Raw genomic sequence first — 98856 nt, forward strand, 5'->3', positions numbered from 1 at the left:
GTCCTCGTCGTCAACTCGGGTTCGTCGTCGATCAAGTACCAGCTGATCGAGCTACCCGCGGGCACCCCGATCGCCAGAGGCAGCGTCGAGCGCATCGGCGAGCCCGAAGGCCGCGTCACCCACCACGGCCCGGACAGCACCGAGGACCGCGCCGAACCGGTCGCCGACCACGCCGCCGGGATGCGCGCGATGCTCGACTCCTTCGCCTCGGCCGGACCGGACCTGGCCACGGTGGAGCTGACCGCCGTCGGCCACCGCGTCGTGCACGGTGGCGAACGCTTCACCGAGCCGACCCTGATCACCGACGAGGTCTGCGCGGTCATCGCCGAGCTGAGCTCCCTCGCCCCGCTGCACAACCCGGCGAACCTGCGTGGGATCGAGGTCGCGCGGGAGGCGTTCCCCGAGGTCCCGCACGTCGCGGTCTTCGACACCGCCTTCCACGCGACCCTGCCCGAGCACGCCTACACCTACGCCGTCCCGCGCGACTGGCGCAGCGAGCACGGGGTCCGCCGCTACGGCTTCCACGGGACCTCACACGCCTACGTCTCCCGCCGCGCGGCCGAACTCCTCGACAGCGAGCCCTCGGGCGTGAACGTGATCGTCCTGCACCTCGGCAACGGCGCCAGCGTCTCGGCGGTCAAGGGCGGCGTGTGCGTCGACACCTCGATGGGCCTCACCCCGCTCGAAGGGCTCGTCATGGGCACCCGCAGCGGCGACGTCGACCCCGCCGTGGTCTTCCACATGCGGCGGGCGGCGGGCCTGAGCGTCGACGAACTCGACGACGCCCTCAACAAGGGCAGCGGCCTGCTCGGCCTCACCGGGGTCAACGACATGCGCGAGCTGCTCAAACTCGTCGACGGCGGCGACGCCGAGGCCGCGCTGGCCTTCGAGGTGTACTGCTACCGGATCCGCAAGTACGTCGGCGCCTACACCGCCGCCCTCGGCCACGTCGACGCGATCGTGTTCACCGCCGGGGTGGGTGAGCACAACCCGCTCGTGCGCGAGACCGCCCTGCGAGGTCTGGGCACGCTCGGGATCCGGCTCGACCCCGAACGCAACGACCGGAACGACGCCGTCGTCTCGGCCGCCGGTTCGCACGTGGCGGTCCTGGTCGTGCCGACGAACGAGGAACTGGAGATCGCCGGGCAGGCCCTCGCGCTCGTCGAGGGCTGAGTCCGGCTGCCCGGTCGGGCAGACCCGGCGTCGCCAACCCGACAGGCCGCTTGCCGCGGCCGTCGGCGCGTTCGACAGTCGAGTCCCCGGCACCCCCTCCTCTGCCGCCTCCCTCCCGGGCGAGGCGTCGCCCGCAGCCGCAGAGGAGCCACACGTGGATCCCACCGCCTACGCCGAGACCGGCTACACCGGCACCGCCCTCGTCCTGTCCACCGGCGTCAACAAACCGGGCCCGGTCCGGCCCCGGTCGCTGCGCGTCCCCGCGGGCTGCGAGGTCACCGTCCGCAAAGGAGACCGCCGCCGCACCTTCGTCGCCGACACCCCCGACCTCGGCGACTTCGGCGGTGAGCACACCTCCGTCGACGTGCGTTTCCTCCCGCCGCCGTCACTCGTCCCGGCACCCGGGGGATACCTCGTCGAGGACTTCATCGACGAGGAGGACCTCAAGTACCGGATCGCCTCCGACCCGACCGTGATCGCGCGCCTGGCGAGCCTCGCCGACACCCTCGGCTACGGCTGGTGCGGCGGGACCCAGTACGGCAGGGTCGGACAGGGCTTCGACGTCTCGCGCGGTGATCCGGTCGCCGTGACGCCGGGCGGTGGCACCGTGGTCGGGAAAGAGGCGCCCTTCTACGTCGCCAAGGCCCGATTCAGCCCCGACGACCTGTACGTGGAGGGCCCCAACGAGAACGACCGCCTGAAGATCACCCTGCACGACTTCCGCCTGCTGATCGACCCGAAGACCTTCGGCTACGGCGAACCGCTGATCGAAGGGATCGAGCCCGCCGCGGTCGCCTTCCACACCGCGGAGAACCTGTCGGCCGGCGAGGACTCCTCACCCGTCGAGTTCACCTACCAGCTGGCCACGACCACCACGCACACCACGACGCGGAGCTTCACCGAGGGCGTCAAGGTCGGCTTCTCCATCAAGTCCCCGGCGGGCGAGAAGCTCCTGCTCGGCTTCGAGATCTCGGCGAACCTGGAGATCTCCTTCCAGGCCGAGCAGGGCTGGAGCGACAGCGAGGCGACGACCCACACCGACTGGCTGAAGCACGGCTACACCGCCAAGATGCCCGGCCGCACGAGACGTCGGCTCACGCTCGTCGCCGCCCGCACCAGGGCGCGCGTCGACTACACCGCCGAGGCGGTCCTCTCCTTCGACGTGAGGTTCGACGGCTTCCTGCGGGGCACGGGTAACGCCCACGTCGACCACTCCGACCAGCGCCCACACTTCCAGGCGGTGTTCGGCACCACCGAGCACGACGGGCCCGAGCACATCACCGACCTCTACGACCACCGCCACATCCCCGGCTACTCCGTCTGGGACTGGGCGTGGGCGGAGGCCCACAACGCCCCGGCGCTCGCCTCGGCGATGGAATTCCTGCGGGCCGAGATCCGCGTACCCCTCAGCGGCAGGTTCACCAAGGTGTGGGGCACCTCGGTGTCGGTGGTCGCCGGTCCGGAGGAGTCCCTCGACTCGCCGCCGCGCCCCGACCCGGACGGCACCGTCCCCGGCCGGTGGGAACACGTCCCGCTCGGCACGCCCGCCGCCGACATCGCCGTCGGCGCCGACGGCACGGCCTGGGCGGTGGCGACCGACGAGTCCGTGCACCGGCGAGACCCGGCGGGCGGGCCCTGGCGGCACGTCCCCGAGGCCCGCGCGCGGCGGATCACGGTCGGCGCGGGTGGCGTCGCCTGGGTCGTGAACGCGGGAGGCGGCGTCAACCGGCTCGTGCCCGACGGCACCGGCGTCCACAACGTCATGCCGCCGGCGGACTCCGGTGCCGGGTGGCTCGACAGCGCGGCCGACATCGCCGCCGGAGGAGACGCCGTATGGATCCTCGCGGGAGCCGACACGGGAGGGAACCGGCCCCTGCTGCGCTGGAGCGGCACCACGTGGACCCCGGCGAACATCTCCGGCGCGGCCGTCGCCGCGTCCGCCGACGGGACAGCCTGGATCTCCGACGCCGCCGGTGCCCTGTCGTCGCTCAACGCGGGCGCGGTGTCGTCGAAACCGAACGGCGCCCGCGACCTGGGCGTCGCCTCAGGAACCTCGGCGACCGTGTGGGCGGTCGACCCGGCCACGGCGGGAGTCCGGCGCCTCGACGGCGGCGGATGGAAGCCCGCGCCCCCGGGCGACGCCGTACGTGTCGCCGTCGCACCCGACGGAACGCCCTGGCGCATCGACGCGAAAGGCGAGATCCACCGGCTCGTGGCCGCCTAGCCCCGGCCCCGTCCACGCTGCACACGCGCCTCGTAAAAGGCGACCGTCGCCGCGTTCGCCGCGTTCAGCGAACTCGCCGTGCCGCCCATCGGGATGCGCGCCAGCACGTCGCACGCCTCCCGCCACGCCTGGCTCAGGCCCGCCGTCTCGTTGCCGACCAGCAGCAGCGTCGGGCCGGTCAGGTCGTGGGCGGCGAGCTCGACCGAGCCCGCCTCGTCGGTCCCGACGATCGTCACGCCGGGGTGCGCGCGGATCCAGTCGAGGACCCGCGCGTGCGAGGCCACCCGGACCGTCGGCACCGCGAACAGCGAACCCGTCGAGGCCCGCACCGCCTGCGGGTCGTACACGTCGGCCGCGTGCCCGGTCACCACGACCCCGCCGACGCCGAAGGCGTCGGCCGAACGGATCAGCGCGCCGATGTTGCCGGGGTTCGTCGGCCGGTCGAAGACCGCGCCCAGGAACGCCGGGCCGACCTCGATGCGGCTCAGCTCGTCGGCCGCCATGGCCGCGACCGCGACCAGCTCCGGCGGCTCCTCGGGTCGCTCACCGAGTTCAGCGATTAGCTCGGGTGCGACGTCCACCACCGGCGCGCCGGCCTCGTCGACGATCCCGCGCGCCCAGTCCGACAGCCGCCGGCCCTCCTGGCGGAGCACCGACACCAGCGGCCAGCCCGCCCGCACCGCGAGCGTGATCGGCCGGACCCCCTGCACCAGGAACTCGCCCGCACGCTGGCGCTTCTTCCGGTTCGACAGCAGCGTCTCCCAATGCTGGAAGGTCGCGTTCCGCCGCCCGACGTACGACCGCCCGGCCACCCCTGACTCCCCTCGCCGCATGAGGCCACACGATACGGGCCGGACCCTCGCCCACCGCGCGCGCTCACCGATCTCTGCGGTTATGGTCTGGCTATGCGTGATCTTCAATTGACCGGAGACGCGCTCACGGTCGAGGACGTCGTCGATGTCGCACAACGCCGTGCGCGTGTATCACTGGGCCCCCAGCTCGCCGAGCGAATGGCACCCAGCCGAGGCGTCGTCGTCGACGCCGTCCACCGCAAGGACGTCGTCTACGGCGTCACCACCGGGTTCGGCGCGCTCGCCGACACCACCATCGGCGCCGACGACCTCGCCGCCCTCCAGTTCGCCCTCGTGCGCAGCCACGCCGCCGCCGTCGGCGCCCCGCTGCCCGACGAGGTCGTGCGCGCCCTCCTGCTCCTGCGCGCCAGGACCCTCTCGGCCGGGCACTCCGGCGTCCGCGTGGACCTGCCCGCCCTGTTCCTCGCGCTCCTCGAACGCGACCTGCTCCCGGTCATCCCCGAGAAGGGCTCCGTCGGCGCCTCCGGCGACCTGGCGCAACTGGCGCACCTCGCGCTGCCCCTCATCGGCGAAGGCCGCCTCAAGGCGCCCGGCGATCCCCGCGAAGGCCGCCCGGCCGCCGAGGTCCTCGCCGAGCACGGCCTCACGCCCCTCGCGCTGGAGCCGAAGGAGGGCCTGTCCCTCATCAACGGCACCGAGCCGATGCAGGCCGTCCTCGCCCTCGCCGTCGTCGCCGCCGAAGAACTCTGCACCCTCGCCGACATCGCCTGCGCCATGTCCGTCGAGGCCCTCTTCGGCACCGACCGCGCCTACGACGAACGCGTCCAGGTCATCCGCCCGCACCCCGGGCAGCTCGACTCCGCCGCGAACCTCCGCGCGCTCCTCGCCGACAGCCCCCTCCTGGCCAGCCACCGCTGGTCGGACCACGCCGTCCAGGACTCCTACTCGCTGCGCTGCGCGCCCCAGGTCCACGGCTCCGCCCGCGACCTGATCGCCCACTGCCGCCGCGTCCTGACCATCGAACTCGGCTCGATCGTCGACAACCCCGTCGTCGTCACCGACAACAACGGCGGCTACGAGGTGATGAGCACCGGAAACTTCCACGGCCAGCCCATCGCCTTCGCCGCCGACGCGCTCGCCATGGCCGTCGCCGAGCTCGGCAGCATCGCCGAACGCCGCGTCTACCGGATGCTCGACCCGGCGACCTCGCGGGGCCTGCCGCCCTTCCTGGCGCCCGACGCCGGCACCAACTCCGGGTTCATGCTCGCGCAGTACACCGCCGCCAGCGTGGTCAGCGAGAACAAGGTGCTGTGCCACCCGTCGAGCGTCGACTCGATCGTCACCTCCGGCAACCAGGAGGACCACGTCTCGATGGGCTGGCACGGGGTGCGCAAGGCCCACGAGGTCATCGACAACACCCGCACGGTCCTGGCCATCGAGATCCTCTGCGCGGCCCAGGCCCTCGACCTGCGCGCCGACGTGGCCGCGCCCGGACCCGCCACCGGGGCCGCGCACGGGCTCGTCCGCCGCGACGTCGAGCCGATGATGGTCGACCGGGAGATGGCTCCCCAGATCGAGGCGGTGCGCACGCTGCTGCCCGAGATCATTTCGCGTGTGTCGGGTGTGGTGGATACGCTCCGCTGATGGAACTTCGTGAGGCCACCCCCGAAGAGTTCGCGGCCTGGGAGGGCGACTGGATCGCCCGCCTGGGCGCGAACACCGGGCCGGTCGACAACCGCAAACGGGCGGCCAGGGCGCCCGTGTACACCCTGGAGGCCGTCGGCGAGGCCGTCGGCACCATGGCGCTGGCGCTCCTGCCGATCCGCGGCGGGGAGGGCCACGAGCTCATCCTGTCCGACGTCCACATCACCCCCGCGGTGCGCCGGCGTGGCCACGGCCGCGCCGCCCTCGAAGCGGCCGTGCGCTGGGGCCGCGAGAACGGCGCCCGCTCGCTGAACGTCGGCTACGCGGGCGGCGACGAGGCCACCGAGGCACTGTTCGGCGGTATGAAACTCATCGCGCAGCACATGGACATCGACCTCGGCGAGCGGCGGGAACTGCCCGCCGAGATCACCGTGGAGCCCCTGCGCGGGGAGGCCTACGACGTCTGGCACGTGCACAGCGTCACCGAGTACGCCAGGATCACCGCCGAGGCGGGGTTCGGGACCTACGAGGAGGCGTACCGGAGCTCGGTCGAGCAGTTCGCGGAGCTGCTGCCGCAGGGCACCGACACCCCCGGGCACTCACTGGAACAGTTGATCGTCGACGGCGAGCAGGTCAGCTCGATCTGGGTGCGGCACGGCTACGAGCCGGGCACGTCCTTCGTCTTCGACGTGGAGTCCTCGGAGAAGCACCGGGGCAAGGGCTACGGCCGGGCCGCGATGTGGCACGGGGAGAACATCTCCAAGGCCGCCGGTGACGGGCGCCTCATGCTCAACGTGCACGGGCACAACACGGTCGCGATCAACCTGTACGTGAAACTCGGCTACCGGGTCGTCCGCAGGTACCGCGGGATCGATCTCACCGCCTGAGCCTCGGGCGGGGCATGGGCGCTCGGGCGCCCGTGTCCCGTCCTCTACCGTTCGCGTTCGGCGAGCAGTCGTGTGAGCGCGGCGTCGACGTCGAGATGCTCCGACTCGCGCCCGCGCGGGACCACGCCGTAGGTCCGGCGCAGGAACCTCGTCAGGACGTTGCGGGGCACCTCGAACAGGGCGTTGCCGTCGGGGGAGGACAGCGCCAGCGCGATCGCCTCCCCGCGTGGCGTGCTCCACGGCCAGACGCGCACGTCGCCGATGCCCGAGGGCTCGGTCAGGCCGGTGGCCAGCAGCTCCCTGGAGAAGGACCAGCTGATGGACTCCCCGCCCTCGCCGTCGGGGTGGAAGACCACGTGCACGGCGTACGGGTCGCGCTGGTCGTAGCGCAGGCTCGCGCGGACGGCGAGTGTGGCGAAATCGGGCGCGACCAGGCGCATCGACGTGTCCACCTCGATGGTGACCGGTTGTGTCGTAGCCATGTCTGCCCCCCGGCACTTGGGTGAGCCCTTCCCCGAGCCCACCATCTGTTCACTTGTGGTCTTACCACCCGCGACGGGCCCGCGCCCGCTGATCGCGTTGACTTGAAAAAACACGTCCGGGTGAAGTACCCACGGACTATCTCAAACCGGACTGTCGGGTTCTTGTCCCCGAGAAAAACGGTACCGTCAAAAAGATCCGCGGGAGGGGTGATCAATGAGAGACGCCAGGTCGGGCGACGCGCCCGAAGCCGTGTCCACCGAGGTGCGGGAGCCTGCCGCCACCGAGCCCAGGACGGGCCTGCACGGCCGGCTGGACCGGGTGCGACGGACCCGTTCGGGCCGCCTGACCCTGAAGATCGTCATCGGCATCGCCGGTTTCGCGGTGATGGCGCTCGGCATCGTGCTGATCCCCTTCCCCGGGCCGGGATGGGCGATCGTGCTGGCCGGCCTGGCGATCCTGGCCCTGGAGTTCGCCTGGGCGCACCAGCTGTTCACGTTCACCAAGCGGCAGCTGACCCGCTGGCTCCACTGGGTCGGCCGGCAGCACTGGTCGGTCAAGTTCCTCATCGGGCTCGCCGGGCTGGTCTTCGTCGCCTGCGTCGTGTGGGCCTCGGTGTGGCTGAGCTTCGACGTGAACCTCTACACCGAGATCACCGGCTGGATCGGCGACCGCTGAGTCAGAGCAGGCGTGTCTCGCAGCCGAGCCGCCCGCCCAGTTCGCTCAGCATGGCGCCGAAGCCGGCGCGGGTCCGGTCGTCGAAGCCCCGGAAGAACCGGTTCGCCAGCGGCACCGCCCAGCGGCTGCCGGGCCCGGCCACGTTGTAGACCCGCAGGGTCAGGATCGTGCCGTCGTCCTCGGCGGGGGAGACGGTGTACTCGCCGCGGTACCACCAGCCGCCCTGGGCGGCGACCGTGCGGCGTTCCAGGTCGACCTCGACGGTCAGCCTCCCGCCGGGGTAGGTCAGCACGAAGCGCCCCGGCCCGCCGCTGAGCGGCCCGCCGCCGGCGAGGTCCTGGAAGAGGACGAGGTTGTCGCCCTCGGCCGGTCCGGCGAACACCTTGAGCACGAGCCCGGCGACGGCGTCGGGCGGGGCGGTGAGGTGCCCGGCGACCGTGGCCATCGGTTCGCGGCCGTTCGCGGTCATGGTCGCCTCCCGGTGCTGGTCGTCGATCGGGCGGGCGTCAGGTTACTCCTCCGGCGTCTTCCGCGCGGCCCTCGCCGTCGCCCTTGAAGTCCAGGGTGGACAGCCACTGCGAGTTGGCCTCGGCGGCGTCGCCGAGGTGGGCGGCCATCGCCGTCATCCGGACCAGGCGCGCGCGGATGATCTCCTGGAGCTCGTCGGCGACGTTGTCGCGGATCCGCCTGTACTCGGCGCCGGCCGTGGCCACGTCGGCGACGGCGGTCTCCAGCAGGTCCGGATCGCCGTGGTCGCGCGCCTGGGCCAGCGAGCGTCTCGCCTCGGTGAGGCGTTCCATCGCCTCCCGGCGCTCGGCGAGGAGACGGTCGCGGTGCAGGGCGGCGACATGGCTCTCCGCCTCGTTGACGATCACGTCGCCCCAGAAGCGCGCCTGCGCGGCCGCCGCCGCGTCCTTGTTCGACTCGGGTTCGTGGTCGGATGTCATCGGACGTCCTCGAAGTACTCGGACCGGCTGGTGTACCGGGCATCGCACGCACGCGTTGTCACCGCTCCGCGACGCTCCACTGTGGACCGTACTCGAAAAGCGGTCCGCGCGACACCTTCACCGGACCCGTCGCGGCTGCGCTTTCCTTTGCTGCCCAGGCGATCCGGCGCGGCTTGGGATGATGCGCCCGACAGCGGCGGTATGCGCTTCATGTGCGCACACGTCCCTCTCGTGCCCATAGAGTTCGCGCCGACGCTGTTGATCGACAACGTCCCCCGAGTTCGAACGGAGCACGCACATGCGTCGTATCGGAACCCTCGCCGACCGCCTCCTCGCCCGCCTCGTCCCCGCCGCCGGCGCCGCGGCGGGCACGTGCGGCAACGTCTCCTGCGCCGGTGGCGGATTCAAGTGGTGCTGCACCACGACCACCGGCACCACGTGCACCGAGTGCGGCTGACCTGACGGTGGGGCCGCCCGGCGGCCGCGGGCGGCCTCACTTCGCGTCGGCGTAACTCGACACCGTCGTCGTCTGCATCGGGATCCGCACCGGCGTGCCGGGGAACAGCAGCACGGTCGCCTCCAGGGCGGCCTCGTCGATCACGTCGTGCACGCGCGCGGCGTGCCGCTCGGGGCAGTGCACGATCACCTCGTCGTGCTGGAAGAACACCAGCTCGCCCAGATCCTCCTCGTGCAGGCGCCGGCGCAGGAACGCCAGCAGCGCCAATGCCCACTCGGCGGCCGTCCCCTGGACCACGAAGTTGCGGGTGAAGCGGCCCCGGTCCCGCACGGCCCGTGCCGCCTCCGGGCCCGCGCCCATGCTCTTGAAGCTCGACGACGCCGGCGGGCAGGTCCGGCCGAGCCAGGAGCGCACGAGTTTGCCCTGCTCACCGGCCTGCGCGGCCGACTCGACGTAGGCGTAGGCGACCGGGAAGCGTTGCCGCATCACCGCCAGCAGGGACAGCGCGTCGGTGCTGCCGCCGCCGTACATCGCCGACAGGAGCGCGATCTTGGCGCCGTCGCGTTTGCCGCCGAAGGCGTCCGAGAGGGCCGCGTAGAGGTCGATCTCCCCGGCCGCTCGGGCCATGCCCGCGTCACCCGACATCGCCGCCAGGACACGCGGCTCCAGCTGGGCGGCGTCGGCGACGACGAGCCGCCAGCCGTCGTCGGCGGTCACGGCCCGGCGCACGGCCTTGGGGATCTGGAGCGCGGCGCCGCCGTTGGTGGCCCAGCGGCCCGAGACGACCCCGCCGACCACGTACTCCGGCCGCAGGCGCTGCCCGGCGGGCGTCGGCCCGGCGCCGACCCACTGCTCGGCCCAGGTCCAGCCGTGCGCGACCCAGATCCGCGCCAGCTCCTTGTACTGCAGGAGCGGCTCGACCGCCGGATGGTCGACCTGCTTGAGGACGTAGGAGCGGGTCGACTCCACCGGCTTCCCGGCCGCCTTGAAGGCGGCCACGATCTGCTGCGGGGAGTCGGGGTTGACGACCTTCCCGAAGGCCGCCGAGATCCGGTCGGCGAGCTCCTGGAGCAGCCGGGGCCGCATGCCCTTGAACGGCTTGGGGCCGAGCAGCCCGGTGAGCAGTTCGTCGTGCACGGTACGGCGGAAAGGGAGCCCCTGGGCGGTCATCTCGGCGGCGACGAGGCCGCCGGCGGACTCCGCCGCGACGAGCGTGGCCAGGCCGGGCACGCCCGCGGCGGCGCGGCGGACCTGGTCGGCGTAGACGGAGGTGAGCCGCTCGGTCTCCTCGCGGCCGGAGGGGCGCGGCTTCTCGTCGGTGAAGAGGGTCTCCTGGCGCAGGACCCGCTCGGGCTCCTCGACGGGGACGGGCAGGCCGTGGCCGCGCGCGTAGGCGGCGGCGACCGAGGTGGTCTCGCCGTAGCGGCCCTCGAAGCCGAGGAGCACGCCTTCGGCGAGGACGAGGTCGTGGCAGCGGCCGAGGCGGGCGCCGGCGGCGTAGAGCGGCGGGTAGGTGTGGGCGATGTCGGCGAGGATCCAGCGCGGGGACTCGGCGGCCTCACGGCGGCGGAGCTCGGCGGCGAGGTCGGGCACCTCGGTCGCGGGCGCGAGGGGGCGGCCGTCGTCGCCGACGGCGCGCAGCCAACCTGACCCGGCCGCGTTCCCGGCCCCGGGCACCACCAACATCCGCACGTGCCGATCATCCCAGCGGAGTGTGACAGTTCCGGTCAGGTTCATCGGGCTCCCGTGTCGGTACCCGCTGTTACGTTGACCTCGTGAGAAGTGAAGCCGAGGACGTCGAGGAGTACATCGCCGCGCTGCCGGAGGGCCGGCGCGAGGCGATCACCGCCGTACGGGAGCTGATCCTGGCGAACCTGCCGGAGGGCTACCGCGAGGAGATGGCCTTCGGGATGATCGGCTACGTCGTCCCGCTGGAGCGTTATCCGGTGACCTACAACAAGCAGCCGCTGAGCTTCGCGGCCCTCGCCTCCCAGAAGAACCACATGTCCCTGTACCTGATGACGGTGTACGGCGAGGCCGGTGACGCCTTCCGTGAGCGCTGGGCGGCGACGGGCAAGAAGCTGGACATGGGCAAGAGCTGCGTCCGCTTCCGCTCGGTCGACGACCTCGCGTTCGACGTGATCGCCGCCGAGATCGCGGCCAACCCCGTCGACCTGCACATCGAGCACTACGAGGCGAGCCGCCGGGGCTGATCACCCGCCCGGCGGAGTCAATCATCCAGTTGGATGATAAGTTCGGTGAATGCCTCGCCGTGCCCCCGAACCCGACGCCCGCCGACGCGACGCCGAACGCACCCGGCGCCGTCTGCTCGACGCGGCCTTCGACGCCTTCGCCGAGCACGGCTACGCCGGGGCCCGGGTCCAGGACATCGCCGACCGCGCGGGCGTGAACAAGCAGCTCATCACCTACTACTTCGGCGGCAAGGCCGGCCTTTACCAGGCCCTGCAGGAGCAGTGGCTGCGGCGCGAGGAGGCCTTGACGCCCGACGGGGACACCCTCGCCGACCTCGTCGCGACCTACGTCCGGCACGCCGCCGCCGACCCGCGCGGCATCCGCCTGATGCTGTGGCGCGGCCTCACCGACGCCTTCCCCGAGGACTTCGACGCCGACCCCATGATCGACGCCGACCTCGCCGACACACGCGCCCGTCAGGAGACGGGCGAGCTGCCCGCCGACGTCGACGCGCGCGCCCTGCGGCTGGTGCTCTACGGCATGGTCGTCGCGCCCGTCGCGATGCCCGAGCTCGTCCGCCGCAGTTACGGTGTCGCCCCGGACTCGCCGGGGTTCGTCGCCGAGTACACCGAACAGGTCCGCCGCCTCATCCGCCACTTGGGCGCGCGCGGCGAGACCGACACCCCTGAGGAGACCCCTTGACCATTCTTGTCACCGGTGCCCGCGGCAGCGTCGCGCGTGCCGTCGTCGACCGGTTCGTCGCCGCGGGCGAAGACGTCCGCGCCGCCGGTAGCGACCCGTCCAAGACCCCGCCCATCGAGGGCGTGCCGATCGCCGGGTTCGACCTCGCCGACCGGGCCAACCTGAAGGCCGTCCTCGACGGCGTGGACCGCGTCTTCATGTACGCCGTGCACAGCGGCATCGAGAACTTCCTGGACGCCGCGCGCGACGCCGGTGTCCGGCACATCGTGCTGCTGTCGTCGATCGCCGCCGCGTTCCCGGGCAACCCGATCGGGGACATGCACCTGGCCGTGGAGAACCCGCTGCGCGAGTCGGGGATCGCGTACACGATCCTGCGGCCGGGGATGTTCGCCACCAACGCCCTGTGGTGGGCCGACGCGGTCCGCTCCGGGGTCGTCGCACTGCCGTATCCCGAGGCGCACGTGACGCCGATCCACGAGGGCGACATGGCCGACGTGGCCTTCGCGGCGCTCACCGGCTCCGGCCACGAGGGTGCGATCCACCCCCTGGACGGACCGGAGTCGCTGACGGTGCGGCGGCAGGTCGAGCTGATCGGCGAGGCGATCGGCCGCGACCTGCGCATCGAGGTCCTGCCGCACGAGAAGGCGGCGGCGTCCATGCCCGCGCCGGTCCTGGAGATGCTGGCCGGAGCGGTCGGCAAGCCCCAGACGCCCGGCCCGAACTCCTGGGCCGTCACGGGCATCCCGTCGCGAGGGTTCGCGCAATGGGCCGCCGACCACGCCGACGACTTCCGTTAGTGGATCGGGGGCTCAGGGCTCGACGACGGTCTTGAGCCCCCGGCGCGCCGTGGCGCTCGTGAACGCCTCGGCCACCTCGTCGAGCGGGAACCGGTCGCTGACCAGTGGGGAGATGTCGATGAGGCCCTTCTCGACCAGCCCGATGGCGCGCGGGTAGACCTCCTTCATCCGCCGCACCAGCGCGATCGTGAGGCCCTTGCGCCGCGCGGGTGAGGCGGGAAAGGCGATCTCGTCGGGGTCGGGGATGCCGGCCAGCACGATCCGCCCGCCCGGACGGGCCGCGAGCATCGAGTCCGCGACGGCCTCGTTGGCGCCCGCCACCTCGAACACGACGTCGGCGCCGATTCCCAGCGCCGCGGCGAAGAAATCACCGGAGCCCGCACCGGACGACGGATCGAGGACGGCGTCGGCGCCGTACCGGGTCGCCGCCCCCCGGCGCTGTGCCAGGGGATCGGACGCCACGACCGTCGCCGCGCCGGCCAGCCGCGCGAGCCGGACCAGCATCAGCCCGATCGGGCCGCAGCCGACGACCGCGACCTTGTCGCCGAGACGCACGTGGCCCAGGTCGAGGGTGTGCACGGCGACGCCGAGGGGTTCGAGGAGGGCGCCGTCGGCGTCGGAGAGCGCGTCGGGCAGGGGATGCAGTCGCGCGGTCGGCCACGCGAGCAGCTCGCGCAGGCCGCCGTCGGTGGCACCGTGCCCGGCGAAGGCGATGTTCAGGCACAGGTTCGGGTGGCCCTCGACACACAGTTCGCAGTGGTGGCAGGGGATCGCGGGATCCACGGCGACCCGGCGGCCTTTCAGGGGACCGCTCTCGACGACGCCGGCGAACTCGTGGCCGACGACCAGCGGCTCCTTGAGCTGCGCGTCGCCGATCCCGCCCTCGCCGTACCAGTGCAGGTCCGAGCCGCACAGCCCGACGGCGGTGACCCGCACGAGCGACTCACCCGGACCGGGCCGGGGATCGGGCTCCTCGGCGACCCGGACGTCGCCTATGCCGTGCAGTCTGGCGACCTTCATACGACCGACTCCTCAGTGTCGACTAGCGCGCCTCGAAGGCGAATGACTGGCCGGGCCCGCCGCAGCGGGCCTGGACGAACGCGACCCCCGCGGTCAGCTCCCCGCCGAGCGGGGCCATGCAGTGCCCGCTGGCGACGTTCTGGAGACGGTAACCGCCGTCGGCGGCTTCGAGCCGGAAACGTTGCTGCTCCATGGCACCGGTCGTGTCGCATCGCTGCCCGATGTAGAGCTGCTCGACGTCGGGGCCGTCGGGGGTGACGCAGCCGATGCCGAACTCGGGGTTGTCGAGCTGGAGCTGGTAGACACCCGGTTCGAGTGCGAGCAGGAGCATCGGCGGCCCGGCGGAGGCGCAGTCGGACTGCACGAGCACGATCTTGACCGTGTTGCCGCGTTCGGGACCTTCGCCGACGCAGAGGCCGGAGGCGGTGTAGGTGATCTCGTACGTGCCCGAGCCGAGGGTCGCGGCGGTCGCCTGGCTCGACGTGCCGTCCGATGTGGACGGTGTCGCGCCCTCGCCGGAGGGTTCGTCCCGGAGGGCGATCGCGCCCCACACGATCCCGACGGCGAGCAGCAGGGCCGCGGGGATCGGGGCGTAGCGCCACAGGCCACGGCCGCCGCGTTTCCTCACGGGCGGAGGAGGAGGCGCGGGCGGGGGCACCGGCACGGGCACCGGCATCGGCTGGAACCGCGCCGGGGCGGGGGAGACCTGTGGGGCGTAGTGGTCGGGGTAGGCCTGGGGGGAGAGGGGGGCGAGGTAGGGGTCCCGCTGCGTGACGGGTTCCTCGACGGCAGGGGCCGGTGGGGGCGGCGGTGAGACCGGAACCGGTGGGGCCTGCACGTACGGGTCGGGCTGCGTGGGCGGCGGTACGTAGGGCGGGGGTGGCGAGACCGGCTGGAGATAGGGATCCGGCTGTGGCGGCCCGTACAGGTCGGGCTGCGCCACCGGGATGCCCGGCCCGGGTTGGGGAAGCGGAACGGCCTGTGGTGGCACGTAGGGCTGGGGGAGCGCGACCGGCACGGTCGGGGGCTCCGGGGGGCCCTCCGGAGCCGCTGGGGAGGCCTGGTTCCACGGCGCCGTCGACACCGGAGGCGCGACCTCCACGTACGGGTCGGGCCGTTCCGGCGCTGCGGGCGGCCATGCCATGGGCACGGCCGGGGGCTCGCCCTCCGGCTCCGGGCGGGGCTCGGGTGCGGGGGCTCCCCGCCGTGACCGCCGCTTCGAATCCGCCAGGGACGGGAACGGCCGCACGGCGTCGTCGGGTCGTCCTCGTTCGCCGGGTTCGGAGGCGGCGTCCACTATGTGCTCCCTCGCAAATGGTTCCCGTGGGCCAGGTTTCCTCAATGCTATGGGACCCGGCCGGTTTCGCGCTCCCCGCCACCGAAAAAGCAGAACACTCCTTCGCGAAGAGTTCTTCGCAAAGCTACACTGCCGACATGACCGACCGCGTCACACTCGACTCCGCCGCCCTCCGCGTCCTGGCCCACCCGACCCGCCTCGCCCTGCTCGGCCACCTGCGCCGCCACGGCCCGGCCACCGCCCGCCGCCTCGCCGAGCTCTTCGGCATCGACTCCGGCGCGGCCAGCTACCACCTGCGCAGGCTCGCCTCGGGCGGCCTCATCGAGGAGGACACCGAGCGGGGGAACAAGCGCGACCGCTGGTGGCGCGCGAAGCACGCCCAGTCCCTGCACGACCCCGCGACCTTCCCCGGCGAGCGCGCCGACAGTCGCGCTTACGCCCAGGCGCTCGCGCTGGCCGCGGCCGACGAGCTGCGCAGGGTCGCCGGGGCGGTGCCGGTCCTGCCCGACGCGTGGTTCGACGCCTCGGTGTTCAGCGACCACACGCTGCGGCTGACCCCGGACGGACTGGAGGCACTGAAACGGGAACTCCACGCGGTGATCGAGCGGCACGCGGAGAACCCGGAGCCCGACGACGTCACGCCGGTGTCGGTGCGGCTCCAGGCCTACCCGCTGCCGGAGGAGTGATGCTGCTCCAGACCACCCCCGCGAAGCCCGCCCATCGCGACGGCAACGTCCTGCGGTGGCTCGGCGCGTACACGGCCTCGGTGACCGGCGACGTCGTCTACTTCCTCGTCCTCTCGTGGGCCGTGGCGCGGATCGCGGGACCCGCCGAAGTCGGCCTCGTCCTGGCGGCGGGCGCCGTCCCGCGTGCCGTGCTGATGCTCGCCGGCGGTGTCGTCGCCGACCGCCTCGGGCCGCGCCGGGTGGTGATCCTCAGCGACCTCGTGCGCTGCCTGACGATCTTCGCGGCCGCCGGGATCTCCCTCGGCGGCGGCGGACCGTGGCCGCTCGTCGCGGTCGCGGTGATCTTCGGTGCCGTCGACGCGCTGTTCATGCCCGCCGTCGGCGCGCTGCCACCCCTGCTGACCGGCACCGGGCAGCTCACCCGCGTGCAGGCCCTGCGCTCACTGTCGATCCGGTTCGGCAACGCCGCCGGGCCGCTGCTCGCCGCGCTCGTGCTGACGGCGGCGGGCGCCCCGGCCGGTTTCGTCCTGTCCGGCGTGCTGTTCGCGTTGTCGCTGGTCCTGCTGTGGAGCATGTCCGTCCTGCGGCGGCCGGAACCTCCGCGAGAGAGCGCCACGACCGATCCCCGGGGGAGCGCCTGGCGCGACCTGCGCGACGGACTGCGCCACCTCCGCCGCGAACGCGGCCTGCTCCCACTCGTCGTCGTCATCGGTCTCGGCGAGATGTGCTTCAGCGGGCCCGTCGGCGCCGGGTTCGTCCTCCTCGCCGACGAACGCGGCTGGACGGCCGGTGTCCTCGGCGCGACCCTGAGCGCCTTCAGCGTCGGCGGAGCCGTGTCCGGGCTGGCGCTGGTCACCGTGAACCGCGTCCACCGGCCGGCGCTCGTCATGGCCCTGTCGCTGTCGGCGGCCGGGATCCTCGTCGCCGCGACCGGTCTGGCCTCCTCCGCGGGCCTCGCGATCGGTTTCTCCGGGGCGCTCGGCCTGGTCAGCGGCGTGGCGATGGTCGTCGGCGCCGGGGAACTCCAGACCCGCACCGACCCGCGCTACCTCGGCCGCGTCACCGCCGTGACGACCCTGTGCACGCTCGGCCTGAGCCCGGTCCTGCTCCCGGTCGCCGGACTCGTCTCGGCTCGCTTCGGCACCGGCGTGTTCTTCCTCGGCTGCGCTGTGATCTGCCTGCTCGCCGCCGGGATCGCCGTCGCGACGCGCGAACGCGGCTAGCGGCTCAGCGGAATCTCGGGCAGCGCGCTCAGGAACGGCCCGTCCGCGCTCTGCTCGGCGCGCTCGATGAACATCGTCGACTCCCGCCCCCGGATCCGCAGGGAGGCCACCGCGTTGCCGAAGTACGGGCCCGCGATCTTGTCCCAGGAGACCGGCAGCGGCCGCACCTCGCCCGAACGCAGCATCCACCGCCGCAGCAGCCCCGCCGGCGTCCGCCACCACGCGATCCGGAACAGCGGCCGCATCCAGCGCGGGACCCGGTTGTGCAACGGCGAGCAGGTCAGCTGGTACACCCTCGCCTCCACCGGCCGGTCGAAGGTCGCCTCGGCCGCGTACACGTGGTGAACGTCGCCCGACAGCACGCAGACCGTCGCCGCCGTGCCCTCGGCGATCCGCCGGATCATGCGCGTGAGCCGATCCGACGACTCCCGGAACGAGGGCCAGTGCTCCAGATCGGCGGCCTGGCGGATCCACTCCGCACGCCGGCCCCGCCGCCCCGGACGACGGCACGCGACCTCGTTGATCGACTGGATGTGGCTGATCCCGTGCGGCATCAGCCACGGCAGCGACGAACCGATCAGCAGATGCTCGTAGTCACCGCCCGCGTTCGCCTCGATCCACTCGAACTCGCCGTCGCCGACCATCGAACGCCGTCCGTCTTCGAGGATGCGCCCCGAACGGGTGTCGATCACCAGGAGCCGCACGTTGCCGAAGTCGCGCCGGTAACTCCAGCGGGTCCCCTTACGGCCGTTGACCTCCTGCGTCGCCACGTCGGCGAACTCGCCGAGGACCCCGGCGGCGTCGCCGGCGCGCCCGGCCTCGACGACCGCGCGATAGGTCTTGTCCTCCGCCAGCTCGTCGGGCGAGAGGTTCCCGATGTGCTGGTAGATCCAGTACGTGACCAGCGCCGCTCGCTCACGCTCGTCCCACCAGGCCGTCCGCTCCATCTCGTCACGCCAGGTCTGCGAGGTGTTCCAGTCGTCGCGGACGTCGTGGTCATCGAAGATCATCGACGTCGGCACCGTCGAGAACAGCCAGCGCACCAGCTCCGTCGACCACGACTCGTGGTAGAGCCGGACGTACTCGTCGAAGTTCGCCACCTCCGTGCCCGGATCGCGACGTACGTCGCGCCGCTCGCCGATCCAGGCGCCGGTGGCCTTGCTCGTCTCGTCGGCGTAGACCTGATCCCCCAGCAGCACCAGGGAGTCGGGCCACTCCCGCTCCGGCGAGGTCGCCATGCGCACGGCGTAGGCCGCCAGCGCGTCGGTGCCCCAACGGCGGTTCTCACGCGCGTCGGGACTCTCCGGAAGCCGGCAGGACCCGAAGAGGAGCAGGAAGTCGTCGTCACCGCCGACGGGCAGCGTCCGGATACGGCTCGGTGGGAGACCCGACCCGGGCAGCGGCCAGCAGCGCTCGCCGTCGAGATGGACCTCGTAGTCGACGGCCGTGCCGGGTTCGAGGCCGGTGATCACGACAAGGGCGTAATGCCGCCCGGACACCTGGAAGGTCGGCGCGGAGGCACCGGCGACGGACACCTCACAGGGACCGTCGGTCTCCACCCAGACGGTCGCCGAACTCGTGTCGACGTGGCGCAGTAATGGTCCGAGTACCAGATCCGGCATGGCACCTCCTCACTCGCGGGCCGCCACCGAACCTATCGCTTCCCGATGACGGTCTCGGTTCTGGGCGCGGGAATGTTTCCCGCGTCGCACTCCCTTCTGATGTTCCTCCCAGGAGACTCCCAACCCGAGCCGGTTCCCCGGCCGCCGCGACGGCGATAGCGTGACCTCGGCCGCCGCGTTCCGCTGGCGCCACTCTCTTCCCCCACCCGTTCAGAGAGGCGATCCATGCCGCCTTCCGAAGACCGCACCGGCCCGTCCCGCCGCACCCTGCTCGCCGCCGCGATCACCGCCGGAGCCGTGACACCCCTGCTCGGAGCCGCGCCCGCGCTCGCCGGGATCACCGACGCCGACGCCCTCTACAAGGCGGGCGACTTCGCCGCCGCCGAACACGCCTACCGCGCCGTCCTGCGCGACGACCGCCTCGACCAGCGCGCCAACGCGCGGGTAGGCCAGATCGCCCTGCTGTCCAACCGCTTCCGGGCCGCCGAAGAGCACCTCTCCCGCGCGATCACCGTCGATCCGGGCGACCAGGTCTCCCGGCAGCGGCTCGCCGAATGCTTCGTCCGGCAGGACCGGCACCCCCGCGCGATCCCGCTCCTCCGGGAAACGGGACGGCCCACCGACGCGGCCTTCGCCGAACAGTTCGCGCACCTGCCCGAGCGGCCCTGGCAGGTGCACGGCCGGTCGAGCACGCGGCTGCCGTTCCACGCGATGGATCCCATCCCGTCGGTGTGGGCGAGGGTGAACGGCGGTGAACCCAAGCGGTACCTGCTCGACACCTTCGCCACCATCGGGATGACCACGGAGGTCGCCGAGGAGGCGGGGATCCGGTCGCTCGCGACCACGACCGGGCGGCTGACCGACGGGACGCTGATCGTCAGGCACCTCGGCGTCCTCGAATCCTGCACACTCGGCGACATCGAGTTGCGCGGGATCCCCGTCCAGTGGAGCGACCTGCCCATGCCGCCGCTGCCCGACGGGACGCAACCCGCCGGCGCCATCGGCACCCTGGCCTTCTACCACCTGCTGGCCACCATGGACTACGCCGGAAGCGCGCTCGTGCTGCGCCGGAAGACGCCCGGCGAGTTCGCGAGGTTCAAGGCCCGGGCCGCCCGATGCGGATACGACCGCGTGCCGCTGTGGCTGTACGGCGACCATTTCCCGTGCTCTCTCGGCATGGTCCACGACCACGGTCCGGGAGTCGTCACGCTCGACACCGGCGGTATCGGCCACGGGGTGTCCATGGGGCTCGGTCTCGCCGAGCGACTGGGCATCGAGGTGGGCACGCCCGATCCCGCGCGGCCCTACTACCACCCGCTGACCGCCGACCGCGTCAGCCTCGGCAGGGCCGTCGCCCACGATGTCGCCGGCTGGGCCGGTCCGCCCGGCACCGGTCCCGGGGCCGGACTGGACTTCGACACGATCGCCAACTTCTCGCACACCTTCTACCGCGACTTCGCCATGACCTTCGACTACGCCGGGATGGGTGTGTACATGACCGGAGCGCTGTCGGCGTAACGCCGTCGCCGGGAGCCGCGACCGCGGCTCCCGGCGTTGTCGGTCAGGCGTCGCGGCGGGCGCGGGCCCTGGCCAGCCAGACGAGGGCAATGCCGGCCAGTCCCACCACCACGGCGAGGTAGCCGCCGACGATGCCGTTGCCGGTACCCGGGCCTCCGTCGGCGGTGACGATGACGAACACCCCGGCCAGCGCGCCGAGGACGGAGAGGGCCACGGCGAGGCGGCCCCCGCGTCGCCGGCCGTCGCCGGTGCCCCGGGCCGCGCGGAACAGGGCGAGTACGCCCACGACCGCGCCGGCCAGGGCGACGAGTGCGGCGGAGGTCGCGATGACCCGGTCGGCGGTCCATCCGGTGACGGTGGCCGGCTCGGTCGCCAGGTGCGCCGCCGCCGGTGCGGCGAGCCCGAAGCCTCCGGCCAGGGCGGCACCGGCCGTGGTCAGAATGATGCGGGCCGTCTTCCGGGCTCCGGTAGAGCTCATGTCGTTGCCTCTTCCTTGTATCTCGCCGGGCGAGAATCCGATGTCTCGATCGTGTCGCCGAACGGGACCCGGAACGTCATGCCCGGGGAGGTGATCGGGCCTGCTGTGCCCGCCGCACCCGCCTGCCACCGGTGCGGCAGAGACGCCGGATCTACCGCGTTCGTGGTAGCCGGAGGGCGGTCCTCGCGCAGGATTCGCGTGCGACCGCGTCCGGTTAGGGTGCGAACATGAGCGGACGACGACCGACGGTTCCGGCCGGTGTCACCGACCGGCTGATCACGGTCGGGGTGGTGGCGATGCTGCTGGTCGTCGGGTTCACCCAGGACCGGCCCGAGGGACGGCTCGACGTGCTCGGCTACGTCCTGCTCGCCGCCAGCGGCGTCGCGCTGATCGCACGCCGGAAGGCGCCGATCGTCACCCTGGTCGTCACCGGACTGTGCGCGGCGGGCTATCAGGCCGCCGGTTTCGACGTGCCCGCCGTGGCCTTCCTGTTCGCCGTGTACGCCGCCGTGCGCGCCGGGCACCGCCTCGTCACCGTCCTGGCCGCCGTCGGGATGCTGGCCGCGCTACCGCTCGCCATTCTCGCCACGGCCGACGGCGCGTCGGTGCCGGACGCCCTCGCGCGGTCCCGCGGTGCCCTGGAGATCGCGTGGCTGATCGCCGCGGGCGCGGCCGGTGAGGCCCTGCGCCAGGCCGAGCGCCGCGCCGACGAGGCCGAGCGGACCCGTGAGGAGACCGCGCGCCGCCGCGCCGACGAGGAGCGGCTGCACATCGCGCGGGAACTGCACGACTCCCTCACCCACCAGATCTCCGTCATCAAGGTGCAGGCCGAGGTCGCCGTGCACGTCGCGCGCAAGCGCGGCGAAGAGGTCACGCCGACCCTGCTGGCGATCCAGGAGGCCAGCCGCGAGGCGAACCGGGAGCTGCGGGCGACCCTGGAGGCGCTCCGCGACGACGGCGAGTCCCCGCGCCACGGCCTCGACCAGGTCGCCGAACTGGTCGCCCGCGCCCGCGTCGGCGGCCTGGACGCGACCCTCACCGTCGGCGGGGAGCCGCTGGACGTGCCGACCGCCGTCGAACGGACCGCCTACCGCATCGTCCAGGAGTCCCTCACCAACGTCGCCCGCCATGCCGCCGCCAGTGTCGCCTCCGTCCACATCGACTACCGGCCCGGTGCCCTGGCCATCCGTGTCGACGACGACGGCAAGGCCACCCCGAGCACCGTCCCGGTGCCGGGCGTCGGCCTCCTCGGCATGCGCGAGCGGGTCACCGCCCTCGGCGGCCGCCTGCGCGCCGAACCGCGCGGCGAAGGCGGCTTCACCGTGCGGGCCGAACTCCCCGTCGAGCGGGCCACGTGATCCGCGTCGTGCTGGTCGACGACCAGCCGCTCCTGCGCAGCGGGTTCCGCGCCCTCCTCGACCTCGAAGACGACATCGAGGTCGTCGGCGAGGCCGCCGACGGTGCGGCGGGCCTCGCGCTGATCAGGGAGCACCGGCCCGACATCGCGCTCATCGACGTCCAGATGCCGGTCCTCGACGGCATCGAGACGACCCGGCGCGTCGCCGCCGACCCCGCGCTCGACGACGTGCACGTCGTCATCCTCACCAACTACGGCTTCGACGAGTACGTCTACAACGCCCTGCGCGCCGGTGCCGCCGGATTCCTCGTGAAGGACATCGTGCCCGAGGACTTCCTGCACGCCGTGCGCGTCGCCGCGCGCGGCGACGCGCTGCTCGCGCCGTCGATCACCCGCAGGCTCATCGCCCGCTTCGTCGCCGAACCGCCCCACCGCGCCGTCGGCACCGGCCTGCCCGAGCTGACCAACAGGGAACGGGAGGCCGTCGCATTCGCCGCGCGGGGTCTGTCCAACGACCAGATCGCCGACCGCATGGAGATCAGTCCGGTGACCGCCAAGACCCACATCAACCGGGCCATGGCGAAGCTCCACGCCCGCGACCGCGCGCAACTCGTGGTGTACGCGTACGAGTCCGGACTGGTGGTACCGCGCGAGGGGTGAGGACGCGCTCGCCGGAACCGGACCGGCCGACTCGCGTGGGGTGGACCGCGCGAGCACGCGGCCGAGAGAACGGCGGGGACGGTTGAGCGCGCGGCCGAGGGGTACCGGTTGAGCGCGCGGCCGAGGGACCGGCGGGGACGGTTGAGCGCGCGGCCGAGGGGTACCGGTTGAGCGCGCGGCCGAGGGACCGACGGGGACGGGGGAGCGCGCGGCCGTGGGGGTGTCGCGCGGGTGCGGACCCGGCAGGGAACTAAGAGCTCGCGGCTGAGGGAGAACCGCGCGAGAGGATCGCGTTGGCGCGCGCGAGGCGGTCGGTGCGCGGCATCGGCGCGAGGTCGCAGACCCGGCGGCGGACGCGAGCACGCGGCCGAGGGAGCGCTACGCGGGCGTGCAGCCGAGCGGGTACCGCACAGCGCGTAGCCGCCGACGTTGCGTGCCCTCACGCGAGCCGGCACCCGACAAAGCCCCCCCCCCCCCGCGAGCCCGCACCCGACAAAGCCCGCGTCACCACCCACCCACGCCGATCCCGGCCACTGTCTGACCGGCCCGTTACATCCTCTTAAGCCCCGATCCAGGGGCGTTTCACGCTGAATCTTCTGTTCGTCGTCACCGTCGCAGCCGCCCGGGGGGCCGGGCTGTGGCTGAACACGAGCAAGCGGGACCAGATCTTCGGCGACCAGGAGACCGGGACGCTGACCTTCCCGTGCCGCCGCCGTGCGACGGGCAGGGTCGCCCACGGTGGGAGCCGCATGTTTCGGCGTCGATCGGGTAGTCGATCTCGACACCCCCCGAAGGAGAATCGATGCCGAAGACACCAGCGAAGAACATCTTCGTCCTGGGCATGACCGCCGTGCAGCTCGACGAACTGCGCACCGTGCGCGGCGCCGAGGACTACGAGTTCCACGACCTGGTCGGATACGACCGGCTCGTCAATACCGCCGAGGTCGACTTCACGGCGATGCTCGACACCGCCCGCGCACAGCTGTCGGACTTCGACGGCACGGTCGACGCGATCGTGACCCACTGGGACTTCCCGGCCAGCCTCATCGGGCCGATCCTCGCCCGCGAGCACGGCCTCCCGGCGCCGAGTCTGGAAAGCCTGCTCAAGTGCGAGCACAAGTACTGGAGCAGGCTCGAACAGCGCGCGTCGGTGCCCGAGTGCGTGCCGCGCTTCGTGTCCTTCGACCCCTTCGACGACGACGCCCTCGCCGCCATCGACCTCGACTTCCCCTTCTGGGTCAAGCCGGTCAAGTCGCACTCCTCCGACCTCGGTTTCGAGATCCGCGACGCCGAGGGCTTCCACGCCGCCGTCGCCGAGATCCGCGAGAACATCGGCGCCATCGGCGACGCCTTCAACGACGCCCTCGCCCTCGTCGACCTCCCGCCCGAGCTTTCCGGAGCCGACGGCAACACCTGCCTCGCCGAGCAGTTCGTCTCGGGCGTGCAGGCCGCGCCCGAGGGCACGATGTTCCACGGCCGCTTCGCCGTCCACGGCGTCCTCGACATGCACAAGGACGACGCGGGGACCAGCTTCGAGCGACTCGACTACCCGGCGGCCTCGGTGCCCGCCGCGATCCAGGACCGCATGATCGACGCCACCGAACGCCTCCTGCGGCACGTCGGCTTCGACGACGGCGCCTTCAACGCCGAGTTCATGTGGGACTCCGAGGCCGACAAGATCTGGCTCATCGAGGTCAACACCCGCATCTCCCAGTCCCACAGCGAACTGTTCACCCGCGTCGACGGCACCTCGAACCACACCGTCGCCATCGACATCGCGCTCGGCCGCGAACCCCGGATGCCGCACCGGGAAGGCGACTTCGCCGTCGCCGCGCAGTGCATGATCTTCCACGACGACGACGCCGTGGTCACCCGGATCCCCGGCCGGCGCGACAAGGAACGCGTCGCCGAACGCCACGCGGGCGCGATCGTCACACTCCAGGTGTCCGAAGGCGACCGGCTCGCCGAGCTTCCGAACCAGGACAGCTACCGCTACATCATCGGCAAGGTCTACATCGGCGCGCGCGACCGCGAGGAGCTCCAGCGACGTTACGACGCCATCGTCGCCGAGCTGCCCTTCGAGTTCGCGCCCGTCACCGGAGGAGAGGGGGAGTCGTGAGGATCGCCGCCGGCCTGCCCCACGAGACCCGCGTCATCGAGAACGTGTTCGTCCCCATGCGCGACGGCGCACGCCTCGCGGCCCGGATCTGGCTTCCGGTCGACGCCGAGAAGCGCCCGGTGCCGGCCGTGCTGGAGTACATCCCGTACCGCAAGCGCGACGGGACCCGCGTCCGCGACGCCGCCAACCATCCCTACCTCGCAGGCCACGGCTACGTCTGCGCCCGCGTCGACATGCGCGGCAGCGGCGACTCCGACGGGGTCCTCACCGACGAGTACCGGCCCCAGGAGCACGAGGACGCCGAGGACGTCATCGCCTGGCTCGCCGAGCAGGAGTGGTGCGACGGGAACGTCGGGATGATGGGCATCTCCTGGGGCGGGTTCAACAGTCTCCAGGTCGCCGCCCGGCGTCCGCCCGCCCTCAAGGCGATCGTGAGCGCGTCGGCGACCGACGACCTCTACGTCGACAACATGCACTACATGGGCGGCTGCCTCCTCGGGGACAACCTCTCCGAGGCCACGGTCATGTTCGCCGCCAACTCGCAGCCGCCCGACCCGGAGATCGTGGGGGAGGGCTGGCGCGACCTGTGGCGCGAGCGGCTCGAAGGCAGCGGACTGTGGCTGGACACCTGGCTGTCGCACCAGCGCCGCGACGACTACTGGAAACCGGCCTCGGTGTGCGAGGACTACTCCCAGGTCCAGGTGCCGGTCATGGCCGTCGGCGGGTGGGCCGACGGGTACACCAACGCCGTGTTCCGGCTCCTGGAACACCTCGACGTCCCCCGCAAGGGACTCATCGGCCCGTGGGGGCACAAGTACCCGCACTTCGGGGTGCCGGGGCCCGCGATCGGTTTCCTCCAGGAACTCGTGCGCTGGTGGGACCACTGGCTCAAGGGGATCGACTCCGGCCTGATGGACGAGCCGATGCTGCGGGCGTGGATGCAGGACAGCGTCGCGCCGAAGCCCTCCTACGCCGACCGGCCCGGCCGCTGGGTCGGTGAGGACTCCTGGCCCTCACCGGACGTCGAGCGACGCCAGTACCGGCTGCGCCGCCACGGCATCGAGCACGGCGACGTGCGCGCCGAGGCCGGGACCGACGTGACGCTCCAGTCGCCGTTGAGCGTCGGCATGTTCGCCGGGAAGTGGGCCTCCTACGCCGCCACCCCGGATCTGCCTTTCGACCAGCGGGAAGAGGACGGCGGCGCGCTGGTCTTCGAGATGGAGCCCCTCGGCGAGACCATGGAGATCTTCGGCCTGCCCGTCGCCTCCTTCGAGGTCTCGGCCGACAAGCCGGTCGCCATGCTCGCCGTGCGCCTGTCCGACGTCGCCCCCAACGGTGAGGCGACCCGCTTCACCTACGGGCTGCTCAACCTGACCCACCGCGACGGCAGCGCGAAGCCGCGCCCGCTCGAACCGGGCGAGCGGTACCGCGTCGACGTGCCGCTCAACGGCATTGCCCAGAGCATCCCGGCCGGGCACCGGCTCCGCCTGTCGGTGTCCACCTCGTACTGGCCGCTGGCGTGGCCGGCCCCGGAAGCGGCGACGGTCCGCTTCACCGCCGGATCCAGCAGTCTCACCCTGCCGGTGCGCCCGCCGCGCGCCGAGGACGAGAAGCTGCGCGAGTTCGGCGAACCCGAGATCGCCGAACCCCTCGCCGTGACCCAGCTCGAACCCGGTGAGCATCACTGGCGTGTCACCCGCGACCTCGCCACCGGCGTGTCCACGCTGGCCATCGCCGACGACCAGGGAAGCCAGCGCCTCGAAGAGACCGGGACCGTGCTGCGTCGCGGGACCTGGGAGCGTTACAGCTTCCGGTGGAACGACGTGAACTCGGTCCGCGGTGAGACCCGGACGGTCCGCCGTTTCGAACGCGGCGACTGGCGCGTCGAGGTCGTCACCCGGACCGTGCTGAGCTCGACGTCCGAGAACTTCCTCATCACGGCACAGCTGGACGCCTACGAACTCGACGCCTCGCGCGGCGACCCGCGCGTGTACTCGCAGAACTGGCGGCGTGAGATCCCGCGCGACCTGGTGTGACGAGGCCGCACCCGGCGCACCGCCGCGCGGTTCCGGCAGAACCTCCAGGCGCCGGGGCGCACCTACGGGCGGGCGATGCCGATGCGGAAGGTGCAGGGGATCGAACCCGCCCACGCAGGCGATCGCCGGGACGCCGTGTCTCCCGGCGGTCTCGTTCAGATACCCGCGAGCGCCGCCATGTGTTTCGCCTCGTCCTCCGACAGCGAGCGGATCGTCTCGCCGGTCACCACCTGCCGCTTCGACTTCCATCCCCGCAGCCACAGTCCGGCGGCCCAGCAGGTTTCCAGTTCGTCGCGCGCGAAGCGGCGTCCGGCCACGTCCTGGTAGGCCGCGAGGAACGCCGCCGACTCCTCGACGGACGGGGCGACGTAGGCCGCGGTGAAACCCACGATCACCGCCTCCGTGTCGGCGATGGCACTGTCCCAGTCGTAGGCGATGTACAGCTCGTCGCCGCGCCAGCGGAAGTTCTCGCGGAACCAGTCGCCGTGGCCGATCACCGTCGGGGCCCGCCAGGCGGCGATGCGGTCGCGCGCGTCCCGGCCGCCGCGTTCGAGCCAGTCCGGGCCGGCGACCGAACCGAAGGGGCGGTCGAGGTCCTCGGCGGTCGCCCACACGCCGGGTTCGCCGTGTGCCCAGCGGTTCCAGGACGGTTTCGGGTCGAGGTCGACGGTGGCGGCCAGCGGAGCGGCGATGCGCACGAGCGCTTCGAGCGCCGTCGCGAACGGCCGGGGCTCCCGTCCCGTGGCGGGAAGCTCATCGCCGCCTTCGACCAGCGCCTCGACGGTGGCCGTCCACCTGCCGAGCGGTGTCGGCGCGAGGATCGGCTCGGGCGCGGGGAAACCGGCCCGGTGGAGGTGCTCGTGGACGGCGAAGCAGCCCGCGACGCGGGCCGCCGGTTCGCGCACCTTGACGACGACCTCCCGGCCATCGGCGAGTTCGGCTCCGATCACCGCCGAGAGGCGGCCGCTCCGGAAACGTTCGGCCGCGATGCCCGAGGCGAGGTGTTCGGCGCACCAGCGGTCCAGCGTCGCGGCGTCGACATGAGGGAGGTCCACCCGTCGATCCTAGGGACCCGCTCCGGCACACATATCGTCCGGCGTCGATTGACAAAGTTTAGACTCACAACTTAATCTCGTGCTGACCCGACAACGAGCGCGTGGCCTTGAGGAGCGAGCGATGCGAGGCGTCAGACGATGGACCGCCCTGATCACCACGGCGGCCGCCACCTTGGCGGCGGGACTCTTAGTCCTGGCGCCGACGGCCGCTTTCGCGGCCGAAGGCTGCACGGTCGACTACAAGGCCCCCAGCCAGTGGCCCGGCGGTTTCACCGCCAACGTGACCGTGACCAACCTCGGCGCACCGGTCGACGGCTGGACGCTGGCGTGGACCTTCCCGTCCGGACAGCGCGTGACGCAGGCGTGGAACGCCGTTGTCACCATGTCGGGGGCCCAGGTCACCGCCAAGAACGTCGGCTACAACGGCGCGATCGCCACGAACGCGTCGGTCTCCTTCGGCTTCAACGGTTCCTGGTCGGGTACCAACACCGACCCGACCGCGTTCACCCTCAACGGCGTCCTGTGCGACGGCGGCGTCGGCGGCCCGACCACCCCGCCGACGACCACGCCGCCCCCGGGCGGCGGCCCGGACCCGATGGCGACGGTCGCCGCGATGCAGCCCGGCTGGAACCTCGGCAACTCGCTCGACTCCGTCGGCGCCGACGAGACCGCGTGGGGCAACCCGCGCGTCACCCAGGCACTGATCCAGAACGTCAAGGCGCAGGGCTACAAGAGCATCCGCGTACCCGTCACCTGGGACGGCCACCAGGGCGCGGGACCCGGCTACGCGATCGAGGCCGCGTACCTCACCCGGGTGCAGGAGGTCGTGAACTGGGCGTTGGCGGCCGACCTGTACGTCGTGCTCAACATCCACCACGACTCGTGGATCTGGATCGCCGACATGCAGGCGAACCACGCCACCGTCCTGGCCCGCTACAACGCGATCTGGACGGCGCTCGCGCAGCGCTTCCAGAACACCTCGCCGAGGCTGCTGTTCGAGAGCGTCAACGAGCCCCAGTTCAACAACGTCGACGACGCCACCGCCTACGGGCTCCTCAACGAACTCAACACCTCCTTCCACCGGATCGTGCGCGCCTCCGGCGGGGCCAACGCCACCCGGATCCTCGTCCTCCCGACCCTCCACACCAATGCCGACCAGGGACGCCTCGACGCCCTCAACGCCACCATCGGCGCGCTCGACGACCCGTACCTGGCCGCGACGGTGCACTACTACGGGTTCTGGCCGTTCAGCGTCAACGTCGCCGGGTACACCCGCTTCAACGCCGAGGTCCAGCAGGATCTCGTCGGCACCTTCGACCGGGTCCACAACGCCTTCGTCTCCCGGGGCGTGCCGGTGCTCATCGGCGAGTACGGACTGCTCGGCTTCGACGCCCACACCGGCACCATCGAGCAGGGTGAGAAGCTCAAGTTCTTCGAGTTCGCCGGGCATTACGCGCGGCAGCGGAACGTCACCCTCCAGCTGTGGGACAACGGCCAGCACTTCGGCCGGACGTCCTTCCAGTGGAGCGATCCCGAGCTGTTCGCGATGCTCAAGGCGAGCTGGACGGTCCGCTCGGGGACGGCGTCGTCCGACCAGGTCTTCGCCGAACGGGCGAGCGCGGTCACCGACAAGACGTTGACGCTCAACCTGAACGGCACCGCCTTCCGCGGTCTGCGCCAGGGCACGACTTCCCTGGTCCAGGGCACCGACTACACCGTGTCCGGCGACCAGCTGACGATCAAGGCGGCCACCTTGCGACGTCTGCTGGGCTCGAACCCGGCCTACGGGGTCCGGGCGAACCTGCACGCCGAGTTCTCGCAGGGCGCGCCGTGGCGGATCAGCGTCGTCTCCTTCGACACGCCGCTGGTGCAGAACGCCACGGGCACCACGGCTTCCTTCGCGGTGCCGACGCAGTTCCGCGGTGATCAGCTGGCCACGATGGAGGCGAAGTACGCCGACGGGAGCAACGCCGGACCGCACGACTGGACCTCGTTCAAGGAGTTCAGCCGGGCGTTCCAGCCCGACTACGCGGCAGGCGCCATCAGGCTGACGCCGGACTTCTTCGCCGCGGTCGCCGACGGCCGCGCGGTGACGCTGACCTTCCACTTCTGGAGCGGCCGGACCGTCGCCTACCACGTCACCGAGTCGGGCGGGAACGTCACCGGATCGACCACCTGACGGCGATCCCGGCCCGCCACGCCGACCCGGCGGGCCGGGGCCGACCGTCCGCACACGACCGTCGAGGAGAGAGGGACGACCTTGCGCCGTTCGCCCGTGTCCGCCGCCGAGTACCCGATCGTGCCGGGCTTCTACCCGGATCCGACCGTCTGCCGGGTGGGATCCGACTACTACCTGGCCCATTCGAGCTTCGAGTACTTCCCCGGCGCGCCGATCTTCCACAGCCGCGACCTGGTGACGTGGCGGCAGATCGGGAACATCCTGACCCGCCGGACCCAGTTCCGGCGCGGCGGCGGCGGGCCCTCGGGCGGGATCTACGGTTCGACGCTGCGGTTCCACGACGGACGGTTCTGGTTCGTGACGACCAATGTCGGCGACTTCGAGGCCGGGCAGGTCATCGTCACCGCCGAGGATCCCGCCGGGCCGTGGAGTGAGCCGGTGTTCGTCGGCGAGGCGATCGGGATCGACCCCGACCTGTGCTGGGACGACGCCGGCCGGTGTCTCCTGACCTGGAAGGCGTCGCCCGCCGAGGGACGCGGTGACGCGATCATGCAGGCGCGCCTCGATCCGGAGACCGGGAAGTTCGACGGCGAGGCGTACCCGCTGTGGCAGGGGACCGGGCTCGCCAACCCGGAGGCGCCCCACCTGTACCGCGTCGGCGGCCGCTGGTATCTGACCCTCGCCGAAGGCGGCACCGAGCGCGGGCACTGCGTTACCGTCGCGCGCGGCGACGGTCCACAAGGGCCGTTCGAGTCGTGCCCCGGCAACCCGGTCCTCACCCACCGCAGCACCACCCACCCGGTCCAGAACGCCGGGCACGCCGACCTGGTCTCGACCGCGGACGGCGGCTGGGCCGCGGTCTACCTCGCCGTACGCCCACGCGGCTTCACCCCGGCCTTCCACGTGCTCGGTCGCGAGACCTTCCTCGCCGGTGTCGACTGGGCCGACGGCTGGCCGGTCTTCGATGAGGGGCGCTTCACCGTCGAGCCCGCCGACACCGCCTTCACCGACGACTTCACCGAGCCCGGCCTCGACCCGCGCTGGGTCGTCCCCGGATCCGAACCCGAGACGATCACCGCGCGGCACCCGTCGGGCGGACTCGAACTGCGCCCGGCGCCCGACGGTTCACCGGGGCTGCTGTGCGCGCGCGTCCGCGACCTGTCCTGGCGTGCCGAGGCGACCTTCGACGGTTCCGGCCAGCTCCGGCTCCTCATCGACGACCGACACTGGTACGCGCTGACCTTCGACGGCGGGCGCGTCCAGGCGACCGTCCACATCGGAGACATCCGCCACGACCTCGACGCCGGGCCCGCCACCGGCGAGTCCGCGACCCTGCGGATCGCCGCGGTCTCGCCCACCCCGGGTGCCGCGATCCCCGGCCCCGACGAGATCGTGCTGTCCTACGGCGACGGCGAGAACTTCCGCGAGCTCGGCCGCCTCGACGGCCGCTACCTCTCCACCGAGGTCGCCGCCGGCTTCACCGGCCGGGTGCTCGCCTTCGGTTCGGCCGGGTCGCCGACGCTGCTGCGGAAGGCCGCGTACACGCCCGCCTGAAACATCGCACGACCTTCACCCGCGACGGGACGCGACCGCGTCCCGTCGCTTCTCGCGTCTCCTTGTTCACGTACCCGTCCTTGACGCGACTAGAGAAATCCTCTAGAAAAGAGTTATAGTCAGCGCGGGTACTTGTCACGCTTAAACCGCAAAAACCACCCGGGCGACCGTGGACGGGGGAGTCACATGGCCGATATCGAGAAGCCGCTCACCGCATGGCACGAGCGCCTCTTCGCCGTCCTGATGGCGCTCACCGACATCGAACTGCGCGGCACCGGCTTCATCCCCGACTACTCCCGCGACTCCCTGTCGGCGCTGGAACGCCACCTCCTCCGGCGGCTCGACGAACCCGGGCAGGCGGCACTGCCGGGCAACCGCGCCTTCGTCGAAGGCGCCGCCGCCTACCTCGGCGAAGCCCTCATGCGCGTGGCGGGCGGCGCCTGGACGTGGCCGGACGCCGACCTCGGCGGTCCCCCCGGCGGCCTCCCGGTCGCGACGGCGGACCCGGCCGTCGGCCTCGCGCCGGTGTCGCCGGTCCGCCTGCTCCAGGAAGCCGCGACCGCTCGTGACGCGGCACGTTTCACCACGGTCCACGACCTCTGGTCGCGCGCGGTCGAGGAGCACCGGCGCGCGGTCCCGTCATGGCGGCCTGTGAAGGAGCAGACCGAGGTCGACGATCCCGATCCCGGCGCGGCTCCGCTCGCGCGGTGGCTCGCCGCCCGCGCTTCCGCCGCCGACGCGTGGGCGCGCGCCTACGCCCCCGACGAGGACTGGGACTTCTCGCCGGACTCGCTGTCGCGGCTGCAAGAACTCGTCCGTCGGAAGACCCCGACGAAGGAGTCGCTGAAGGACCCGGCCAACCACGACTTCCGGGAGGGTGCGGCCTGGTACCTGGGCGAGGTCCTCCGCCGCGGAGTCGGCGGCCGGTGGAACCACAACCCCGACGGAGGCGACCACCCCTATCTCGAAGCACTCGGACCGAAGCACCACACGTCCATGCCGTTCGTGGCCCTCCGGATCGCGCTCCGGCGCGACGGCTACCTCCGGCGGCACTTCGACGACCTCGCACGCTGATCCCCTGGGGAGTGCAGACATGAACCGGTTATTCCGACGTATCTCCGCGAGCGCCACCTGCCTTCTGCTGCTGCTCGTCTCGATCGCCTACATCGCGGCACCCGTCCCGGCACGGGCCGAACCGGTGCCACCCGGCCCGTACCGCATCGGCGCGGGGTTCACGCCCCCGGTGAACCAGCCCCCCGTGGAATTCGACGTCCCCTCCGTGGGTTTCTGGAGCGACGAACTCACCTGGAACAAGGACACCGAGGAGATCAGCTGGGGCACCTTGACCTACGACTGGGAGGAGATCGAGGAGATCGCCCAGCTCGACTCGATCCAGCCGTCCGGCGACTACCTGGTCGGGTCCATCGAGCACGTGCTCAGCCGCTGGCACAAGTGGCGGGTGAAACCCAAGAACAGCGCCGACTGGGCGAAGATGTCGGCGAGCGCCAGGGCCAAGAAGTGGGGCACCTGGCTGAAGACCTACGGGACCAGCACGTCCAACGGACTCCAGGGCACCGGTTTCGAGCTCCTCGTCGGCCAGGTTCAGGGCTACACCGCGCAGGGCTTCGAGCACGACACGAAGGTCAGCGAGAACATCGACGAGCGTCCCGACTTCGGGCTGCGCACCGGCCCTGAGAGTTACTCCCATCTCGTCGAGGTGAAATCGGGCGCGTGGACCATGGAGCAGATCAGGTCCCGCTTCGAACTCGCCGTCCAGACCGGTGCGACGAAACTCGACGTGTACTTCTCCAAACGACCGGGCAAGAAGAGGATCGCCGAACTGGAGCGACTCGCCGCCGAGTACCCGGGCGTCGAGTCCCGGCTCTTCGTCTACCCCGCCAAGGCCCGAAAGATCGTCAATCCCAGCACCTACGAGAACCCGCCGGACGGAAGCGGAAGCGGTGCCGCGCCACCGAGCGGCCCCGGTCCCACCTCGCCTCCGGGTTCGCTCGTGGCGGGCGGCCAGAACGGCGCCGAAAGCCCGTCGACGGACGCCTTCTCGGGTTCTCCCGCCTCCCCCGAAGAGGCCGCGGAGACCTCGGAGATGACCGAGCAGCTCGCCCAGGACAGCGGCTACAACAGCAGCGGGGACGCCGAGATGACGTCCGACCAGCTCGGCGGCGTCGACTTCTCCACACTGGAACTGCGCTACGTCTCCGACACCTACGACGGCGGACTCGGTACGGGCGTCGACTACGCCTACTCCGTCGACGCCGCCGAGGGAGTCGACGTCTCCTACGGTGGACGCGAGAGCGCCCAGCTCGCCGCCGACGCGTTCTTCACCTGGCTGGCCCTGCCCACCGACACCTTCTGGGTGAACCTCAACCCCGATGAGCCCGACCGGATCATCGACGAGGACTTCGGGAGCACCGACGCCGGCCGGGTGCTCCTCGAAGCCGACCTGGACATGAAGAAGATCGTCGCCGACTTCATCCACCCGGACACCAAGGGCGGCGCGAAGTACTGGGAGGCGCTCCGCGGCGAGACCAAGTGCATCTCGATGCGCCAGTGGATCGTCCCGAAGCCCGCGGTCGTGAAGGACGACGGCGACTCGCTGTTCATCCTCGACGCGCCCCTCGAAGTGAAGATGGAGGGCGAGTACCTCGAATCCAAAGGCGCCGGCGGCACCGCCGGATGCTCCGGGCAGTCCGGCGGGGACACCGACCACAACGAGGGCGTCTACGCCGACCTGATCCTGCCGAAGGTCGAGGAGGCGGTCAACACCGCGCCCGAGTTCGCCGAACTGCGGCGGGTGTACGCCAGCCGGGTCGCCGCCGAGTGGTACCGGCACCGCAGCGAGACCAAGACCACCGCCTACAGCGACATCATCGACTCCGGTGATGTCAGCGCGTGGCCGGCCCGTGAGGACTGGGACCCCAAGGACGTCTTCGACGACTACGTGAAGTCCTACACCGAGGGCGAGTTCAACGTCGAACGCCGGACGCGCCAAGGCGACTACATCGTGACCACGACCTACATCTACGGCGGCGTCACGTTCTTCGACGTGCCGAGCCGCTCGGTGAGCGACGAGGAGTTCGCCGCCGAGCACCCGGCGCTCAACGCGGCCGTCGGCGAGTCGATGCTCGCGCCGACCGTCGAGGAGGGAGCCGCCGGGATCTGGCTCGGCGGACGGTCGACCGAGCGTCCCTTGTGGGACCCGCTGCCACCGCCGCCCACGCCGCTCGGGAACCCGTTCTTCTGGGTGTTGTCGACGCTGCCCGTGGCCGGGTGGCTCGCCGTCGGCGTGTTCCTCTGGCGACGGAAGACGAAGGCCACGACACCGCCGACGTTCGCCGGCACGAGCGGACCGGTGACGCGATGAGCACGCTTCACCTGCCGCAGACGGCCCCGCCGAAGCGTCCGCCCGGCGTGTTCGCCGCCTCCTACCTCCTGACCGGTTCGGCGGCGTTCTGGCTGGCGGCGGCCGTCGCGACACTGTTCGCGCTGCCCCAGTACGACCGGTACCACAGCGACCTCGCGCAGGACCCCGACGCGGGCTCAGGTGTCGTGGCGCTGCTCGTCCTGTTCGCCACCGGCGCCATCGCCGCGGCGGGCCTGGCGGTCCTCCTCGCCGTCCTCGACGCCCAAGGCCGCCGTCCGGCGCGCGTGATGACCTGGATCCTCTGCGGATCCGCCGCCTGCGCGGCGGGCCTGATGCTGCTGTCGGATCCTTTCACCGCGACCACCTGGCATCACGTCCTGATGGTCGGATCGTCGATCCTGACCCTGGTCCTGGTCACGGTCGTGATCGTCCTGCTCGCCCTGCGCTCCTCCGGGGGTTACTTCCGCGGTGTTCTCCTCGCGAGACAGGCCGCCGCGCGCCTGGCCTACATGGCCCGGTACCCACCGGCCGCCGCCTACCCGCAGGCGCCTCCGGGTTGGACCGTCTACAACCCGCCGCTTCCTCGCCCGCAACAGTTCGGCCCGCCGCCCCCGCACCGCCCGGCTCCACCGGCTCCACCGGCTCCACCGGCTCCACCGGCTCCACCGGCGGAGTCTGGGTGGGGACGGCCGGGTTAGGTCGAGACTCGCCGCCGGGCAGCCCCCGGGTTGCCCGGCGGAGTGCTTCGGGGCAAGGCCGCGACCGCCCGAACCGCACACCGGACACTCCAAGACACGAAGTCCGTCAGCAGGAGGACCGCGCCGAAGAGCCCGCACGATCGAGCCGAAGGGAGCCCGTCGAGGCCCCACGGCGACGGCGAGCGCCTCGCCGCTTCGGCCACGGCGATCCACCGTGTCGGCGAGCACCGCCCCCGGCACCGATGTTCGGCCCCTGAGTCCCACATCACTCACCCCTGCGTTCCGGCCCCGCCCTGGGTGATCATGACCGGATGGACGCCCGTTTCCTCGGCATCGCCGAACTCACCGAAGTCCCCTCCGTCGCGGTCGTCGTCGACGTCATGCGCGCCTTCACCGTCGCGGCCTGGGCCTTCGCCCGAGGGGCCGAGAGGATCGTGCTCGCCGAGTCGCTGGACGAGGCCCTGGCGCTCAAGTCGCGCCATCCCGGCTGGGTGGCGCTCAAGGACGGTCCGCCGGCACCGGGGTTCGACACGGTCAACTCGCCGGGCATGCTGCGGTCGATCGGCCTCGGTGGGCGGACCGTCGTGCAGAAGACGACGGCGGGGACGGTCGGGGCGCTCGCGGTCAAGGACGCGTCGCTGGTGCTGTGCGCTTCCTTCGTGGTCGCCGAGGCGACGGCCCGGCTCCTGCGGGAGCGCGAGCCCGACCGGGTCACCTTCGTGGTCACCGGCGAGGACGGGCGCGCTGACGAGGACCTGGCGTGCGCCCAGTACATCGCGCGGAGGACCACCGAGACGGCGACCGACGCCACCGAGTACCTCAGCCGCGCCGGCGACTCGCGGGCCGCCACCGAACTCACGGAGGGCATCCGCGAGGGAGTCCACCCCGACGACGTCGCGCTCTGCCTCGAACTCGACCGCTTCCCGTTCGCCATGGTGGCGACGGCGGAGGACGGCCTCATGGTCCTCCGCCCGCACGCCGGCTGACTCGCCCCTACGCGACGTCGGGTCGCGTCATCAGCGGCGACCGCAGATGCAGCGCCAGGTCGGGGCTCGTCAGGGGCACGACGTTCCACGTCGCGACCGCCGTCCCGGTGACCGCGTCGACCACCAAACGGACCCGGTGCGGGCTGGTGATGACGTGGAAGTCGGCGACGAAGGTGTCGTCCTGCCAGGCGCCGGTCGCGACGAGCGGCCGCCCGAGCGGCGCGCTCTCCCACCATTCGCCGTGGCCGACCTCGATCGTGAGGGACGGCCCGAGCCGGACGAGCCACCCGCGCTCGGCCGGTTCGACGACCACCGTGGACTCACCGGGCAGTGCCGAGTCCGCGACGGAGGCGTCGACGGTCGCCTTCGCGGAACGCCCGGGGGCGGCCGAACCCGGCACCGTCGGCAAGGACAGGTGCCGCAGGCGCTCGGCGAGACGTTCGTCGTCCTCGGCGCCGTCCGCCTTGTCCAGGCCGGGCAGCAGGCACTCCCAGACCGGGTCGAGCACCGTCTCGCCGCCGCCCGTTCGAGCGCCGGTCACGGCGACCACCAGGTCGTGCTCCGGGAGGACCAGGCAGTACTGGCCGAAGGAACCCTCACCGCGATAACCGTGGCGCGACATCCAGAACTGGTAGCCGTAGCCGCGAAGCGTGTCGGGGTTGACCGACCAGCCTTCGACCTGACGCGTCTCGATGTGCCGCCCGGTGGCCAGTTCGACCCATTCGCGCGGGACGAGCTGCCGGTCGCCCCAGCGGCCGCCGCGAAGCAGCAGCTCACCGAAGGCGGCGACGGCCTCGGTCGTGAGGTGCAGCCCGTGGAAGCCGAAGGAGGCGCCGCCGGCCACCCGGTCCCAGTCGGCGTGGTCGACGCCCATCGGGGTGAACAGCCGCTCGTCGAGCAGTTCCGGGAGGCCGCGGCCCGTCGCCCGCTCGACCATGCGCGCCAGGACGTAGGTGGTCGCGTTGTCGTAGGCGTGCCGGGTTCCTTCGGGCGCGGAGAACGGCACGCGCAGGAAACCCTTCACCAGGTCGTCCGGTTCCAGTTGCCAGGCCTCGGTGAGGCTGTCGGTGTCGCGCCCGACCGTCATCGACAGCAGGTGGTGGACGGTGAGGCGGCGGGCCTGCTCGGGGATGCCGTCCGGAACCCGGTCGGGAAGGACGTCCACGATGCGATCGTCCAGCGACAGTAGGCCGTCGGCGATCGCGAGCCCCACGGCCACCGCGGTGAAGGACTTGGTCAGCGAGTAGAGGAGATGCGGACGCGCGGCCGAGTATGGCGCCCACCAGCCCTCGGCGACGACGTGTCCATGACGTACGACCATGATCGAGTGGCACTCGACGGAGTCGGCCGCGAGCCGGTCCAGCAGTGCCGAGATCGCGCGGGACGAGACACCCGAGGCCGCGGGCGCCGAACGCGGCAGCAGGGCGTGTGGGGAAGGCATTCAGGCACAGTAACCAAGGCCCACGATCAAGTCACGCGCCTTAGAGGGCCTCGGCGGGGGACTCGGGTGCGAGTGAGCCGTTCGACTGCCGTCGCGGTGCTCACGAGTGAGAGCCCGACGAAAAGGATCCGCGGTCCGCCTTGCCGGCGGAGGACATTGAAGTGCTCGGCCGACTCGCGATCCCGCTGGAGCACATGATCGCGGTCCTCGCGGTCGCGCCTGTGGCGGAACCGGTGCTCATGCCCCCTGTGCGGGCGGCCGTGGGCCGGTGGGGGACCGGTCGCGTCGACGCGACCGGCGCCGCCGCCGCGGTCGCGACGGTGATCATCGTGCTGGCCGCCGTCCGCCCCATGCCGGGAGCCACGAGGGCCCCTGACCACCCTTCCGGCCACCCGAACAGAAAAACTCCAGCGGCCGCTGTAGACATCCGGCCGCAGAAGTGTTAGGTTTTCTCTCGTAGAGCAGCGAGGGTCCATAAGGGACGGCAGCGACTAGCCGTCCGTGCTGGATTGCGGACCCGCCGGTCGAGCCGCTACGCGAACGGGCTCCCGGCGAGGTTCGCGGACGGTCGCGTCATGGGCCGTTCCGAGAAGTGAAAGGCAAGGCACGACGGCAAGACGCAAGCGGAGCGCGGCTCAGGCGACCGGGACCAGGTGATCGCAAGAGGGTCCCGGGGCGGTGTGCCGCGACGAGTGGAAAGGCAATGAAAGTCAAGGACCACAGCGGTCAGGAACCAATGGGAAAGGAGTGAGTGCGCCATCGGAGATCACCCGCGCGGCCGGAAGATCCGGTCTCCCGGGTGTAGCGGTCCCATCGAAAGGAAGGTGGTCAGCGGTATCGACAACGCATTCGCGGGTCGCCGCCACCTTCGTGGTAGACACGCGGTTCGATACCGGCCATTGATGGTCGGTTGATGGTGTAAGAACACTCCGGGCTCCGGTGCATCCGCACCGGAGCCCCTGTCCGCGTTCACCGAGAGGTTGCCATTATTGGAAGCACAGGATCTGCCCACCGCGGGCACCGAGGACAAGTTCGACGATGACAACTACCCCGCGTACAGCATGGGACGGGCCGCCGAACTCCTCGGCGTGACACAGGCGTTCCTGCGTTCGCTGGACACCGCCAAGCTCATCAGCCCTCAGCGCTCCGACGGCGGCCACCGCCGTTACTCGCGCTTCCAGCTTCGCCTGGCGGGCCGGGCCCGTGAACTCGTCGACCAGGGCACGCCCCTCGAATCCGCCTGCCGCATCATCATCCTGGAAGACCTGCTCGCCGACGCCCTGCGCATCAACGCCGAACGCGATGCCCACGGCAAGACCGAGGAGGTGTCCTGACGGCCGTCCCCTCACACGAGCCGCCCACCTGAGCCCGGGCCGGTACGGAACGGGAACCGAGCGACGCTCGTCAGGCAGCCGCCGACACGGCGGGAAGACCTCGACGTCGTCTCGGCGGTACGGCGTGTCGTCGCCCTCCAGGCCCAGGACGCGGCCTCGCCGTACCCGGCACCGTGAAACCGGCTCGCCGACTTCGAGGCCGGGCCTCGCGGCCCGGGCCCTCGCGGCCTTCCCACGGGATCGCGATCCCGCGATGTACCGGCGCTACGGGCGCTGGTGGGCGGAGCTGCCGTTCGCTGAGGTGCCGGTCCCGCCGGGGGCGTCCCGGACCGGTGCCCCCTTGCTCCACGACCCACGCGCGGGACCGCTCCCGGTGCCGGTTCCCTAGACTCGGCGCGACATCCGCGTCCGTACACATCGGACATACACCCCGCGAGGTCGCGATGAGCGCAGGCAAACGGCACGGCGGCCCCTGGCCGATCGCCTTCGACACCACCGGACTGGAGCGGGAGGGCGACGCCCCGTCGTGGATCGACCCCTCCACCGGCCACGGCGTCTCCGTCAGCGTCAAGGAGGGGCCGCCCTTCAACGCCGCGTGGATGAGCGACGAGGCGAGCCTGCGGCGCGGCTTCGCGGGCATGTTCGCCCCGCTCGGCTGCCTCATCGAGGCCGAACTCGTGCCGTTCGGCGGTGCCCGCGCGGTCCGCCAGGTGATGAAGATGCCCCACCCGCGCTACGAGCACGGGACGATCTTCGCGACCGTCTTCACCCTCACCAAGGCCACCCGCTACGCCCAGATCACGGCCTTCGCGGCCGAAGGCGGCCCGAACCAGTACACCGGGATCCGCGAGACCGTCGTGGCGGCGAAGCTGGGGATCCCGGCGGACGGGCCTTCGCATCCCTACGACCCCGGCCTTTCATCGCTGCTGCCCTTCAACCGCAGCGATGACGCGGCCTTCGACGCCCAGTTCCCCGAGCACCCGCTGACGTGGGTCCGGGCGGCGGGCCGTCACATCCACGCGACGGCGGTGGTGGCACCCGAGTACGCGGGGCTGCCGGAGCTGGCGCCACCGGGCGGGACGCGATAGCGGACGGTTGATCGGCGGCCCCTCCACCGCGATGATGTCCCGATGGACCTCGTGGCGCTGCTGCCCGCCTTCGTTCTCGCCGTTCTCCTGATCTCGGCGTCTCCCGGGCCCGCGATGGCCCTGATCCTCCGGCGTGCGGCCGTGCGCGGCTTCGGCGGCGCGGTGCCGACCGTCCTCGGCCTCGAAGCCGGGCTGTACCTGTGGGCGCTCTGCGCCGCCGCGGGCCTGGCCGCCCTGGTCGCCGCGTCCACGGTCGCCCTGATCGTCATCCGCGTCGCCGGTGCCGTCTTCCTGGTCTACCTGGGCGTCAGGGCATGGCGGTCGGCGTGGCGCAGCCGTCGCGATCTCGCGGTGGCGCCCGCCGTCGAGGAACCGCCGGCGTCGGCCGGCGGGTGGTGGAAGGCCTTCGGTGAAGGCACCGCCGTCATGCTGGCCAACCCCAAGGCGGCCGCGTTCATGATCGCCTTCTATCCGCAGTTCGTTCCCGAAGGCCGCCCGCTGTTCGCCACGACCGCGCTGCTCGCCCTGCTGCAGGTCGCGCTGGAGATCGGCCTCTACCTGGGGCTGGCGGCGGTGGTCGGCCGCGCGGGCCGCTGGTTCCGCCGGTCGAGGGTCCGCCGCCGCCTCGACGCGATCAGCGGCACGGTCCTGATCGCCCTCGGCGTGCGCATGGCGGCCGAGGGCTGAAAGCCCGGCGCCCGGGCGGCACTCCTTATAGCGTTTCTGCGACACCCCCTGTCCGGCACGACGACAGACGGGACGGCCGAACCGTGGAGCGAGACGCGAACGACCCGCCGCTGAGGATCACCGTGCGCGGAGCCCGGGTGCACAACCTGCGCGACGTCGACATCACCATCCCGCTGCGACGGCTGGTCGCCGTGGCGGGGGTGTCGGGGTCCGGGAAGTCCTCGCTCGCGCTCGGTGTGCTCTACGCCGAAGGCTCGCGCCGGTACCTGGAGGCGCTGTCGACCTACACGCGCAGGCGGCTGGCGCAGGCGCCCCGCGCGGAGGTCGACGCCGTCGAGCACGTCCCGGCCGCGCTGGCGCTGCGGCAACGGCCGGGTGTCCCGTCGATCCGCTCGACCTTCGGCACCTCCACCGAGCTCCTCAGCTACCTGCGCCTGATGTACTCCCGCCTCGGCTCCCACCTGTGCCCCAACGGCCACCCACAGGAGCCGACGATCGACGTCGCGATGGGAGCGTCGCTGACCTGTCCCACCTGCGGGGTGACCTTCGATCCGCCTGGGGCGGAGTCGTTCGCGTTCAACTCCGATGGCGCCTGCCCACGCTGCGAGGGGACCGGTGTGGTGCGCGAGGTTGACGAGGACACGCTCGTGCCCGACCCGTCCAAGTCGATCGACGACGGCGCCGTCGCCCCCTGGTCGATGTTCGGGCTGACCGTGATGCCCCAGGTGGTCGCCGAGCTGGGCGTGCGCACCGACGTCCCCTACGCCGACCTGAGCGCCGGTGAACGCGAGACGGTTCTGCGCGGGCCGGAGGTCAAGCGGCACATCCGCGTCCCGTCGAAGAGCGGGAAACTCTTCGACCTCAACTTCACCTACCGCAACGCGCGCCTGGCGGTCGAGGAGGCGGTCCGCAACGCCACGAGCGAGAAGGGCCTCGGCCGCGTGGGCCGCTTCCTCTGCGTGCGGACCTGCTCCGACTGCGGCGGGACACGCCTGAGCGAACGCGCCCGCTCCACCACCGTCGACGGCGTCGGACTCGCCGAGGCGACCGCCAAGACCCTCGCCGAGCTGGCGGAGTGGGTGCCGAAGGTCGTCGCCGAACTCCCGGGCGACATGGAGCGCATGGGCCGCACCATCACCGCCCAGTTCGACGAGATCGCGCGGCGGCTCATCGGGCTGGGACTGTCCTACCTGAGCCTCGACCGGGCCGCCTCGACCCTGTCGACGGGGGAGCGCCAGCGCGTCCAGCTCACCCGCGCGGTGCGCAACGAGACCACGGGCGTCCTCTACGTCCTCGACGAGCCGTCGATCGGCCTCCATCCGTCCAACGTGGACGGACTCCTCGTCGTGATGCGCGACCTCCTCGCCGACGGCAACTCGGTGCTGATGGTCGACCACGACGTCCAGGTCCTGCGCGAGGCCGACTGGTTCATCGAGATCGGTCCCGGCGCGGGTGCCCACGGCGGCCGGATCATCGCCACCGGCGACGCCGCCGCCATCGCCGCCGACCCCGGCTCGCTCATCGGCCCCTTCCTCGACGGCCGCGAACCGGTTCGGGTCCGCCCACGCGCGTCCCGCGAGGAGCTGTTCGACCTCGGGCGGGTGCGTCTCACCACTCGCCGGCTGCACACGGTCCATCCGCTCGACCTCGACCTTCCCGCAGGACGGCTCATCGCGGTGACCGGTGTGTCGGGGTCGGGGAAGACCACGCTCGTCCTCGAAAGCCTCGTCCCAGGGCTCAAGGCGGCGATCGCGGGCAAAGCCTTGCCGCCGCAGGTCGCGGGCATCGAGCCCGGGCCGGTCACGCGCGTCAACGTCGTCGACAGCACGCCGATCGGCGCCAACGTACGGTCCACGGTGGCCACGTACAGCGGCCTCCTCGACGACCTGCGCCGTGCCTACGCCGCCACGCCCGAGGCGAAGCGGGCCGGACTGCGCGCCGGCGACTTCTCCTACAACACCGGATCGCTGCGCTGCCCGCGCTGCGAAGGCACGGGCGAGGTCTCACTCGACGTGCAGTTCCTGCCCGACGTCGACATCGTCTGCCCCGCCTGCCAGGGCTCGCGCTACGCACCCGAGGCCGCCCGCCACGAGCGCGACGGGATCTCGCTGCCCGGCCTGCTCGGTCTCACCGCGACCGAGGCGGCCGGGGTTCTCGGCGGGCTGCGCAAGGTCGGGGCGAGACTCCAGACCCTCGCCGACCTCGGTCTCGGCTACCTGACGCTCGGCGAAGCGACGCCCGCGCTCTCGGGCGGCGAGGCGCAGCGCCTCAAGCTCGCCTCCGAGCTGGGCCGGGACCAGCGCGACACGCTGTTCGTCTTCGACGAGCCGAGCGTCGGTCTGCACCCGCTCGACGTGCGCACGCTCCTCGACGTCCTCACGCGCCTGACCGGTAACGGTGCCACCGTCGTCGTGATCGAGCACGACCTCGACCTGATCGCCAACGCCGACCACGTCGTCGACATGGGACCGGGCGGTGGATCCGAAGGCGGGACCATCGTCGCGTCGGGCACGCCGGAGGAGCTGGCGGGCGACTCGCGGAGTCTCACCGGCCGCTACCTCGCCCGGCATCTGGGTGCCGGTTGAGCCGTTCGGCGAAACTAGCTCCCCGCGCGCTCCTGGTCAGCGGTCACGACAGCGCGCGCCGCCAGTGCGAGTTCCTCGTCGTGGGGCCGGCCGAGGCGGCGGGCGGCCGCGACGGTGCGGTCGAGCAGCGCGAGCGCCTCGTCGTGGTGACCGGCGACGCGGAGGGTCTCGGCGTAGCCGTGCAGGATCTCGACTTCGAGTTGGGCCTCGGCCAGTGGTGCGATCAGTTCGAGGGCGCGACGATGGTGCTCGATCGCGTCCTCGGGTGAGCCCGTTTCGCGCAGCGCGACGCCGAGGTTGTGGTGGCACCACGCGCGGTTGTGCTGGAGGCGGTTCTCCTCGGCGAGTCGCAGCGCCTGGCGCAGGGTTTCGAGGGATTCCGCCGGGTCTTCTCGGGTCAGGGCGAGTCCCAGGGCCACGAGGCCGGTGATCCGTGCGGGGCCTTCGGCCATGCCGACCGATTCCCGGGCGAGCTCGACGGCTTCGCCGCGTCCGCCGAGGCGCAGGGTCACCCAGGCGTCGAAGGCGAGGGCCTGGGAGAGGCCGCCCTTGTTCCCGACGGTGGCGAACAGCTCGCGGGCGTGCCGGAAGCTCTTCCGCGCGGCTTCGAGTTCGCCGAGGTCGCGGCGGGCGAAGCCCGTGCGCAGGGCGAGGCCCGCGGCGAGTTCGGTGTCGGCGCCGCCGGACTCCCCGGCCCGCTCGTAGGTGGTGACGGCGTCGGTGAGGCGTCCTGCGGCGGCCAGCGCGTAGCCGAGGTCGGAAAGGAGGGACGCTCGTCGCTTTTCGCGGCCGAGCCGTCCGGCGGCCTCGGCGGCGCCTTCGAGGAGGCGGAGCTGGTCGTCGGTTCCCCGGTGCCGGAAGAACCAGACGCGCATGGCCTCCGGCAGGTCGGCGGCCACCTCGTCGGCGCCGAGCCGCACCGCGGTGTCGAAGCAGGCGACGAGGTTGACGTATTCGAGGTCGAACCAGGCCATGGCCTCCGCGGGGTCGCCCGGCTCCGGTTTCGGGCGGTGCGGTGAAGGCAGTGTGCGGTCGTGGGCGGTGGCGCGCGCGAGGTAGCGGTCGAGGACTCGGCGCAGGGCCGTCTCGGCGTTGGGCTCCTCCTCGGCGGCGAGGTCGGCGGCGTAGCGGCGGATCAGGTCGTGCAGCCGGTACCGGCCGGGGGACAGTTCCTGGACGAGATGCGCGTCGGCCAGTTCTTCGAGGATCCCGCCGACCCGCCCGGGCGTCAGGTCGGCCAGGGCCCCGGCGGTCTCGGTGTCGAAGTCGGTTCCCGGCAGCACGCCGAGGAGGCGGAAGACGCGTCGCTGAGCGGTGTCGAGCTGGTGCAGCGACATGCCGAAGGCCGCGTCGAAGCGGCCGGTGTCGTCCCGCAGGCGCTCGGCCAGCACCGCGACGGTCCAGCCCGGGCGGTGGCGGAGCCTGGCGCCCGCGACCCGCAGCGCGAGCGGGAGGCCCCCGCACTGGTCCAGCACCTGGGCGACGGCCTCGTCCTCGCCGGGTGTGAGGCCCGCGGCCCTGCCGAAGAGGTGGGCGGCGTCGGTGTCGGTGAAGGGCTCCAGCGAGACCGGCGGGACGCCGTCCAGGTCGACGAGCCGTGACCTGCTGGTGATGACGACCGCCGACTTGCCCGCGCCGGGCAGGAGGGGGCGGACCTGGTCGGCGTCGACGGCGTTGTCGAGTACGACGAGTACCCGCCGCCGGGACAGTTCGGAGCGCCAGAGGGCCGCGCGTTCGTCGACGGCGGCCGGTGGTTGCGTGATGTCCAGTGCCTTGAGCAGGCGGCCGAGCGCGGCGGAGGGTTCGAGCGGTGCCTGGCCCGGCGTGAAGCCGTGCAGGTCGAGGTAGAGGCCGCCGTCCGGGTAGGCGGGCGCGAGCCGGTGCGCCGCGTGCACGGCGAGGCTCGTCTTGCCGACGCCGGCCATGCCGTCGACGGCGACGACCCCCGTGTCGCGCAGCAGTTCCTCGACCCGCGCGGCCTCGGTTTCGCGCCCGGTGAAGTCGGCCAGGTCGGCGGGCAGGTCGTTGCGGCGCGGGGGAGGCGCCGCGCCCGCCTTCATCGCTTCGATCCACAGTGGACGAAGCGGCCGGGGGTCGCGGCCGACGACCTTGCACAAGGCCGTGACGGCCTCCCAGGTCGGCACGAAACGGCCGGTCAGGTACCGCGACAGCGACGAGCTGCTCAGTCCCGATTCGCGGGCGAGGGCGCGCAGGCTGAGCCCGCTCAGCTCCTTGATCTTGGCGAGCTGGGCCACCAGCCGCTCGTTGGCGCTCGACACGTGCACGACGGTACCCGTCCCGCCCGGCCGGAACGGATCGGTGAGGTGTTCGCGCAGTTGGCGGTGCCTCCCGGTGTCCCACAACGTCCCACGGCGCGTGCGCGGAGACGTGCTCCGCTGGTGCGATGGCCTGAAGCCGGCGAACGCCGACGCGAAGGAGAAGACGATGTCGACCGTGCGCATGCCCCATCCCGCCACCCTGGTCCCCGAGGCGATGACGGCGTTGCTGGACCTCAGCGACGCGATCTCCGGGACCGGTGTGAATCGCGGCCTTCTCGCCCTGATCCACCTGCGCGCCAGCCAGATAAACGGCTGTGCCGCGTCCGTCGCCGGGGCGGCCGGCCAGGCAAGGCGCCACGGCGTCTCCGCGGACCGGCTCGACGCCCTGGCCGCCTGGCGGGAGGCGCCCTCGTTCAGCGACGCCGAACGCGCGGCCCTCGCCTTGACCGAATCGGTGACCCGCCTCGCCGACAGCCCCGACGCCGTCCCCGACCGGGTGTGGGACGTGGCCGCCACCTACTTCGACCAGAAGGAGCTGGCGGCCCTCCTGTTGAGCATCGCGGTCGCCAACGCCGTCAACCGGCTCGACGCGCCGACCCGCCAGCAGGCGGGTGATCGACGGGGGTGGTCCGGTGGGCCGTTCGCGGTCGGGTGAGCGGTGTTCCCCTGGCCCGAAGTGATTGCATTATGCCATCACTTCGGGCTAGGCTCTCGTAAAAGTGATTGCAGACCACAAGCGGAAGGGGACGTCCATGCTGACGCGGGTCGCGGAGGGCGTGTTCACGCATCACAGCCCACTTCTCCAGAACAACACCGTCGTCGTGCCGGGTCGAGCCGGTGTGCTGGTCGTCGATCCAGGGATCGACGACTCCGAAATGGCCTGTCTCGCCGGCGACCTTCGCGGACTGGGGCAGCCCGTGGTCGCCGGCTTCGCGACCCACCCGGACTGGGACCACGTGCTCTGGCACGCCGAGCTCGGCGAGGCTCCCCGGTACGGCACCGCCCGCTGCGCCGACTTCATGCGAGAGGTGCTGGCGGACCCGAACTGGCAGGCCAACGTCACCGAAGGGCTGCCGCCGGAAATCGTCGGCCGGGTCTCGCTGGACCCCTTCGGCCGCATCACCGCCCTGCCCGCCGACGCGACGCACATTCCGTGGGACGGGCCGCGGGTGCGTGTGATCGAGCATCCGGCGCACGCGCCGGGCCATGCGGCGCTCTTCATCGAAGAACACGGGGTCCTCGTCGCCGGCGACATGCTCTCCGATCTCTTCGGCCCCATGCTCGACAACTGGAACGGCACCAACGACCCGATCGAGGAGTACCTCACCGGGCTCCGGGCGCTGGAGGACGTGGCCGACGGCGCCGACGTCGTCATCCCGGGCCATGGGTCGGTCGGCGGACCGGGCGAGGCGCGCGCACGGATCGAACGCGACCGCGAGTACCTGCTCGCCCTGCGCGACGGCCGCCCCGTCGACGACCCGCGCGTCACGTCGCCGAAGCCCGGCTGGGAATGGGTCGCCGACATGTACGAAGGGCAGGTCCAGGGGCTCGCCCGGGCGCGTGCCGCCGCCGGGCCCGATCAGGCCGGCCGGTAGCGAACGTTGACCACCGCGCGCGGTTCGTCCTGGCCGACGTGGCGGAGTTGCAGGGGAGCGCCGCCGGGGTTGTGGAACAGTCGGATGCCGTCGCCGAGCAGGACCGGCGCGATGTGCAGGTCGATCTCGTCGACGAGGCCGCGTTCGAGGAGCTGCGCGCCGATCGTCGGTGAGAAGACCTCGACGTTCTTGTCGCCGGCGGCTTCCTTGGCGATGCGGAGGGCCTCGGTGACGTCGCAGCTCAGGAAGGTGATGCCCGCGGCGGGCTCGGCGTCTTCGGGGTGGTGGGTGAGGACGAAGACGGGGCCGTCCCAGTCGCCGTAGGGCCTGGCGCCGGGGAGCGCGTCGTAGCCGGACCGGCCGCCCAGGACCGCGCCGGTCGTCGACGTGTACTCCTCGGTCAGGCCGTCACGGGCGGTCATGTCGTCGGCCATCCAGGACATGTCGTGCCCCGGCCCCGCGACGAAGCCGTCGAGCGACATCGTGAAGTGCCAGAGGGTCTTGCCTTCGGCGGTCCGTGGCCGGGTGTCCTTCATGGTCGCCTCCGCGAACTGATTGTGAGTTGCAATCACTTGGAGGATCACTGTAAGACGGAGTGGTGGTAGATTGCAAGCGGTTGGGAGAGGTGGTCTTCGTGGAACCCCGTTCGGGATGTCCGATCAACGCCGCGGTCGAGGCCTTCGGTGACAGCTGGAGCCTGCTCGTCCTGCGCGACATCGTCTTCGGCAACCGTCGCCACTTCCGTGAGATCCTCGCCGGATCCGAGGAGGGCATCGCCTCGAACATCCTCGCCGACCGGCTCAAGCGCCTGGTCAAGGCCGGTCTCCTGACGCGCGAGGACGTCGGGCCGGGTAGGCGTGCCGCCTACAGCCTCACCGAGCAGGCGATCGGGCTCGTGCCCGTCTTCGCCCACCTCGGGGCGTGGGGCGTCAAGTACCGCCCGACCACCGAACGTCTGCGAGTGCGTGCCGAACTGCTGTGGGAGGGCGGTCCGCGACTCTGGGAGGAGTTCGCCGACGAACTGCGCACCCTCCACCTGGGCGGGCCACCCCGCGAGCACGACGGCCCGGGCGTCCTCGCACGCCTCGCCGCCGCCCACGCCGCGGTGAGCGATGGCTGATGGCGAGGGGCGGTCGGGCCTTGGGCCGGGGTGACCCTGCCGGCGCCGGCCCGGCTCCGCCACCCGGCCCCTGAACCCGGGCGGCGACCCCGGGAGCCCGGAATCCAAAAGGGACGGTCGTCGTCGCCACCGCCTCTTCGCGGGATGGTGCCGTTCGCGGGAGCTTGCGAGAATCAGGCGTGGGCATCGAGACGCAGCTGCGGCAGGCCATCACCGTGTTCAGGTTCACGGCCCTCGGCTACCCGCTGGTCATGTGGGGACTGTTCCTCGACGACCTCGTACGACCCGTGCCCGCGTTGCTGCTCGTCGCGGTCATGGCCGCGTGGACCCTGTTCATCAGCGGCTTCTACGCCACCCGCGGCTTTCGGCCGCCGGCCCTCTACGCCGATCTGGCCACCTCGGTGATCGCGGTCGCGGCGTCCACCTGGGCCTTGGAGCTCGACGATCGCAGCGTGCCGGTATCGGTCGGGCCCCTGCTCGCCGGGCCGGTCCTCGTCTGGGCGGTCGTCGGCGGTCGTCGGCGCGGTGTCATCGCGGGGTGCGCGGTCGCCGCCGCCGGGATGCTCTTCCGCGGCGGCCCCACCGAGAACACCTTCAGCGAGGCGATCCTGTTCATCATCACCGGGCTGATGGTCGGCCACTTCACCCGCCTCGGCGTCGAGGCGGAGCACCGGCTTCGCGAGGCCGCCGCCCGGGACGCCGCCGGCCTGGAACGCGAGCGCCTCGCCCGCGACATCCACGACTCGGTCCTCCAGATCCTCGCCCTGGTCCAGCGCAGGGGCGACGACCTCGGCGGTGAGGCCGCCGAACTGGGCAGGCTGGCCGGGCGGCAGGAGCAGGCGCTGCGCGCGCTGATCACGTCCGAGTACTACCGCCATCCCTTCGACGGGCAGCGCGACGTCCGGGAACTCATCGGACGCCACGCGTGCGACGCGGTGACGATCGCGGCTCCGGCCACGCCGGTCCGCCTGCCCTCCCAGGCCGCGCATGAGCTCGCCGCGGCGGTGACCAGCGCGCTGGACAACGTCCGCGAACACTGCCCCGAGGACACTCGCGTGTGGCTGCTGGTCGAGGACCAGGGCGACCAGGTCACCGTGACCGTCAGGGACGACGGTCCGGGCATCCCGGTCGGGCGGCTGGCCGAGGCCGCGGCCGGCGGGCGCCTCGGTGTCGCCCGGTCCATCGAGGGCCGGATCCAGGAACTCGGCGGCGAGGCCACGATCACCTCGATCGCGGGCCAGGGCACGGAGATCGAACTGCGGGTGCCGCGTCAGGGCGGGGGAGGGGGAGACGATGGTGACACTCGTGGTCGTCGATGACCATCCGATCTGGAGGGACGCCATCGGCCGCGACCTCGCCGAGGCCGGACACCGGGTCCTGGCAGGCGTCGGCGACGGACGGCGGGCCTTGACGGCGATCCGTCAACTGCGGCCCGACGTGGCCATTCTCGATCTCCAGCTGCCGGACCGGTCCGGGGTGGACGTGCTGCGCGAACTCGACGACTGCCCCACGAAGATCCTCGTCCTCTCGGCCAGCGGCGAGTCCGAGGACGTGCTGGAGGCCGTCAAGGCGGGCGCCCGCGGCTATCTCCTCAAGTCCGCCGGGACCGCCGAGCTGCTCGACGCCGTCGAGCGCGTGGCCGCCGGGGACGCGGTCTTCACACCGGGACTGGCGGGCATGGTGCTGGGGGAGTACCGCCGCCTCGCCAACGCCGACGAGAAGCACCCCGTGCTGTCCGAGCGTGAGACCGAGGTACTGCGCCTCGTCGCGAAGGGACTGTCCTACAAGGACATCGCCGCACGCCTGTTCCTCTCGCATCGGACGGTGCAGAACCACGTCCAGCGCACCCTGAACAAACTCCAGCTGCACAATCGCGCGCAGCTCGTCCGCTACGCCATCGAGCACGGCATCGACGAGGACTGAGTACCGGTACTCAGCGGAAGCGAGTACGGCGCCCCGCCGGTTCGAGTGCGGCTCCCGATGGAAGGCGGCCCGTCCCGGGCCCTAATGGACGTATGCCTACCATCAGCCCCGGCCCGGGGCGCCACGCGGACGAAGCGACCCTCAGCGAGACCCCGACCCCACCGGTGATCCAGGCCGCCTACATCACGGCCGTCGGTCACCACCTGCCCGGACCTCCGATCTCCAACGACGAGATCGCCGCGCGCCTCGGCGGCGTGGACGCGCGTGGCGAACGCCTCCGCCGCCGGGTCCTGGCCGCCAACGGCATCAAGACCCGCCACTACGCCCTCGACGAGTCCGGCGCCACGACGATCCTCAACGAGGAGATCGCCGCCCTGGCCCTGTCCGAGGCCCTCGCCGACCGTGGACTCGACGCCTCCGAGCTGGACATGCTCGCCACCGCCACCACCCAGGGCGATCTGCTGGTACCCGGCTTCGCCTCGATGGTCCACGGCCGGCTCGGCGGCGGCCCGATGCAGGTCCTCTCGGTGGGCGGGGTCTGCGCGTCCAGCCTCGCCGCCCTCGACGCCGCCGTCGCCAAGATCCGCCTCGGTGAGCATGAACGCGCCGCCGTGGTCGGCTCCGAGCTGGCGAGTCGCTGGCTGCGCCGTTCCCGCCTGGACGGGGCTCGGGCCGACGCCGCCTTCCTGCGCTGGATGCTCTCCGACGGAGCGGGGGCCGTCATCGTCGAACCCCGGCCGCGTCCCGACCGGCCGTCGCTGCGCGTCGACTGGATACGTCACGTGTCCCTCGCCCACGCCAACCCCGTCTGCATGCGCGCCGGGTCGGGCGACGGGCTCGAACCGCGCGCCGGGACCACCTGGCAGGACGTCGATGTGGACGAGGCCGCGGCGAGCGGGATGCTGAGGCTGCGCCAGGACACCGGCGCTCTCCAAGGCCTCGCCGAGGCCGGGCTGCGCGAGTTCCAGAAACTCGCCCGAACCGGCCTGATCGACCTCGCCCGCCTCGACCATGTGCTCTGCCACTACAGCAGCCACGCCTTCCGGGACATGATCGTCGAGCTCCTGAACGACGCGGGTGCCGCCGTCAAGCCGGAGAAGTGGTTCTCGAACCTCGCCGAGCGCGGCAACACCGGCGCGGCCTCGATCTACATCGCCCTTGAGGAATGCTGGCGCACCGGCCGCTTCGAGCCCGGCCAGCGTGTCCTGCTCGCCGTGCCCGAGTCGGGCCGGTTCTCCTTCGCGTTCGCGCACCTGACCTGCGTCGAGGCCGGAGCGGACGAACCCGCGACCTCCGCCGGCCGGCCGGCGATTCCGGCCAGGCGATCGGTGTCCACTCTGCACGGCCGCCTGGACGACGTGTGGCGGGACTTCGAGCGGGGTCTGGACGAGGTCCCGATCCTGCGGCGCCTGAACGACGGCACCGTCACGATGGACGACTACCTGCGGCTGCTGCGGAATCTGCGGCAGCAGGTCGCCGACGGCTCCGGCTGGATCGCCAGGGCCGCGTCCAGTTTCTCGCTGAAGCACTTCGGTTTGCGCAGCGCCGCGATCCGGCACGCCGTCGAGGAGCACCGCGACTTCATGATGCTCGAACGCGACTACGCCGCCTGCGGCGGATCCGTCGAGGACATCCGCGCCGGGGAGAAGAACATCGGGTCGGAGGCGCTCTCCGCCTACATGTTCGAGACCGCGAGCCGTCCCGAACCCGTCGGCATGCTCGGCGCCATGTTCGTCATCGAAGGGCTCGGCACGGGCAAGGCCGCCGCGTGGGCCGCGCGCTTCCAGGACCTTCTCGGCCTGCGTGACGACCAGGTGAGCTTCCTTCGCTATCACGGTGTCGCCGACGACGACCACTACGCGATGCTCGTGGATCTGTTGTCCTCGGTGGAGGACGGCGCCGAATCGGACGCGATCGTCAAGACCGCCAAGGTCGTCGCCCGGCTGTACCGCCTGCAGCTGGAGGAGTTGGACAATGTCTGACCCGTCGCTGTGGGACGCGGTCGAACGCGACCCCGCCATGCCCCTCGACGCGGAGGTGATCGGCAAGGTCGCCGACGACCAGCGTCGCTGGACCCGCACGTGGCTGTACCCGCTGGCCCGCCCGTTCTCGCGGGTGACGGTGGTGCTCATCCTTCTCGCGAAGAGGTGCCTCCCGGTGCGGGTCCGCGCCCACGGCACCATGGACCGGTTGTGCCTGTGGTTCCTGCGCCACTTCGTCTCCCCGCTCGCGGTCGAACTGCTCATCCGCCACTTCGTGATCGAGACGAACCTGCTGAACTTCATCGTCCGCAACGCCGGCGCGACCGGCGCGCGGCCGGTGTCCCTGCGGCCGACGACCCTCGCGGGTCTCGGGAACCGGGCCGTCATCGAGCACGACATCAACGTCTACGACGTGCTCGGCGCCCTCGGCCCCGGCCCGATGTCGCCGGCGATGCTCGACTTCGCCGGTCTCGACATGCCGCCGCTCGACACCGAACCGCACCGGCGCCGTGCGGTCAACCTGGACGTTCAGACGGCGTTGTGCCTGATGAACGTGCCGTTCGCGCTGTGCCTGACGCCCGAGGAGTACCGGCGGGCCGTGCACTCCATGCGCTTCGACGACTCGATTCTGGCGATCCTGGCCGACCTCACCGGTGACGCGACCTTCCTGCGCTGGCGAAGCGGTGACCTGGCGGTGCGCGTCGACTCGAACACCGACGTCCCCGCCGCCGTATACCGGCACGCCGTCATCTGCGAATACGCCCACGCCCAGCTCGTCCGCCTGGCCGCGCGGGCGGAGCCGACCGGGGGTGAGCGGCGTTCGGCGGGCATGGAGTCTTCGTCCCCCGTGCGATCGTGGTGAGGGGCCCGTCCACGGGCGAGCGACGGACGAACGATCGAGAGGCCGGTCTCCCGGACCGGGGGACCGGCCCCTGGGCTGTCTCGACCCGCCGGGCTCGCCACCGACCCCGCGCAACGGCCGGCCTTCGAGATCACCCTCGAAGGCCGGTCGGTACCGAGACCTCTCAGCCACACCAGCCGGATCCGGATCGGGCCGCCCCTGGTGGCGCGAGCGAAGGACGGCCGGGCAGGGCGGGCGGTCACGCCCCCGTCGGCGTGCGGATTGGCTCGCTGTCGAGGCCGGCGGCCGGGGTCGCCGGTGACGCGGTGCGCCGTGGCCAGGTCCAGGCGGAGCGCAGGATGAAGGCCAGGAGCAGCACCTCAAGTCCGATGGAGAGGCCGTAGAAGTAGGAGTAGGTCCATGCCTCCCCTGCCGCGTTGTAGACCGTGACGGGAACGTACAGCGTCGCGACGACGAGGTTGACGATGCGGTTGACACGGGCGGACAGCGTCACCGAGAGCAGGATCATGAGAATCGGGACGGCCATGAGCGTGAGCGCCATGGCGACGAAGGCCGGTCCGGTGTCGAACTCGTGGACGGTGCCGGCCAGCAGCTCGTCGAGGAAGCCGGGCTTGTACAGGGCGAGGTAGTCGACGTAGATGTAGAGGAACATGAAGCTGGTCCATGCTGCCGCGAGCCTTGCCTTCACGGGCACGCGCAGGTCTTCCAGTGCGGCCCGGGATCGAGGCGTTGTCATCACGATGCTCCTTGGCTTGTCCGGGTGGGTGCCTCCACCTTCACGGATGCCGGCGGCGGGCACATTGGCCCCGGAGACCGATTCGACTTGGCCTTTGGCACAGCCGGGCTCTTGTACTTTGGGCGGATACACCGAGCGCGCGGGCTGCCTACGCTGACCAGATGGCCACCAACGCACTCCGCTCGCTGTGGGCCGAACCTCGCCCCGCGAACGCCCCGGACCGGCGGCCGCGTGACTGGGCTCTGGTCGCGGTACTGATCTGCGGGTCCGTGCTGGAAGCGGTGCTCCGCGACGACATGGCGCCTCTCCCGCTGCTGCTCATCGCCGCGCTCGCGGTCGTCGTTCCCTTGCCATGGCGACGTACACACCCGCTCATGGTGACCGTGGTGGCTTTCGGCACGGTGACGGTGGCCGACATCGTCCGAGTCCTCAGCGAATGGCGAGGCGTTCTGCCATCCAGTGTCTCGGCCACCCTGGTCATCACCTACGCCCTGTTCCGGTGGGGCTCCGGCCGGGAGGCCGCGAGCGGCCTCGGCCTCATCCTGCTCTGGCTGGCTATCACCTGCCTCGCCGAATCGAGCAGCGTGGTGGAGACGATCGCCGGATACGCGTTCTTCCTGTTCGCCGCCACGCTCGGCGCCGCGATCCGCTACCGCACGAAGGTCCGCGTCCGCGACCTCGACCAGGCCAGGACCCGCGAACGCGAACTGCTCGCCCGTGAACTCCACGACACCGTCGCCCATCACGTCTCGGGCATCGCCATCCAGGCCCAAGCGGGACGTGCCGTCGCGGCCTCCCACCCCGAGCGGGCCATCGAGGCCCTGGCCGTCATCGAGGACGCGGCGACCCGCACCCTCACCGAGCTGCGCGCCATCGTCGGAGTGCTCCGGGCCTCTCAGGACACCGGTTTCGCGCCGCAGCCCGGCGTGGCCGAGGTCGAGCGGCTCGCCACCGATGGCCGGACGCGTCCCTGCGTCGACGTGACGCTGTCCGGCGAGTTCGACGGCCTCAGCCCGGCCGTCGGGGCCGCGGTCTACCGCTTGGCCCAGGAGTCCATCACCAACGCCCGACGGCATGCCCGCCACGCGACCCAGGTCACCGTCGCCGTCACAGGCGACGCCGACGGGGTACGGCTGACCATCGACGACGACGGCTCCGCCACCGGCGGCCGCGCCCCGGCAGGCTACGGCCTGGTCGGCATGCGGGAACGCGTCTCACTGCTCGGCGGGACCTTCCACGCGGGCCCCGCCGCCGAGCGGGGCTGGCGGGTGGAGGCCGTCCTGCCCCGGACCGGGACACCGCGATGAGCATCAGGGTCCTCATCGCCGACGATCAACTCATCGTGCGCACCGGGCTGACGATGCTGCTGGACGCCCAGCCCGACATCGAGGTGGTCGGTGCGGCCGCCGACGGGCGCGAGGCGGTCCGCCTTGCGCTCCAGTTGCGCCCCGACGTCGGCCTGTTCGACATCCGAATGCCGCTGATGGACGGCATCGAAGCCACCCGGCGCCTCGCCGGGCCCGACGTCGCCGACCCCCTGCCGATCGTGGTCATCACCACCTTCGACCTCGACGAGAACGTCTACGGTGCGCTCAAAGCCGGCGCCCGCGGATTCCTGCTCAAGGACGCCGGTCCGGCACTGTTGACCCAGGCCATCCACGCCGCCGCCGCCGGAAACGCACTGATCGCGCCCAGCGTTGCCGTCCGCCTGCTCGCGACGTTCGCGGACACGCGGACCTCACCACCGAGGCAGCCGACAGAACCGCTCACCGCCCGCGAGGAGGAGGTCCTCGTGCCGGTGGCCCAAGGCCGTACCAACAGCGAGATCGCCCGCGAGCTCTACATCACCCCGAGCACCGTCAAGGCCCACCTCGCCAGCCTCATGCGAAAGCTCGGCGCCCGCAACCGCGTCGAGGTCGCCATGTGGGCCCACGAGACCGGCCGCGTCTGACGCCCCACCGCCTCCCGCCGTTCGAGACGAACCTCCCTCGACGGGACTCAAGGGACCGGGTCTGCGGCCGAATGATCGAAAGGCCGGTTCCCCGAACTGGGAAACCGGCCCCTGACCTGCTGCTTCTTGGTGCGCGATACTGGGATCGAACCAGTGACCCCTTCGGTGTGAACGAAGTGCTCTCCCGCTGAGCTAATCGCGCTGGCGCTGCATCACTGTACCGGATGCCTCGCGGCGCGGTCATCCCGATACCCCCGCGGCCGGTCCCAGGTGGGCCTGAGGTCACGTCGAGGGTGCGTCGAGGTGGACGCGACAACTTCGGTGCATGGCTACTGAAGTGCTCCCCGAGCGGAGGGCGTTCGCGGTGGGCGGGGCGCCGGGCGACCCGGTCCTGGACGTCGTCGTCCCCGTCTACAACGAGGAACGTGATCTCGAACGTTGCGTGCGGCGGCTGCGGGCACACCTTGCCGCCCACTTCCCTTACGCGTACCGCATCACCATCGCCGACAACGCCAGCACCGACCGGACCGGCGTGATCGCCGACCGGCTCGCCTCGGCGATCGACGAGGTCCACGCCGTCCGTCTCGACCTGAAAGGCCGCGGCCGTGCGCTGCGGTCGACGTGGCTGGGGTCTCCCGCACCCGTCCTGGCCTACATGGACGTCGACCTCTCCACCGACCTCTCCGCGCTCCTCCCGCTCGTCGCCCCACTGATCTCCGGCCACTCCGACATCGCCATCGGCACACGACTGGCCCGTGGGGCGCGGGTCGTGCGCGGACCGCGTCGCGAGCTCATCTCCCGCGCCTACAACCTCATCCTGCGCGGCACCCTCGCCGTCCGCTTCAGCGACGCCCAATGCGGCTTCAAGGCGATCCGCGCCGACGTCGCCGCGCGACTCCTCCCGATGGTCCGCGACCACGGCTGGTTCTTCGACACCGAACTCCTCGTCATCGCCGAACGCGCGGGCCTGCGCATCCACGAGGTCCCCGTCGACTGGACCGACGACCCCGCATCCACCGTCGACGTCGTCGCCACGGCCGTCACCGACCTCAAAGGCATCGCCCGCGTCGGCGTCGCCCTCGCGACCGGGCGTCTCCGGCCGGGCGAACTCCGCCGCGCCGACATGCCCGGCGTCCCGCGCGGACTCGCGCGACAGCTCGCCGGCTTCTGCGTCGTCGGGGTCCTCTCCACCGCCTTTTACCTCGGCGTCTACCTGGGCCTGCGCGTCCTGCTGCCGGCGCTCGCCGCGAACTTCGTGGCGCTGCTGCTGTCCGCGGTCGCCAACACCGCCCTCAACCGGCGAATCACCTTCGGCGTCCGCGGCCGCACCGGCGCCGCCAGACACCAGGCCCAGGGCCTCGCCGTGTTCCTCATCGGCCTCGCCCTGACCACCGCGACCCTCACCGTCCTCGACCTCGCCGTACCCGGAGCCGGGCACGCCGTCCAGGTCGCCGCACTCGTCGCCGCGAACCTCGCCGCGACCCTGGTCCGCTTCCTGCTCTTCCGGTCGTGGATCTTCGCTCCGGAAAGGAAGACCACGTGATCACCCAGGAGGGGCCGGCACCCGTCGAGGTCCGGCGCACGACAAGGAACTGGGAGCGTCCCGCGCTCGCCGTGCTCCTGCTGGCCACCGCCGTCGCCTACATCTGGGGCCTGAGCGCGAGCGGCTGGGCGAACTCCTTCTACTCCGCGGCCGTCCAGGCCGGTTCGGAGAGCTGGCAGGCCTTCTTCTACGGCTCCTCCGACGCCGCCGGCCTCATCACCGTCGACAAGCCGCCCGCGTCCCTGTGGGTCATGGCCCTGTCGGTCCGCGCCTTCGGGCTCAGCTCGTGGAGCATCCTCGTCCCCCAGGCGCTCATGGGCGTCGCGACCGTCGGCGTCGTCCACGCGGCCGTACGACGACGCTCCACGTCCGCCGCCGCCCTCATCGCGGGCGCGGCCATGGCGCTCACACCGGTGGCGGCGCTGATGTTCCGCTTCAACAATCCCGACGCGCTGCTCGTCCTGCTGCTGACCGTCGCCGCCTACGCCGTGCTGCGCGCGGTCGAACGCGCCGGCACCGCCTGGCTCGTCCTGGCCGGCGCCTGCTTCGGGCTCGCCTTCCTCACTAAGACGCTCCAGGCCTTCCTGATCCTCCCCGGCTTCGCGATCATCTACCTCATCGTCGCCCCGACGCGCCTGCGCCGGCGACTCGGGCAACTCGCCCTGGCCGGGCTCACCATGCTCGTCACCGGCGGCTGGTGGGTCGCGATCGTCGAGCTCGTGCCGGCCTCCGCCCGGCCCTACATCGGCGGCTCCCAGAGCAACAGCTTCCTCGAACTCACCTTCGGCTACAACGGACTCGGCCGCATCAACGGCGAGGAGACCGGCAGCGTCGGCGGCGGCGGAGGCTGGGGCGAGACCGGGATCGGCCGTCTCTTCGACGCCGAGATCGGCGGCCAGATCGCCTGGCTCATCCCGGCCGCGCTCATCGCGCTCGCCGCCGGGCTCTGGCTGGGCCGGAAGGCCGCCCGCACCGACCCGGCCCGTGCCGCCTACCTCGTGTGGGGCTCCTGGCTGGTCTCGACCGGTCTCACCTTCAGCCTCATGGCCGGGATTTTCCACGCGTACTACACCGTCGCCCTCGCGCCCGCGATCGCCGCGCTCACCGGCATGGGGGCGTACCGGCTGTGGCGCGTCCGGCGGCACATCATCGGCGCCGTCCTCCTCGCCGTCACCACCGCGGTGACCGCGGGCTGGTCCTTCGTGCTCCTCACGCGCTCGGCCGACTTCCTGCCGTGGCTGCGCTGGGCCGTCCTCGCCGGGGGAGCCGTCGCCGCCGTCGGTTTCCTGCCGCGCGGACGCCTGCCCGCGACGGTCACCCGCGCGACCGCGATCCTCGCCGTCGTCGTGGCGCTGGCCGGACCGGCCGCGTACACCGTCGACACCATCGCGACCGCGCACACCGGCTCGATCGTCACCGCCGGGCCGAGCACCGGTGGAGGCGGCATGCCCGGTGGCGGTCCCGGAGGCAACCGGGGCGGGAATCCCGGCGGCGCGCCTCCCGGTGGTGGCAACGGCAACGGCGGCAATCCCATGGGCGCCCGGGGAGGCGGCGACGGCGGTCCACCCGCGGGCGGGTCACCGGGCAACACCGGCACCAACGGAGGCGGCCGTCCCGGAGGCATGAACGGCCTGCTCAACGGCACCGCCGCGAGCGACGAACTCGTCGCCCTTCTCCAGGCCGACGCGGGCTCCTACGACTGGGCCGCCGCGACCGTCGGTTCCCAGAACGCCGCCGGTTACCAGCTGGCCTCGCGTGAGCCGGTCATGGCGCTGGGCGGTTTCAACGGCAGCGATCCGGCGCCGACCCTGGCGCAGTTCCAGCGGTACGTCGCCGACGGTCGCGTGCACTACTTCATCGCGGGCGGCGGTGGGATGGGCGGCGGTTCCGGCGAGAGCACGACCGGCCAGATCGCCGACTGGGTCGCCGCGAACTACGCGGCCGTCACCGTCGACGGGGTCACCGTCTACGACCTCACGGCATGAGGAGGCGGCTCACCGGCGGAAACTCCGGTGAGCCGCTGGTCTCCGGCGGGCCGACACGCCCGCCGGAGGGTTCCTATCCGGCCGTGGCGAGGTCGCGCCTGCGGAACCCGTAGAGTCCCGCCGCGCACAACACCGCGGCGATGCCGACGAGCCAGATGAGCGGGGTCGCCGTGAACGCCTCGCCGCCGGTCTTCGGGATGTGGGTGAAGGGTGAGACGTCCATCGCGCCCTGCGAGAGCTCCAGGATCGGCCCGAGCTGACCGAGCAGCACGAACACCACCAGGGCCGCCCAGGCCGCCGCGATCAGCCGCGGCAGGAAACCGAAGAGCAGCAACGCGAAACCGGTCAGGACCCACACCGCCGGCAGCTGCACCAGGGAGCTTCGCACGCTCGTGCCGACCTGTCCGCCGACGTCGTCGATGGCGAGCCCGTAGATCAGGCCCATCACCGTACCGCCGACCAGCAGCAGGAGCGCCGGGCCGAGGACGGCGAAGACCAGGTGGCTCACGGCCCATCTGACGCGCCCGACCGCGGTGGCCAGGACCGGTTCGGCGAGCAGCCCGGTCTCCTCGGAGCGCAGCCGCAGCGCCGCCTGGATCGAGTAGACCGAGACGATCAGCGCGACCATGCCCATGACCAGGTCCATGTAGACCTCGACGAGGGTGCCCTGGCCGAGCTTGCGGACGATCTCCTCCATTTCCGGGTTGGCCCCGAAGATGTCGTCGACCCCGTTGGCGACGCCGCCGAAGATCGCGCCGAGGAAGACGAAACCCCCGATCCAGCCGTAGAGCAGACCGCGTTGCAGCCGCCATGCCAGGGCGAGCGGTGTGCCCAGGCTCGCGGCGCCGCGGGCCGGTCCCGGGCGGGGTGCGACGAGTCCGGCGCCGAAGTCGCGGCGGAGGTTGAGGACGTAGGCGACCACGCCGACCACGAGCGCCACGCCGAGGAACAGGCCGGCGACCCACCACTGCTCGCCCGCGTAAGGCTTGAGCCGCGCGGCCCAGCCGGTGGGGGAGAGCCAGGACAGCCAGCCGAGGCCCTCGGAGGTGTCGCCCAGTGCCCGCAGGAGGTAGGTCGCGCCCAGCACGATTCCCGCCAGGGCGTTGGCGAAGCGCGCCGACTCGGTGATCTGAGCGGTGAGCCCGGCGATGGTCGCGAAGAGGATGCCGGACAGGGCCAGACCGAGGGCGAAGGCGAGCGAGCCCGTGGTCTCGAAACCGGCGCCGGTGAGGATCCCGGTCACCGCCGCCGCGAGGAGAAGGTTGGCGCCGAAGACGACGATCAGGCTCGACGTGAGCGGTGCGAGCCGCCCGACGACGCCGGCGCTGACCAGTTCGAGGCGGCCGCTCTCCTCTTCGGCGCGGGTGTGCCGGGTGACGATCAGCAGGCTCATCAGCGCGACGAACACGCCGATCGTGGCACCGTAACGCCAGGCGAACAGCGCGTCGGCGGTGTCGCCGTAGTTGATCCCGTAGATGGCCTTGAAGGTCGGGTTGGTGCCGATCTGCGAGATGATCGACGCCCGCTCCTCCGGCGTGTCGTACAGCGCCCCCCAGGCCGAGGCCGAGGACTGCACGATGACGATGAAGAGCACCAGCCAGATCGGCAGCAGCCAGCGGTCGCGACGCAGCGCGAGCCGGATCAGGGAGCCGGTGCCCGCCAGAGCGGTCATGCCGTCCGCCCCCCGTTGAGCTCGTCCTCGTAGTGCCGCAGGAACAGCTCTTCGAGGGTCGGCGGCTGGCTGGTGAGGCTGCGCACGCCGAAGGACGTGACGGCCTTGAGCGCGGCGTCGAGCTCGTGCGTGTCGACCTCGAACTTGACGTTGTGCCCGTCGACGACGAGGTCGTGCACACCCGACAGGGCGTCCAGGCCGGTGGGCCGCACGGCGAGCTCGGCCGCGATGGAGGTGCGCGTCAGGTGCCGCAGGTCGGACAGCGTGCCCGTCTCGACGGTCCTGCCGTTGCGGATGATGCTCACCCGGTCGCACAGGGACTCGACCTCGGCGAGGATGTGGCTGGACAGCAGGACCGTCCGGCCGCCTTCCTTCTCCTCCTTGATGCAGTCCTGGAAGATCGCCTCCATGAGCGGATCGAGGCCCGAGGTCGGCTCGTCGAGCAGGAGGAGTTCGACGTCGGAGGCGAGGGCGGCGATGAGGCCGACCTTCTGCCGGTTGCCCTTGGAGTAGGTGCGGGCCTTCTTGCGGGGGTCGAGCTCGAAGCGTTCGATGAGCTCGTCGCGGCGGGCCTTGTTGAGTCCGCCGCGCAGGCGGCCGAGGAGGTCGATGATCTCCCCGCCGGACAGGCCGGGCCACAGGGTGACGTCGCCGGACACGTACGCGAGCCGCCGGTGCAGGGTCGTGGCGTCACGCCATGGATCGCCGCCGAGCAGGGTGGCCGTGCCGGAGTCGGCGCGCAGCAGGCCGAGCAGGACGCGGATGGTGGTCGACTTCCCGGCCCCGTTCGGGCCGAGGAAGCCGTGGACCTCTCCGGTCGCGACCGAGAGGTCGAGGCCGTCGAGGGCGTGTGTGCGGCCGAAGTGCTTGTGCACTCCTGATACGGAAATGGCTGTATCCATGCCATCGACGCTACACTAGTTTCACAAATTCATGAAAGTTGTGACGCGTCAATATCCCGTCAAGATCATCGCGACGGTTAACCTTGCCAGGGTTTGCGGAGACGAGGGGGCGAAAATGCCAGAAACGACACCGACGCCCGGTGAGCGGGCGAACAGGGCCGCGGAGTTCCGGGAGAGCCTCGCCTCCCAGTTCGTCGTGGCGGGGATGGCCCGCATGCCCGCCCGCGTGATGTGCGCGCTGCTGACCACCGACGCCGACGGCATGACCGCCGCCGAACTCGCCGAGGCGCTCCAGGCCAGCCCGGCGGCCATCTCCGGTGCCGTGCGCTACCTGACCCAGACCGACATGATCCGCAGGGACCGCGAACCGGGCTCGCGCCGGGACGTGTTCCGGCTCTTCGAGGACCCGTTCGCCTCGATGCTGCGCAGGCGCGACGACATCCTCAAGCTCTGGGGCGACAAGATGCGGGAGGGTTCCGACGTCCTCGGCGACGGCACGCCCGCGGGCCGCCGCCTGGCCGGTGCCGCCGAGACCTTCTCCCTGATGCACATGCTGCTTCCCCGGATGCTGGACGAGGTCGACCGGATGCGGCGGAAGGGCTGAGGTCTAGTACCCGACCGCGCCGCCCACGACCGCGCGCGGATCGCTCGCACCCGCGCGCATGCCCTCGCCCGTGATCTCGATCAGCTGCGCGTGCCCGTAGGTCGCCGCCGTGCGCGCCACGCGGTGCCCGCGTTCGGTGAGGGCGTCCCACGACGCGGGCGCGGCCTCCTCCAGCTCGATCGGCGCGTCGGCGTCGGCCCAGGTGTCGAAACCGGTGACGTTGCCGACCCGCCAGCGTGGGGCGTCCATCGCGGTGCCCGCCGACTGCCCGTCGCGCAGGACCCGCGTGAGCAGCTGGAGCAGGATCTGCGGTTGCGTGTCGCCGCCCATCGTGCCGGTCACCGCCCGCAGCGAACCGTCGGGACGGGTGACGAGCGCGGGGGCGAGAGTGTGCGGCGGCCGGCGCCCGGGCCGGTACTCGGCGGCGTGACCGTCGGCGAGGTTGAAGCCGAGCCCGCGGTTGTGCAGGCCGATGCCGGTGGCGGGCTCGAACAGCCCGGAACCGAAGCCCGAGGCGTTCGACTGGATGAGCGAAACGCCCATGCCGTCGGCGTCGACGGCGCAGAGGTAGGTCGTGTCGCCGTCACCGGTGAGGTCGCGGACGTCGAGGCGGCGGTCCGGGTCGATCGCGTCCCGCCGGGCCGACACCGACGCCGGGTCCAGCAGCGAGGCCAGGTCGGCGTTCTCGTGCAGCACCTCCGGCCGGTCGTACCCGGCGACGCGCGCCGACTCGATCAGCAGATGCGCCCAAGCGGCGCTGTCGGGGTCGGCGGGCAGGGGCAGCCCGTCGGCGACGGCCAGCGCCAGCAACAGCAGGTAGCCCTGCGAGCTCGCGCCGATCGTCCACACGTCGTGTCCGAGCGCCCGCACCCGCAGCGGGTCCACCCAGTCGGCGAACCCTCGCGCCAGGTCTTCGGCGACGTACTCGCCGCCGCCCAGCGCGATCAGCCCTTCCCCGAACTCGCCGCCGTAGAAGGCCTCACGCCCGCCCGCGGCGATCGCGCGCAGGGTGCGCCCGACCCCCGGGCGCCGTACCGTCGCACCCGGCGCGGTGGCGGCGATCAGGTCGCGTGCGTGCGGGTTGGCGGCCACCCGCTCGACGGCGCCGACCAGCAGCGGCGAGGCCGGGAAACCGTCCTCGGCGTAACCGATGGCCGTGGCGAACAGCTCGTCGAGCGGCAGCTTCCCGTAGCGCCCGTGCAGCGCCGCCCACCCGTCGACGCAGCCGGGGACGGTGACCGCGCGGATGTCGCCGAACAGCGGCATCGAGGTGTGTCCCTCGGCTCGCAGGCGTTCGGGATCGGCGCCCGAACCGGCCCGTCCCGATGAGTTCAGCGCGGCCGGCGGCCCGTCGCCGTGGTGGACCAAGGCGAAGAGGTCCCCGCCCAGGCCGCAGAGGTGAGGGGCCGTCACGGCCAGGACGGCGTTGGTCGCGATCGCCGCGTCGACGGCCGAGCCGCCCGCGCGCATGGCCGCGACGCCGGCCGAGGAGGCCAGCCGGTCGGCCGAGCAGACCATTCCATGGGGAGCGTGCTGGGTGCCGGTCACGCCCGCCACCCTACCGAGATCATTCGCCATAATCGACCGGTGACCTTGCCCCGCCTGATGGCCACCGACCTCGACGGCACCCTCATCCTCCCCGACCACACGATCTCCCCGCGCACCCGCGCGGCACTGACCGCCGCCCGCGCCGCCGGGATGACCCTGGTCGCCGTGACGGCCAGGCCGCCTCGCGCGATCCGCGAGATCGCCGACCTCGTCGCGTACTGCGACGTGGCCATCTGCTCCAACGGCGCCCTGGTCGTCGACCTCAGCACCGGGGACGTCCTCGACACCCGCGTCCTCTCCGTCCCCGTCGCCCGCAAGGCCGCGGAGGTGCTCGGGGCGGTCCTGCCACACGCGCGTTTCGGTGTCGAGACCGGTTTCGAGGTCGTCGCCGAGGCCGGTTACAGCCGTGTCGACAGCATCGGCGACCGCCACGTCCACACCGAGACCCTCGACGAGGTGTGGGATACCGCCGCCCAGATCGTGAAGCTCCTGGCCCACTCCGCCGTGGACGACGTCGACGACATGCTCGCCGCCGCCCTCCTGGCCGCACCCGCCGACGTCGTGGTGAGCCACTCCGGCGGGAGGGGCCTCCTGGAGGTCAGCGCCGCCGGGGTCACCAAGGCCAGCACGCTGGCAGCCTTCGCCGAGGCGCGCGGCATGACCGCCGCCGAGGTCGTCGCCTTCGGCGACATGCCCAACGACATCCCGATGCTCACCTGGGCCGGCCGCGCACACGCGATGGGCAACGCCCACCCCGACGTCCTCGCGGCCGTCCCGGAACGCACGCTCTCCTGCACCGACGACGGTGTCGCGGTCGTGCTGGAGGCGCTGCTGTCAGGCGATCCGCTCCGACCAGTCGCGTAGCCGCCGCTTTTCCTCCGGGCTGGTGTTGCGGTCGTCGAGCCGCCGCTGGATGGCCGCCCGCACGAGCTCGTCGGTCGCCTCGTGCTCGACGGCGATCAGGAAGGCCGTGAGCAGCGGTGTCCTCATCGCCGCGATCAGCGCGCGCGTCCACCACGGCACCGGCGGCCGCATGGCGCTGAGCAGCACCATCACCGAGGCGACGTCAAGGCCCGGTTCGCCCGCACGGGCCGTGCACCAGTCGATGACGACGGGCCCGTCACCGGTCATGATCACGTTGTCGGGATGCAGGTCGAGGTGCAGGACGCGGTCGTCGCTTCCGGCCTCGAAGCCCTCGACGCGCGCCAGCCAGGGCGGTGCGGGGATGGTGTGCAGCCGGTTGTGCAGACCGGCCAGCGTCCGGGCGAACGCGGTGATCCGATGCGGCGCCCGCGCGCCCATCGCCGTCATGGTGCGGCCGTACAAGCGGTCGAGGACCATGTCGGTCCCGTCGACGTCGTGCACGGCCGGCACCGGATAGTCGTGGTCGGCGAGATAGTTCATCAGGCGGGCCTCGGTCTCCGTCGGCCCGCCCTGGCGGTAGCGGCGCAGCACCCGGCGCTCGTCGAGGGCGTACACGTCGGCATCGCGGCCTCTTCCGATCAGTTCCACGCCGGCAATAATGCCCGGGGAAGCACGCGATGCCGACCCCGGCTCACGCCTGGTTCGAGCGTGGCACCCGACCGCAGAACTCCAAGTCGCCGTCACCGTGCAGGCGCACCTGATCACCGGTGCGGAACAGCAGACCACCGGGTACCTCGGGGTCCGGGATGAAGGCGGCGCGCGTCGCCTCGGGATCGCCCGGATACTCCCGGGCCACGCCCGCACCGCCGATCCACAGTTCGCCGGGCACGCCGGGTCGCGCCGGCCCGCCGTGACGGTCGACGATGTAGAGGCGGTTGTTGTCGACGGGGAGACCGATGTCGGGGGAGTCCTCGCCTTCCTGCGCCAGGATCGACACGAGCGTGACGATCGCGTTCTCGGCGACCCCGTACATGCTGAACACCGTGGGGAAGGAGATCGCCGGGCGCCTCCGGACACGCCCGCCGCCGATGAGGAGGAAGCGCAGCCGGTTCCCGTCGGGGAGGGGCCGCGCGAAGACCTTCTCGGCGAGTTTCATCGGCAGGCAGGCGACCGTGATGTGGTGCTCGGTCCACCACAGGGCCAGCTCGACCGGGTCCTCGTCGATGTCGCCGGGGACCATGTGGACGGTCGCGCCGGCGATCAGGGCCGGGTAGATCTCGGCCAGGTTGACGTCGAGGTCGAGGTCGAGCTGGTGGCTGACGTTGTCGCCGGAGGCCAGGCCGAGGGTCGTCATGCCCCAGCGGACGGTGTTGACCACGGCCCGGTGCGGGACCGCGACCGGCCGCCGCTCGTCCCCGGGCCGGCCGGAGAAGACGACGTAGGCGGTCTGCTCGGGATCGACCGAGACCTCGGGCAGCGCCGAGATCCCGGGCCGGGCGTCCTCGACGTACACGGTCGACTCGGCGACGTCGATCGACAGCGCGCGCGTCGACAGCACCAGCCGTGCCCAGCCGTCGGCGACCATGCCGCGGAGCTCCTCCTCGGGCCGGCTCGGCTCAAGGGGGAGGAAGGACGCGCCCAGGCGCAGCGCGCCGAGCTGGGCGGCGATCAGGTCGGGCGTGCGCGGCAGGCACACCGCGACGAGGTCGCCCTCGACGATCCCGTGCGACTGGAGGAACTCGGCGAGTTCGGCGGCCCGCTCCTGGAGCCGCCGGTAGGTCCAGCGTTCGCCGCCGCAGACGATGGCCTCCGCGTCGGGGGTGGCCGCGACCTGGAGTTCGAAGAGGCGGTGCAGGCTGTCCGTCGAGGGGGGCATGGCGGGGCCGACGAGTGCCGGGGTGAGGCGGCGGCCGAGCCCGAGGACCGTCGACAGTGGAGCGTCGGGATCCTCGACGGCGAGCGTCAGCAGCTCCAGCAGCGAGTCGAGGAAGGCGTAGGCGACGTCCTCGCCGAACAGGTCGGCGCGATAGTCGAGCCACCAGCGCAGCCCGTCGCGCTGCCAGACGCGCAGGCGCAGGTCCCCGGTCAGCGGGTCGGCGGGCGAGTCGAGGACGGTCGTGCGCACGCCCGGCAGGGCCGGGTCGAAGACGCCGCCGTCGAACTCGATCACGGCCTCGGGCGGTACACCGCCCTTGGCGGTGACGGCGTCGGTGACCTCGTCGAGCGGGACCGCCGAGTGGGAGTAGGCCGAGGCGGTGGTCTCCTGCACGCGGGCGATCACCTCGCGGAAGCTCGGGTCGCCCGAGAGGTCGAGCCGCATCGGGATGACTCGCGAGAAGGGCCCGAACAGCTGCTCGGAACGTTCGTCGCGGCCGGGGATGTCGGCGCCGACGACCACGTCGGAGCGGCCGCCGTGCTGGAAGAGCATGGCCGCGAAGGCCGTGAGCAGGGTCGTCGGGACGGCGACCAGCGCGTCGGCGCTCAGCGCGCGGACCCGGTCGGCGAGGTGCGCGGGGAAGTCCGCGCTGACGCTGGCCGCGGCCGTCGACGGCGTCTCGGGCCGGACGCGGCCCGTCGGCAGGTCGAGCGGCGGCGCGGGCTCGGCGAAACGCTCCGACCAGTAGGCCAGCGAAGCGGGATCGGTGACGGCGGCGGCCTGTTCGGCGGAGTACTCGGCGTAGCCGATCGCGGGTTCGGGAAGGTTCGGTTCCTCGTCGGCGAGCGCGGCCCGGTAAACCTCGGAGATCTCGCGGGCCAGGACCGGGTAGGACCAGGGATCGGTGGCCAGCGGGTGGAAACCGCACAGCAGGACGTGCCTGGTGTAGCTGAAGCGCAGCAGCTGGAAGGAGGCGGCCGGGCCCCCGGCGGTGGTGTTCGCGGTGGCCATGGCGTGGCGGACGGCGGTGTCCTCGTGGTACCCGGCGAGGTCCACGACGGGGAGTTCGACCGCGACGCTCGGCCACACGGTCTGCGTCGGGACGCCGTCGACCTCCGCGAAGACCGTGCGGAGGGTGTCGTGGCGCTCGACGACGGTCCGCACGGCCTTGGCCAGGGCGGACACGGTGAGGGGGCCGTCGAGCTGGACGGCGCGGGAGCGGCCGGGCTGGTCGGCGAGGGTCGGCCACAGCGCGCGCTGCGCGGGGGAGAGCGGCGCCGAGACCGGGTCGGGTTCGGGCTCCTCCTCCGCCTCGGGTTCTTCCTCGGGCTCCTCCTCCGCCTCGGGTTCTTCCTCGGGCTCGGCTTCCGGCTCGGGTTCGGGTTCGGCGACGGCCTCGGGTTCCGGTTCCGGGTCGGGCGTCACGGCGACCGGCTCCGGCGCGGGAGCCGGGGGCGCGGGCTCCGGCACAGGCGCGGTCTCGGGTGCGAGGACCGCCTCGGCGACGACGTGCGTCTCCATCGTCAGGTCGAGATCGAGCTCGACCACACAGGCCACCTCGTGCGCACCGGCGGCCCGCAGGTCCGTCAGCAGCGACGACGCCTCGGCCACGTCGGCGGGAGGCGCGACGACCACCACGACCCGCCCGCCGTCGCGGTCGTGGCCGTTCTCCTCACGGGCGCGACGGTAGCGGGAGAGGTCGCGCGCCAGCTCGACGACCGAGCGGGTGCGCAGGTCGGCGAGCACGTCGAGGCCCAGCTTCGCGGCCCGGCGCAGGCCCTCGTCGTCACCGTCGAGGACCGCGTACATGGGCGGCGGGTTCTTCCACAGCCGCCGGATCTGCGCGACGCCCGGGTACACGTCGTGCCCGTCGCGCGCGGGGAAACCGAGGGCCGTGCGCCCGCCCGAGGCCGACGCGACCACCGACCACTCGGCGACCGCGCGGGAGGCCTTCCCGCCGTCGTAGAGCCCGTTCAGGGTCACCCGTGACGTGGCCGGAGCCATCGCCGCGGCCAGCGGAGCCGCCGGAGCGGGCAGCCAGACCGCGCGCATGCCGTGCCCGTCGGCGAAACGGACCAGCTCCAGGACACGCGGGTACAGGTCCGCGCACGTCCCCGCCAGCCACAGACTCACCGCGACCGGCGCCTCCCGCGCCTCGGCGGCGGCCGCGACGGTGGCCAGGAGCCGGTTCTGCTCGGCCATCAGCGCCCGGTGCCGCTCGATCAGCTCGTACCGGACGGGAGCCGCGGGCCCTTCCGGCGGAGGGTCGAGCCGGACGGTGACGGGTTCGTCCGTGTGGGTCGGCGTGCCGGTTGCCGTGGTCACAGTGGCGTTCCTCGGTGGTGTCTCGGAAGTGGTCCGGTCGGCGGGCTCGCGCAAGGGCGCGCCCGCGTAGTACAGATTGCCTTCCCCGTGCCACCTCGGCCGCAACCGACCCCTTTCATGCCGTTGCGCGATGATGGTTCCCGCTTCGTCCTGCCCTTCGGTGCTCGTCCGCACCCCTCCCGGACCGACCTCCACGACCGTCTCGCCGCCGACGTCGAGCAGCGCGGCGAGCGCGAGATCGAAACGAATCGGCAGCCGCGCCTGTTCGCGCAGATAGTCCGCGCCGGGCAGCCAGCCCGCGTCCCGCACCGACCCGTCCACGCCGCTGACCACCGGTAGCAGGGTCGGGCGGAAGCGGATCGCCGCCAGCATCGGCTCCAGCTCGCCGAGGGCCGGCTCGACCATCGACGTGTGGAACGCCCGCGTCGCCGCCAGCCTCCGGAACCCCGTCCCCGCTGACTCGCACCAGCGTTCGGCGGCCTCGGCCACCTCGACCGGCCCGGCGAGGACCCGCACGTCGGCCGACACGACCGCGGCGAGCTCCAGGCCGGGAAGATGCGCCATGAGGTTGTCGGCACCGGCGGCGTCGACACGGACCTCCAAGACCCCCGCCGGCTCGCCGTACTCCTGCATCAGCCGTCCACGGAAGGCCGCCAGCCGTACGGCGTCCTCCAGATCCATCGCACCCGCCGTGACCAGCGCGCTGAGCTCGCCGACGCCGTGGCCGTGGACGTGGCCGGGGCGGACCTTGGCGGTGTCGAGCACGGCCGTCATCGCCAGTTGCAGCGAGACCAGCACGGGCTGGGCGATGTCGGTGGGCCAGTCGGGGTCGGGGAAGGCCAGGCGCCCGCGCAGGTTGGCGCCGGTGACCTCGCGATAGGCCGCCGCGCAGCGGTCGAGGATCTCGGCGAACTCCGAATGGGCGGCGGTGAGGGCGGCGGCGTCGCCGACCAGTGACTCCGGTCCGGCGTACACGAACGCCGGGGGCGGCGCGGGGTTGCTCATCTGCGGATCCGATCGTGCGGCGGTCCTGCATTCTTACCCGACCGCGCCACGACCGCCCAGGTTCAGTCGACCCGGCTCAGCTCCGCGGGGGCTCCGCCACCGAGCGTGGCCGCCTGTTCCCGGGCCTGGAGGGCGCCGGTCACGAGGAGGTACTGCGCGGCCACGTACGTCGCCATGATCCACACGTCCACGCCCGGCGGGCGCGGCAGGTCGGCGATGCCGGTCGCGATGAGCGTGTCGGAGATCAGGAACAGCGCGCCGCCGATCGCCGCGCGCCGGTTGATCCCGACCGCGACCACGGCCGTCGCCGCCAGCAGCAGGCTGTAGAAGGCGACCGGGATCCGCAGCTCGCCGATCCCCGGCCAGAGCGCGGCGAGCACACCCGCCCAGACCAGCGCGTAGGGGACGGCCGCGATCGCGACCCGGCGCGTGCGCCAGCCGCGCGCGAAGAGGACCTGGTAGCAGACGTGCCCGGCGGCGAAGGCGCCCATTCCGGCCAGGAAGGCGGCCTCGGCGTCGAACTGGAGGAAGACGTCCCCGGCCCAGCCGCACAGCACCGCGGCGAGGAGGAGTCCCGGCCGCGCGGGCCGGGCGGCGAGCCACGCGTAGACGGCGAGCAGGGGCATGAGCAGCGGCTTGGTGACCGTCGCGACGAGGTTCCAGTCGAGCGCCAGCGCCGCCAGGTGGACGGCCGTCACGACGAACAGCGCCGTGCGGGGTGTCGCGGCCTTCACGCGGCCGTCCGTTCGGTCTCCGGGGCGGCCTGCGCCGGACGCCAGCCGGGGCCGCGGAACAGGTAGCCGAGCCGGTCGCGCCAGTTCGCCGCGCCCATGACGTCGCGGGTGATCGACACGTACTCGTGGGTCGCCACGCGCAGCGGGTTGTAGGTCTCGATGTTCTTCGTGAGCCCGTACTTGGGCCGCTCGACCTCGGGCGCGAAGGACGCGAACAGCCGGTCCCAGACGATGAGGATCCCGCCGAAGTTGCGGTCGAGGTACCCGCCCTGGGAGGCGTGGTGGACGCGGTGGTGCGAGGGCGTGTTGAGGACGAACTCGAAGGGCCGCGGGAGCCGGTCGACGCGTTCGGTGTGGATCCAGAACTGGTAGACCAGGTTCACCGAGGAACAGAACGCGATGACCGCCGGGGAGACCCCGGCCAGGACCATCGGCACGTAGAAGAGCCACGAGGTCAGCGAGGTCCACGGCTGGCGCAGCGCGGTCGAGAGGTTGAACCTCTGGCTGGAGTGGTGCACGACGTGGCAGGCCCACAGCACGCGGATGACGTGATGTCCCCGGTGCGACCAGTAGTAGAAGAAGTCCTGGGCCAGCAGGATCAGCGGGAAGGTCCACCAGGCGAGCGGGATCCGCGCGGGCGTCAGCGCGTAGATCCCGGCCAGGATCGCCACGATCGGGATCTTCCAGAGCAGGTCGAAGAAGACGCTGCCCAGGCCCATGGAGAGGCTGGCCGCGGTGTCCTTGGGCTCGTAGCCGACCTCGTCGTCGTCGGGATGGATCCGGAAGGAGATGATCTCGACGATCGTGAGCAGCACGAACGCCGGGATCGACCACAGCACGACGTCCGGCAGATCAGGCATGCCCGCAGGCTATCGCCGCTCGGGGCCCGCGCACCAGACCCCGTTACCAACAAGTAACCACGCATTTTCGAAAGGCTTCCGCCGAGTGCGGCCGAAGGGTCGTACCCCGTGGTCACAATGGCCTGGGGTCGGTCCCGAGGAGGAGACGACATGGTGACCATCAGCCCGATCGTCGGCTACGACGATCAGCGGGCCGCGCTGACCTGGCTGGCCGAGGCCTTCGGCTTCACCGAGCACGCGGTCCACGAGTACAACGGCGAGATCGTGCACGCCGAGATGCGCTACGGCGACGGCGTGATCATGTTCGGCCGCGGGCACAAGGACTCGTCGGGGGTGTACGTCGTCGTCGAGGACGCCGACGCCCACCACGCACGGGCCGTCGCGGCCGGCGCGCGCGTGACCCGCGAACTCAGCGACCAGGACTACGGCTCACGCGACTACGCGGCCCTCGACCACGAGGGCAACGAGTGGTACTTCGGCACCTACCGGCCGAAGCTCTAGCCGGAGGGGCGGTGGCGCCCGGGAGTCCCGGGCGCCACCGCGGTTCGGTCACAGACCACCGTCGACCGCGTTCATGAGAGTGCCGTTGTCTCCCGACATCTCCCAGATCATCACGCCGAGCAGGTTCTGCTGCTTCAGCCAGGCGGTCTTCTTGGCGATGAGCCAGGGATCGTCATACGACCACCATTGGCCGCCGTTCCCGGTGTAGCAGTAGGTCGCCATCGCCTGTTCGTCGTGATAGACGGTGCAGTTCGGGACCGACGCGAGGAGGTTGGCGTACCCCCGTACGCCCGCCTCCTCGGCGAACTGGCCTGGTGCGGCGCCGTTGGCCGACTGCCATTCGCCGTGCACCCCGCCGTCGGCGACGCCCTGCCAGCCGCGACCGTAGAACGGGATGCCGATGGTCAGCTTGCGCGGGTTGACGCCCGCGTCGAGGTAGATCTGGATGGCGTCGACGGCCGAGAAGTGGAAGTTGTAGGGGTCCTGGGCGTCGACGTTGAGGTTGGCCTGGTGGCCGGTCCGGTTGGGCTCCCACGAGTTGTCGCTTCCGGCGCCGTGGAAGTCGTAGCCCTGGACGTTGGCGAAGTCGAGGTAGTCGAAGACGCTCGGGGTGCCGTCGGCGGTGGTGATGTCCCACCCGGCGTCGATCTTCGCCTGATCGGCGGGCGTGAAGGCGGTGAGCTGGTAGTGCTTGTTGCTCGCCGCGCCGATGATGTCGAGCTGACGCCGGAACTCGGCGATCAGCAGGGTGTTGTTGGCCTTGTCCTCGGCCGACCAGTGGTTGCCCGGGTGCCCTTCGGCTCCCGGCCACTCCCAGTCGAGGTCGATGCCGTCGAAGACGCCGGCACCGGACCCGGGACCGCCCGCACCGTTGTATGCGGGCAGGTCGCCCTTGATGTACAGGTCGATGCAGGACTTGACGAAGGCCTCGCGCCGGGCGGGCGTCAAGGCGGCGTCGTGGAAGAACTTCGAGTAGGTCCAGCCGCCGATCGACATCATGACCTTGAGGTTCGGGTGCAGCTTCTTGAGCTTCTTGAGCTGGTTGAAGTTCCCGCGCAGCGGCTCCCAGCCGGTGTCGGCGACCCCGTCGACCGACTGCCCGGCGCTGAAGCCCCGGCCGTAGTCGGCTTCGGCGTCACCCGCGCCGGTGCCCTGATCGGGATCGGCCGGGTTCTGCGTGGTGCCCTTGGTGACACCGTTCATGCAGGTGAAGGTCGTCGGGTTCAGGTTGGAGAAGGCGTAGTTGATGTGCGTCAGCTTCGCCGCGGCGCCCGAGGTCTGCAGGTTGCGCACGAAGAACTGGCGCCCGTAGATGCCCCACTGCGGGAAGTAGCCGACGCGCGCGTACTCGCCCGCGCCGATCGGGTCCTGTGTGGTGACCTTCAGCGCCGTGCTCGCCGCCGAGAGGTTGTCGTAGACGTCGCGGGCCTTGACGGTGAAGGTGTATTCCGTCGAGGGCTGGAGGTTGAGGACCTTGTAGGCGGTGCCGGTGACGGTGTTGTTGAGAACGCCGTTGACGTAGACCTCGTAGGCGAAGACACCACTGGCGTCGGTCGAGGCGTTCCAGGCGAGGTCGACGGTCGTGTCGGTCTTCGCCGTGCTGCGCAGGTTGCCGGGGGCGGTCGGCGGCGTGGTGTCGTCGGCGGGGTTGCGGGTTGCTCCGGTGACGGGCGGGCTCTGCGCCGAGGTGTTGCCGCGTGTGTCCTTCGATCTCACGGTGAGCTGGTAGGACGTGTTGGGCGTGAGCCCGGTGATGGTGGCCGACGTGGTCGTGCTGGTCGCCTTCTGGGTGCCGTTGACGAAGACGTCGTAGCCGGCGACGGGGAAGTCGCCGGCCGTCGCGGCGGCCCAGTTCAGCGTGATGCGGGTCGTCGTGCGCGCGCCGACGGTGAGGCCGGAGGGCGTGCCGGGTGGGGCGTCGGCCGAGCCGTCGCACTTGTTGCCGTTGATGCGGCAGGAGATCGGGCTGGTGATGGGGGAGTAGGAGATGAAGTAGTAGCTGTAGGGCTCGGTGTTGCGACCGGCCGCGATGTTGCCGTTGTAGTGGGCGTTGACCACGGAGAAGGCGTTGTTGGGCTTGGCGGTGCCGGTGCCGTTCCAGTGGCCTTCGACGGTGGTGCCGGACGGGAGCTGGTATTCGAGGGTCCAGCCGTTGATCGCGGCGGCGGTGGGATTGGCGACCACGAACTTCCCGATCCACCAGGAGCCGTTGCCGGTGGCCGAGAAAGTGGCGGTCAGACCGGCCGCGGCGGTGGCGGGAGACGCCGTCGCGACCAATGTGGACAGTGCTAAGAGGATGGCCGCGGCGGCCGCGGTGACGCGTGACCAGGACCGCTCGGGAGATCGCTTCATGGCGTCGTCGCTCTCTGCTCAGGCAGGGGTGGCCTGCGGAGATGACTCTCGACGCTACTCTCGGGAAAGTTTACTGTCAATATGGACGGTGCCCGTCGCGAGACGCCTTTCCGGGCGGGATGATCGAGGTCCGGCGCACCGCCCCGGGCGGGCGTTCCGTCGTCGTGGGCGGGGGCGAGTCGGCCGGTGACATTGAACTGTGATCCAGATCACTAATAATGCTCTCTTTTATTAGTTGGGGGTCTGGCGTATCCCCCTCCGCGACGATACGGTGCACCAAACCAAATGCCCCGAACGCTCCACATAGGACCTGCCATGACACAGACGTCATCAGAGACCTCCGGAGAGCCCGGAAACGCCGACAGCCTTGAGATCCAGCGCAGCCCGGAGTTCGCCGCGCTACGCCGCTCATTGCGTGTCTTCGTATTCCCCGCGACGGTCGTCTTCCTGCTCTGGTACGCCCTCTACGTCGTGCTCTCCGCTTACGCGCGCGACTTCATGGGCGTCAAAGTCTTCGGTGAAATCAACGTCGCCCTCATCTTCGGGCTGTTGCAGTTCGTCTCGACTTTCCTCATCGCCTGGCTCTACTCCCGATACGCGGCCAAGAATCTCGACCCCAAGGCCGAGGCCATCAAAGAGCACATGGAAAACGGCTCGCCCAAGTCCGCGGCCGGTAATGGATCGGAGGACGAAGCGTGAACATACTCGCGGATACCACGGCGTCGACCTCGCGCACCTGGACGATCGCGCTGTTCCTCGTGTTCGTCGCCGCGACCCTCGTCATCACCGTGTGGGCGGGCCGCCGCACGCGCGGGGCCAGCGACTTCTACGCGGGCGGACGCTCCTTCTCCGGCTTCCAGAACGGCATGGCCATCGGCGGCGACTACATGTCGGCGGCCTCGTTCCTGGGCATCGCCGGGATCATCGCCCTCAACGGCTATGACGGCTTCCTGTACTCGATCGGCTTCCTCGTGGCGTGGCTGGTCGCGCTGCTGCTGGTCGCCGAACTCCTGCGCAACTCCGGCAAGTACACGATGGCCGACGTGCTGGCCTTCCGGATGCGCCAGCGGCCCGTCCGCACCGCCGCCGCCGTCTCGACGGTCACGGTGTCGGTGTTCTACCTGCTTGCCCAGATGGTCGGGGCGGGTGCCCTGGTGGCGCTGCTGCTCAACATCAAGGAGGGCCAGGAGTTCCTCGGCATGGACGCCGACACGGCGAAGATCATGACGGTGGTCCTGGTCGGGATCCTGATGATCACCTACGTGGTGGTCGGCGGGATGAAGGGCACGACCTACGTCCAGATCGTCAAGGCCGTGCTGCTGATCATCGGCGCCGGCGTGATGACCGTGCTGGTCTTCGCGGCCTTCAAGTACAACTTCTCCGACCTGCTGTCCGACGCCGCCGGGGACTCCACCAAGGGCGAGTCCTTCCTCGAACCGGGCCTCAAGTACGGCGTCGAAGTGGCCGGCGACTCCTGGCAGACGACGGTGAACAAGCTCGACCTGCTGTCGCTCGGCCTCGCGCTGGTCCTCGGCACGGCCGGGCTGCCGCACATCCTCATCCGCTTCTACACCGTCCCGAACGCCAAGTCGGCCCGCAAGAGCGTGCTGTGGGCGATCGGCATCATCGGTGCCTTCTACCTGATGACCCTCGCGCTCGGCTTCGGCGCGGCGGCCCTGGTCAGCCGCGACGAGATATTCAACGCCGACAAGGGCGCCGGGAACGTGGCGGCACCGCTGCTGGCGCGGGAACTGGGGGAGAAGTTCTTCGGCGGCGACTTCGGCGGGGCGATCCTGCTGGCGGTCATCGCGGCGGTCGCGTTCGCGACGATCCTCGCCGTGGTCGCCGGACTGACCCTGGCCTCGTCGTCCTCGCTGGCGCACGACCTGTACGCCAACGTCTTCAAGAAGGGGAAGACGAGCGAGCGCGAAGAGGTCGTCGTGGCCCGCTGGTCGGCGCTCGGGATCGGGCTGTTCTCGATCGTGCTGGCGATCTTCGCGCAGCGCCTGAACGTGGCGTTCCTGGTCGGGCTGGCCTTCGCGGTCGCTGCCTCGGGCAACCTGCCCGCCATCCTGTACAGCCTGTTCTGGCGGAGGTTCAACACCAGTGGAGCGGTGTGGGCCATCTACGGCGGGCTCGGGTCCGCGGTACTGCTCGTGGTGTTCTCGCCGGTGACCTCCGGGACGACGAACTCGCTGTTCCCGGGCGCGGCCTTCGACTGGTTCCCGCTCACCAACCCGGGCCTGGTGTCGATTCCGCTCGGGTTCCTGTTCGGGTGGCTGGGCACGATCATCTCCAAGGACAAGGCCGACCCGGGCAAGTACGCCGAACTGGAGGTGCGTTCGCTCACCGGTGCCGGCGCGCACTGATTTCGGGGAAGTATTTGACACTGTCAGATGACAGTGTTATCGTTGCCGCATGACCGACGAACGCACCAACGCGCCACCGCGTGCCGAGACTCAGCGACTATGGACCGTCGCCGAGCTCGCGGCCGCGGTGGCGCGAGCGTTGTCGCGGGACTACGAGGGCGCCGGAAGCGGGCGCGTGACCGACGTGCCGGGCGTGCGGGTGATCCGCTGGTACCAGACGATCGGCCTCGTCGACCGTCCCGCCGAGATGCGCGGGCGGACGGCTCTGTACGGGCCGCGGCACCTGCGCCAGATCGTGGCGATCAAGCGACTCCAGTCGGCGGGGCAGAGCCTCGCCGAGATCCAGGAGGCCCTGGTCGGGGCGCCCGAGGAGGTGCTGGAACGGGTCGCCCGGGTGCCCGAGGGGGAGCTGTTCGCGGGGGAGGCGCGGGCCTTGGACGGCCCTGCTGCTGAAGGAGCTGTGCTTGTTGAAGGGGCTGTGCCTGCCGCGGGGGCTGCGCTAGCGGGGTCACCCGCTCCGGCGCCGGTCGCCGAGCTCGTGGACGCGGCCGCGCTGCCCGTCACCGTCGAGGTCGAGGACGCTCCCGCCGAGCCCCCTCGGGGCCGCTTCTGGGCGAGCCGTGCGGTGTCGCCGGTGGTTGCCGGCCCGGCGTCCACCGAGGCCGCACCTGACACTGCAACGTTCGACACTGGGCCAGTCGATACCGCGACGCCGGACACTGCAAGCTTCGGTGGCGCGGCACCGCGGGCCGCGACCTCTCCCGTCGTTCCCGAGCTGTCCTACGGCATCGCCGTGGCACCCGGGGTGACCGTCCTCGTATCTCTGCCGCGTTCGCCCGATCCCGCGGCGATCGCCGCGATCCGCGCGGCCTCGGCCCCGCTCGTCGCCGAGCTGGCCGCGCACCGGGCGGCCGCAGTGCCGCCGGGACCCAAGCCGGCCGTTCCGGCCTCCGCCGACCCGACCACCGACTCGGCCACCACCGCTCCGTCCACCACCGCTCCGTCCACCACCACCCACGCCCCCGCCGCGCGCGGTCTCACCGAAGGAGCCTCCTCATGAGCCTTACCGTCACACCGTTGCCGCTCGCGCCGGGCACCCCCGAACACGACCCGGACGCCGGTCTCGGCGTTCTGCGGACCGAGCGCGGCAACCTCCCGTTGCGCAGCCTCGACGTGAACACCCGCATCACCGGGCTCACCGCCCGCATCGAGGTCGTCCAGGGTTTCCACAACCCCCACGACGTCCCGATCGAGGCGACCTACATCTTCCCGCTGCCCGACCGGGCCGCGGTCACCTCGATGCGCATGACCGCCGACGGCCGCACCGTCGACGCCGAGCTGCACGAGCGTGAGCACGCCCGGGCCGTCTACGACCAGGCGATCGCGCAGGGCAGGCGCGCCTCCATCGCCGAGGCCGAGCGGGCCGACGTGTTCACCATGCGCGTCGGCAACATCCTCCCCGGCGAGGACGTGACCGTGAGCCTCCGGCTGAGCGGCCCACTGTCCTACGAGGACGGCGAAGCGACCCTGCGCATCCCGCTGGTCGTCGCCCCGCGCTTCATCCCCGGGAACCCGCTTCCCGGCGAGCAGGCCGGTGACGGCACCGCTCCGGACACCGACGCCGTTCCCGACGCCTCCCGGATCACCCCACCGGTGCTCCTGCCCGGCTTCCCGAACCCGGTCGCGCTGTCGATGGAGACCGTCATCGACCCCGGCGGCCTGCCGCTCACCGCAGCCAGGTCGAGCCTGCACACCGTCACCACCTCCGAAGCCGCCGACGGGACGACCGTCCTGCGCGTCATGCCGGGGGAGCGGGTCAACCGCGACTTCATCCTCCGCCTCGCCTACGGCGACGCCGAGGCCGTCAGCCAGACCCTCACCTGTGAAGCCGACCCGGACGGCGAGGGCGGGACCTTCCAGCTCACCGTCCTGCCGCCGTCGGGTGTGGAAGGCGTCCGCCCGCGCGACGTCGTCGTCCTCCTCGACCGCTCCGGCAGCATGGCCGGGTGGAAGATCGTGGCGGCCCGCCGCGCGGCCGCCCGGATCATCGACACCCTCACCACCGCCGACCGTTTCGCCCTGCGCTGCTTCGACCACACCGTCGAGAGCCCCGACCGGCTCGGTCCCGCCCTGGACGAGGCGACCGACCGCAACCGCTACCGTGCCGTGGAGTACCTCGCCCGCTCGGACGCACGCGGCGGCACCGTCCTGCTCGAACCGCTGCGCGAGGCGGTACGGCTCCTGAGCACTCCGTCCACCACGGACGAACCGCGCGACCGCGTGCTCATCCTCGTGACCGACGGCCAGGTCGGCAACGAGGACCAGATCCTCGCCGAGCTCGCCGCCGGGCTGACCGGGATCCGCGTGCACGTCGTCGGCATCGACCGCGCGGTCAACGCCGGCTTCCTCAACCGGCTGGCCGTGACCGGCCGCGGCCGCTGTGAACTGGTCGAGTCGGAGGACCGTCTCGACGAGGCGACCGCCCGCATCCACCGCCGCATCGCCGCCCCGGTCGTCACCGACCTGAGCTGGACCGCCGCGGGCTTCACCCCCGAGACGCCGACGCTGTCACCCGCCCGCGTCCCGGACCTGTTCACCGGCGCGCCGGTGGTCGTCTCCGGGCGTTACCGGGGCCGGGTCGCGCCGGACGCCGCGTTGAGCCTGCGCGGGCAGGCGATCACCGGAGACCCGTGGCACGCCGAGGTTCCGGCGACCACCGCCGGACCGTCCGAAGCCGGGCGGGCCGAGGGCACGATCGCGGTGTCCTGGGCCAGGTCGCACCTGCGCGACCTGGAGGACCGCTACGCCGTCGGCGTCGGCGACCTCTCCGGGCTGGAGAAGCAGATCGTCGGTGTCTCGCTGAAGTACTCGGTGCTGTGCCGCTTCACCTCCTTCGTGGCGGTCGACAGCCGCGTCGTCGCCGAAGGCGGCGACCCGCACCGCGTGACCCAGCCCGTCGAGATGCCCGACGGCTGGGAGATGCAGCCGCCGCCACCACCCGCGCCCGGGATGGCGCAGGCCTATGGCGCTCCGCCCCCGGTCGCCATGCGTCCGGCGGCCTTCGAGCAGTCCTTCGGTGCCGCCTCGGCCTCGGCTCCCGACACCTTCGGGGCACCACCCCAGGGTCAAGCGTTTCCCGCTCCGCCCATGGCACCCGGCGGGCAGCCGCCGATGCCCGCGTCCGCCGAGGACCTGGACGTGCCGGACTTCCTCAGCAGCGGCCCCAGGCCGCCGGCGAAGCCCGCGCCACGTGCCGCTTCCCGTCGCAAGCCCCGTGTCACCCTCGGCCGCGCCGACGGTGGAGCCGGAGCGGGCGGCGGCGTCGGCGGAGGCGGCGCGATGATCCGGCTGCCCGGGCAGATCGCGGGTCCCGATCCGCACACCGCCGTGCGTGACCGGCTCACCGAGGAGCTCACCGCCCTGCTCGCCGTCCCGCTCGACACGACGCCCGAACACGAGCGCCGTGACCTTCTCAGCGACCTGAACAGCCGCCTCACCGCGCTGCTCACGACGCCGGCGGTCACCGGTCACCCGGAGCGATACGGGCTCCTGACGACGCTGGCCCAGTCCCTCGGCGCGTGCGACAGACCAAACCCGCCGCGTGGCGCCGAACTCGAAACCCTCTGGGCCACCGCCGTCGCCACCCTCACGACGCTCACCTCGGCAAAGGGCGGGGACACCCCGGAGCACCCACCGGCGTCCCCGGCCGCCCCCGAGCCCCCACGGCGCCGCGCCTTCTGGAAGCGCAACGGCTGACCCGGCGGCACGCCGCGTCACCGGACCGAACAGCCCGCGCGAACCGCGGGCTGTTCGGCACCTTCCATATGCGCTTTGCTGTACCGGGCGGCTCTACAGTGGACCAACCCGAGAGGAGACACCCATGAACTCCCTGATCGGACGCACCGGACGCCTCGGCGACCGGCTCCTCGCCCTGCTGGTCCCCGCCACCCCGGCGGCGGCCTCGCCGGTCAGCAAGTGCCAGTGCCAATGCAGCGACGCCTGCTTCCTCTGCTGCCCCGTCGTCAACCCCGAGCCGGGTGGGCCGCTGGTGACCTGCCGCGTCGCGAACACCGGCGACTGCCCCTGACCGAGCCACCGACGCCACCCACCACCCACCGGAGGTCCCCGTGTCCCCGTCCCTCGGCCGTTTCGCCGACCGGCTCCTCGCCCGCTTCATTCCCGCTCGCACGGCTCAGGCCGTCAGGTGCGACTGCGAATGCTCCGACAAGTGCTACCCCTGCTGCCCGCAGAACGTCGACGGCGTGATCATCCGCGTCTGCCACAAGGAACTGAGCTGCAACCCCTGATCCAGGCCTGAGTGCCGGGTGCTCCACCGTGCTCGGCGGGGCGCCCGGTCCACACACGGCCGTGGGCGGTAATCGGGTCGAGCGGCCCGACGACCGGCGACTACGATGAGCGAGCCAAGACGCGCGGCACCAACGCCGCGCGCCCATCGCGAAGGAGAACATCGTGTCGTCTGCACCTCACTCGTCAGCCGTGACCGACCGCGTCGTCGTTCCGGCCGGGACGACGTGCGCCGACGCGATCGAACAGGCGGGCCTGCCGACCAGTGGGCCGAAGGCCGTCGTCGTCGTGCGTGACGCCGAGGGCCGGCTGCGCGACCTGTCGTGGGTCCCGGACGCCGAGGTCGAGGTCGAAGCCGTCCCGCTCGACTCGCCCGACGGCCTCAACGTGCTGCGCCACTCCACCGCGCACGTCCTCGCCCAGGCCGTCCAGGACCTGTTCCCCGACGCCAAGCTCGGCATCGGCCCGCCCATCCGGGACGGCTTCTACTACGACTTCGACGTCGAGAACCCGTTCCAGCCCGATGACATCAAGAAGCTCGAAAAGCGCATGCAGGAGATCGTCAAGGCGGGCCAGCGCTTCTCCCGCCGCGTCTTCGGCACCCTCGACGAGGCCCGCGCCGAGCTCGCCGGAGAGCCCTACAAGCTCCTCCTGGTCGACACCAAGGGCGACGTCGACGCCGACGAGGTCATGGAGGTCGGCGGCGGCGAGCTGACCATCTACGACAACATCGACGCCAAGACCGGCGACCGCCGCTGGGGCGACCTCTGCCGTGGCCCGCACCTGCCGAGCACCCGCCACATTCCGGCGTTCAAGCTCATGCGCAGCGCGGCCGCGTACTGGATGGGTTCGGAGAAGAACCCGCAGCTCCAGCGCATCTACGGCACCGCGTGGCCGACCCGCGACGCCCTGAAGGCCTACCAAACCCTTCTCGAAGAGGCCGCCAAGCGCGACCACCGCAAGCTCGGCGCGCAGCTGGACCTGTTCAGCTTCCCCGACGAGCTCGGCTCGGGCCTGCCCGTCTTCCACCCCAAGGGCGCGATCATCCGCCGGGAGATGGAGGACTACCTCCGCGCGAAGCAGGCCGAGGCCGGCTACGAGGTCGTCAACACCCCGCACATCACCAAGGCACAGCTCTTCGAGACCTCGGGTCACCTGCCGTACTACGCCGACTCGATGTACCCGCCGATGCACCTCGATGGCGCCGACTACTACCTCAAGGGCATGAACTGCCCGATGCACAACCTGATCTTCCGCTCGCGCGGGCGCTCCTACCGGGAGCTGCCGCTGCGGCTGTCGGAGTTCGGGACCGTCTACCGCTACGAGAAGTCGGGTGTCGTGCACGGCCTCACCCGTGTGCGGAGCCTGACCCAGGACGACGCGCACATCTACTGCACCAAGGAGCAGATGAAGGGCGAGATCGCCTCGCTGCTTGAGTTCGTGCTGCGTCTGCTGAAGGACTACGGGCTCGACGACTTCTACCTGGAACTGTCGACCCGCGACGACTCCGACAAGTTCATCGGTGAGATGGACCTGTGGGAGGAGGCCACCGAGACCCTGCGCTCGGTCGCCGAGGCCTCCGGCCTCGAACTCGTGCCGGACCCGGGTGGCGCGGCCTTCTACGGCCCGAAGATCTCGGTGCAGGCGCGCGACGCCATCGGCCGGAACTGGCAGCTGTCGACCATCCAGCTGGACTTCATGGAGCCGGGCCGCTTCGGTCTGGAGTACTCGGCTGCCGACGGGACCAGGCAGCAGCCGGTGATGATCCACCGGGCGCTGTTCGGTTCGATCGAGCGCTTCTTCGGTGTGCTCACCGAGCACTACGCCGGGGCGTTCCCCGCGTGGTTGTCGCCGGTGCAGGCGGTCGGGATCCCGATCCGCGACGAGAACGTCGCCTACCTCGACGAGTTCGTGGCGCGGTTGCGCGGCGCGGGCATCCGCGCCGAGGTCGACGTCTCCGACGACCGCATGCAGAAGAAGGTCCGCAACGCCCAGCTGCAGAAGATCCCCTTCATGATCCTGGCCGGTGACACCGACCAGGAGGCCGGCACCGTCTCCTTCCGCTACCGGGACGGGTCGCAGCGCAACGGCGTGCCGCTGGACGAGGCCGTCGCGCACGTGCGCGAGGTCGTCGAGTCGCGCACCAACATCGGGCCCTCCGCGCCCGCGACCGAAGAGCCCGCGGCGGAGTAGACACGTACGGAAGACAACGGCCCCGCGGATACCCGCGGGGCCGTTGCTCGTGGTGTTCACGCGGAAGGGCGCACCGGCCATTGACGCGGGTTTGCGGCGGTACTACATTGGCGCCAACACTTAAGGAAACACTCTTTAGTGAACAGTCGCGGCCGTCACCCGGCCACGGCGCCCGGCAGCAGAAGCACCGCCCGGACGGCGCCAGGCCCCCGACAGCGCCGCCCGCGCATCATCCACATGGGAGAGACACCATGCGAAGGATCCTCCGGTTCGCCGCGATCGCGGCATTAACCTTCGCCACCGTCCTGGTGGCGGCACCCGCGGCACACGCCGCCGGGCCCACGGCGACATTCGTCAAAACCCAGGACTGGGGCACCGGCTACGAAGGCAAGTACACGATCACCAACGGCGGGACCACCACCCTCAACGGCTGGCGCGTCGAGTTCGACCTCGCCGGCGTCGGCACCTACTGGGACACGCTCCTGACCAAGAGCGGCAACCACAACACCGCCACCAACCGCGAGTACAACGGCACCATCGCCCCCGGCGCCTCCGCCAGCTTCGGTTTCATCGTCAGCGGCTCCGCCACCCCCGCCAACTGCACGCTCAACGGCACCTCCTGCTCAGGCGGCGGCACACCCGGAGCCCCCGGCACCCCCGGCAACCCGACGGTCACGGGCACCACGAACACGTCGATCGCCCTCTCCTGGTCGGCGTCTTCCGGCGGCCCGACCGGCTACCGCGTCTACGAGGGCACGACCGTCCGCGCCACCGTCACCGGCACCACCGCCAACATCACCGGTCTCGCCGTCTGCTCCGGCCACAGCTACACCGTCGCGGCCTACAACACCGCGGGCGAATCCGCCAAGAGCGCGCCCGCCTCCGCGACCACCGGCGGCTGCACCGGCGGCGGCAGCAAGGCCGCCGCCCCCTACCTCTACATGGGCTGGGGTAACCCCCCGAGCCCCGCGACGGTCATGAACGCCACCGGCATCAAATGGTTCACCATGGCCTTCATCCTGTCCTCCGGTGGCTGCAACCCCGCCTGGGACGGCCAACGGCCCCTCCAGGGCAGCGCCGACGCCACCGCCATCCAGCAGATCAAAGCCGCCGGCGGTGACATCATCCCCTCCATCGGCGGATGGTCCGGCAACAAACTCGGCCCCAACTGCTCAAGCGCCCAAGCCCTCGCCGGTGCCTACCAGCAGGTCATCAACGCCTACGGCCTCAAAGCCATCGACGTCGACATCGAGAACACCGACGAGTTCGAGAACGCCGTCGTCCAAGACCGCGTCCTCGGCGCCCTCAAGATCATCGAACAGAACAACCCCGGCATCACCACCATCCTCACCTTCGGCACCGCCACCAGCGGACCCACCTCCTGGGGCAACCGCCTCATCGAACAGGCCAAAGCCCTCGCCGTCCCCATCGACATCTTCACGATCATGCCCTTCGACTTCGGCGGCGGCGCCGACATGTACGGCAACACCGTCAGCGCCTCAGAAGGGCTCAAGAACAAGCTCAAGAGCGTCAACGGCTGGACCGACGCCCAGGCCTACCAGCACATGGGCATCTCCGGCATGAACGGCCTCTCCGACCAAGCCGAACTCACCAGCCTCGCGACCTGGACACAGATCAAGGACTGGGCCAAAGCCCGAGGCCTCGCCCGGCTCGCCTTCTGGGCAGTCAACCGCGACCGCCCCTGCCCGGGCGGAGGCACCACCTCCAACTGCTCCGGAATCAGCCAGCCCGACTGGGAGTTCACGCGGATCACGGCGGGGTTCTGAGTTAGCCGGCTCGCTTCGCTCGCGATGCGACTGGCGCCGCTGCGCGGCTTCGCCTCCGGGCCTTCGGCCCGCTTGCCGCTGGGCGCGGCGGTCGCCTCCGCCGCCTTGACCGAGTGGTTGCTCACTCGGTCGAGGCGGCGGGTCTGGCGGGGGTTGCGGGGCGGCTGCGGCGGCCACCGCGCCTTACGTGGCAGAGTTCGCCCCTGGCCGCTCGGGGCCGTGTGAAGTGAGTGCGGCCCTCGCGGCCCGCACCGATCCGCGCGTAACCCTCGTCCCGCCCGCCCGCCCGCCCGCCCAGCCCCGCCTGGTCTGTGACCCGGCGCCATCACCCTCGCCCGCTCGGGGCCGCGTGGGGCGATCGCAGCTCTCGCCGCCCGCACCGATCCGCACGTCACCCTCGCAGCCCGTCCCCATCGGCACGCGACTCTCGCCCCGCCTCGCCCAGTCTGTGATTCGGCGCTGTCGCCTCGCCCGCTCGGGGCGATTGCAGCTCTCGTCGCTCGTACCCAGCCGCACGCAACCCTCGCCTCGCTTCGCTTCGCCCGGTGTGTGGCCCGGCGCCAGCACCCCTGCCCACTCGGCGCCGCGTGAAGCGATCACAGCCCTCGCAGCCCGCAACCTCCTCGCCCGGAGCCGCGCGGGCCGAGCGACTCCCGTGTCCCGGCACCAGCAATTTGTCGCGCAGCATCCCGCATCTGCCACCTGTTCGCTGCTGCTCGCGCGTTTCCCTCCTGCGCGTCTTCGCTCGCCGCCTGAATCCAGCGCTTGCCCGCAGTTCGCTGCCATTCGGCACTCTTCAGTCGCCCTGCCCTTCAGTACATCGCCGTCCGCCGCCCGGTCGTCGCCGCACTGTGGTTACGGCCTCCTGTGGCTCGGCCCGCGTCCCTGCCCTCGACGGCGAACACGCTGTTCCTCGCGTGACCGGCTCGTCCTGGACGTGGGGCGCGTCGCGAGGCCGTTCGAGTGTCGCCGTGCCAACCGCCGTTCGTCGCCGCCCTCGCAGCTCGCTCAGCTCTCGTATCTTCGTTCGCCGCCTGTCTCCGCTGTTTGCTTTCGCCCGCGCTCCTTCGGGCGCTCGTTCGTGCGTGTGCGCGTTGCGGTGGCGGCACCAGAGCTGTGGTCCTCCCGCTTAGCGGTCCCGGCTCCGGGCCCTTGCCGCCCAGCACCCGGCACGTGCCCTCGGCCCTCTGGCATCCGCCACCCGCCGCCCGCCGCCCGCCGCCCGCCACCCGCCGCCCGCCCCCGCCACCGGTCCCTGGTCGCCCGCCGCCCGCCGCCCGCCCCTGGCAGACCGGCGCTCGTGCCTCGGCGCCCGCCATCCGCCCGGGCGTCTGGTCACCGGCCCACGGCGCCCGCCGCTGGCTACTCGCCCTTCGCCGCTCGCAGTCCGCCACCACCGCCACCGCCCCTGCCACCGCCACCGCCACCGGCACGAGGCAGCCTTTCCCGGCCGCGCTCGAAGCTTTCTCACGTCGCAGAAATGTCATACCTCGCCCGTATCGTGATTTTTGGGGCCCCTTTGGGGTGAGCGGGAGGACGCGCGTTTCGCGCGGCCGTCCGCCACTGACCGCTGCCCACAACCCGCCACTTTCCGCCCGCCGCTCGCCAGCCATCACCCGCCGCCCATCACCCGCCATCCGCCGCCCATCACCCGCCACCCGCCCCAGCAGCTGCTCGTCGCTGCCCTACATCTCGCTCATGCTTCACGTCCTCGCTCGCGCTTCTTGCCTACGTTGCTCGGCCGCTCGCCTCTGCCACCCGCCCTCGCCGCCACTCCTTCGGGCCTTCGCTCGTCCGCGTGCGCCCTACAGCGGCGCGATGTCCGGTGTGACGCCGAACCCCTGGGCGCTGCCACTCCGGCCGGTGCGGATCGAGTAGTCACGGTGGCGGGATGTCCGCCATGACGCCGTAACCGGCGGGATCCGATCCCTCCGCCCGCCTGCGTGCCCGCTGGCGGGCCGTACAAGATGCCGCTCGTGCTGAGCGCCATGGCGGCTCCAGGGCGTCTGCGGCGCGGCCCGTCCCCCAGGCCCCTGCGCCGGTGATTCGGCCGCCGTGGACGTGCTGGAAGCGTCTGCCGTGCCGTTTCGCGGTGGACGGCAAGTCGTGTCGATCGGCCCGCCTCACCGCACTTCGTCCCCGCCCCGCCCTCGTCCCTGTGCCCGCGTGAGCCCCGCCCCGCCCCGCCCTCGTCCCTGTGCCCGCGTGAGCCCCGCCTCGCCCTCGTCTCCGTGCCCGCGTGAGCCCCGCCCCCGTCCCTGTGCCCGCGTGAGCCCCACCCCACCCCACCCCCCAACCCCACCCCCCGCCCCCACCCCTCAAGCGCAAGCGCACGCGCACCCGCAGGCGCACCCCCAGCCCCGCCCCCTCCCGGCAGAGTCCCCGTCCTCCCCTCCCGACACCCCTTTTCGGAGTAATGTGCCACTAAAGGCGTATTGACGCTCATCTGTGGATGCTCGTCCGAAGGAGGGTGGGACCATGCTCACGCAGCTCTCGCGCAACTGGTGGGTCCTCGTCGTCCAGGGCGTCCTCGCCGTCATCTTCGGCATCGTCGCGTGGGTGTGGCCCGCCGCGACGGTCTTCGTCCTCGTCATCCTGTTCGGCGCGTACACGCTCGTCGAGGGGATCTTCGCCATCGTCGCCGCGATCCGGGGTACGGATCGCAACGGGCGGGGGTGGCTGGCCTTCATCGGCGTCGCCAGCGTCGTCATCGGGCTCATCGCGCTCTTCTGGCCGGGCATCACGGCCTTGGCGCTGCTCTACGTCATCGCGGCGTGGGCCATCGTGCGCGGGGTCATCACCGTCGTCGGCGCGATTCAGCTCCGCAAGGAGATCCAGGGCGAATGGGTCCTGATCCTCAGCGGGGCCGTCTCGGTCGTCTTCGGGCTGCTGCTCATGTTCTGGCCCGTCAGCGGTGTGCTCGCGGTGATCTGGCTGATCGGTGTCTACGCCGTCTTCCTCGGCATCATGGAGATCATCCTCGGCTTCCAGGTCAAGGGCCGCGGCGGCCGGGTCGACGAGCGGGCGGGCGGGCCGCTCACGTACTGACCACGTCGGGCTACAGGTCGATCCAGAACGAGCGGGCGCCGTCGAAAGCCCGGATGACCCTGCCGCCGTTCTTCTCGATCACCCGCGCCGAAGCGGCGTTGTCGCCCTCGACCGGCACCAGCACACCCTGCACCCCGAGGCGGCGGGCCTCGTCGAGCAGCAGCGCCAGCCCACGTGTCCCGTAGCCGCGTCCGCGTGCCGACGGGCGCAGGTTGTAGCCGACATGCCCGTTGTGCTCCTCGTACGGCTCCGTGATCACCGGGCGCAGCCGGAACTCGCCGAGCACCTCCACACCGTCCTCGACGAGCACGAACGTCCGCTGGGGCGCCACGCCGTCGGGGAGTCCGACGCCCCTTGCCTCGTCGGCGAGTTCGGCGGTGAACGCGGTGAAGTCGCGGCGGGCGAGGGGGGCGTTGTTCCAGGGGTAGCCCTCGCCGTCGCGGTCGCATTCCTCGATCATGGCGACGTAGCCGTGCCGGTGGCGTTCGGCGACGGGTTCGAGCGTGAGGCGTTCGCGGACGAGTTCGACGTCGGTGCCGGTGCGGACGCCGCCGAGGCGGGTGAGCCAGCCGTGCATGACCTCGGCGGAGGGGTCCGACTCGGCGGTGAACTCGGTGAATCCCCAGGTCGCGGCGGCCCGCATGGCCCGTGACAGCAGGGCCGCGCCGAGTCCGGCGCCGCGGTGGGCGGGCAGGACGGCGAGCAGTCCGAGGCGGGGGCCGCCCTGGGTGCGCCAGAAGCGCACGAGGCCGGTGTATTCGCCGTCGGCGGTGACGGCGACGAGGTGGCCGTCGGGGGAGGAGTGCGGGGAGCCGGGCTTCCAGCCCTCGGAACCGGGCAGGTCCCGCCGTAGGGCCGTGTCGAGTTCGCGGAGGCGGTCGGCGTCGACGGTATCGGCCGCGCGCAGGGTGTAGCCGGTGGGCACGGGCCGCTCGCCGAGGCGGTCGAGGGCGGTGGCGAAGGCGACGCCGAAGCGGTCCTCCCGGCGTCTTTCGCGGAAGCCGGCGTCGAGGAAGGCGGGCGTGTCGGTCTCATCGGCCGACACGTGCAGTTCCCGGCGATGCTCGGCGACGACGGCGGCGGCCAGTGGCCCGGCGGTGCGGGCGAGATCGCCGCCGAAGTGGCCGAAGAGGCGCTCGTCGGCACGGATGTGGGAGGTCACGACGCCCACCGGGCCTCCGGTGTCGGTGGCCAGCCAGCGGCGGCGACGCTCGCCGTGACGGCCGTCGATCTCGCGGAGCCGCTCGGGCCGGAGGCCGTAGAGCGGGGCGGCGAGCTCATACTCATCTGTGAACGTCGATATCTCCATTGATCGGCAGGATAGTGAGCGCGGTCACTTGATCGCCAGACTTTTCCTCTGGTGCGTTCGACGAGTCCGTGCGCATAGGATCGCTTTCGTGACGCAGACGGGACCGGGAGACGAAGAAGCGCGGGCCGTACCGACCGGCGTGGGGGAGCCCGACGCGCTGGAGCGCTTGTGGACGCCGCACCGGATGGTCTACATCAAGGGCGACGAGGGCAAGCCCCTCGGCCCCGACCATGAGCCGATCGGCTGCCCGTTCTGTGAGATGCCGAAGCTGCCCGACCGCGACGGCCTGATCATCGCGCGCGGACGGCTCGTCTTCGCGGTGCTGAACCTGTACCCGTACAACTCCGGGCACCTGATGGTCTGCCCGTACAGGCATGTGCCCGACTACACCGACCTCGACGCCGACGAGGTCGCCGAGCTCGGCGCCTTCACGCAGACCGCGATGCGGGTCGTGCGGCAGGTGTCGCAGGCGCACGGTTTCAACATCGGCCTCAACCAGGGCAACGTGGCCGGGGCTGGCATCGCCGGTCACCTGCACCAGCACGTCGTCCCGCGCTGGGGCGGCGACGCGAACTTCATGCCGGTGATCGGTCGGACGAAGGTCCTGCCGCAGGTCCTGGCCGACACGCGCGACCTCCTGTGGGAGGCCTGGCCGCACGGCGAGGTCTAGGGATCGACCTGTACGCCGTGCGTCTCCAGGTGGGGGCGCATGGCGTCGAGGATCTCCTTCTCCGACAGCCGTGTCAGCCACGGCACGACCGCGCGGCGCTCGATGTCGGTGAGCGTGCCCGGTTCCCGGATCGCGAAGGTCATCGCCCGGAACGGGCCGCGCCGGGTTCGCAGGGTCAGGTGCTCCCAGTCGATCGCGAGGTGGCGGCGGTGGCGTCGGTAGTTGCGGATCCACACGTCCTCGGGTCCGATCAGCAGGACCGGTGAGGGCCCTCCGTAGAGGGCGAAGACCATCGCGGCGACGACGGTGAGCAGGCCGAACAGGTGCGGCAGGCCGGTCGACAGCCAGTGCAGCGCGCCGAGGGCGGGCGCGATGAGCAGCACGCCGCCGATGAGGGCACGGTTGGGGCCGACGCGCACGACCGCGCGGTCGCGGGCCCAGTCGGCCCGTGCGCGGTCGGCGGCGCCCGGGCGGCGGGGGCGGGGAGTGGACATCACGGCTCCGTCTGCGGGGGTCTGTCGAGCATGGCACATCACGGCGACCGGAACACCGGCCCCTCTTTTCAAACCGTACGTACGTCTTGTTTAATGACGGCATGCCCCGCACCCGCCTCCGCGCGCTCCTCCCCGCCCCCGGCGCACCCCGCGTCTTCGCCCTCAACCAGCTCATCGACTCCACCGGTACCGGCCTGTGGCTGACCGCCTCGGTCATCTACTTCGTCGGCACCGTCGGCATTCCCGCCACCCAGGTCGGCGCGGGGATGGCCGTCGCGGGGCTCGCCGGTTTCCTCGCCGGACCCCTCTTCGGCACCCTCGGCGACCGCTACGGCCTGCGCGAGTTCGCCGTCGCCCTCGCCGTCGCCCAGGCCGCGCTCATGGCCTGCTACGTCCTCGTCGACGACTTCTGGTCCTTCATCGCGGTCTCGGTCGCCTTCGAGTTCTGCCGACGCGGCGGCAGTACCGCCCGCAACGCCCTCGTCGCCGCGACCGTCACCTCGACCGACCGCGTCCGCACCCGCGCCTACCTGCGCAGCGTCCTCAACGTCGGCTTCTCCGTCGGCACCCTGCTCGCCGGGATCGTCCTCATCGTCGACAGCAGGACCGTCTACCTGCTGGTCATCCTCGGCAACGCCGTCAGCTTCCTCGCCGGGACGTTCTTCTACCTGTCCGTCCCCCGCGTCAGGCCCGTGCCCAAGCCCGCCGACACGCCCAAAGGCGGCGTGTGGCGCGACTACCCCTTCATCGGCCTGACCGTCCTCATCGGACTGCTGTCCATCGACGTGTCGATCTTCCACGTCGCCCTGCCGATCTGGATCCTCCAGTTCACCGACGCCCCACCGGCCACCGTCGCCGGGCTCATGCTGCTCAACACCGTCATGGCTGTGACCCTCCAGGTCCGCGCGACCCGCACCGCCGACAGCGTCCCCGGTGCGGCGAACCTCGTACGCCGGGCCGGACTCACCTCGGGCTGCGCCTGTCTCCTGTTCCCGCTGAGCCTCTACGCGAGCACCTGGGTGGCCGTCGCCATCCTCACCATCGCCGCCGTCATGCTCACCGGCGCCGAACTGTGGCACTCCGCGGGCGGCTTCACCATCTCCATGGACCTCGCCCCCGAACACGCCCTCGGCGCCTATCAGGGCGTCTTCGGTCTCAGCAGCGCCATCCACGGCAGCGTCGGCCCGGCCCTGGTCACCGCGCTGGCCATCGGCCTCGGCGGGCCCGGCTGGATCGTCCTGGGCGCGATGTCGGCCGGTCTGGGACTGCTCGCCCGGCCCCTGGCGGCATGGGCGCTGCGCCGGCGCCCGGTCGGCGTGCCTCAGCCGATATAAGTGCGGCCGCGCGAGAAGTGGGCGAGGGCGGCCAGGATCTCCGGCTCGCGCTTGTCGCCGAGCGTCGACGAGGCGTTGAACTTCGACCCGAGCAGCGCCTGCGCCATGCCCTGGTCCATCGCCGCCCACACGCCCGTACCGGCACCGGCGCTCGGGTCGTGCGGCTGCACGCACACCGCGCGGTCCAGCATCCAGCGACGCGTGTAGATCCGGGCGATCGACTCCCACGGCAGCCAGATCGCCTTCACCGGCATCTTCCGCGCCCGGATCCACAACCCGTGTTGGTCGGCGGCCAGCGTCGGGCCACCGAGGACCGCCATCAGCCAGACGAACACGAACAGCGGCACCAGGAACAGCAGCGGGAGCAGGAAGACCAGCAGGATCGCCGAGGAGTCGCCGGCGCCGGTGTCGGCGGTGAGGCCGATGCCCACGCAGCACAGCAGCGGCAGCAGCCCGACCGCCATCGCCCCGCCCTGCACCAGCGCCGTGCGGCCCTTGCTGGGGCGCACCACGAAAGGCAGGTCGCCGGGGATCCGCTTGGCGATCTGGAACGGCCGCGGCACGGTGAACTCGCTGCTGGGGTACTGCCCTGGCGGCGGGGGCTGATCGGACATGGTCACGAGAATACGGACTCCGCGCACACCCCGCCCGCACGCGGTGGCGCGACGCCGGAACACCCCGCTCCGGCGACGCGCCCGGAGTCGCCGGGTCAGGCCTCCGCGCCGGCCTCCTTGCGGATCTGGTCGGCCAGATGCGAGGGCATCGGCTCGTAACGCGCGAACTCACGCCCGAAGGATCCCGTGCCCGACGTCATCGCACGCAGCTCGATCAGGTACCGCACCAGCTCGATCGCCGGCACCTCCGCGCTGATCACCGCGCGGTCGGCCTCCGACTCGGTGCCCAGGACGCGCCCACGACGGCTCGACAGGTCGCCCATGACCGTCCCCACGTACATCTCCGGCACCCGGATGCGCACCAGGTCGACCGGTTCGAGAACCGTGATCTGCGCCTGCTCGGCGGCGTCGCGCAGGGCCAGCGCGCCCGCGCTCTGGAAGGCCGCGTCGGAGGAGTCCACCGAGTGGGCCTTGCCGTCGACGAGCTTCACCCGGATGTCCACGACCGGGTAACCGGCGTTGAGGCCGCGCCGCATCTGCGCCAGCACGCCCTTCTCCACGCTCGGAATGAACTGCCGCGGCACGACCCCGCCGACGATCTTGTCGACGAACTCGAAACCGCCCCCGCGGTCCAGCGGCTCCACCTCGATGCGGCACACGCCGTACTGCCCGTGCCCGCCGGACTGCTTCACGTGCCGCCCGTGGCCCTGCGCGCCCGCCGTGAACGTCTCCCGCAGCGCGACCTTCACCGGCTCGGTGTCGAGGTCCACACCACCCGAACGCAGCCGGTCCAGCACGACGTCGGCGTGCGCCTCGCCCATGCACCACAGCACGATCTGATGCGTCTCGGCGTTGCGCTCCAGCCGCAGCGTCGGATCGCCCGCGACCAGCCGCCCCAGGTTCTTGGCCAGGGCGTCCTCGTCGGAGCGCGTCTTGGCCACCACCGCGACCGGCAGCAGCGGCTCCGGCATCGGCCACGGCGCCACCAGCAGCGGATTCTCCTTCAGGGAGATCGTGTCGCCCGTCTCGGCGCTACCCGACTTCGTGATCGCGCAGATGTCGCCGGCCATGCAGCGCGGCGCCTCGTGCAGCGCCGACCCCAGCGGCGTGTAGATGTGCGCGACACGCTCGTCGGCGTCATGGTCGGGATGCCCGCGCTCGCCCAGCCCGTGCCCGCTGATGTGGACCACGGACTCCGGGGTGAGCGTCCCGGAGAACACCCGCACCAGGGAGACGCGCCCGACGTAGGAGTCGATCGTCGTCTTGACGACCTCGGCGACCAGCGGCCCGTCCGGATCGCAGGTCAGGGGCGCGACCGGGTCCCCGTCGACGGTCGTCACCGGCGGCACCTCGTGCTCCAGGGGGGAGGGGAATCCCTGGGTGATGACTTCGAGGAGCGCGTCGAGGCCGACGAGGCTGGGCGCGTTGACCGGGATCACCGGGTGGAAGGTCCCGCGCGCGACGGCGGTCTCCAGGTCGTCGACGAGCGTCTCGACGGGGATCTCCTCGCCGCCGAGGTAGCGGTCCATCAGCGACTCGTCCTCGCTCTCGGCGATGATCCCCTCGATGAGGGTTCCGCGCGCCTCGGCGATGGCCGTCTCGTGCTCGGGATCGGGGTCGAGCACCTTCGGCGGGTAGCCCTCGCTGTAGTCGTAGACCTTCTGCGTCAGAAGACCGATCAGCCCGGCGATCTGCTCGCCGGTGTCGTCGTGGAGGGGAAGGTAGAGCGGCAGGACGCCCTCGCCGAAGATCCGGCGGCACAGCGCGACGGTCTCGTCGAGGTCGGCGCGGGGATGGTCGAGGCGGGTGACGGCGACGGCGCGCGGCATGTCGACCAGCGCGCACTCCTCCCAGAGGGTCTGGGTGGCGGCGTCCATGCCGTCGACGGCCGAGACGACGAAGACGGCGGCGTCGGCCGCGCGCAGTCCGGCCCGCAGCTCACCGACGAAGTCGGCGTAACCGGGGGTGTCCAGGAGGTTGATCTTGATGCCGTCGTAGAGGATCGGCGCGCAGGAGAGCGTGACGGAGCGCTGCTGCTTGACCGCCGCCGGGTCGGTGTCACAGGTCGTGGTGCCGTCGGTGATCGTCCCGGCCCGGTCGATCGTGCCGGTGGCCGCGAGGAGTGCCTCCACGAGGGTCGTCTTCCCGACCCCGGAGTGTCCGACGACGACCACGTTGCGTACCTTGCCGGGCTCATTCACCACCGGCGCGGGGCCGGTGACTCCCTTCTCTTGAGGCTTGCCTGCTGATTTGGTCATGGCGGCCTCCTCACTTCGAGAGCGGTGAAGTTGTGGAACTTCGATCACACACCCGCAGGACAGCGAGCACAAGCCCGGCGCGGCGTGTCGCACGGTAACCGGGAGAGTGGGGTTCGGTGCCGAACGCGCCGACCGCTATCGTGATGGGGCGCGTGGGCCGATCGAGACCTGTCCGAATCGGGAGCCGCGGGCCCCCCGGTGGAGATTGGCGGCATGGCGAAGAGCTTCAGCACGGTCGGCAGGGCCATGATGGCCAAGATCCTCGACCCGCTCGGACGCCGCCTGGTGCGCGCCGGCATCTCACCGAACGCGGTGACCGTCATCGGCACCCTCGGCGTGGTCATCGGGTCGGTCGCGCTCGTCGCGCGCGGCTACCTCCTCACCGGCCTCCTCGTCGTGACGATCTCGGCCTGCACCGACATGGTCGACGGCGCCATGGCCCGCGTCAAAGGCGTCACCAACCGCTTCGGCGCCTACCTCGACTCGACGATGGACCGCATCGCCGACGGCGCCATCTTCGGCGGCCTCGCCTACTGGCTGGCCTCCGAGGGACAGGGACGCGCGGCCGCCGCCGCGCTGCTGTGCCTGGTCGCCGCGCAGGTCGTGTCCTACGCCAAGGCCCGCGCGGAGAGCCTGGGCGCCGACTGCTCCGTCGGTATCGCCGAACGCCCCGAGCGGCTCGTCCTCATCGGTGTCGGCACCCTCCTCGGCGGCCTGGGCGTCCCGTACGCCCTCGAAATCGCGCTCTGGCTCCTCGCGGCCCTCAGCGTCGTGACGGTGGTACAACGGGTCCTGCATGTGCAGCGGCAGCTCGTCGCCGAATCCGTCGGCAAGGTCGAGGAGGAACGTTGAGCAGCGTGAAGGACAAGCTCGTCGAATGGTCCTACGGCGCCGCCTGGAAGATCGTCCGGACCATGCCCGAGGGCATGGCCGCGGGCCTGTTCCGCGCCGGAGCCGACCGCAGCGCCCGGAAGCGCGGCAAGTCCGTCGAACGCCTGCGCGGCAACCTGCGCCGGGTCGTCGGCGACAGCGTCCCCGACGAGCAGCTCGACATCCTCGTCCGCGACGGCATGCGCTCCTACGCCCGCTACTGGCTGGAGGCCTTCCGGCTGCCTTCGATGGACCAGGCGGAGATCCTGCGCCGCTTCGACCTGGAGAACTGCGAGGTCTTCGACAAGCACCGCGCCGAGGGCAAGGGCATCATCGTCGCCCTCCCGCACGCCGGGAACTGGGACCTCGCCGGTGCGTGGGTATGCGCGCGCGGGTGGCCGCTGACCACCGTCGCCGAACGCCTCAAACCCGAGGCCGTCTACGAGAGGTTCCTCGACTTCCGCCGCTCCCTGGGCATGAACATCATCCCGCACGCCGGCGGCGAGCGCGCCCCCATCGACATGCTCGCCGAGGCCGTCGCCGACCGCCACGTCGTGCCGCTGCTCGGCGACCGCGACCTGTCAGCGCGCGGCGTCGAGGTCAGCTTCTTCGGCGGCCGCACCCGCATGCCCGCCGGGCCCGCGCTGCTCGCGCTGCGCACCGGCGCGCCGATCTACACGGTGAACATGTGGAACGAGCCCCACCGCAGCCGCGGCACCCTCAAAGGGCCCGTCCCGATCCCCACGGAGGGCACCCAGACCGAGCGGGTCGCCGCGATCACCCAGTACATCGCCGACGACTTCGCCGCCGGGATCGCCGCCAACCCGAGCGACTGGCACATGCTCCAGCGCATGTGGATCGACGCGCCGTCCGGCCGGGGGGCCGACCCCGGCGTAGCCCAGAGCGCCGGACGCGGTTAGGGCCCGCCGGTGAAGATCGGGATCGTCAGCCCGTACTCCTTCGATGTTCCCGGCGGCGTGCAGTTCCACATCCGCGACCTCGCCGACGCCCTCATCGCCCTCGGCCACGAGGTCAGCGTCCTCGCCCCTGCGGACCGGGACGACCCGCAACTGCCCAAGTACGTCGTACCCGCCGGCAAGGCCGTGCCCGTCCGCTACAACGGGTCCGTCGCGCGCCTGTCCTTCGGGCCGATCTCGGCGACCCGCGTCCTGCGCTGGCTCTACCAGGGGCGCTTCGACGTCCTGCACGTCCACGAGCCGCTCACGCCGAGCCTGTCGCTGCTGGCGTGCGTGGCCGCGCGCGGTCCCGTCGTCGCGACCTTCCACACCGCGATGACGCGCTCGCGCGTGCTCGCCGCCGGGCACGCCATCGCCCAGCTCGTGCTGGAGAAGATCAGCGCCCGCATCGTCGTCAGCGCCCTCGCCCGGCGTGTCCAGGTCGAGCACCTCGACGGCGGTGGCGTCGAGATCCCCAACGGCGTCACCATCAGCCACTTCACCGGCGCCGAACCGCTCGGCGGCTGGCCCGGGTCCGGGGGCGCCATCGGCTTCCTCGGCCGCTTCACCGAACCCCGCAAGGGCTTCTCGATCATGCGGGACGCCTTCGTGCGGCTGGCCGCCGAACGACCCGAACTGCGCATGCTCGTCGCCGGACGCGGCGACCCCGACGAGGCCGTCGCCGGACTGCCCGCCGACGTCGCCGCCCGCATGGAGTTCCTCGGCATGGTCAACGAGGACACCAAGGCCAGGATGCTGCGCAGCGTCGACATCTACGTCGCGCCCAACACCGGCGGCGAGTCCTTCGGCATGATCCTCACCGAGGCCATGGCCGCCGGCACGGCGATCCTCGCCAGCGAACTCGACGCCTTCCGCCGCGTCCTCGACGACGGCCGCGCCGGGGCCCTGTTCCCCGTCGGCGACGACGCCGCCCTCGCCGAGAAGGCGGGGGAGCTGCTCGACGATCCGGCCCGTCGCGCGGAGTACGTCGAACACGCCCGGAAGGTCGTGACGGCGTACGACTGGCCGGTACTCGCCCGGCAGATCCTCGACGTGTACGAAGCCGCGATCGAGGCGAACGGCGGCCTGGTCACCGGCGACGACAAGGAACTGCGGCGGGCGCAGGGTGACTGACGGCGGGGTGGGGTGCCGTGGTGGCCGCCCGGCGATCGTTCGTCGGGTGGTGGGTGGCTCGGTGAGGAGCCCACTCGTGCGCCGCCGATGGGTTCGAGGCGGTGCCGGACGGGAGTTCGGTCTTCGGGACTCGTCCCGTCATCGTTCGGTGCGAGCTGAGGCTGGAGAGCCGGGCGAGGGCCTGCTCGTGTGCCGGGCCGGCGTTCGGTCTTCGGGACTCGTCCCGTCATCGTTCGGTGCGAGCTGAGGCTGGAGAGCCGGGCGAGGGCCTGCTCGTGTGCCGGGCCGGCGTTCGGT

Annotated in this window: 80 protein-coding genes and 1 tRNA gene (1 of these 81 cut by a window edge); 54 read left to right on the forward strand and 27 right to left on the reverse strand. The window is 71.6% G+C overall.

Annotation, left to right across the window (positions count from 1 at the left end; genetic code table 11):
- Together HNR73_RS02290 and HNR73_RS02295 are read left to right on the forward strand one after the other, a co-directional pair.
- A protein-coding gene (locus tag HNR73_RS02290; RefSeq protein WP_184785516.1) for an acetate/propionate family kinase crosses the window boundary here: on the forward strand, positions 1-1173 show its 3' portion. 12 nt of this gene lie to the left of the window's left edge; the window shows 1173 of its 1185 coding nt (coding positions 13-1185); its start codon lies beyond the left edge, outside the window; its stop codon occupies positions 1171-1173.
- Positions 1174-1327: 154 nt separating this feature from the next.
- Positions 1328-3397 carry an aerolysin family beta-barrel pore-forming toxin gene (locus HNR73_RS02295; RefSeq protein ID WP_184785517.1) on the forward strand — a complete coding sequence of 690 codons (2070 nt, stop codon included), beginning with the start codon at positions 1328-1330 and terminating at the stop codon, positions 3395-3397.
- Here the strand turns inward: HNR73_RS02295 and HNR73_RS02300 are convergent.
- Complete coding sequence (locus HNR73_RS02300) at positions 3394-4209, reverse strand: TrmH family RNA methyltransferase (RefSeq protein WP_239122086.1); 816 nt, start codon at positions 4207-4209, stop codon at positions 3394-3396. The genes HNR73_RS02295 and HNR73_RS02300 overlap by 4 nt on opposite strands.
- 93 nt (positions 4210-4302) lie before the next feature.
- On the opposite strand from HNR73_RS02300, the gene hutH reads away from it, so the two are divergent.
- Entirely contained in the window at positions 4303-5853 is a 1551-nt protein-coding gene (gene hutH / locus HNR73_RS02305; RefSeq protein WP_184785519.1) for a histidine ammonia-lyase, read from the forward strand.
- Entirely contained in the window at positions 5853-6740 is an 888-nt protein-coding gene (locus HNR73_RS02310; RefSeq protein WP_184785520.1) for a GNAT family N-acetyltransferase, read from the forward strand. The genes hutH and HNR73_RS02310 overlap by 1 nt, the downstream gene beginning before the upstream one ends.
- Positions 6741-6784: 44 nt before the next feature.
- On the opposite strand, the gene HNR73_RS02315 is transcribed toward HNR73_RS02310, so the two are convergent.
- On the reverse strand, positions 6785-7222 hold the full coding sequence (locus tag HNR73_RS02315) for an SsgA family sporulation/cell division regulator (RefSeq protein ID WP_184785521.1): 438 nt from the start codon (positions 7220-7222) through the stop codon (positions 6785-6787).
- A gap of 214 nt (positions 7223-7436) precedes the next feature.
- On the opposite strand from HNR73_RS02315, the gene HNR73_RS02320 reads away from it, so the two are divergent.
- Entirely contained in the window at positions 7437-7898 is a 462-nt protein-coding gene (locus HNR73_RS02320) for a TIGR02611 family protein (RefSeq protein ID WP_184785522.1), read from the forward strand.
- 1 nt (position 7899) lies between these two features.
- Here the strand turns inward: HNR73_RS02320 and HNR73_RS38945 are convergent, their stop codons facing one another.
- Positions 7900-8367 carry a hypothetical protein gene (locus tag HNR73_RS38945; RefSeq protein ID WP_203686093.1) on the reverse strand — a complete coding sequence of 156 codons (468 nt, stop codon included), beginning with the start codon at positions 8365-8367 and terminating at the stop codon, positions 7900-7902.
- 37 nt (positions 8368-8404) lie between these two features.
- A complete protein-coding gene (locus HNR73_RS02330; RefSeq protein ID WP_184785523.1) occupies positions 8405-8845 on the reverse strand; it encodes a hypothetical protein in 441 nt (146 codons plus the stop codon).
- A 298-nt stretch (positions 8846-9143) separates the two neighbouring features.
- Here HNR73_RS02330 and HNR73_RS02335 point away from each other — a divergent pair, with 298 nt between their 5' ends.
- Entirely contained in the window at positions 9144-9302 is a 159-nt protein-coding gene (locus HNR73_RS02335) for a hypothetical protein (RefSeq protein WP_184785524.1), read from the forward strand.
- A 36-nt stretch (positions 9303-9338) separates the two neighbouring features.
- Here HNR73_RS02335 and HNR73_RS02340 read toward each other — a convergent pair whose 3' ends face one another.
- Positions 9339-10988: a bifunctional 3'-5' exonuclease/DNA polymerase gene (locus HNR73_RS02340; protein WP_184785733.1), complete on the reverse strand. Its 1650-nt coding sequence runs from the start codon at positions 10986-10988 to the stop codon at positions 9339-9341.
- An 89-nt stretch (positions 10989-11077) separates the two neighbouring features.
- Here HNR73_RS02340 and HNR73_RS02345 point away from each other — a divergent pair, with 89 nt between their 5' ends.
- The 3 genes from HNR73_RS02345 to HNR73_RS02355 are packed head-to-tail and all read left to right on the forward strand — an operon-like array spanning position 11078 to position 12994.
- The gene (locus HNR73_RS02345; protein WP_184785525.1) at positions 11078-11515 is read left to right on the forward strand and encodes a DUF1801 domain-containing protein; all 438 of its coding nucleotides are present in this window, start codon (positions 11078-11080) and stop codon (positions 11513-11515) included.
- Between the two features lie 49 nt (positions 11516-11564).
- Complete coding sequence (locus HNR73_RS02350; RefSeq protein ID WP_184785526.1) at positions 11565-12197, forward strand: TetR/AcrR family transcriptional regulator; 633 nt, start codon at positions 11565-11567, stop codon at positions 12195-12197.
- Positions 12194-12994 (forward strand): SDR family oxidoreductase, encoded by an 801-nt coding sequence (locus tag HNR73_RS02355; RefSeq protein WP_184785527.1) that lies wholly within the window; start codon positions 12194-12196, stop codon positions 12992-12994. Before HNR73_RS02350 ends, HNR73_RS02355 begins: the two co-directional genes overlap by 4 nt.
- A gap of 12 nt (positions 12995-13006) precedes the next feature.
- On the opposite strand, the gene HNR73_RS02360 is transcribed toward HNR73_RS02355, so the two are convergent.
- Positions 13007-14014 (reverse strand): zinc-dependent alcohol dehydrogenase, encoded by a 1008-nt coding sequence (locus HNR73_RS02360; protein ID WP_184785528.1) that lies wholly within the window; start codon positions 14012-14014, stop codon positions 13007-13009.
- Between the two features lie 22 nt (positions 14015-14036).
- Complete coding sequence (locus tag HNR73_RS02365; protein WP_184785529.1) at positions 14037-15311, reverse strand: RICIN domain-containing protein; 1275 nt, start codon at positions 15309-15311, stop codon at positions 14037-14039.
- 137 nt (positions 15312-15448) lie between these two features.
- On the opposite strand from HNR73_RS02365, the gene HNR73_RS02370 reads away from it, so the two are divergent.
- The gene (locus HNR73_RS02370) at positions 15449-15997 is read left to right on the forward strand and encodes an ArsR/SmtB family transcription factor (RefSeq protein WP_184785530.1); all 549 of its coding nucleotides are present in this window, start codon (positions 15449-15451) and stop codon (positions 15995-15997) included.
- Positions 15997-17220, forward strand: a complete 1224-nt coding sequence (locus HNR73_RS02375; protein WP_184785531.1) for an MFS transporter — start codon at positions 15997-15999, stop codon at positions 17218-17220. The genes HNR73_RS02370 and HNR73_RS02375 overlap by 1 nt, the downstream gene beginning before the upstream one ends.
- Here HNR73_RS02375 and HNR73_RS02380 read toward each other — a convergent pair.
- Entirely contained in the window at positions 17217-18842 is a 1626-nt protein-coding gene (locus HNR73_RS02380) for an alkaline phosphatase D family protein (protein ID WP_184785532.1), read from the reverse strand. The two genes, HNR73_RS02375 and HNR73_RS02380, sit on opposite strands and share 4 nt — an antisense overlap.
- Positions 18843-19067: 225 nt before the next feature.
- Between HNR73_RS02380 and HNR73_RS02385 the strand changes: the two genes are divergently transcribed.
- A complete protein-coding gene (locus HNR73_RS02385) occupies positions 19068-20360 on the forward strand; it encodes a tetratricopeptide repeat protein (protein WP_184785533.1) in 1293 nt (430 codons plus the stop codon).
- Between the two features lie 43 nt (positions 20361-20403).
- On the opposite strand, the gene HNR73_RS02390 is transcribed toward HNR73_RS02385, so the two are convergent.
- A complete protein-coding gene (locus tag HNR73_RS02390) occupies positions 20404-20838 on the reverse strand; it encodes a DUF6223 family protein (RefSeq protein ID WP_203686091.1) in 435 nt (144 codons plus the stop codon).
- Between the two features lie 227 nt (positions 20839-21065).
- Between HNR73_RS02390 and HNR73_RS02395 the strand changes: the two genes are divergently transcribed.
- The 4 genes from HNR73_RS02395 (at position 21066) to HNR73_RS02410 (ending at position 27010) form a co-directional block, all read left to right on the forward strand.
- Positions 21066-22196 (forward strand): sensor histidine kinase, encoded by a 1131-nt coding sequence (locus HNR73_RS02395; protein ID WP_184785534.1) that lies wholly within the window; start codon positions 21066-21068, stop codon positions 22194-22196.
- Positions 22193-22855, forward strand: coding sequence for a response regulator (locus tag HNR73_RS02400; RefSeq protein WP_184785535.1), 663 nt, complete (start codon positions 22193-22195; stop codon positions 22853-22855). The genes HNR73_RS02395 and HNR73_RS02400 overlap by 4 nt, the downstream gene beginning before the upstream one ends.
- 802 nt (positions 22856-23657) lie before the next feature.
- Positions 23658-24974, forward strand: coding sequence for an ATP-grasp domain-containing protein (locus HNR73_RS02405; RefSeq protein ID WP_184785536.1), 1317 nt, complete (start codon positions 23658-23660; stop codon positions 24972-24974).
- Positions 24971-27010, forward strand: coding sequence for a CocE/NonD family hydrolase (locus HNR73_RS02410; protein WP_221330634.1), 2040 nt, complete (start codon positions 24971-24973; stop codon positions 27008-27010). Before HNR73_RS02405 ends, HNR73_RS02410 begins: the two co-directional genes overlap by 4 nt.
- Positions 27011-27165: 155 nt before the next feature.
- On the opposite strand, the gene HNR73_RS02415 is transcribed toward HNR73_RS02410, so the two are convergent.
- Positions 27166-28065, reverse strand: coding sequence for a protein kinase family protein (locus HNR73_RS02415; protein ID WP_203686083.1), 900 nt, complete (start codon positions 28063-28065; stop codon positions 27166-27168).
- Between the two features lie 121 nt (positions 28066-28186).
- On the opposite strand from HNR73_RS02415, the gene HNR73_RS02420 reads away from it, so the two are divergent.
- The 6 genes from HNR73_RS02420 (at position 28187) to HNR73_RS02445 (ending at position 36864) form a co-directional block, all read left to right on the forward strand.
- Positions 28187-30244: a cellulase family glycosylhydrolase gene (locus HNR73_RS02420; protein WP_184785537.1), complete on the forward strand. Its 2058-nt coding sequence runs from the start codon at positions 28187-28189 to the stop codon at positions 30242-30244.
- A gap of 81 nt (positions 30245-30325) precedes the next feature.
- The gene (locus HNR73_RS02425) at positions 30326-31798 is read left to right on the forward strand and encodes a glycoside hydrolase family 43 protein (protein ID WP_203686081.1); all 1473 of its coding nucleotides are present in this window, start codon (positions 30326-30328) and stop codon (positions 31796-31798) included.
- 186 nt (positions 31799-31984) lie between these two features.
- Positions 31985-32872, forward strand: a complete 888-nt coding sequence (locus HNR73_RS02430; protein WP_184785538.1) for a hypothetical protein — start codon at positions 31985-31987, stop codon at positions 32870-32872.
- A gap of 19 nt (positions 32873-32891) precedes the next feature.
- A complete protein-coding gene (locus HNR73_RS02435) occupies positions 32892-35180 on the forward strand; it encodes a hypothetical protein (protein WP_184785539.1) in 2289 nt (762 codons plus the stop codon).
- On the forward strand, positions 35177-35878 hold the full coding sequence (locus tag HNR73_RS02440) for a hypothetical protein (RefSeq protein ID WP_184785540.1): 702 nt from the start codon (positions 35177-35179) through the stop codon (positions 35876-35878). The genes HNR73_RS02435 and HNR73_RS02440 overlap by 4 nt, the downstream gene beginning before the upstream one ends.
- Positions 35879-36189: 311 nt before the next feature.
- A complete protein-coding gene (locus tag HNR73_RS02445) occupies positions 36190-36864 on the forward strand; it encodes a 2-phosphosulfolactate phosphatase (protein WP_184785541.1) in 675 nt (224 codons plus the stop codon).
- 7 nt (positions 36865-36871) lie between these two features.
- Here HNR73_RS02445 and HNR73_RS02450 read toward each other — a convergent pair whose 3' ends face one another.
- Positions 36872-38305, reverse strand: a complete 1434-nt coding sequence (locus tag HNR73_RS02450; protein WP_184785542.1) for a serine hydrolase domain-containing protein — start codon at positions 38303-38305, stop codon at positions 36872-36874.
- 1061 nt (positions 38306-39366) lie between these two features.
- Here HNR73_RS02450 and HNR73_RS02455 point away from each other — a divergent pair.
- From HNR73_RS02455 to HNR73_RS02470, 4 genes are all read left to right on the forward strand, one after another.
- Positions 39367-39639, forward strand: a complete 273-nt coding sequence (locus tag HNR73_RS02455) for a helix-turn-helix domain-containing protein (protein ID WP_184785738.1) — start codon at positions 39367-39369, stop codon at positions 39637-39639.
- Positions 39640-40082: 443 nt separating this feature from the next.
- A complete protein-coding gene (locus HNR73_RS02460; protein ID WP_184785543.1) occupies positions 40083-40727 on the forward strand; it encodes a hypothetical protein in 645 nt (214 codons plus the stop codon).
- Positions 40728-40769: 42 nt separating this feature from the next.
- On the forward strand, positions 40770-41414 hold the full coding sequence (locus HNR73_RS02465; protein WP_184785544.1) for a LysE family translocator: 645 nt from the start codon (positions 40770-40772) through the stop codon (positions 41412-41414).
- A gap of 122 nt (positions 41415-41536) precedes the next feature.
- Positions 41537-43999 (forward strand): excinuclease ABC subunit UvrA, encoded by a 2463-nt coding sequence (locus HNR73_RS02470; protein ID WP_203686079.1) that lies wholly within the window; start codon positions 41537-41539, stop codon positions 43997-43999.
- A gap of 14 nt (positions 44000-44013) precedes the next feature.
- On the opposite strand, the gene HNR73_RS02475 is transcribed toward HNR73_RS02470, so the two are convergent.
- On the reverse strand, positions 44014-46461 hold the full coding sequence (locus HNR73_RS02475; RefSeq protein ID WP_184785546.1) for an ATP-binding protein: 2448 nt from the start codon (positions 46459-46461) through the stop codon (positions 44014-44016).
- Between HNR73_RS02475 and HNR73_RS02480 the strand changes: the two genes are divergently transcribed.
- Both HNR73_RS02480 and HNR73_RS02485 read left to right on the forward strand, forming a co-directional pair.
- Positions 46445-46933, forward strand: a complete 489-nt coding sequence (locus HNR73_RS02480) for a carboxymuconolactone decarboxylase family protein (protein ID WP_184785547.1) — start codon at positions 46445-46447, stop codon at positions 46931-46933. The two genes, HNR73_RS02475 and HNR73_RS02480, sit on opposite strands and share 17 nt — an antisense overlap.
- 97 nt (positions 46934-47030) lie before the next feature.
- Positions 47031-47873, forward strand: a complete 843-nt coding sequence (locus tag HNR73_RS02485) for an MBL fold metallo-hydrolase (RefSeq protein ID WP_184785548.1) — start codon at positions 47031-47033, stop codon at positions 47871-47873.
- Here HNR73_RS02485 and HNR73_RS02490 read toward each other — a convergent pair.
- Positions 47858-48409 (reverse strand): dihydrofolate reductase family protein, encoded by a 552-nt coding sequence (locus HNR73_RS02490; protein ID WP_184785549.1) that lies wholly within the window; start codon positions 48407-48409, stop codon positions 47858-47860. The two genes, HNR73_RS02485 and HNR73_RS02490, sit on opposite strands and share 16 nt — an antisense overlap.
- Before the next feature lie 98 nt (positions 48410-48507).
- Between HNR73_RS02490 and HNR73_RS02495 the strand changes: the two genes are divergently transcribed.
- The 5 genes from HNR73_RS02495 to HNR73_RS02515 all read left to right on the forward strand — a co-directional run bounded on the left by HNR73_RS02495 (position 48508) and on the right by HNR73_RS02515 (position 53760).
- Positions 48508-48993 (forward strand): winged helix-turn-helix transcriptional regulator, encoded by a 486-nt coding sequence (locus tag HNR73_RS02495; protein WP_184785550.1) that lies wholly within the window; start codon positions 48508-48510, stop codon positions 48991-48993.
- Positions 48994-49172: 179 nt separating this feature from the next.
- Positions 49173-50312: a MacS family sensor histidine kinase gene (macS, locus tag HNR73_RS02500; protein WP_239122084.1), complete on the forward strand. Its 1140-nt coding sequence runs from the start codon at positions 49173-49175 to the stop codon at positions 50310-50312.
- A complete protein-coding gene (locus tag HNR73_RS02505; protein WP_184785551.1) occupies positions 50287-50916 on the forward strand; it encodes a response regulator in 630 nt (209 codons plus the stop codon). The genes macS and HNR73_RS02505 overlap by 26 nt, the downstream gene beginning before the upstream one ends.
- Before the next feature lie 92 nt (positions 50917-51008).
- Positions 51009-52898 (forward strand): 3-oxoacyl-[acyl-carrier-protein] synthase III C-terminal domain-containing protein, encoded by a 1890-nt coding sequence (locus HNR73_RS02510; protein WP_221330635.1) that lies wholly within the window; start codon positions 51009-51011, stop codon positions 52896-52898.
- Complete coding sequence (locus tag HNR73_RS02515; RefSeq protein WP_184785552.1) at positions 52891-53760, forward strand: DUF6999 family protein; 870 nt, start codon at positions 52891-52893, stop codon at positions 53758-53760. Before HNR73_RS02510 ends, HNR73_RS02515 begins: the two co-directional genes overlap by 8 nt.
- Positions 53761-53998: 238 nt before the next feature.
- On the opposite strand, the gene HNR73_RS02520 is transcribed toward HNR73_RS02515, so the two are convergent.
- Positions 53999-54496, reverse strand: coding sequence for a DUF6326 family protein (locus HNR73_RS02520; protein ID WP_184785553.1), 498 nt, complete (start codon positions 54494-54496; stop codon positions 53999-54001).
- Positions 54497-54657: 161 nt separating this feature from the next.
- Between HNR73_RS02520 and HNR73_RS02525 the strand changes: the two genes are divergently transcribed.
- Together HNR73_RS02525 and HNR73_RS02530 are read left to right on the forward strand one after the other, a co-directional pair.
- Positions 54658-55803: a sensor histidine kinase gene (locus tag HNR73_RS02525; RefSeq protein ID WP_184785554.1), complete on the forward strand. Its 1146-nt coding sequence runs from the start codon at positions 54658-54660 to the stop codon at positions 55801-55803.
- Positions 55800-56447: a response regulator gene (locus HNR73_RS02530; RefSeq protein WP_184785555.1), complete on the forward strand. Its 648-nt coding sequence runs from the start codon at positions 55800-55802 to the stop codon at positions 56445-56447. The genes HNR73_RS02525 and HNR73_RS02530 overlap by 4 nt, the downstream gene beginning before the upstream one ends.
- A gap of 127 nt (positions 56448-56574) precedes the next feature.
- On the opposite strand, the gene HNR73_RS02535 is transcribed toward HNR73_RS02530, so the two are convergent.
- A tRNA-Val gene (locus tag HNR73_RS02535) sits at positions 56575-56649 on the reverse strand.
- A 123-nt stretch (positions 56650-56772) separates the two neighbouring features.
- Between HNR73_RS02535 and HNR73_RS02540 the strand changes: the two genes are divergently transcribed.
- Positions 56773-57990 carry a bifunctional glycosyltransferase family 2/GtrA family protein gene (locus HNR73_RS02540; RefSeq protein ID WP_184785556.1) on the forward strand — a complete coding sequence of 406 codons (1218 nt, stop codon included), beginning with the start codon at positions 56773-56775 and terminating at the stop codon, positions 57988-57990.
- Positions 57987-59975: an ArnT family glycosyltransferase gene (locus tag HNR73_RS02545; protein ID WP_239122083.1), complete on the forward strand. Its 1989-nt coding sequence runs from the start codon at positions 57987-57989 to the stop codon at positions 59973-59975. Before HNR73_RS02540 ends, HNR73_RS02545 begins: the two co-directional genes overlap by 4 nt.
- A gap of 73 nt (positions 59976-60048) precedes the next feature.
- On the opposite strand, the gene HNR73_RS02550 is transcribed toward HNR73_RS02545, so the two are convergent.
- Positions 60049-61647 carry an ABC transporter permease gene (locus HNR73_RS02550; RefSeq protein ID WP_184785558.1) on the reverse strand — a complete coding sequence of 533 codons (1599 nt, stop codon included), beginning with the start codon at positions 61645-61647 and terminating at the stop codon, positions 60049-60051.
- Complete coding sequence (locus HNR73_RS02555) at positions 61644-62549, reverse strand: ABC transporter ATP-binding protein (protein WP_184785559.1); 906 nt, start codon at positions 62547-62549, stop codon at positions 61644-61646. Before HNR73_RS02555 ends, HNR73_RS02550 begins: the two co-directional genes overlap by 4 nt.
- A 115-nt stretch (positions 62550-62664) precedes the next feature.
- Between HNR73_RS02555 and HNR73_RS02560 the strand changes: the two genes are divergently transcribed.
- On the forward strand, positions 62665-63153 hold the full coding sequence (locus tag HNR73_RS02560; protein ID WP_184785560.1) for a GbsR/MarR family transcriptional regulator: 489 nt from the start codon (positions 62665-62667) through the stop codon (positions 63151-63153).
- A 3-nt stretch (positions 63154-63156) separates the two neighbouring features.
- On the opposite strand, the gene HNR73_RS02565 is transcribed toward HNR73_RS02560, so the two are convergent.
- A complete protein-coding gene (locus tag HNR73_RS02565; RefSeq protein WP_184785561.1) occupies positions 63157-64701 on the reverse strand; it encodes a gamma-glutamyltransferase family protein in 1545 nt (514 codons plus the stop codon).
- Positions 64702-64740: 39 nt separating this feature from the next.
- Between HNR73_RS02565 and HNR73_RS02570 the strand changes: the two genes are divergently transcribed.
- Positions 64741-65565, forward strand: a complete 825-nt coding sequence (locus tag HNR73_RS02570) for an HAD family hydrolase (protein ID WP_203686077.1) — start codon at positions 64741-64743, stop codon at positions 65563-65565.
- On the opposite strand, the gene HNR73_RS02575 is transcribed toward HNR73_RS02570, so the two are convergent.
- From HNR73_RS02575 to HNR73_RS02590, 4 genes are all read right to left on the reverse strand, one after another.
- On the reverse strand, positions 65536-66213 hold the full coding sequence (locus tag HNR73_RS02575; protein WP_184785563.1) for a phosphotransferase: 678 nt from the start codon (positions 66211-66213) through the stop codon (positions 65536-65538). The genes HNR73_RS02570 and HNR73_RS02575 overlap by 30 nt on opposite strands.
- Before the next feature lie 43 nt (positions 66214-66256).
- Complete coding sequence (locus tag HNR73_RS02580; RefSeq protein WP_184785564.1) at positions 66257-70771, reverse strand: AMP-binding protein; 4515 nt, start codon at positions 70769-70771, stop codon at positions 66257-66259.
- A gap of 62 nt (positions 70772-70833) precedes the next feature.
- The gene (locus HNR73_RS02585) at positions 70834-71505 is read right to left on the reverse strand and encodes a lysoplasmalogenase (protein WP_203686075.1); all 672 of its coding nucleotides are present in this window, start codon (positions 71503-71505) and stop codon (positions 70834-70836) included.
- The gene (locus HNR73_RS02590; RefSeq protein WP_184785565.1) at positions 71502-72365 is read right to left on the reverse strand and encodes a sterol desaturase family protein; all 864 of its coding nucleotides are present in this window, start codon (positions 72363-72365) and stop codon (positions 71502-71504) included. Before HNR73_RS02590 ends, HNR73_RS02585 begins: the two co-directional genes overlap by 4 nt.
- 150 nt (positions 72366-72515) lie before the next feature.
- Between HNR73_RS02590 and HNR73_RS02595 the strand changes: the two genes are divergently transcribed.
- Positions 72516-72866 carry a VOC family protein gene (locus HNR73_RS02595; protein WP_184785566.1) on the forward strand — a complete coding sequence of 117 codons (351 nt, stop codon included), beginning with the start codon at positions 72516-72518 and terminating at the stop codon, positions 72864-72866.
- A 48-nt stretch (positions 72867-72914) separates the two neighbouring features.
- Here the strand turns inward: HNR73_RS02595 and HNR73_RS02600 are convergent, their stop codons facing one another.
- Positions 72915-75218, reverse strand: a complete 2304-nt coding sequence (locus HNR73_RS02600; protein ID WP_184785567.1) for a glycosyl hydrolase family 18 protein — start codon at positions 75216-75218, stop codon at positions 72915-72917.
- Positions 75219-75533: 315 nt separating this feature from the next.
- On the opposite strand from HNR73_RS02600, the gene HNR73_RS02605 reads away from it, so the two are divergent.
- The 9 genes from HNR73_RS02605 to HNR73_RS02645 all read left to right on the forward strand — a co-directional run bounded on the left by HNR73_RS02605 (position 75534) and on the right by HNR73_RS02645 (position 88920).
- The gene (locus HNR73_RS02605; RefSeq protein WP_184785568.1) at positions 75534-75917 is read left to right on the forward strand and encodes a DUF485 domain-containing protein; all 384 of its coding nucleotides are present in this window, start codon (positions 75534-75536) and stop codon (positions 75915-75917) included.
- On the forward strand, positions 75914-77587 hold the full coding sequence (locus HNR73_RS02610) for a monocarboxylic acid transporter (protein WP_184785569.1): 1674 nt from the start codon (positions 75914-75916) through the stop codon (positions 77585-77587). The genes HNR73_RS02605 and HNR73_RS02610 overlap by 4 nt, the downstream gene beginning before the upstream one ends.
- A gap of 49 nt (positions 77588-77636) precedes the next feature.
- Positions 77637-78647, forward strand: a complete 1011-nt coding sequence (locus HNR73_RS38950) for a helix-turn-helix domain-containing protein (RefSeq protein WP_203686073.1) — start codon at positions 77637-77639, stop codon at positions 78645-78647.
- Positions 78644-81343: a VIT domain-containing protein gene (locus tag HNR73_RS40595; RefSeq protein WP_184785570.1), complete on the forward strand. Its 2700-nt coding sequence runs from the start codon at positions 78644-78646 to the stop codon at positions 81341-81343. Before HNR73_RS38950 ends, HNR73_RS40595 begins: the two co-directional genes overlap by 4 nt.
- A 124-nt stretch (positions 81344-81467) precedes the next feature.
- Complete coding sequence (locus tag HNR73_RS02625) at positions 81468-81674, forward strand: hypothetical protein (protein ID WP_184785571.1); 207 nt, start codon at positions 81468-81470, stop codon at positions 81672-81674.
- Positions 81675-81714: 40 nt separating this feature from the next.
- Positions 81715-81894, forward strand: a complete 180-nt coding sequence (locus HNR73_RS02630; protein WP_184785572.1) for a hypothetical protein — start codon at positions 81715-81717, stop codon at positions 81892-81894.
- Between the two features lie 163 nt (positions 81895-82057).
- Complete coding sequence (gene thrS, locus HNR73_RS02635) at positions 82058-84085, forward strand: threonine--tRNA ligase (protein ID WP_239122082.1); 2028 nt, start codon at positions 82058-82060, stop codon at positions 84083-84085.
- A gap of 251 nt (positions 84086-84336) precedes the next feature.
- Positions 84337-85872, forward strand: a complete 1536-nt coding sequence (locus HNR73_RS02640) for a cellulose binding domain-containing protein (RefSeq protein ID WP_184785573.1) — start codon at positions 84337-84339, stop codon at positions 85870-85872.
- 2478 nt (positions 85873-88350) lie between these two features.
- The gene (locus HNR73_RS02645; RefSeq protein WP_184785574.1) at positions 88351-88920 is read left to right on the forward strand and encodes an HdeD family acid-resistance protein; all 570 of its coding nucleotides are present in this window, start codon (positions 88351-88353) and stop codon (positions 88918-88920) included.
- 10 nt (positions 88921-88930) lie between these two features.
- On the opposite strand, the gene HNR73_RS02650 is transcribed toward HNR73_RS02645, so the two are convergent.
- Positions 88931-90229: a GNAT family N-acetyltransferase gene (locus HNR73_RS02650; RefSeq protein ID WP_184785575.1), complete on the reverse strand. Its 1299-nt coding sequence runs from the start codon at positions 90227-90229 to the stop codon at positions 88931-88933.
- A 184-nt stretch (positions 90230-90413) separates the two neighbouring features.
- On the opposite strand from HNR73_RS02650, the gene HNR73_RS02655 reads away from it, so the two are divergent.
- Positions 90414-90899: an HIT family protein gene (locus HNR73_RS02655; RefSeq protein ID WP_184785743.1), complete on the forward strand. Its 486-nt coding sequence runs from the start codon at positions 90414-90416 to the stop codon at positions 90897-90899.
- Here HNR73_RS02655 and HNR73_RS02660 read toward each other — a convergent pair.
- On the reverse strand, positions 90896-91393 hold the full coding sequence (locus HNR73_RS02660) for a hypothetical protein (RefSeq protein WP_184785576.1): 498 nt from the start codon (positions 91391-91393) through the stop codon (positions 90896-90898). The genes HNR73_RS02655 and HNR73_RS02660 overlap by 4 nt on opposite strands.
- 101 nt (positions 91394-91494) lie before the next feature.
- On the opposite strand from HNR73_RS02660, the gene HNR73_RS02665 reads away from it, so the two are divergent.
- Positions 91495-92727, forward strand: a complete 1233-nt coding sequence (locus tag HNR73_RS02665; RefSeq protein ID WP_184785577.1) for an MFS transporter — start codon at positions 91495-91497, stop codon at positions 92725-92727.
- Here the strand turns inward: HNR73_RS02665 and HNR73_RS02670 are convergent.
- Together HNR73_RS02670 and HNR73_RS02675 are read right to left on the reverse strand one after the other, a co-directional pair.
- Entirely contained in the window at positions 92715-93341 is a 627-nt protein-coding gene (locus HNR73_RS02670; RefSeq protein WP_184785578.1) for a hypothetical protein, read from the reverse strand. The genes HNR73_RS02665 and HNR73_RS02670 overlap by 13 nt on opposite strands.
- 95 nt (positions 93342-93436) lie before the next feature.
- A complete protein-coding gene (locus HNR73_RS02675; protein ID WP_184785579.1) occupies positions 93437-95599 on the reverse strand; it encodes an elongation factor G-like protein EF-G2 in 2163 nt (720 codons plus the stop codon).
- Between the two features lie 213 nt (positions 95600-95812).
- On the opposite strand from HNR73_RS02675, the gene pgsA reads away from it, so the two are divergent.
- From pgsA to HNR73_RS02690, 3 genes are read left to right on the forward strand one after another with little or no spacing between them, the layout of a single operon-like run.
- Positions 95813-96451: a phosphatidylinositol phosphate synthase gene (gene pgsA / locus HNR73_RS02680; protein WP_184785580.1), complete on the forward strand. Its 639-nt coding sequence runs from the start codon at positions 95813-95815 to the stop codon at positions 96449-96451.
- A 5-nt stretch (positions 96452-96456) separates the two neighbouring features.
- Positions 96457-97389 (forward strand): phosphatidylinositol mannoside acyltransferase, encoded by a 933-nt coding sequence (locus HNR73_RS02685; RefSeq protein WP_184785744.1) that lies wholly within the window; start codon positions 96457-96459, stop codon positions 97387-97389.
- 9 nt (positions 97390-97398) lie between these two features.
- On the forward strand, positions 97399-98559 hold the full coding sequence (locus HNR73_RS02690; RefSeq protein ID WP_184785581.1) for a glycosyltransferase family 4 protein: 1161 nt from the start codon (positions 97399-97401) through the stop codon (positions 98557-98559).
- Positions 98560-98856: the final 297 nt, after the last annotated feature.

The organism is Phytomonospora endophytica (genome assembly GCF_014202425.1).
Lineage (GTDB): Bacteria > Actinomycetota > Actinomycetes > Mycobacteriales > Micromonosporaceae > Phytomonospora > Phytomonospora endophytica.

What these genes read in the sequence shown, in the direction of transcription:
- HNR73_RS02670 (WP_184785578.1), bottom strand. Translation starts at nt 93,341, where the DNA reads ATGTCCGATCAGCCCCCGCCGCCAGGGCAGTACCCCAGCAGCGAGTTC.
- HNR73_RS02450 (WP_184785542.1), bottom strand. Translation starts at nt 38,305, where the DNA reads ATGCCTTCCCCACACGCCCTGCTGCCGCGTTCGGCGCCCGCGGCCTCG.
- HNR73_RS02675 (WP_184785579.1), bottom strand. Translation starts at nt 95,599, where the DNA reads ATGACCAAATCAGCAGGCAAGCCTCAAGAGAAGGGAGTCACCGGCCCC.
- HNR73_RS02590 (WP_184785565.1), bottom strand. Translation starts at nt 72,365, where the DNA reads ATGCCTGATCTGCCGGACGTCGTGCTGTGGTCGATCCCGGCGTTCGTG.
- HNR73_RS02560 (WP_184785560.1), top strand. Translation starts at nt 62,665, where the DNA reads ATGCCAGAAACGACACCGACGCCCGGTGAGCGGGCGAACAGGGCCGCG.
- HNR73_RS02480 (WP_184785547.1), top strand. Translation starts at nt 46,445, where the DNA reads ATGTCGACCGTGCGCATGCCCCATCCCGCCACCCTGGTCCCCGAGGCG.
- HNR73_RS02360 (WP_184785528.1), bottom strand. Translation starts at nt 14,014, where the DNA reads ATGAAGGTCGCCAGACTGCACGGCATAGGCGACGTCCGGGTCGCCGAG.
- HNR73_RS02605 (WP_184785568.1), top strand. Translation starts at nt 75,534, where the DNA reads ATGACACAGACGTCATCAGAGACCTCCGGAGAGCCCGGAAACGCCGAC.
- HNR73_RS02505 (WP_184785551.1), top strand. Translation starts at nt 50,287, where the DNA reads ATGGTGACACTCGTGGTCGTCGATGACCATCCGATCTGGAGGGACGCC.
- hutH (WP_184785519.1), top strand. Translation starts at nt 4,303, where the DNA reads ATGCGTGATCTTCAATTGACCGGAGACGCGCTCACGGTCGAGGACGTC.
- HNR73_RS02395 (WP_184785534.1), top strand. Translation starts at nt 21,066, where the DNA reads ATGAGCGGACGACGACCGACGGTTCCGGCCGGTGTCACCGACCGGCTG.
- HNR73_RS02385 (WP_184785533.1), top strand. Translation starts at nt 19,068, where the DNA reads ATGCCGCCTTCCGAAGACCGCACCGGCCCGTCCCGCCGCACCCTGCTC.
- HNR73_RS02540 (WP_184785556.1), top strand. Translation starts at nt 56,773, where the DNA reads ATGGCTACTGAAGTGCTCCCCGAGCGGAGGGCGTTCGCGGTGGGCGGG.
- HNR73_RS02340 (WP_184785733.1), bottom strand. Translation starts at nt 10,988, where the DNA reads ATGTTGGTGGTGCCCGGGGCCGGGAACGCGGCCGGGTCAGGTTGGCTG.
- HNR73_RS02380 (WP_184785532.1), bottom strand. Translation starts at nt 18,842, where the DNA reads ATGCCGGATCTGGTACTCGGACCATTACTGCGCCACGTCGACACGAGT.
- HNR73_RS02625 (WP_184785571.1), top strand. Translation starts at nt 81,468, where the DNA reads ATGAACTCCCTGATCGGACGCACCGGACGCCTCGGCGACCGGCTCCTC.
- HNR73_RS40595 (WP_184785570.1), top strand. Translation starts at nt 78,644, where the DNA reads ATGAGCCTTACCGTCACACCGTTGCCGCTCGCGCCGGGCACCCCCGAA.
- HNR73_RS02595 (WP_184785566.1), top strand. Translation starts at nt 72,516, where the DNA reads ATGGTGACCATCAGCCCGATCGTCGGCTACGACGATCAGCGGGCCGCG.
- HNR73_RS02420 (WP_184785537.1), top strand. Translation starts at nt 28,187, where the DNA reads ATGCGAGGCGTCAGACGATGGACCGCCCTGATCACCACGGCGGCCGCC.
- HNR73_RS02640 (WP_184785573.1), top strand. Translation starts at nt 84,337, where the DNA reads ATGCGAAGGATCCTCCGGTTCGCCGCGATCGCGGCATTAACCTTCGCC.
- HNR73_RS02525 (WP_184785554.1), top strand. Translation starts at nt 54,658, where the DNA reads ATGGCCACCAACGCACTCCGCTCGCTGTGGGCCGAACCTCGCCCCGCG.
- HNR73_RS02655 (WP_184785743.1), top strand. Translation starts at nt 90,414, where the DNA reads ATGGTCTACATCAAGGGCGACGAGGGCAAGCCCCTCGGCCCCGACCAT.
- HNR73_RS02460 (WP_184785543.1), top strand. Translation starts at nt 40,083, where the DNA reads ATGAGCGCAGGCAAACGGCACGGCGGCCCCTGGCCGATCGCCTTCGAC.
- HNR73_RS02580 (WP_184785564.1), bottom strand. Translation starts at nt 70,771, where the DNA reads ATGAGCAACCCCGCGCCGCCCCCGGCGTTCGTGTACGCCGGACCGGAG.
- HNR73_RS02310 (WP_184785520.1), top strand. Translation starts at nt 5,853, where the DNA reads ATGGAACTTCGTGAGGCCACCCCCGAAGAGTTCGCGGCCTGGGAGGGC.
- HNR73_RS02335 (WP_184785524.1), top strand. Translation starts at nt 9,144, where the DNA reads ATGCGTCGTATCGGAACCCTCGCCGACCGCCTCCTCGCCCGCCTCGTC.
- HNR73_RS02515 (WP_184785552.1), top strand. Translation starts at nt 52,891, where the DNA reads ATGTCTGACCCGTCGCTGTGGGACGCGGTCGAACGCGACCCCGCCATG.
- HNR73_RS38950 (WP_203686073.1), top strand. Translation starts at nt 77,637, where the DNA reads ATGACCGACGAACGCACCAACGCGCCACCGCGTGCCGAGACTCAGCGA.
- HNR73_RS02665 (WP_184785577.1), top strand. Translation starts at nt 91,495, where the DNA reads ATGCCCCGCACCCGCCTCCGCGCGCTCCTCCCCGCCCCCGGCGCACCC.
- HNR73_RS02330 (WP_184785523.1), bottom strand. Translation starts at nt 8,845, where the DNA reads ATGACATCCGACCACGAACCCGAGTCGAACAAGGACGCGGCGGCGGCC.
- HNR73_RS02475 (WP_184785546.1), bottom strand. Translation starts at nt 46,461, where the DNA reads ATGCGCACGGTCGACATCGTCTTCTCCTTCGCGTCGGCGTTCGCCGGC.
- HNR73_RS02390 (WP_203686091.1), bottom strand. Translation starts at nt 20,838, where the DNA reads ATGAGCTCTACCGGAGCCCGGAAGACGGCCCGCATCATTCTGACCACG.
- HNR73_RS02350 (WP_184785526.1), top strand. Translation starts at nt 11,565, where the DNA reads ATGCCTCGCCGTGCCCCCGAACCCGACGCCCGCCGACGCGACGCCGAA.
- HNR73_RS02650 (WP_184785575.1), bottom strand. Translation starts at nt 90,229, where the DNA reads ATGGAGATATCGACGTTCACAGATGAGTATGAGCTCGCCGCCCCGCTC.
- HNR73_RS38945 (WP_203686093.1), bottom strand. Translation starts at nt 8,367, where the DNA reads ATGACCGCGAACGGCCGCGAACCGATGGCCACGGTCGCCGGGCACCTC.
- HNR73_RS02465 (WP_184785544.1), top strand. Translation starts at nt 40,770, where the DNA reads ATGGACCTCGTGGCGCTGCTGCCCGCCTTCGTTCTCGCCGTTCTCCTG.
- HNR73_RS02370 (WP_184785530.1), top strand. Translation starts at nt 15,449, where the DNA reads ATGACCGACCGCGTCACACTCGACTCCGCCGCCCTCCGCGTCCTGGCC.
- HNR73_RS02445 (WP_184785541.1), top strand. Translation starts at nt 36,190, where the DNA reads ATGGACGCCCGTTTCCTCGGCATCGCCGAACTCACCGAAGTCCCCTCC.
- HNR73_RS02320 (WP_184785522.1), top strand. Translation starts at nt 7,437, where the DNA reads ATGAGAGACGCCAGGTCGGGCGACGCGCCCGAAGCCGTGTCCACCGAG.
- HNR73_RS02490 (WP_184785549.1), bottom strand. Translation starts at nt 48,409, where the DNA reads ATGAAGGACACCCGGCCACGGACCGCCGAAGGCAAGACCCTCTGGCAC.
- HNR73_RS02555 (WP_184785559.1), bottom strand. Translation starts at nt 62,549, where the DNA reads ATGGATACAGCCATTTCCGTATCAGGAGTGCACAAGCACTTCGGCCGC.
- HNR73_RS02315 (WP_184785521.1), bottom strand. Translation starts at nt 7,222, where the DNA reads ATGGCTACGACACAACCGGTCACCATCGAGGTGGACACGTCGATGCGC.
- HNR73_RS02660 (WP_184785576.1), bottom strand. Translation starts at nt 91,393, where the DNA reads ATGTCCACTCCCCGCCCCCGCCGCCCGGGCGCCGCCGACCGCGCACGG.
- HNR73_RS02435 (WP_184785539.1), top strand. Translation starts at nt 32,892, where the DNA reads ATGAACCGGTTATTCCGACGTATCTCCGCGAGCGCCACCTGCCTTCTG.
- HNR73_RS02440 (WP_184785540.1), top strand. Translation starts at nt 35,177, where the DNA reads ATGAGCACGCTTCACCTGCCGCAGACGGCCCCGCCGAAGCGTCCGCCC.
- HNR73_RS02510 (WP_221330635.1), top strand. Translation starts at nt 51,009, where the DNA reads ATGCCTACCATCAGCCCCGGCCCGGGGCGCCACGCGGACGAAGCGACC.
- pgsA (WP_184785580.1), top strand. Translation starts at nt 95,813, where the DNA reads ATGGCGAAGAGCTTCAGCACGGTCGGCAGGGCCATGATGGCCAAGATC.
- HNR73_RS02485 (WP_184785548.1), top strand. Translation starts at nt 47,031, where the DNA reads ATGCTGACGCGGGTCGCGGAGGGCGTGTTCACGCATCACAGCCCACTT.
- HNR73_RS02600 (WP_184785567.1), bottom strand. Translation starts at nt 75,218, where the DNA reads ATGAAGCGATCTCCCGAGCGGTCCTGGTCACGCGTCACCGCGGCCGCC.
- HNR73_RS02645 (WP_184785574.1), top strand. Translation starts at nt 88,351, where the DNA reads ATGCTCACGCAGCTCTCGCGCAACTGGTGGGTCCTCGTCGTCCAGGGC.
- HNR73_RS02530 (WP_184785555.1), top strand. Translation starts at nt 55,800, where the DNA reads ATGAGCATCAGGGTCCTCATCGCCGACGATCAACTCATCGTGCGCACC.
- HNR73_RS02405 (WP_184785536.1), top strand. Translation starts at nt 23,658, where the DNA reads ATGCCGAAGACACCAGCGAAGAACATCTTCGTCCTGGGCATGACCGCC.
- HNR73_RS02455 (WP_184785738.1), top strand. Translation starts at nt 39,367, where the DNA reads ATGGGACGGGCCGCCGAACTCCTCGGCGTGACACAGGCGTTCCTGCGT.
- HNR73_RS02550 (WP_184785558.1), bottom strand. Translation starts at nt 61,647, where the DNA reads ATGACCGCTCTGGCGGGCACCGGCTCCCTGATCCGGCTCGCGCTGCGT.
- HNR73_RS02375 (WP_184785531.1), top strand. Translation starts at nt 15,997, where the DNA reads ATGCTGCTCCAGACCACCCCCGCGAAGCCCGCCCATCGCGACGGCAAC.
- HNR73_RS02430 (WP_184785538.1), top strand. Translation starts at nt 31,985, where the DNA reads ATGGCCGATATCGAGAAGCCGCTCACCGCATGGCACGAGCGCCTCTTC.
- HNR73_RS02520 (WP_184785553.1), bottom strand. Translation starts at nt 54,496, where the DNA reads ATGACAACGCCTCGATCCCGGGCCGCACTGGAAGACCTGCGCGTGCCC.